This is a genomic window from Paenibacillus tundrae, from assembly GCF_030812775.1.
Taxonomy (GTDB): domain Bacteria; phylum Bacillota; class Bacilli; order Paenibacillales; family Paenibacillaceae; genus Paenibacillus; species Paenibacillus tundrae_A.
Map to the genome: position 1 here is coordinate 1 of NZ_JAUSTI010000003.1, position 115,343 is coordinate 115,343.

Below are 115,343 nucleotides of genomic sequence, written 5' to 3' on the forward strand. Positions count from 1 at the left end.
ACTTAAAAAGGATGACCCCTGTAGAATACAGAGATCACCTTCTTCAAGCCATGTAGGTCTTTTTTAGAAATGTCCTTTACATAGGGTACAGTTTATACAAGGGCCGTGCTCTTTTTGCGTTTGCACATTTATGCTTCAGTGGCAGCTTTGCGCTGTACCAGGAACAATCTCCACAGCAATGCTACTGCACCGACAGCGAGACCTGTAATCAATCCAACCCAGTAACCAAAAGCACCAAGGGACGTATACGTGGCAGTAATATAGCCAACCGGCAGCCCGATGATCCAATAGGCTACAAACGTAATGATGAGAGCGGGATTCACATCCTTATACCCTCGAAGTGCTCCCTGCGTTGGCGTAGCGATGGCATCCGAAATCTGAAAGAAGATCGCATAGATCAAAAAGTGCTGCGTCAGTGCAATAACTTGCTGATCATTCGAATAGAGACCGGCAATTTGTTCACCGAATACAAGCAATACGACGGCGGTTAACAAAGACAACACTATCGCCCCACCAATGCCAAGAAGGCTGTATTGTTTCGCATCTTTGGTTCGCCCAGCACCTGCTTCAAAGCCTACTAGGATCGTAAGAGCCATACAGATGCTTACGGGTAACATATAGAGCGTAGAAGCGAAATTCAAGGCAGCCTGATGAGCAGCAATCGTAATCGTATCGAAACGACTCATCAACAGCGTAACAGCTGCAAAAATGGAAGTCTCAAAAAATGTAGCGAATCCGATGGGGATTCCAATTTTGAGCAGTTCTTTCCACTTTCCAAATGATAGTTTAGACATTTGACGGAAAATGCCATACTGAGCGAATGGCTCTACCCGATGTACAACGAAAAGACTGATTAGGAATATGAGCCAATAAGTAGAAGCTGTTGCTACCCCTGCCCCTACACCGCCTAATTGAGGAAAACCCCAACGTCCGAAAATAAGTAGGTAGTTCAGTAGTATGTTCACAGGTAATGAGAACAACGTAATTAACATACTAATTCGCGTCTGACCGAGAGCGTCCATAAAGCTTCGAAGAACGGTATATCCGAATAGGGGAGTAATGCCGAAGGCAAGGGCGCTCAAAAAGTAAAGAGCAACCTGAGCCACTCGCGGCTCCAGTGGCATAGCATTCAAAATGGGTTGTAACAACAAGGTCCCAGCGGCAAGAACGAATAAACTGACTGCAAAGCCAAGATATAAAGCCTGTATAACATTGTAGCCGATCTGATCCTTGCGTTTAGCGCCGAGTAAATGGGAAACAACAGGTGTTATTCCGATTAGAATACCACTAAGACCTGTCTGTACAGGCATCCACAGACTTGTACCAATGGCTACACCTGCCAGGTCAGATGGAGAAAATTTGCCTGACATGTTGGTATCGAAGAATGACATGGCAGATAAAGCGATCTGTGTGGTGAAAATGGGTAGAAATATGATCAAAAATTGTTTTGCTTTCTGTGAAAAGCTTGTTGTGGTCATGTTCACGTGAGGCGCCTCGCTATTCTCATAAAGTTATCATCATCGTGTCATTACTGGACAGCTACTTATTGTAGATGATTTTATTCTGTTTGAACAGAGAAGAGCGGTGCAGCATGAAAAACCCGCGCCGTCTAATACGGTGCGGGTTGTCATTGCTCGTTACATGATACCTAATAAATTCAGATAAGTGCCTTCTTCAATATTTATTCGTAATTAACACCTGGCGTATAACGGTTGGATGCATTCCAGAGTAGATACTCATCCACATTCATATCTTTCATAGCTTTAATCTGGTCTTCGACTTGTTTCTTCCCGTATTTCACGTAATGCCCACTACCTAACCAGCTAGCCGTAAAATCTTGAATCCATGGCCGTATAATCGGTTTAAGCTCCTCGGTTGGATCAAGCTTCTTATGTGTATCTTCCATCGATCCTTTGATCGTTGTATATGGGTCTTTATCCGGATCCTTCACACCGTACCAACCTGTAGAGTAATGACTAGGGTATACCATGGGTGAGATCACATCTACATTCTCTGATATCTTTACAAAATCCTGTCCGATCCCTTCAGCAGCAGGGACAGATGCCGCATATCCGAAAATATCGACAGATACTCTAACGCCCAATGGAGCAAGCTCTTTACGAGCGTACTGCACGAACTCAGCCACAATATCAACCCGTGATTTGTCTGTTTTCGTATATTTTAACGTATCCGCGCGATTCTCAAAGCCTTCCGGGAACCGAACATAGTCAAATTGAATTTCCTTGAATCCTAGTTTTGCTGCTTCTTTGGCAATTGCAACATTGTAATCCCATACTTCTTTGCTATAAGGGTTCACAAAGCTATCTCCCTTACTGTTAGCCCAGACGCTTCCGTCTTTGTTCTTGAAAGAAAGTTCCGGATTCTTTTCAGCTAAAATGGTATCTTTGAAAACGACGACTCGTGCGATGGGATACACATCATGTTTCTGAAGTCTTTTCATCAGTGCATCAATATCCCGAATAAAAGGTTGGGATGTGCCCATTTCAAGTAACGTTTTATTTTCTGTGGGGTATGTAATATATCCTAGATCGTCTTTAATATCGATGACCATGGAGTTCAACTCTGAATTGTCGATTAGTTCCAGTAATTCTTTCATGCGTGCCCCACCAGCGCTATAGGCAGTTACATAAATACCTTTGACAATGGGTGCGTCGGGTTGAGGATCAATTTTAGCAGGGGGATTGTCTGCATCGATGACCACCTGATCTTGTTGAGATTGAATAATGGCTGTATTAAAGTTATTCGTTATCGAAGGAAATGCCTGCACTCCCTGATCTGATGTTACCGAAGAACCGCTGAAGCTTCCCCAGGCCATGGCAAGTAAGGCCCAAAACATATTCATTGTATTCCACTCCCTTAGTGTATTTCCATGTCTGCATTATACAGTAAACCCCTCCCGGCTTTTAACCTTATTAACCAAGTAATGAAACATGTGTAAAAAATGAAAACCGCTTCCTGAATGGGGATAACCCCCACAAGAAGCGGCGTGATCAATCTAAAGATTATTGAATGTAAATATCGTTCTGATGCTCACAAATACTGTACTGAATGATTTCCATTGCATCTCCCTGCTCCAAGATGCCCAGCCCATCTCGGAGGACAATCAGTGAGTCGAGTTCATTCGGTTTTAAGAAAGGGAGCATTTCCGGGCACCATTTGTTGACGATCTCAAACAGTTTTACCGTTTCCATATCCACAATAATCACCCTTTCCTACTCGAATTCCAAAATGGTAAGTCATTCGGCGCGAATCGGAAAAGCAAAGTGCCTGTGAAATTGAAGGGCAGATCCTGCTATACATCATATTTAGGAGCCGTGCACAATTATTATACCACATTTATGATAATTGTTAACCGTACAGGTGTCTTAACTTCGACGGAAGGAACCCATAACGCCAACCGTTTCCACAATATTCACAAATGCTTTTGGGTCGGTTTCTTTAATGATTCGTTTGATCTCAACCAGCTCATATCGAGTCGTTACAGTCATTAACATATCCTTTTCGATATCGGTATATGCTCCTTGGGTTTTGATCTTTGTAACTCCGCGTGGACGAACAAGTAATTTCTTCAGCATTGCCTCGGTCTCATTCGTAATGATGTACAGTGTTACTTTAATGTGGCTGATGTGGATCAGATCCAGCACTTTACCTGTGATATAGATGGATACCATGGATGCCAGGGCAATCGTCCAATTATCACTCAAGTAACCAGCGAGCATAATAATTGCTCCGTTCATACCGGCCATAACGGTACCGATAGGGAAGTCACGGTTACGTGTGAAGATCGAACCGACAATATCAAGCCCACCAGTTGAACCACCTACTCGGAATGAAATGCCTGTGCCCAATCCAACAAGAATACCGCCAAACACACAGCTAAGCAGTGGATCTGGTGACACAGCAAAAACAGGCAGCAAACCGATAAACCAGGATGTGGCTGCTACAGAGACAATACTCAATATAATGAAACGTCGTCCAAGAATAAACCAACCTGCGATGAGCAAGGGAATGTTAAGAACAAAATACATTATACTAAGATTCAGGGTTGTGAAATAACCCAGAAGCATGGAAATACCGGATACCCCGCCGCTAAGCATTTGATGCGGAATTAAGAACCAGTTGAAGCCGCAGGCAATAGCTGCAGCACCCAAAATGATCACTAGAGAGTGCCAAATTATTTTGGGCAATTTAATCACCTCATTTATATTTAAAACCAGATTGCTGGTAATCTTGAATTGTTTTGTGATATAATGATTTGTGGATATTCTTGAGTAGGAAACTTTTTCCAAATGTATCAATAAAATTTGAAATGTTTCAAACGCATGTGTGTAGTTTTAGTCTTATGTTGGGGACCCATACACGAATTATAATGAATTGTGATAATAATTTGACCAGATGGGATAACCTATAAATATTAACGCTACTTAAGAATACAGACAACAAAGTGGATTGTCCACCATGTCCACCATATAGAAGGAGTATGAATAATTTTGACAAATTTAAATTTCGCAGATTTCAATCTTGAACCACTGGTGCTACAAGCCATCACTGAGCTCGGGTTTGAGGAAGCAACACCGATTCAATCCAAATCGATTCCTATCGCACTACAAGGCAGAGATTTGATCGGTCAAGCTCAAACAGGTACAGGTAAAACAGCAGCATTCGGTATTCCATTGATTAGCAAAATCTCCAAGACTGACGACAAAATCCGCGCCCTCATCATGGCACCTACACGCGAGCTTGCGATCCAAGTTGCCGAAGAGATCGAAAAACTCACTCGCTTCAAAGGATTGCGCTCCCTGCCAATCTACGGAGGACAAGATATTGTTCGGCAAATCCGTGCACTGAAAAGAAAACCACAGATTATCATTGGTACACCTGGACGTCTTCTAGACCATATCAACCGTAAAACAATCAAACTTGATGATGTACAAACGGTTGTATTGGATGAAGCAGATGAAATGCTCGACATGGGTTTCATGGAGGATATTCAATCGATCCTGAAACAAGTTCCAGATGACCGTCAAACGATGCTGTTCTCAGCAACAATGCCTCCTAACATTCAAAAATTGGCTCAACAATTCCTTAACAACCCTGAGCATGTATCCGTAATTCCGAAACAAGTTAGTGCACCTCTGATTGACCAAGCTTACATCGAAGTGCCTGAGCGTCAAAAATTTGAGGCATTGAGCCGTTTGCTTGATATGGAATCTCCAGAACTGGCCATTGTATTCGGACGTACGAAACGTCGTGTTGACGAATTGGCTGAAGCGTTGCAAAAACGTGGTTATTCTGCTGATGGTCTCCATGGTGACCTATCTCAAAACCAACGTGATACAGTAATGCGTAAGTTCCGTGACGGCAGCATTGATGTACTCGTTGCAACTGACGTTGCTGCTCGTGGTCTCGACGTATCCGGCGTAACTCACGTTGTAAACTTTGACCTTCCGCAAGATCCTGAGAGCTATGTTCACCGTATCGGTCGTACTGGCCGTGCTGGTAAAGAGGGTGCTGCTTGGTCATTCGTTACACCACGTGAGATCGATCACTTGCACTTTATTGAGCGTGTAACGCGTCATCGTATTCCACGTAAACCATTACCAACAATGGCAGAGGCTGTAGAAGGTAAACAACGTTTGACAGCTGAGCGTTTGCTTGAGATCGTACAATCTGGTGAACTGAACGAATACAAAGGCATTGCTATTCAGATGCTTGAGCAATATGATTCAGTTCAACTCTTGTCGGCTGCTCTGAAGCTCCTGACAGGTGACAAAAAAGATGCACAAGTTGATCTGACTCCAGAAGATCCAATCCGTGCTAAACGTCGTAAACCAGATGTTCGCTCCGGTGGACGTAAACCATCAGGTTACAGTGGTAACCGCAGTGGCGGTGGCGGCGGATACAACCGTGATCGCAACAGCAGTGGCGGCGGACGTGGTGGCTACAACCGCGATCGTAACAGCGGTGGAAGTGGAAGCAGAGAAGGTGGTTACAACCGTGACCGCAAACCTCGTCCAAGCAACAATGAAGGACGTCGTCCTGCCAAAGATTCATCTTTTGAGTAACATTTAATTCAATAACATATAAGCTTGATCTAAGGAATGAGGCAGGTAACTGCCTCATTCTTTTTTTTTGTATGTTAAAGATCGTAGGAGGACGAGATCAGGTGAATCATCTCTTTTCCGGAAGTACTGGCTTTTACTATATAAAATAAGGTATATTAATATTAGACTTCAGGTTACACGCAAGGCTGCGGAGGAGGAGAAATGTTTGGAATTTAAAGGAGCTATGGGCGGGATATACAGGCTTACAGAGTGGATTACACGACTTGCCGCAACCAACTTGTTGTGGGCTATTTGCTCGTCTCCATTCTTGTTTTTCATGATTATGAAGGTCTTAGTCATGCAACAGAACTTGGCTAACGAATCATTGCAAATGAACTGGGCTATGGCGATTGTGGCACCGCTTACACTGTTCCCGGCAACCTCGGCTTTATTTACGGTTGTGCGTAAATGGAATATGGGTGATACGGATGTACCGATTTTCCGCACGTTCTTTGTAGGTTACAAAGAGAATTACAAACAAAGTTTGATCGGTGGTATATTCTATACGCTGCTTTTTGCCATTATGTATCTAGATTACACGGTTTATATGACACAGTTCAAAAATATGCAGCTCGTAGGCATTATCATGCTTGTATTGCTACTGCTATTGTTCGTTTCACTGTTTAACTTTTTCTCAATGGTTGTGCACTACCATATGTCGATTGGATTAATTATCAAAAATGCAGTTTTGTTAACGCTGATTAGACCGTTTCGTGTATTTTCAACCTTGCTGGGAAGTGGATTGTTAATTTACATCGGCTCTAGATATCCAGTATTGTTTGTCTTCTTTATTGTAAGCATTATCGCTTGGTTCGCGTTCTTTAATTTCTATGCTACCTTCATGAAGATGCAAGAGCAGATGGAGAAAATGCAGAAGCAGAAGGAAGAAGAGGAAGCGGCACAAGCTGGAGATGCTGTCGAAACAATTGAGGGTGTAAACCCTGTGGAAGACAAAAACGAAACACTGCGAAAATAAAACTTGCTTTGTCGGCATTTACTTTTTACACAGTTAGGGATATAATAACTGTACATCCTGCGATGTACGTTTCGGTTATTCGTTGTTTTGAACCAATGATGATGTCTTCGGGAGATCTATACAAAATGTTGCTGAAACGCCCTGTCTATACGACATGGGGACTTCAAATTCATTTTTGCGGCCACCCACCTGCCAAGCAGGTTCATAAGACAATGTAGCCGGACGGCATAGGCGGGTTCCTATGTTACAAGTACAGCACCCTGACACTTTCCTCTAATCCAGGAGTATCAGGGTGCTTTTTTGTGAGGAGAATCGTATTTTTGTTAAAAATGCGGCTTACCCTTTTGTTACTTCTTGAACAATGTTACACTAGAATACATAAATGGAACGGTTACACTCAAAGGAGGAAGGGTCTTGACCTTAAAGAGAACGCTCGTAGGTATCATCCGAAGCATGGAGGGAACCAGCGATCGAGCCAAGGATCCCAAATTAAAAACACGGTATTATAACCTATCTAAAGAGAGAGCGTGGGAAGAGGTTTCTTCTACACTAAAGAAAATTCCAGGTTATAAAGTGCTGCACGAAGTACCATCTGTTGGAGAGATTATCTTGGAAAAACGTACAACGTTTGGGCGGACGATGGATATCACCGTTTCTATTATCTCTGTTAGCCCTGTGCGTAGTGCGGTAGATATGTATTCTGCTTCACGTGGTTCGCTTGGGGATCTGGGATCGAATTATCGTACAATTATGAATCTATTCTCTGTGCTTGATAAAAAGCTGGCAAAATACAAAACAAATGATTAGGACGTGTCTGAGAACTGCGTCCTTCGCGGTTTTCAAACACGTACTAAATAGATGATGACAAAACAAAAAGCGAGAGAAGGTGAGCCTTCCTCGCTTTTGTTCTGGGACGTGTATGACTTCTACAGCAGAGCTTTTACTGCAGCAATGGCTTGCTCGAAGTTAGGGGATTCTGTCATTTCAGGCAGATACTCCACATATGTAATCTTATCTTCGGCATCCACTACGAAAATGGAACGCATGTCCAGTTGGAATTCCTTGATCAGAACACCGTAATTTTCACCGAATGAGCGTGTTTTGTAATCAGACAAAGTAACAACGCGGTCTACGCCGGCTGCTCCGCACCACCGTTCCTGTGCAAACGGAAGGTCTACGCTTACAGTCAGGACAACTACGTTGTCTCCGAGCTCTCCAGCTTCAACGTTGAAGCGACGAGTCTGCGCATCACATACGCCGGTGTCCAGGGAAGGAACAACGCTAATCAATTTAATTTTGCCTGCATAGTCTTTCAGAGATACTTCTTCAATCAGGTTTTTGCTGAGTGTAAAATCAGGTGCTTGATCGCCTACTTTCAGTTCAGGGCCGATCAATGTGATAGGGTTACCTTTGAATGTAGCTGCGCCTGTACGTTCTTGTGCCATAATAATGTTCCTCCTTATTAATTGGTGATCCGTGCCAAAATCCATTATAATCTTTTATGAAAGACATTGTCCAATGTGGACGCAGTTTATTACGATGGATCAGATGAAAGCCGATCTGACAGGGTGGAGTGAAAGTAGAAACGTATGATATTTATTAGGTATGAGAACTGGAAGAGTTATTTGAAGTTTTTCCCTTTGACGTCAATGTTATTAGTTGCAAATGTAGTGATGTTCATTCTTTTGTCTTTGAATGGTGGTTCAACCAATCCTGTAACCTTGGTCGAGTGGGGGGCACTGACGAACCTTCCGGTTTATTCGGAGGAGTGGTGGCGGCACTTTACGTCCATTTTCCTACACGCTGGTTTTAGTCACCTGTTATTCAACAGTTTTGCTCTCGTTGTGTTTGCGCCTCCGATGGAACGGATCCTCGGGTCAATCAGGTATGGAGTGTTGTACCTTGCTAGCGGTGTTTTGGGTAATGTGCTTGCGCTTGCTTGGTACAATTCGTTGGGGCAAACAACGATATCCGTTGGTGCTTCAGGTGCGGTGTACGGTATTTATGGTGCGTTTCTGTATGTTGCCTTGTTCCAGCGAACCATCATGGATGAATCTTCGCGCAAAACGTTATATACACTGCTTGTATTCGGTATTATATTCTCGTTTGCGATGTCGGGAATTAACTGGATGGCTCATTTAGGTGGATTATTAGGTGGATTCTTTATTTATGGACTTATCATTCGGTTGTGGCGTCCGCGGATGTTAAAAAGGTAACAATAATGGTCATGAAGATAATCTGTGATCTTGGTACGCATGTAAGGATAAGTAGGGTATAGCAGAATGGAGCGATCAGGCTAAGTGGAATTAAGACAGTTGCATTACTTTTTGAAAGTAGCACAGAAGGAGCATGTTACCCAGGCTGCGGAAGAATTGCATGTGGCACAGTCTGCGGTAAGTCGACAAATTCATCAACTAGAGGAAGAACTCGGTGTTGATCTGTTTATGCAGAAGGGGCGAAATCTGCAATTGACTGCTGTGGGGCAGCTCTTCTGTAAACGCATTGAAGGAATTTTGAAGGATTTGGACAAAGCAGTTGGAGAAGTCCATGAATTTTTGGATCCTGAACATGGCGAGATTCGGATTGGTTTTCCGCATAGTCTGGGTATTCATCTAATTCCGTCTGTTGTAGCAGCATTTCGTCAGCGTTATCCTAATGTTAAATTCCGATTCAAGCAAGGCATGTTTCCTACCCTAATTCGTGACGTGCTGTCCGCTGAAGTGGATCTAGCGTTCATTTCTCCTTTTCCGGAGAAGCACGATCAGGTTGCTGGGGATATTGTACTTACGGAGGAATTGCATGCAATCCTTCCGCCTAACCATGCGCTTGCCAATGAAGAAACGATTGCGTTAGAACAACTGAAAGATGATAAGTTCGTGTTGTTCAGCAAAGGCTACTCGCTGAGACCGATTGTATGGCATGCTTGTCTCGAAGCTGGATTCACACCCAAAATCGCCTTTGAGGGTGAAGAGACAGATACGATTCGAGGATTAGTCGCAGCGGGTATGGGGGTCAGTCTTCTTCCTGAGATGGCTCTGTTTCAAACAAATCCTTTGCAGCCAGCCCATGTAGCAATCTCCCATCCCAAAGTGACACGTACGATTGGGTTAATACATCGGGCGGATGATAAGCTTCCTCTTGTGGCACAGTCGTTCCGATCATTTCTATTAAATTATTTCGGTCTACAACAAAACAATACCCCATCCGGTTAACGGTGGGGTATTGTTTTTTGTTTATGTTAGCTATTTAATTAGTCACGGCTATTGAAAATCCCGATATAACGGATCAATTCAAGCAATGAGATTAATGCTGCAGCAACGTAAGTCAGAGCTGCGGCGTTCAGTACCTTCGCCACGCCTTTTTCTTCTTCGTTGCGGATATATCCTTCGGATACCATAATCTCACGTGCACGGTTGCTGGCGTTGAATTCTACCGGCAAGGTAATCAGTTGGAACGCAACGGTAACGGAGAAGAAGATGATACCGATCCCGACAAGATTCATAGCGTTGAAGAGGAAGCCGGCGATCAGCAAGAATGGAGCCAGACCAGATGCAAAGTTCACGATTGGGAAGATCCGGTGACGCAGTGCAAGCATTGGGTAGCTTTCTTTATGTTGAATCGCATGTCCAACCTCGTGACACGCTACAGATACGGCTGAGATCGAATTCTCGTAGTATACGGGCTCTGACAATCGAACGACCCGGTTCATTGGATCATAGTGGTCAGATAGGGCTCCACGAACGGGTTCAATTGGAACATCGTGAAGGCCGTTAGCATCAAGCATGTGACGAGCAGCGTCGTAACCAGTCATGCCATTCAAATTGGGTACTTCAGACCAACGCCTAAATGTACTTTTTACGCGGAATTGCGCCCATAAAGAGAGCAAAAAAGCGATAATGATCAAAACGAACATACCGTTATTAAAACTCATATTCATTCCTCCACTTTCTAATAATAAGTTACATCATGGTGTTTTCGAGCAGAATTTTCAGTGCTTCCATCGTACCTGCGCTCTTCGTGAGCAGCCCTGCCATCATTTTGCGTGCTTGTACAGGTTTCATCTCGCCAAGGAGAGGTTTAAGCTCGTTAACCTCACGCTCAAGCTGCTGCACGTGAAGTTCTAAGGTAGTCAGTTTATGGGCAACCTGCTCTTCAGTGCTCACCAGACTCCACTTCTGAAGAGATTGTTTAATCTCGTCGAGACTATACTTCTCTTGTTTCATTTGTACAATACGTTCTAGTCTGGTTAAGGTTTCACTACTATAGAGACGATAATTTTTCTCTGTACGCTCTTCAGGGTCAATGAGACCCAGTTTTGTGTAATAGTCAATCGTCCGTTCGCTCACACCCGCGGTCTTGGCAAGTTCGCCAATTCTAAATAGTTTCATATCCCCAATGATATTCACCTCGCTTGCAAGTTCAAATGTAGGGAATTGTAGATTCCACCTGCGGCTTAATACAGTTCGCCCAGTTTTTCTTACTAATAGATATGATACATGATCTTTAACCATACAGTCAAACGTTATGCTTTGAAGATGAGAGGTGTATCCATCTATATCTATGTACTCACATCCTATGATTATGTACTTAAGTGCAAGAAAAAGACGTATGACTTTATTCCCAGAAATATTTTTCAATTTTGTTGAAAATACTCTTGTCAACTTTCCTGTCTTCTGCTTATAATGACATTAAGAGTTTCACGATGTGTGAAGAAACTTAACATGTGAGGGAGTGGGGTTCATGAGAAAGAAATGGTTGGTTTCGGTGTTAGTAATGCTTACTTTATTGGCTTTTCCGGTCAGCGCATTCGCTGCTGCTGAGGGGCCGACTAATATCGAGCTTCAAAGTGGTTTGAACTCAGCCTTTACGTTCTTGGCTGTTGTGTTGGTGTTCTTGATGCAAGGGGGATTTGCTCTACTTGAAGCAGGCTCAACACGAATGAAAAACGCAGGACATATTGCGGGTAAAACGATCCTGACGTTGGGGATCTCAGTAATTGCGTTCTGGGCTTTAGGTTTCGGGCTTGGCTTCGGTAACGGTAATGCCTTCTTTGGAACAACAGGATTCTTCCTGAGTGGTGACCAAATGGCTGCTTCCTTCGAGTCATTAGCATTCTCCGATGTTCCACTGACCGTTAAATTTGTATTCCATCTAGCTTTTGCTGCGGTATCATTAGCCATTGCTTGCGGTGGTATGGCTGAACGCGCAAAGATGAGCGTATATATCGTTTTCGGTACTCTTTATACTATTATAATGTATCCTGTTGTTGCTCACTGGGTATGGGGCGGCGGCTGGCTCGCAGAGCTGGGTATGCAAGACTTTGCAGGTTCGACGGTCGTTCACTTAACGGGTGCGACAGCAGCGTTAGTAGCTACCATCTTGTTGAAACCGCGTATCGGTAAATATAACAAAGACGGCAAACCTAACATTATCCCAGGTCATAACCAAGTGTACTCTGTACTCGGTGTTATCCTTCTGTGGATTGGTTGGTTCGGATTTAACCCAGGTAGTACATTAACGGCTTTAGATGATGGATTCTTCGGTTATGTTGCTCTGACTACCAACGTAGCTGCTGCTGCTGGTGGTGTAGCTGCACTGTTGATCTCTTGGGCAGTTCTTGGTAAGTCGGATATCCCTAGTATGTTGAACGGTGTGCTTGCGGCACTCGTTGCAATTACAGGTGCTTGTGCTTTCGTTGAGCCTTGGGCAGCTCTGGTAATCGGTGCTTTGGCAGGTATTATCACATTCTTCACAGCGCAATACTTCGATCGTAAAGGTATTGACGATCCAATCTATGCTTTCTCTGTCCACGGTGTTGCTGGTATGTGGGGCGCGATCTCTACAGGATTATTTGCTACACCAGAGCTTGCTGAGCATGCGGGTGTAGGTCAAGCGGGTCTGTTCTATGGTGGTGGTTTCCACCAATTAGGCGTACAGCTTCTCGGTCTAGTCGGCGCGTTTGCCTTCGTACTTGTTGTATCCTTCATCATCCTGGGCGGAATGAAAGCCATTATGGGTATCCGTGTTACGGAAGAAGAAGAAACAATGGGTCTCGATATAAGCGAACATGGTACTTACGGGTATCCTGAGCAAATGAAACATGCAGAAAGCAAATCCAACGGAGGCGGTACGTTCAGCTCCTAAGTTGAAGATTGCTGAATCATGCTTCAAGGAGGCCGGACATGATGGAACCCATCCCGTTTATCAACCATTCTTGGTCCTATACGGAAATAGATGTTGCAGCATCTGTTGAAGAATTGCGCCAGGCACGAATCGTATTACAGCATGAGCTCCAGGAATTGTTGTCCGCTTCCTTGTCGAAGGTTGAATGGTACCAAACGGTAAATGAGCTGCATGACCGGATTGCCCGGAAAGCAGTGGAGTTGTGCATCCAGGGGATGGTAGAGGAAGGCTTCGGCCAACCTCCCGTCCCCTATGCCTTTATCGTTTTTGGTAGTTCAGGCAGGGAAGAGTCGACATTATGGAGTGATCAGGACAATGGCATGATCATTAGTGATATGCCGCATGAAGAAAAAGAATCCTATTATGCTGAGCTTGGTCAGCGCATTACCGATGTATTAGAAGAGCTTGGGTATGCCAAATGTGAAGGTAAGGTCATGTGTTCCGAGCGGCTATGGAGAAAGACGCTTGAAGCTTGGAAACAACAGCTGTCGGAATGGCGTTCAGATCTAGCCTGGGAGCCGGTTCGTAATCTCATTATTGCTTCAGATATGCGCTTTATTACAGGAGATCATCGACTTGCGGAAGAATGGATTAACGAATTTTATTCCGGGTTCAGACAGGTACCCGAGCTTTCCGATGCTGTTCTGCGCAATACAGTCAAACATAAAGCTACATTAAATATTCTTGGGCAGGTGGTCACTGAGCGTTTTGGTGAACATGCAGGAGGATTTGATGTGAAATATGGTTTGTACATTCCGTTAGTCAATAGCGCAAGGTTTCTAGCATTACAGCACGGGATCAAAGAAACATCAACACTCAAGCGGATAGAGCGATTAGTTTCGCTTGAGGCTGTGCCACTTACCTTACTGGATGCCGCTGGCAGAGCTTTCGTATCCGCACTTGAATTCCGTCGTAATACACCGGTTGTGCTCAAACGGGATTTACAGCAGAGCAGTGGTTTTTTAGATGAGAAACAAATGAAGCAAAAGCAAGTGCATTATGAACTGAGGAATACATTAGGGCTGATACGTCGTGTGCACCGCGCACTGCAACGACAGCTGCGTTTCGCGGAGAGGAGACGTCCATGAGAGAGCCGGCACGGGGCAATACAGGATTTTGGAATTCGCTGCGTCAGGGAGGGGTTCCTTCCGCCATCGCTTCCATAATGGGAGCCCCTACGGCGCAACACATGGCTTTTATCCGTTCTATGATGAGAGAACAACGTAGACCGGAGGTGCTCCACACTCCGTTGAACGAGTTGGACGCAGTTGTGTTCGATCTGGAAACGACGGGCTTTTCACCTCAACATGGAGATGAGATTCTTTCGTTTGGAGCAGTACGGATTAATGGAGGTGCCATCGTGGAGGGTGAGCAGTTCTACACGTTGGTACAGTCCAAGACGGCAGTTCCAGAACATATCACTGAACTCACGGGAATTACGCAGGAGATGACATCGGATGCACCCTCCCTACTGGAGGGATTACATGATTTTATGTCATTTGTCGGAGGTAGTGTGCTCGTCGCGCATGCGAGTGGGCATGATCGTGCTTTTCTGAATGCAGCGTTGTGGCGCACAACCAAGGTAAGGCTTACACACCGACTGATCGACACGATGATGTTGGCGCGATGGCTGGAGCCTGGTAGGCCAGGTTACGGGCTGGATGAGCTGCTGGAATCGAGAGGTATTACCATTCAGGGGCGTCACCATGCTCTGGAAGATGCGAAGATGACCGCACAACTGTGGTCATGTTACTTGGAAGATATGATTCAGCATAATGTGGAAACGTTGGGGGATCTGTACACTCAATTAAGTCATGCGTAATTGTAATGGCTGTAATCTATATTCGATACCTTCATCACCTTCGTCAGGTGTCTGTTTCGCGGATTCAATCTCATAAGCATGTAAGTTCATCTTGTTATGACTTGTTGAATCAATGGGATGAACAGGTGAACCAATGAGATATACGTTCAGCAAACCGGCAAAAGTCGGAAGGGCGTGGATGTCCTCCAGAGATGGTAACGGCTCTGTTCGAGGATGGGAGTGGAATACGCCAATAAGCGTAGGTTCCTGAAAGATGCAACGAATCCATTCCGCCTGCTCCAGTTGGAAATGATGCAGCGGGTCAGGTGCTACGTTACGAATGGGCTGAAACCGACTGATTCGTATGCCGCCCGCTGCAGCTTCACCCAGCACAACCCCGCAGGCTTCCTGTGGCAGCGAATGGAACATGTAATCTGATATTTCTTGCTCCACGGAGGAAGGGATGTAGAGTGTGCTCTGCTGTCCACGAAGTGCTGCCATTTGTATTCACCCCTCTCTCTTTGGCTCCTGTTTCGGCAGGAGTCCTTTTTCATTTTATTTTATAGAAGCTGTTTAAAAAGTCCAATTTTTATGGATTCAGATTGTAAAATTTTTAATGAAAAGGGTACAATATGAGAGAGGATCTGGGTTTGTTCCATATGAACGTTAAAATCATGCGGGATACTGACGATAAGAGGGTGAATAACCGTGAAAAGAAATATATACATAGGGATTGTTGCTGTATTACTCATTGGTTTTGCGTTAGCGCAAAATGCAGGGGATGGGATTGCAGCGGTGTTCAAGCAGGAGGAACCTCTTCCTACGGAGACTGGGCCTCGTGCAGGATTGCTTGCTCCTGGATTTTCTCTAACAGCCATGGATGGGAAAACCTACAATGTAGGTGGAGCTAAGGATAAAGCGATATTTGTGAACTTTTGGGCGTCTTGGTGTGAGCCTTGCAAACAGGAGGCACCAGAGCTAAATTCCTTGGCAGCAAAGTACAAAGATAAATTAGACGTGTATGGTGTTAATGTGACATCGTACGATAAACTTAAGGATGCCAAAGCCTTTGTAGATGAGTATAAGCTCACCTTCCCAATCTTGCTGGATGAAGACGGAGCGACTTATGCAAAGTATAACGGAGTGGCCTTTCCTACAAATGTACTGATTGATGCCAACGGTGTGATTCAGGAGGTTATTCTGGGCATTTTGCCTGAAGAAGAGTTGGAACGTAAAATAAAGGCAGTGATTAAAAAGTAACTGTCTTAAAGGAAATCCTAATAATGTCTTCAATAAGGCGACAAACAATGAATTCAATCCAAAAATAAAGCGCTCATTCTCCGTTGCTGGAGAAGAGCGCTTCTTTTATTTTCCGGGAAATATGCGTTTAATGATTATTTAGCCCATGTGCAGCGATTGAAACGATGCTAGGCTCGTCCTGTATGTTTTCCTGAAGTAACGCGTAGCGGAAACTGTGCACGAGTGCTTCCCAGCTCGCTTCAATAACGTTCTCAGATACACCAACCGTATTCCACGTGTTTTCCGTATTTTTGGACTCGATCAGAACACGTACTTTGGCCGCTGTAGCATCTTTCTCATCCAGGACACGTACTTTGTAGTCAGAAAGGTGCATGTTGCCGAGTGAAGGGAAGTATTGTACAAGCGCCTTACGAACAGCATTATCGAGTGCGTTGACAGGGCCGTTCCCTTCAGCAGCAGTGTACACACTGTTTCCGCCTACATTCAATTTAACAAAAGCTTCGGAAACAACGGATTTTCCGGCGGTTTTCTCCACCAGCATTTTGAAAGATTCAAAGGTGAATAGTTCTTTCATGTCTCCATTGGCCTCACGAATCAATAATTCAAGTGAAGCATCCGCACCTTCAAACTGGTAGCCTTGGTGCTCCAGATCTTTGATTTTCTCAATAATCTGGCGAGAATTCTCGCTACTAGGGTCGAACTCAAGTCCGAGTTCTTGAGCCTTAGACACAATGTTACTTTGTCCAGCGAGTTCAGAGACAAGTACACGTTGTTTATTCCCAACAAGTTCTGGCACAATATGCTCATACGTTCGGGAATCACGCAAGATGGCGGAGACGTGAATTCCACCTTTGTGTGCAAAAGCAGCATTACCAACGTATGGCTGGTTAATTGGCATGTTCACATTCGCGATCTCACTTACGTAGCGCGCTACGTTGGTCAGTTGTTTCATCGAATCTTCAGACACGCACTCGTAGCCAAGCTTCAATTGTAGGTTAGGGATAATGGAAGCCAGGTTGGCGTTACCACAACGTTCTCCATATCCATTCATCGTACCCTGTACCTGTCTTGCACCGGCTTGTACGGCGCTTAATGTGTTGGCAACAGCCAGTTCACAGTCATTATGTGTATGAATGCCAAGCTGAGCTAGGGGCAATCCGCGGTAGAGTGTGGATACAATCTCATGCACCTCATGAGGCATCGTTCCGCCGTTGGTATCACACATAACCAGCCAGTCTGCTCCAGCTTCATGCGCTTTGGTCAGCACCGCTTGGGCATATTCCGGATTATGTTTGAAGCCATCGAAGAAGTGCTCTGCATCAAAAATGACTTCCATTCCCTTTTGTTTAAGATAGGCGATCGAGTCATAGATCATGGACAGGTTTTCTTCTAAAGTAGTTTGCAGTGCAGTATGCACGTGGAAGTCCCATGACTTTCCAACAAGTGTCGCTGCATGAGCACCTGATTCAAGAATTCGTTGTAAGTTAGCGTCCCCACTGGCGACAGAGCCTTTCCGACGTGTGCTGCCAAATGCAACCACCTTGGCGTTCAAGTTCAATTCCTTGACTCTTTTGAAAAACTCAATGTCCTTGGTGTTGCTGCCCGGAATTCCGCCTTCAATATAATGAGCACCCAGGTCATCTAGCTTTTTGGCAATTTTGAGCTTGTCATCTGCCGATAAGCTGACACCCTCCCCTTGTGTGCCGTCACGTAAAGTCGTATCGAAGATGGAAATGGCCTTTGACATGAAGATCCTCCTTTGAGATAAAGCGCTTTTTTAAAAGTTAATTGGTTAGTTGGGAAAGTAATAAAAGTTTAAGTTGTGTAAAATCCTTCGATTCTGCAACGCTACACTGTGTTAAACTGGCTGCGTTGATTTGTCCTAAAGTCGTGAATTTGTATAATTAATTATTATAGCACCATTATAGCCAAATGCTACATAGAATTCGCAGTTTCATGTAACAAAAATAGGATTTTTGAGTTTTAACACAGCGTGAACGACTGAGAAAATTATGTTATGCTTGTTAGAATTGGATAAAGGAGGGAGAACTATTGAGCTTTATTTGGGAAAATACAATGATTTCATTAATAGCTACAATCATATTTGGAGTCGGCATTTTGGCGATCGTTCGGTTGATCATCAAGTCCTTTCAGAAATAAACTGGATCGAGTGATGAAGGAGCTATTAAAGGTATAATGGAATTCATTAAACGATAAGCATTTTGCATCTTAATTCAAATTTATTGCAAGTCCATTGAAGCAGTTTGAATTCCATGATGATGATCAACAGGATACAAAATGCTTGTATAAATGCGAGTTCTGGAACAACCTCTATAAATAATTTTACATAAGAAACTGGAATATTATAAACTATAGAGTGTGGGGTATAATGATACATTTCTCATTGTCTACGAGTCGGTATACGAAAGGGCGGAGGTAATTATGTCTTCAGACGGAACGCATTATACCCATGTTGAACAATATTATCCTGCCGCCGGGCGGGTCATTTTGCATGTGGATATGAACGCTTTTTACTGTTCTGTGCATGAAGCAGAGGAGCCTGAATTATATCGAGGCAAGGCGACGGCTGTGGCTGGCAGTAGCGAGGTGCGAAAAGGGGTCATAGTAACCTGCTCCTACGTAGCTAGAGGTAGAGGAATATCAACAGGCATGGTTGTCCACCAGGCCATGAAGAAATGTCCTGATTTAATTGTGATTCGACCTGATTTTCATTTATATCGAAAGTATTCCAGGGCATTCATGCAAATCGCATACAGCTATACACCGCTGCTTGAGGCAACCTCTATTGATGAGTGTTATCTTGATATCACCGGTTCGAAACAGTTCGGGACACCTATGGAAATTGCAGCCAGCATACAGGATCGAATTCGAGAGGAGCTAGGATTACCCTGTTCCATTGGAATTGCGCCTAATAAGTTGCTTGCCAAGATGGCATCAGACCTGAAAAAGCCTAACGGGATTTCCATTCTGCGAATGAGAGACGTGCCCAACATTCTATGGCATAGACCATGCAATGAACTGTTTGGCATAGGTAAGAAGACAGCGGAGAAGCTAAAGAAGATCGGTATTGAGACGATTGGACAGCTTGCCCATTCAGATGAGCGAATGCTTACAGATCTATTTGGTGTCAACGGTACCTGGTTGAAGAATTCAGCTAAAGGGATTAATCATTCGCCTGTGCAGGCTGAGCGGGAAGCGAACAAGTCCATCGGACACACAACAACACTGCCAGCGGACATATCGGATATGAATGATGTGCAGCGGGTTCTTTTAAATATTAGTGACCAGGTCGCCAGAAGGCTGCGTAAGCATGAAATGTTGAGTCAGGGCATTCAGATCACCATTCGCACGCCGGACATGAAGACCATTACCCGCTCTCGGTTAATGGAAGTGCCTACAGAGGATTCGTCCATCATATATCGGGAAGCTTGTGCGTTGTTCGCTAAACACTGGGGGAGTGGGAAACCGGTTCGAATGTTAGGCATCACCCTACAAACGTTGATCCCGCGTGAAGAATCTGCCATTCAGATGGATCTGTTTGAATATGAGCAGAAGCCGAAGAAGGAGAGCTTGATTCGGATCATGGATCAATTGCGTGACAAATTTGGGGAAAATGCAGTTGTAACCGCGGGCATGATTGGTGACGATCCATCCGTGTTACTGCGCGACCATAAAGTACGGGGAACTTCCTTGCAAAAAGATAATTTGCAAAGTCTTGATTAAATAAGGCATAATAGAGACTTGCGGTTATAAAATTGTTTGTAATTACTCTTACTTTGTATTAATATGTTTCTAGATAAAAATACTGTACGTTTGTGAATTTTTAGGAGGAGAGATTGTAATGAGTAAATATACTTGGGTTGAAAAAGATACATGTATTGCATGTGGAGCTTGCGGAGCAACTGCACCTGACATCTACGATTACGACGATGAAGGCTTGGCAGAAGTAATCTTTGACGGTGATGCAAACAAAGGGATCAAAGCTATTCCAGATGAGTTCTTCGATGATATGCAGGACGCTTGCGACGGTTGCCCTACAGATTCCATTAAAGTTGCGGATGAGCCTTTTAACAAAGAAGGTTAATTCATTATCTATATTGTAACTAATGCTAAGCACTTTCTGCTGTCTTCCACAGTGGGACGTGCTTTTTCGTTGTTTACACGTATGTGTCAGATCATGGTGGAAAATAATCCGAGGACTCAAGTCCTATGGATTTCAATCGTCAATCTGCCGATATATAAGAAGAAACGGAAAATGGCGAACTGATGGAGGATCGGATGCAAAATACTCATTTACGTACATATGTGAAGAAACACCCAGACAATAAAATGGCTTGGTATTTGCTAGGCAAGGAGTACTTGAATGAAGGCCAAGAAGCGAAAGCCAATTACTGCTTTCAACAGGCTGGGGAGGTATATGAAGCTTTTGAGCGCAGTAAAGCGCCAGCAGATATATGGGTGGATTATCAGAATAAACTCGTGGAGATGGGCGAGCAAAAAGAGAAGAAACAACGGGTTCGCAAGTTGTGGTTAACCTTGGTCATGTTGCTAGTGCTTGCGTTAGTACCGCCTGCCGATGCTCCTGGCTTCAGCCGTGATACAGCCACAGCACTCACAGATGCGCTGGCTGCAACAGATGATCAGGAAGAACAAGCTGGGGAAGCATCAGTTGCAGATTCAGAGGGGAATGATTCCAGTGTATTTACTGCCGGCACCTTCGGAGGTGGAAGTCAGGGCGAAACTGCATTAGCTGAAGCCTGGGCTGGTGCGGGATCGAACGTGCAGACGTCAGCCGTTCTCGGTATGCAAATGTCTGGTCAATGGTCGTTGTGGAAGCGTAATATGCCAGTGAAGTACATCGTACAGACCAATAACAAAGGAAGATTGACAGCCCAAAGCTATGATGCGAAACAGTGTGACTGTGAGCCTCCAGAGGTTTCAACGGAAGTAAAACAGTTGGCGGCAGCTTGGACGGCCAAGCAAGAGGTGGTCGCATCGCTGTCTAGTGCAATCGGATCTTATCGGAAAAAGAATGGAGCTTGGCCCAAAAATGTAAACCAACTTGCGCAGCCGTTTCCTAATAATGTGCTAGGTGAGACCTCGCCCGGCATGAGTCAAATGTTTCCTGTTCTACTTGCAATGCATCAACAAGGTAAAGCAACTAAGCCTCAAACGGGTACCGCTACAGTAGACAACGCAGTAGATTCAGCCGATGTGTTTGGGGATACGTTAGGTGGTGTGCCTTTCCTGAAGGAACCGCTCGAGATTGTTGTGGACAAGAAGAATCACAGGCTCGCGCTCCTCAGTGGGGACACGATTATTCGCAATTATGAGGTGGGTCTAGGTGGGGATCGAACGCCAGAAGGTACCTTTGTCATCAGTGATAAAGTGGTTAATCCAAATGGTCGCTCCAACGGAGAGTTTGGGACAAGGGGAATGCAGCTCTCGGATACCAATTATGCCATCCATGGGACCAACGAGCCAGATAGTATCGGACTAGATGAATCCCTTGGATGTGTGAGGATGAACAAAGCAGATGTGGAAGAGCTATTCGCACTTGCTCCTCAGGGTACTCCCGTGCGGATTGGGACGGATCTGCTTCCTGATACCGTGGTTGTTCCAGAAGCGAAGGATCGCTACAAGGACACGCTTGTGCCTAAGCAAAATAATCCGAACAAGACGTATCACTGGTTGAACTAGGTACACACATGGCACGTTAATGCACCTTCATTATCATCGAACTGCCCTTATACAGCCTGCTAATGATTATGTAAAATGTAAAGCATGGGTTGGTTCATTTACATATTGGCGATAATAATCAGTGCGCTAATAATAATGATTAATCCGACCACACTGGCTGCTGTCCAGATGATAGCTTTTCGATTCACTTCTTCTTTTTTCTGCTGAAGTGTTGGTGGTTTACGTTTGGGAGCCATAAGCTGTTCCTCCTTATCATCGAGCTGTTATTCATGTGACTATGGTATCATTGTAAAGAATTCCCCTTCTCTTTTCCAGTATGCAGGTAGATTTCTTATCATGCCTTTTTGAAATAAGAAATCAGGTATCGCGTGTAAGGTTCTGATCATAGCATTTTTATGGAAAGCGTATACTTGTATCCGATCTTTGGATGATCTGAATAAATGATTGTGTCTATACGTAAATTACTTTCCTTTTGAAGAAGAAACGGATAGACTTGTGTATAGAGTGTTTTTTTACATATGAAAAGACGGGAAAGCCTTTTTTAAAAGCGTACCGGACGAGAACGGAGTGAACGATTTGTTATACAGAAGTCTTGCAAAACCGCTATTGTTCAAAATGGATCCTGAGCAGGCTCATCATCTCATTATTGGTGGCCTGAGTGGTATGGGGAGCATACGCCCGGTGCCTTCTGGTTTACGTGTAATGTATGGTGTGCGTGAAACGGCTGATCTCGCAGTGGATATGTTTGGATGCCACTTCCCTACGCCTGTAGGATTAGCAGCAGGCCTGGACAAAAACGGACAAGCTGTAACGGGGTTCTCTTCGATTGGATTTGGGTTCATGGAGGTAGGTACTGTGACGCCTCTAGCTCAGCCAGGGAACGATCAGCCACGATTGTTCCGTTTGCCTCCAGATGAGGCGCTAGTGAACCGTATGGGATTCAATAACTTGGGTGCGGAAGCGATGGCAGGTGAACTATCTCGTCTGAAGGAACGTCGTATTCCAGTCGCTGTGAATATCGGTAAGAACAAGGCAACACCAAATGAAGAGGCACATCTAGATTATGCGAAGTGCATCCGAGCACTGTACCAATATGCTGATCTGTTTGTCGTGAATATAAGCTCACCAAATACACCGGATTTGCGTAATCTGCAACATGGGAACGAATTAAAAGAATTGCTTGCTGCAGTTATGAATGAGATAGAAGCCCAGCGAGCAAGTGTTGGTGGCGCAGCCAAATCCGTTCTTGTCAAAATTGCACCAGATGTTAACGATCAGGAGCTTGAATATATGGTGAGAACGATAGCCGATAGCGGTGTAGCTGGTATTATCGCAACCAATACGACGATTAGTCGGGAGGGGTTGTCTCACCAGCATGCGAAGGAAACAGGTGGACTAAGCGGTAAGCCACTCCGTGATCGCTCTACGGACATCATTCGTCAAATCTATCGCCAGACCGAAGGGTTGCTCCCGATTATCGGCTCAGGTGGTATTTTTACAAGCGAGGATGCTTATGAGAAAATTAAGGCGGGAGCAAGCCTTGTGGAAATTTATACAGCTCTGATCTATGAAGGGCCAGAAATAAACCGCCGCATCCATGCCGGATTGCGCGAATTGTTGCGCCAAGATGGGTATAATCATATTTCCGAAGCGGTGGGTGCGGAGCACAAGTAAGAAGAGAAGGAAGTTCCCCAACAGCAAAATATAGAAGCTTGGAAGAGGTTAAGTGTACGGGACTCTTCCCCCCGACAAACATCATGTATAATAGGTAATATAGGGGACGCTATAGAGACAGGAGGCATAAGCATGGACGGTAGAGACTGGGGTACATTTTTACTTCCTTATGAACAAGCGGTAGAGGAATTGAAGGTTAAGTTCAAGACAATGCGGGCGGAGCTGAAGAAAAGGGAAGAATACGCTCCAATCGAATTCGTGACGGGTCGTGTCAAAAAAATATCCAGCATTTTGGAGAAGTCCAGGCGTTTGAATGTGCCGCTGGATCAGGTAGAAACCGGGATAGAGGATATTGCAGGAATACGGATTATGTGTCAGTTCGTGGATGATATTCGCCGAGTAGCCGAATATATTCGCGCGCGTAAGGATCTAACCGTTCTCATTGAAAAAGATTACATTACGAACTTCAAAGAGAGTGGATACCGCAGTTTCCATATGATCATTGAATATCCTGTTCAGACGGCACTTGGACAAAAGATCGTGTTGGCCGAGATTCAGATCCGGACGTTAGCGATGAATTTCTGGGCGACCATCGAACATTCCCTCAGTTATAAGTTTCGGGAGAGTCTTCCCGATGATATGCGAGCTAGGCTGAAAAAGACGGCTGAAGCGGCATTTGTCCTTGATAATGAGATGTCAGCAATTCGATTGCAAATCCTTGAGGCACAGAAGGCATTTGAGGATGACTCTAATATCGTATCAAGAACACTGAACATCATACATCAATTGTATTTCTACCATCTGGTGAATGAAGCAATTGAAGCCCAGAAACGGTTCAATGATTACTGGGAGCGTCATGACATGGAAGGGCTTAAAGACCTTCTAGATGATGTGAAGACACTTTTGAACAATGCAAGGAAGGGCGAAAACCCAGATGAACAGCTATGAGCCACTGTACATCGACTACTTAATCTACTTTAATCGCGATCAGGACTATTTTGAATGCCATGAAGTGTTGGAAGAACTGTGGTTGAAATGTGATCGTGATTCATTTTATAAAGGAATGCTGCAAATTGCCGTTGGACTGTATCATTTTAGAAACGGCAATCTTCGTGGAGCGCGGATGATGTTTCAAAGTGCAGTAGACCTTCTGGAGACGTATCCTGCTGCTCAACAGGGAATTGAGCTTGGACGATTAGTCCAAGAAGTTCGTGAGCTGTTAGAGGGACTGACAGATTCAGATTCGGACAGCTTCCCTTATCGTGATCTAACGATTGTCATTCAGGATGAAGTGTTGATTCAAGCTGTTAGCCAAAGAAGCAAGCACGTGAAACCGAACATACCGCAGCGGCGAAGTCCGACGCGTGGACGGATCTATGAAGAGAAGATGAAGGCATTACAGCAGAAAGAGCAATAAAACGGAATACAGGATTACTCAGGCTAATTATCCTTTCTGACAGGGCTGTGATAGCCTGGCAGGAAAAATATAAAAAACACCCCGATCATGCCTTACAGGCTATCGGGGTGTTTCGTATTCTAGCGATGGATAAAGAAGGAGAAGGGACAGGCATAGAGCAGAGCAACCTAAATGTCTATGCTTGTCCCTCCATCAACAACATCTCTAAGTAACGGTGTCCATAACAGCGAACTTGTGCTTAACTTGCTGCAGGCGTTGCGCTATCCTTGTATTTGTCAAAGAATTGTTTGTAGTCATCCAGAGTATAGCCGTTATCACTGCCATTCTCCTGGAGTCCGCCGACCATGCGATCCTTCTCAACACCGTCTTGGTAATAAACAAGCGTTGGTGTGAACTCAATATTGTAATCTGTCCATCCAGCGTCAAACTCACGTAGGTTGAACTGTGGCAATTGAATACCTTCTTGATCCACGAGCGGCATCAATTGAGGTGTTGTAGCACGGCAGTGTGAGCAATCCGATGCGAAGAAATAAACAAAAAAGCTTTCTTTGTTATCAATCTTAGCTTTCATGTCATCAGGCAAAATAATTTGTTGGTAATTCGGATCATCGAGTAATTCGCGAGTAGCTGAAGTGAGCTTAGAAGCCGGAATACCATACGCATTCTCTACAGCATCCATCTGCTTCTTGGATTGTTGATTCACCAGTACAAGTGCGGCTAGTAAAATGACAAAAATGCCTAGGAAAATAAGGATCGTGGCACTTTTCTTTTTCTTAGATTTCATTGAACATCCCCCATTATTCATATCATGATATGGCTTTGGCAAAAATTGAGTCTGGGATAATATGCATAATACACCGAATTTTTGCTCAAGAATTAACCTACTTGTCATTATACAACATTACAGGCTGTAGTGGAATATCTACTGAACCGATAAGACAGCAAAACTCGGATATGATAACATAGAGCAAGATGTAGGCATTCTAAGAGATGCTGGTATTTTAACAGGACAGGATGAGTGCAATTATGGCTGTACAGCTACCTTTGAAATTTGCTGAGCGAATGAAAACATTGCTTGGTAATGAATTTGAACAATTTATGTCATCATATGATCAGTCCCCACATGCAGGGCTTAGAGTGAATACGTTAAAAATATCCATGGAGTCGTTCGAGCAACTTGCTCCATTCGATTTGCGTCCCATTCCTTGGTGTGGGACAGGTTTTTATGTGCCTCACGGGGTGAAGCCGGGCTTGCATCCGTATTATCATGCAGGTCTATATTACATTCAAGAACCAAGTGCAATGGCACCTGTTGAATTATTGGGTGTGCAGCCAGGAGACCGAGTGCTTGATCTTTGTGCTGCGCCAGGCGGGAAGTCTACCCAGATTGCAGCCAAACTGCAAGGTAAGGGTGTGCTGGTAACCAATGATATTCATGCTGAGCGAACGAAGGCTCTCGCCAAAAATGTGGAATTGTACGGGGTTCGAAATGCAGTTGTGTTGAACGAATCTCCAGAGCGTATCGCAGGTGCATTTGAACATTATTTCGATAAGGTCTTAATAGATGCTCCTTGTTCAGGGGAAGGCATGTTCCGCAAGGATGAGGACATGGTGAAATCATGGGAGGATCACTCCATTGATAAGTGTGTTCTGATGCAACGAGACATTCTAGAGACGGCTGCCAGACTGCTGGCTCCAGGAGGTACGATCGTTTATTCGACATGCACATTTGCGCCTGAGGAAAATGAAGCAATGATTGCGGAGTTTCTGAAGTTGAATCCTGATTTTGTTGTGAAAGGCATCCCTAAGGAAGCAGGATTTGAGCCGGGTAGACCTGATTGGGTGCGTCAAACGATGCCGGAAACGGCACAGGAGACAGCCTTGGTATTGGATCAAGTGGCTGGAACAGCGAGATTATGGCCTCATTTGTTAGAAGGGGAAGGTCATTATGTAGCAGTGTTACAGCATCGGAGTCCATCTTTCACTGGGCAAGATCTGGTGGATTCAGAGGCGGATGACATTGCGGACGGAGTAGCAGATGATAGAGTGCATATTGATACTGAGCGTGAATCAGAGCAAGAGCGTTTCATTGCAGCGTCAGCACCCCTTAGTAAAGCAGATCGTAAACGAGAGCGTCTTCTGAGAACAGAGGCGAGAGAGAACAAACCTAGACAGGACTATGAGGGGAAATCGAAGGGGAAACAGGCGAAAGGAAACGAACGTGGCGGGCGCAAATCAGAGCGACGTGGACAGGGTCGTGGAACGGAGCAGTTGGAACCGGAGGTCATCTATAAGCAGTTTGTACAAGACCATCTGGAAATAGAGCTTCCAGGAGAAACGGTGTATTACGGTGATCGTGTATATCAATCTTCGGTAGGTGCTGAGCGTCTAGAGGGACTTAAAGTCATTCGTCCTGGATGGTTCATGGGAACGGTGAAAAATGGACGATTTGTGCCATCCCATCCGTTGGCATGTGCGTTGCATAATACAGAGGCAGTGCGAGTGATCAACCTTAATTCTGCAAATGGTGAAGCGGTGAGGTATTTAAAAGGAGAGACCTTGAATATTGAGGAGTCTCGGGTTCAGCTCAAGGCGGGAGTAGTTGCCAAGGGTTATACTTTAGTGTGTGTTGATGGTTATGCCGCTGGCTGGGGAAAATGGCTGGATGGCGTGCTGAAAAATGAATATCCGGCAGGCTGGAGGTGGACATCGGTATGAGTGGAAAGGGAAAACAGACCTTGCGTTTGGACAAGATCCTGAGTCATATGGGTGTGGGTACACGAAGTGAACTCAAAAAGTTAGTGAAGCAAGGCCGCATACAAGTGGATGGCAAAGCTGTGAAAGATAGCGGATTACAGGTGAATCCAGACCTGAATGTCATCGAGGTAGATGGCGAACGGATCGTCTACCGGGAAATGATCTATCTGATGTTGCATAAACCACCGGGTGTTGTGTCGGCTACCGAAGATAATAGAGATCGAACGGTATTAGATTTACTGCGTAAAGAAGATCGTGTCTTCAACCCGTTCCCGGTTGGCCGTCTGGATAAAGACACAGAAGGTTTGCTGATCCTAACCAATGATGGGCCGCTTGCGCATGATCTACTATCCCCACGTAAACACGTTCCTAAGACGTATGAAGCTCGTGTATTAGGACGAGTGGTTGAAGAGGATATTCGGCAATTCAAGGCAGGTATACAGTTGGATGACGGATATAAAACCTTACCGGCGGATCTAACGATTCTTCATCACGAAGAGACGGATGAGGGTGTATATTCATCCATATCGTTGATCATTCACGAAGGGAAGTTTCACCAGGTGAAACGTATGTTTCAGGCTGTTGGCAAACGAGTGGTTTACCTTAAACGAGTAGCCATGGGTGACCTGCAGCTAGCAGACGATCTACCGATGGGCAGCTATCGCGAACTTACCGCAGAAGAGTTAAATATTCTGCGCAAATAGGCTCCCGCCCTTCGCGAAGCGGAGCAGGGAGCTCTGGGCAAGGAGCGAAGCCTTGCCCCCGCGCCAAAGGCGCAAGCTCCCGCCCTTCGCGAAGCGGAGCAGGGAGCCTGGGCAAGGAGCGAAGCCTTGCCCCCAGCGCCAAAGGCGCAAAAGCTCCCGCCCTTCGCGGAGCGGAGCAGGGAGCCTGGGCAAGGAGCGAAGCCTTCCCCCCAGCGCCAAAGGCGCAAAGCTCCCGCCCTTCGCGAAGCGGAGCAGGGAGCCCCGGGCAAGAGGCGAAGCCTTGCCCCCAGCGCCAAAGGCGCAAAGCTCCCGCCCTTCGCGAAGCGGAGCAGGGAGCCCCGGGCAAGAGGCGAAGCCTTGCCCCCAGCGCCAAAGGCGCAAAGCTCCCGCCCTTCGCGAAGCGGAGCAGGGAGCTCCGGGCAAGAGGCGAAGCCTTGCCCGAAATGGTCCCAGTAAGCTTGGGCAGGGTCGCCGCTATATTTAGCGGTGATCCTGGCAGACAAGCGCTCCCACACCAAACGTTACATAGCAAGACCCGACCCACCGCCGCTTCCGCAAACCCTCCCTTCCGAGGGCAGAGCCCTCTGGGGCCCTCTCGGAAGGGAGGGTTTGGGTGGGTGCGATCCCCCCTATTTAAGGAGTGAATACACAATGACATATAAATTAATTGCACTTGATGTCGATGGAACATTGCTGAATGATCATCATGAACTAACTGAGATGACACAAGAAACCTTGATTCGTGCATCCCGTCAAGGGATAGAGATTGTGCTGTGCTCAGGCAGAGGACCAGCCAACACGATTCCTTTTATGGAGCAGATGGGTTTGGCAGGCTATGTGATAACACATAACGGAGCGGTAACTGCTGAAGTAAGCACACGTGAAATTATTCATCGTTTTGCGATGGAGGGTCAGGGGCTAGAGCCGTTTATCACCTATTGTCGGGAGAATGGAGTTCATTTTGACATTAACACGGCATTTGGATTATATGTGGATCAGCCGGAAGGGCTGGAATTGCAAGTACAAGAGATGTATCGCAACTTTATGATGAAGCCACAACAGTTGCCCCAGTGGGCAGATCTAACTGAACCACTTGTCAAATTTACGGCCTTTGGACCGTTAGAGCAAATGAACACAGTACAGCAAGAGTGGGGGAACTGGAATCTTCCTTACTACATGACACGTAGTGGAGACTTTTTCATTGATCTGATGCACCCCGAAGCAACCAAAGGTACAGCATTGAAAAGATTAGCTGAATCCAAAGGCATTCAGCCCTCTGAAGTAATGGCTATTGGTAATTATTATAATGATATAACGATGCTGACCTATGCAGGCAAAGGAATTGCGATGGACAATTCTCCTGATGAAGTGAAAGCAGCTGCAGATGAAGTGACACTTTCGAACAATGAGCAGGGCGTGGCACATTCAATTCGAAAGCATGTATTAGGAGAATAGGATCAAACTGAACGTACGAACTAGAAAACGCTAAGGGTTGATCTCATAATCTACTGTCTTATTGGGCAACCTAAGAGAATAATCTTAGAAGACCAAGGAGGACGGATTCATGGAACTACATGTGGAGCTCATTCCGAATCTGCGAACATTAGGCGGCGAAGTACTGGATGTTATGGTACATGGTCAATACGTAGGTTCGCTTTTAGTCGTGTATAGAGAGAATGATCGTTTATCGGGAAGTCTTCAATTGGAACGTGGATCGCTAACGGAAGCATCTGAAGAAATCGTTATGGACAAAGTACATGAATATGTTCGTGCGCTTGTTGATGCGGTGGAAGCTGATTATTATGAAGTGTTAGTCAACTGTGGAACACTGCGTTCGGTGTTGCTGAAACCGGATACCGAGGTTGAGGTGGAATGGTACGAAGATGAGAACCGATATGATAGGGATTACGATGATACAGATGTGAGTGCGATTCAGATCATTCCCGGCTCGCAAGATGAATCTTTTACATATCAGGATCAGGAGCATCTGCTGGAGATGGAACTCGTATCAGCGGGACGCAACATATCGACGTATGTATTTAATGATGTACAAGGTCAGGAACTTGCCGAAGCGACGCTGAAACAGTATGGAGCAGATGTCCAAGGTGAAATTCACTGGTATGACGAGCCGGATGAACAACAGCAAGAGATTGCTGCAGAGTTACTTGTGCGAGAGTTGGATGAAGAGTTGATCGATACGATTACGATTCACTTCTGGCATCAGGGGAACCAATTCGATTCGGTAGAGTGGGTACACCGTGACTTTGCTGGGGAAGATGACCATGAAGATGATGTAACTTCGGATGACGAATACCAAACAGTTGGTGCTCTAAGCAATGCTTCTCACTACGATACAACAGGTCGAACTGTAGATGAGATGCAAGACAGAGAGGTAGAGGAAGATGCGGAGGATATCTCTTATGTCATGCTTGTACGCAAAGACCGAGAGTTCCGTGAGTACGCACTGTACCTTCAGGAACGTGGTGGACTGCCGGTGGGAACAGCTACAATTGACACTTCACATCCGGATCTAACCGGATATATGGATTATCAGATTCCGGGTACCAATGTGCAGCGACAGAGCTTAGTCGAGGTGCTTCTGAAGGAACTGGACAAAGAGCTTGAGTTCGATACGTTGCATCTGACGATGTTATACCGCAACCAGATTATTGATGAAGCGAGGATTGACAGGTAAAGGGCTACGGCTCTTTACCTTTTTTATTTGCTTTTTTGACGAAATATACATTTCCGGGTATAGTTCCATTATTCATTAGAGACAAAGGAGTGCGGAGAAAGATGGAGCGATCATTTACAATCATCCAAGATATCATTAACGAAGACTTTCGAGTTAAGTTGGCAGAGCCAAAAGATACGGAGGCGGTCATGGCTCTTCTAACAGAGACGGCGGAATGGCTGCGTAGTCAGGGTTCAAACCAGTGGAGTGCCCTACTAGAGGGAGAGGATTCGCATGATACGGAAGGCGCTATTCGGCGTGGTGATGTTTTTGTGTTCAAAAAAGGCGCTGAAGTCGCTGGAATGGTCATTCTGATGCGTAAGCCGAGTGCTTGGGACAGTAAACTATGGGGAACGAGAGCACATACGAAAGATGGAGCAGTTTATTTGCACCGCCTAGCCATTCGTAGAAAGTATGCTAAGACAGGTCTTGGACGTAGTATATTGGACTGGGCGACCGAAGGCATTCAGTTTGAGGATAAACACACGATGCGATTGGATTGTGGTGCGGACAATGCGACACTCAATGCGTTTTACGTTCGTCATGGTTACACGTTTGTAGGTGAAACTGAGGGATATAGCACGTATGAGAAGTCTTTAGGATTGAATTAATGTTAAGTTGATTGCGTACTGAATAAAATAAATATACGGAGCCGGGAGCGTAGATAACAGCTCACCGGCTCTTATTATGTAACGTATAATGATAAAGAGAGAAATGACTCATCATGTAACATGTTATCCCAGTGTAAGAAGAATGGAGAGGAAATGTTCAGTTATTGCTTTACTGAACATACGTTCTAATATATCATAATTGAAGATGTACTTATAAGATCGAAGCAAGAAAGGGGGAAACTAACGGTGAAATTGCTGCAGGCGCTATTCTTTCCTCCGGAGCAGCCCGGAGGTGTATCCTCTATGATACCGTATATGCAAGAGAGGTTCACAGCTCCCCGATGGGAGATGGATCTGTTCTCGCTACCCAAACGTATTCGCAACAAAGGTAGAGAAGATATTGCTTTTGAGACGTTCGATTGGACACTGTATCAGGACAGTCCGATTGTTCAGAAATATATGCAAACGTATCGTGATTACTTATGGTGGACGAAATTACGAATTCAGAAGCCGTATGATCTCATCCACGCACATCATCCAATAGCCGGTCTTGCGATGAAAAAGGTTTTCCCAGACACACCTCTCATTCAAACGATTCACTCCAGTTATGAACGAGAGTTGATTTTGAATGGTCGGATCGAGCCCGATGGATTGGAACATCAATTCCTGGTGGCGATTTACCGTGAGTTGGAGCATCAAGCAGAGCGGTTGTTAACCGTGTCTGACTCGTTCCGTCGTTATTTGGGTGCTTATGTTCAACAACCGGATACCATCGGCATTATACCGAATGGATTCGATGAAAAAAGGTTTAAACCGATTGCGCATGACAATGCCATCCCACAGTTAGTTACCGTATGTCGCCTTGTGCCGGCCAAAGGTCTGGATATTCTGTTCAAGGCATGCGCGGAACTCAAGGATCGAGGACTAGATTACGTTCTTCATATTATCGGAGATGGACCAATTCGCCCTGATCTGGAGGAGTTGGCACAGCGCCTTGGGATATATAACGAAACGATATTTTATGGTTACACGCTGCATCCTGAGGAATTTATGCCGTTCTTTGATATTTTTGTACTTCCTTCACGTGCGGAGGCCTTCGGATCTGTCTTTGCAGAGGCTGCACTGAGCTGTCTAGCGTTAGTTGGTACAGATGTTGGAGGAATTCCTGAACAGATTGAGAATGGTAGTAACGGACTGTTGGTTCCTTCGGAGGACCCGTCTGCGCTTGCAGAAGCTTTAGAGAAGGTGATGGTCGACCCAGCTTATCGTTATGAGCTTGCACGCTCAGCATGTGAGAAGGCGAAGACGCATTATTCTCTAGGTAGATCAGTCAATGAACTGAAAAAAATGTATTTGCAATTCGCTAAACCCTCTTTAACCTAATAAAATAACGATATCTTAGAAGAACACAACATAATTGCTGGTACATAAGCAGTTATGCTGTGTTTTTTATTTTCTGACTTTATGGTTAAGTTCTAAATAGTAGTCATTAATAGCGTGTATTAAAAAGATAGATGCGAATGTGTACTACAAATTAGATACTTACTGAATTGAAATGTTCAATTCGAAGGAAAGGGAGGAAGGGAGTTTGAAGATGTTTGCTAAACCTCTTATAGCCTGTACGACCATAATAATGCTTCTCATTGCTGGATGTACTGATCTGAATCATCGTGGACAATCCAAGGAATTAAGTGATATGGAAAGTAAGATTGCGTATCAGCCTGACGTATTTTTAACGGATGTGGTGAACGATCATTTCAACATTACAGCTACGATTAACTATCGTAATAAGGAAAATGTGGAGCATATCATTTACGAAATGTTCATTGAAGAACCCAAAGTGAAGATGGAACAGCTGCAAATGAGCTTTCATCTTCATCCACAAATGCTGAGTAAAATAGGTACAACCACCATTTTTGAATCAAATGTCATCTTTGATAACCTACCAACAATTGCACCACATGGCACAAGTACAAGGGCATCCCTATTTAGGGCGTTCTTGTTAGATCCATCGAAGGTAGATCAAGAGACATTGGAGATTTATACAGATATGTACGTGAAGTTAAGCTATCAAGTAGATCGAGAAGAGTATGTTCATTATTTCAAGTTAAACGCAGAGCCCTCTGATGAGCTTGTGAATGTTCTTCATAATACAGCGATGACGCTGAATTGACCTTTTAAAACTAAACGATCGAAAAAAATAAAATAAAAACCGACTCTTAAAATAAATGAATTATCTTAGAGTCGGTCTATTCAGCTCAAGTTGCCACAAAGGGACTAGTATTTTTCTTTTGTCCCTCGGAAACTGCCCCAACGATCCATAATTAATTTAAAAGCCCAGATGAGTGCCAAACATCCGAAAATGGGGTAAAGAATAGATAATAGAGAGCTGAAGCCAAATTGACTAAAGGAGTAACACAGCAACATAATAACCAGCATAATGACTCGCGGATGTACACGAATGTTTTGTCTGACCTGCAGCGTCATACCATAAATATCCGCCACAAAGGTGCTGAATATTTCCATGAAAATCAGGGATACATAAACGGACTGAACGATCCAACCAAGCTGAAAGGCAATGCTGCCCATCGGAATTTCAAATTGTGTTATTCCCGGCATCTGTGCAGACATAGCAAAATGAGCTGCGAGCAGCATAAAGCCTACTCCAATTCCACCAAGTACGCCGCCCCACTTCAGCATGTTTCGACTATGAATCTGGTTACCTAAAGGTACGAGTACAGCTTGGGCTAATACCAGATTAAATGAAGTGTATAAGAGTGGAGATAGCCATACCTGTATCAGACTTTTATCGGTTGTTAACGTGATAAATCTAGAAGCCCCAGGTTGATGGAGTGTGCTGGTAATCATAAGTAGCGAGAGTAGCAGCATCATCGGCACCACGATACTATTCATCTGCATGATGGCTCGGATACCTCGTCCCAGAAGAAGGTAAGTACCGACAAGTGTAACGAGTAAGCCGGTCTGGTAATGCAAGCCGAGATGTTCAACAAAGACGGAGCCTGCTCCAGCCAACATGACGCTGTTCACTCCAATGAGAATGAGAAGGGTAATCCAAGTAATCCATCTGCCTGCTTTGTAGCCGAATAAATGCTTATTAAGATCTTCATAGGAGCGGGAGCCTGTATCGTGTGCAATGAGCATCATTTTGGTGCCTAGCCAGACAAAAAGTATGGTGGATAGGCCGATGGTGAATGTTGCCCATTTGCCATACTGGGTAAAAAACTGCAGGATCTCCTGACCAGTTGCAAAGCCGGCACCTACCACCGTTCCAATGTATGTAAATGCGATCTGCAGCACCCGAAATGCCTGTTTCATGCGTTTCCCCTCTCAGGCCCCTGAATAGTTTGGACATGCGGGTGCCATGGTACAAGGTATGCTTGACCCTGGAAACTCATGACAATGAGCTCATTATTGGAGCATCAATTGTAAGGCTGAGTAACAATAAAGCTGATTTCGCTTGAATTGACAGTCATATCTATGATACTTTTACGTCATAGGATAGGCTTGGGAGGTCAAATCATGGAAGTGTTGAAACAACGTATTTTAGAAGAAGGAGTAGTCATCTCTGATCAGGTGCTTAAATTGGATGGACTGCTGAATCATCAGATTGACCCTGGTTTGACAATGGAAATGGGACGTGAGTTTGCCTCACGTTTTCGTGAAAGTGGCGTAACACGTGTTATTACGGTGGAGTCTTCTGGCATTCCGGTAGCTTTTGCTGTTGCACATGAGCTAGGAGTACCTCTAGTATTCGCTCGACGCAAAAAAACGCTACTGGCTGATCCTGATGCCTACTGTGAACGTGTACCATCGTTTACGAAAGGAATTGTGACCGATATTATGGTCTCTCGTGAATATATTCATGAGAATGATCGTATTTTGTTCATAGACGATATTATTGCTAATGGGGATGCAGCTCGCGGTGTTATCAAGATCATTGAACGCTCTGGGGCGGAATTAGTTGGTTTCGGTGTAGTCGTCGAAAAGTGTTTTCAAGCAGGAGCACGAACCATTCGTGAACAGGGAATTCCTGTTGAAGCCTTGGTACGTATTCGTTCCCTGAACGATGGAAGCATTCAGTTTGACGATAACGAAATGTGACATTTTAAAGGAAAAGGGCCTATTTTTTGAACAATGCCTTTGCATGACCGCAGAATTCATTTATAATGGGGTTATGTTAGGGAGAGGAGGCAACACCATGGGGAACCAACCGGCAACAGAACAATTTTTTATTGATAAGCTGGCGGAATCGAAAGTTCATTTTGAACGTGCCCTGGATTGTAAACATACGGAATTCGATGACCTTTATCCCTATATGATTGAACATCCTCAATTTTTCTGGTACAAACGCTATGTTGCCTGGTCAGAACTTCTGACGATTGTAGGCTTGTGTGAAGAGTTGTCCTTCTCTTGGAAAGAGCAATTTACACCGCATCAAGTGGAGTACCTTGAAGAACGTGTGATGTCCGCCAAAGTGCTTGATTTTTGGTTTGAGAAGAATGACAGCAAAGAGCACGCGCAGCGGTAAATTTCAGTCGGGACATACGTTTCGTATGACATGACAGTCCAATACAGTCACGTGAGACCTAAATGAGTTGTCATTTAGGTCTCTTTTTGTAAAATTAATTTGGAACATAGGAGCTATAGACATGATTAGTGATACAGAGCTGGATGCCCTGCGTTTGTCAGGTGAAAAGGTTAGAGTGGTAAGGGACGAGCTTGAGTCCAATGATGTAACAGGAATTGTTGTTGCTTGGGATGGAGAGCAGGTACTCATTCGGCGGCAGAATCGACGTGTGGTTAAGCTCGATCGTAGTTATCGCTATCAGTTGTTTAGCGAGCCGCGCCAGAGTCCACTTAGCGAGTAAGAAATGAGCTAACGGGATTTACCATCCTACCCTAGGCATAATCGATTCGCTCAGGAGAAAGGATAGTTACAGTGAAGGATGTGGAACTATCACCGAGAGGGCGTGCAATGATATGACATTGATGAATGAAAAGGTTCATGCGTATAAGGATCAGATTGGTGAGTTGAGCGATGTGCTACCGGGAGTGGTGAAGTCTTACCATGAGTTTACGGGAGAATGCTTTCAGCCAGGAGCCATTGATGCTAAAACGAAACAATTAATTGCCTTGGGCATTGGCTTATTTGCGAATAACGAAGTGTGTACCTTCTATCACGTGGAGGAAGCTCGTGCGAAGGGTGCTACCGATCAGGAGATCATGGAGACCGTTGCAGTGGCGGGTGCCGTAGGCGGCGGTCATGCACTATCTCAGGGCGCAATGCGCGTACAGAAGGCGCTGCACTAAGCAGGATGAGATCATATCAATGAAAATAAGGACTTATTCCTTGGCGCAAATGCTACGGGAATAGGTCCTTATTTATGTACATCGAAGTTATATTATATTTTTCCAATCATTTTATTATACATAAACTGGCCAGTAACTCGGCGAGCTGTAACATAACGGTCTTTGAAGTAAGGGTTAGACAATTTAGTGATGCTGACACCTTTGCTACTTGAAGCATGTGCGAATTGGCCGTCACCGATGTAAACACCTGCGTGTGAAACACCTTTACCCATTGTATTGAAGAATACGAGATCGCCTGTGCGAAGGTTCGCTTTGGATACAGGAGTTCCTGCTTTTGCTTGCTGCTGAGAAGTGCGTGGTAGATCGATGCTATATTTATCAAAAAGATATCTCATAAATCCAGAACAATCGAAGCCGGCCATGGTTGTACCGCCCCATTTGTAAGGAATACCTGCCATGTTATTAACGACGGTGTTGATTGTGCTTGCCTCTGTACTTGTTGCACCTGAAGTAAATAGTACTGCTGCTCCAAAAATGGAGATGATAAGTTTTTTCAAAATCAATGTTCTCCCTTCGTTGCCTACGGAGTTAGCTAAGGGTTCGGTAGAAGGTTCCCTATATTTCCTATGTATAAGAATAATTCACCCAAAATGGTTCCCCCGTTTTCAAACATGAAACTCGGCAAATGAATAATTAAGTTTTTGTAACCTTTTGAAACTATATTGCATATATGCGTAAATGTCAAACCTATCTTAATACCTTCTTTATCGCCCAATGTTAACGGAACTATAGATTTTTATGAAGAATAAACACGAAATGACAGCGTAACTAATTACAAAAAAGTAATATGTGATTCAAATCCAAATTAGAGTGTATACCACTCGAGGTTTGTCATGTGCAGTTTGAACTATTCTGATCGATACAATAATCGCGGAATGTTACAAGATGTTGCATTAATTGACAAAGTTATTTTTTTTGCATAAGATCGTTCTATCCCATCCACATATTGGAATATAGTGGTTATAATTTAATTCAAATAAAGGAGTTGATAGAGAGGCGTGTTATTAGAGGGTGAAAGTAAGTAGAATGAAGAATTGAATGATTTCAATAATAACGGGGAGTGTGTGATCATTTTGAATACAAAAACAAAGTTAGTTACATTAGTTCTAGCATTTTCAATGGTATTTTCTGCGGTAGGTATGGTCATTCAACCGGTTAGCACTGTATCTGCTGCGGATGCTTCAGGAACAACAGCAAGCATATCCGATATTTTGAAGAATCAAAGAGCCGATGGTGGCTGGAGAAAAGAATATAAGCAATCCACTGGTGAGTGGGCAAAATCTACGATTGACAATAAAGCTACATACTCAGAAATTAGAAGACTAGCTAAAGAATTTAAAAAGACAAACGACCCACGTTATTCTGCTGCCGCGATCAAAGGGATTAACTTTTTGCTGAATATGCAGTATTCCAATGGTGGATGGCCTCAAGTTTATCAAAGTTCTGGTTATCACAAACATATTACTTATAATGATGATGCGATGATTAATGTAATGTACATGTTGGATGAAGTTGCGACACGAAAAGGTGACTTCTCCTTTATCGACAGCAACCTTGCCAATCGTAGTAAAAATGCGGTTGCTAAAGGTGTGGATGCAATTCTGAAGACACAGGTAGTTTCAGGTGGTAAGCTCACAGCATGGGGACAACAGCATGATTCAAGCACACTTAAGCCTGCAGGTGCAAGAATCTATGAAGTACCATCATTAACAGCTGGAGAGAGTGTAACGATTGTTAAATTCCTGAAAACAAGACCTTCCAACGCCAAAATTACAGCTTCCATTAAGGGAGCAGAAGCTTGGTTTAACAAAGTGAAGATCACAGGCTACAGATATGAAAGAGCAAACGGCGATAGCAAAATTATTGCTGATTCCAAAGCAGCACCAATCTGGGCTCGTTTCTATGAAGTTGGAACGGATAAACCCATCTTTATCGGTCGTGACGGCATCGTGAAATACAAATTGAGCGATATTGACAAAGAAAGAAGAGGCGGCTATGCATGGTATGGTAACTGGCCATCCAAGCTTTAATCTATTATAGATTCTAAACTGGCACCAATCATGCCAGATCTTATGCCAGTTGAAGTCCGATCCGGTATTGATTATCTGGATCGGGTTTCTTCCTGAGCATTTCTATATTGACATGTAGATGCTTGCGTGATATATTATTTTTTGTCGCCGAGATACATATATCACGGAGATATACATATGCGGTCGTGGCGGAATTGGCAGACGCGCACGGTTCAGGTCCGTGTGGGCTAACCCCCCGTGGAGGTTCGAGTCCTCTCGACCGCATCGAATGAAAAGGTTCCCTGTTAGACACTAGTCTAACGGGGAACCTTTTTTTTGAACACATAACCGTATTTCACAGCTTGTCCATCCATTGTCGGATACTACGACCAATGACCAATTGCAGGCTTGGGCAATTTTTTTCCATTTGAATCCTACACGTATTATGATGCTGTAACTGTAATGTTATCGATATTAGGCCCTTCGGTACCTGTTGTTACAACTCTAATGGTATTCGTTCCTGAATTCATGGGCACCTGAATGGTTTTCTCGCCCCATGTCGACCAGCTTCCCGTTGCTGAAAAAGGGGTATTGCTGATTACTTTGTTTCCGTTAACGTACACATCGAGGTTACGCGTGCCACTCTCTAGTGCATAACGAAACTTTACGTTTTTGGTACCACTTGTCGCATTGTTAATATTATTCCATTGAATGGCAGAGTTCGTTAGTGCATTAAAATTAACATATCCAGAGCCCATGTAACCTGGGTAGATTGTCTCAACTACAGCATCAGTTAAAGTATTTCCTGTTTCAGCTTCATACGTTGTGCCACTTGTGTTACCACTACCTGGCCCAGTGATATTCGCTACAAATGTGGTTACACTTTGAGCAGGAAGCTGTGCAGTAAATGCGCCGTTAGACACATTGATCGGTGCTCCACTTGCTAGGTTACGGCTGCTATCCGTTATCCATGAGGATACAGTAGAGGCGTTACCATTTTGCAGGACGAATCGTTGACTGGTCGAGGAAGTTCCTTTGTTAATCGCGACGACGACAACCTTGTTATCTCCTTTGTAGGCAGACACAAACGTATTGGTATCCGGGTTTTTCGTTGCATCCACTCGCAGGTAGCCTGGACGAACAAACTTGGAGAATTGAGCCATATTATAACCACGTTTGCTAATCGTACCATCCTCTTTCATCGGTCCATACTGTCTACGGATGTACCACCATACATAAGCCTGAAAGTCTCCTTCGACCATTGCATTGTGCATGTGATGGGAAACCTCTAACGCTTCTGGCCAGCGGTCTGCAGAATTGTTATCACTGTTTGGATAATAAACTTCGGTCATCCACAGTTCTTTGCCTGCACCTTTTTGCTTGAAGAGTGGGTATGCAAAGTTATTGACTTGAGTCCCGTACAAGTGTGCTCCTAGAATGTCCATATTCGCGAGCGCTTGTGGATCATTGAGAATCGGGTCAGATATGTTTTTCAGGTATTGGAAGGATTCAGGCGCCATCACTTTGGTGTTCTGGATCGATCCTGCATTTTCTTTCATAAAGCGAAGGATCTCCTGTGGTGTCCACCAGGTCCAATCATGAGCGTAATCTGGTTCATTTTGTACGGAAATTGCGTATAAGTTCACGCCGTTATCTCTCATGTACGTAACGAAGTCATTGAGGTGCTGAGCGTAAGCAGCATATTTGTCATATTTCAATCGCTTTGCTGTAGTGTCCCCATTCCGGTTGAACGCCTCGACCATGTCACTTGGTGGATTCCAAGGGGAGGCAAACACCAGAGCTCCTTGCTCAATCGCTCTTTTGGCTGTATCTACTTCCCTAGACCAGTTACTTCGATTAGGATCGACACTGATCCTCAGGATGGAGAAGCCTAACTGGTTTTGCCCGTTGCCGAAGGCTGTGTTACGTTGTGCTGGCGTCAAGTCGCCGATCCAAACCGGGTGATTAATTCCTCCGAAGCCCTTGATGAGCTGCTTCTCCGAGGACAAATTGATGGTAGCATCACTTGCTGCCGAAGCTTGTGTGGGTGTTAACATCAGTGGCAGAACCGTTAAGCAGGCGAGTAAAACGTTAAAGGTTTTTCTAAATTTAAATTTCACTGCGATCATCCTCCTCGAAAATGGTTATCCTGAGAACTGCTAAACCGATGAAATCTTAATTTTGCATAGATTTAGTTGTAAGCCCTTACATAACCTCCTTTCGAAAAATAAAAGGAAAGAAAATCAATTTATTCTTTCTTTTGTTTATTTTAATGAAATATTATTGAACTGAATACCTGACAAATTTCAGGTCTTTTACTAATTTATCTCAAATTATTGGGAATCCATGACATTTTTTATCTCTATTCAGTAGTTACAAATTTTCCTTTAGTTACGTCAGACCATTTCTTACATAGAACTCCCTACAATATCAAACAATGAGAACACAGATCTAAGGGAGGGAATCAACATGGATAACAAAGTGAGAAGCAAGAGGTATACACGGTTAGTGGGGAGCTTCGTTCTTTTATTACTTGTTAACGTGGGTTGTATGGCAGGTGGAGAGATAACAGTGGCATCTCAGGTGCCAAGAGAAGCGGATATAGTCCATGCTTACGCACTGTCGAATCGTGATCGGATGCATGTTGCATCTCAACCTGAACAATCCGTAACCCCTCATAACCGTATGGCAATTATCATTGATGATGTAGGTAATGACATGAAGGGTACAGCAGAAATCTTGGCGATGCCAGTCAAGCTGACCGTTGCGGTCATGCCCTTTCTGCCAACAACTCAAAAAGATGCCACTGCGGCACATGAGAAGGGCATGGATGTGATTGTACACATGCCGATGGAGCCGAAGAGAGGGAAACCGGAGTGGCTGGGCCCTGGAGCTATTACGTCCAATCTAACAGATGAGGAAGTTCGTGAACGGGTGGAAAAAGCAATTGATGATGTCCCGTATGCTATCGGCATGAACAATCATATGGGTTCTAAGATTACTTCGGACAAACGAATCATGTCGATTGTGCTGGACGTATGCCGAGAGCGGGGTCTCTTTTTTGTAGATAGTCGAACCAATTTTCGCTCGGTAGTAGGGGAACTGGCCGCATCCAAAAATATGCCACCTGTCGGTAATGACATCTTCTTAGACGACCAGAACTCTAAGCCGCATATTCGCAAGCAAATGGAACTGGCCGCTAAGCGTGCCGTGGATAAAAAAAGCTGTGTAGTCATCGGTCATGTCGGTCACACGGGACTTAACACTTCTGCTGTTCTTCGTGAAACCGTCACCCAACTACAGGGACAGATTGAATTTGTAGGTATTGGTGATCTGGTGCGAGAGGTGTGGGATTGGCATATTGGGCCTACACTACCGACAGGTAATAAATAATGCCGTTTGCGATGGATTCAGCAATGCGCTTTTGCTCGGCAGGATCACTTATTTTGGCTCGGTCTGCTGCATTACTCAGAAATCCAGTTTCAACAATGACAGCAGGATGTTTCACATAATTCAACAGGTAAAAGGGTTTACCCCACATGACTTGCCGTCTAGTTCCATATAAGTCATTCATGGCATCTTGAATGGATTGTGCTAAAAGGTAACTTCTACCTTCTTTTTGGTGCAGTACCACGGGACCGTGTGTTGCAGCTCTTGAGCTCCAATTGGCATGGATACTGACAACGATATCCGTACTGACTTCTTCGCTGAGACTTTTGCGCTGTGCTAAATCTCTGCGATGCCGGGAGCGGCTGTTAAGCCAGCGGTTATCATCGCTGAGCGCATAATCACCAAGTCGGTTAATGATGACGGCATATCCTTTGCTGCGCAACAGAAGATAAACCTTTTGACTTATAGCGAGGTTAATGTCCTTCTCCAGCACACCTTGTGCTGACGTTCCTCCATCGACTCCTCCATGTCCTACATCAATTAGGATTACGGGAGCTGCGAAGGCATGATGGCTGGAGCGATAAGCTTCACCATCGGTTATTGGTAACATGGATGGACTGTTCGTTGATGGTTTAGCTTGGATGGGGGCAACAGAACCGACTGGTTGGATTGCCTGTCCCTGAACAAGTGGAAGAACCGGAAGACATAACAAGCTAACTAGCAAAGCGGTCGAAGCAACCAGCAGCTTATACATGGGACATACACTCCTTCATGATCTTGGTGTTTGGTGCATATTAGGGATTCGATGGATAGCTTTGGCATTAGACTGTGCATTCTGCCGATTTTCATACACGTAGCCCACAAAAAATGTTTAACGAGAACACTTCCTGCACACAATAGAACTATCGTAAGCTTCGTCAAGTGATGGAGCCAGGGAGGCAGAGGGTATGGCCAAAAGTGATGAATTGGTAAAATATATAACACAACGTGTGGTGCATTATATTGACACTCCGAAGGATGAGCGGAAAGGGCGTACCAAACAGAAGGAACCATGGTCCATGAAATGGTTTGGCATGATTCCTTTTGCCGTGTCGCTGTGGGTTCGCAAGAAGGAAAAATCTGTGGAATCAAATTCGAGGAAACGAAACTCTTCAGACAAGGAATAGATGGACGTGAGCGGTTACCTTACTGAAGATTGATCATTGAATAAACGATGTCTGTATGCAATATAGACGCACTTCCTGTATGGTCAGGAAAAGGCGTCTATTTTGCATGGTAACTCGTAATCTATCATTTCAAGGGTTAGCGACATAGAATTGACCGTCTTCCAATAGAGTATCCAATGGTACGAATCGTTGCGTGGAAGTATGTCCACCAAGCGCGACATAGAGGACTGATTGTGATTGAGCTTTGTTATGCCACAATTGATAACCACTAATAGGTAAAGGACCGCCGTAAAATATATTTCGATCATTCGCGGAATAAACAATTCCAAGCTCCTTATGAAGCTGAATCCAGTCTTGTACACAATTGAGCTTCACTGGTTTGGAGGTGATCCATAATAGGTTGTCCATTGGGCTAAAGGTAGGTCGCATATGAACAGAATCGACAAGCCAGGATGAGGTCGCGGAAGCTTCGGTATCTATAATGACCATTGGTTTGGAAGTCGTCTCGATCTGTCTCAAAGTCTCTGAGGGTAAAAGATCACCATTAGTGGCATCGATGTAAAGAGCTTCTTGGTTCGGTCGTTCTACCTTCCAGTAAGCGAGGAGAGGAAGCGCATAACGAAGCCCGAGCTCTCCTCCATCAGCATGTATCATCGTAAGGCTGAGGTGTTGTCGTTCTAACGCATGGCTTAGCAGCTCGCGATCATAGGGTGACTGCTCTCCTGAACCGTATTCGCTAAGCTTCAATTGTCCCTGATCTGTTGCAGAAATAATCATATACCCCATTAATTTCTCTTCAAAAGTAGCTTGCACGAGCCAGCTATGTGTACCTGGCCCAAGTGGAGTAAAGCTGAGTTCAGCCTTCTTCCAGTTGAACTGCTCATCTACTGAACCAAGCGCAAGAGCGTGCTCATGAGCAAACTGCTGTACAGCAACAGGAGCTAGCATGTCATGCTGGAGAGAAGTGTTGTCTTTGAGATCAGTTAATGACATGGAAGCAAGCGGAGGAGTGCTTCGACCTTCGGCACTTGCAGTCGACCAGAAAGTAGATAAGGCTGCACAACTGAGCACAGCTAGAGTGATCAAAGTTATTCGCTGTAGTAAGATCCGTTGCGTAACGGTTCGTTTCAAATAAACACCTTCTTCTTCGAGATACTGTGAATGAAATGTATCTACGAGTATTGGCTGCGCATGCGACGCTAATATACATTCTAGAGGACGAGTTATGCAAAGGTTGCTGTAACCTGTCGGGCAACTGCTTATGAATAAACACTACTTTTGCCAGCATTTGCAGGAAAAGTAGTGTCTTCGTCTATCTTAAGTGAAACATGCCGCTGCTAATAGCGGTAACCTTCACTTTGGGTTCATATTGCCAGATCATTTCAGTTCGGCGTGTCTCGTATTGCAGTTTCATCGCCTCACGGTCAATGACCGCCTGTTTGGCTTTTTCTTGCTCCGGATCTGTTTCCGCTTCTAACGAGATAGCCGGTTCTGCTGCCATCTCTACATCCTCACGAATACGATTGTTCGTCCCCACATCATCGGTTGTTACATTTGTTCGTAAAGGCAAAGGCTCGGGTGTTGAAGCGGCACGTTGAATGTTAGCGTCAGTTGTGCTCGTAGTTTCTACCTCAGGCATCTCCTCGCGCAACACAGCTTCATAGTACGTATCTACAACGTCAAGCTCCAGTGCAAGCCGTTCTTTGGCTTTTTCAGCCCAGCCGTAATCAAGCTGAAGCAAACGGTTCGTGAGATGGGACTCTAACGCTGCTCCGGCAGTAGATAATGAAATTTTGGCCGCCTGCGCATGCATATTCTCTGCCAATCGTGGGCTAAGATCGCGTCGGTTAAGCTTTGCCCCGAATTGTTCAATGATCTCGCCGGAGCGAAGAGAGATGCCGAGAAAATGAAGTTCCTCCCGTTTCAGATCACAGGCGAATTCCACCTTGAAGCAAACACCTAGCCAAGGCTCATAAACGGCCGGCGCTGTCGCTCGCAATTGTCGTTTGGCCGCCTGTTCGAACAGATTAACAAAAGCCCCACCCTCACGTGCCGCATCAAAAATTTGCTGAAGTCGGCGGCTGCCATAAACGACATCTTCACGTAAAATCCGTCCTGGTCCCAATTGCGGTAAAGACGGAGTTATGCCGAAGTAGCGCCCCAGAATGGTTTCTTTTGCAGGTTCAGTACCAGGGGTGGTGGTACTGGTCCCGCCACTGGCTGCACCAGATCCAATCGAAGAATTCGCCTGTGCTGCTGTGGCTTCTGCTGCCTCAATGGCTTGCTTATAAGCTTCCGGATCAAATACAAACGTAAATGACATGGTTTCTGCTGGTGCGCCAGTACGCTCTACAAATCCCCAATAGTACGGTCGATTCGTCAGCGCTTTATCAGCCTCGGGCGAGAGTTTAACCGTTACATGGGCGGGAGAGCGTTCTATGATCTGACAATCCAAGGCTTCGAGATAGGTAAGTACATAAGCTTGAATCTCGTGGGGTGACATGGTCATAGGTTAGCTTCCTCCTTTACGAAGATCGAGCTTGGTAATCAGAGGCACTTCGTCTGCGACCTCGCGCTGGATGGAGTTCAGTGATTGTCCTAGTGAATCCATCTTGAGACGTAGATCCTCTTCATTTTGCGATTCCAGCAAAATTTTGGTTAAGCTTTTCTCGATGGATTCCTTCTTCTCAAGCCGCTCCAGAATAACATCTAGTCCACCGATCACCATCTCAAACATGTTGATTTTCTCATGCAGTAGATGCAGTATATGCTCTTCAATGGTGCCCGTCGTGGATAGATTGAAGATATTAACGTCATTCTGCTGTCCCAACCGGTGTACCCGTCCGATTCGTTGCTCCACCCGCATGGGGTTCCAAGGCAGGTCGAAGTTAATCATATGGTGGCAGAATTGTAGGTTAATGCCTTCACCGCCGGCTTCGGTGGCAATCATGGCCTGAACCCGTCCACGGAACAGATCCATCATCCAATCCTTTTTCCCCCGGTTCATGCCGCCTCGATAGGGTACAGCAGTAAGTCCGTTATTACGAAAATAATTAAGGAGATACTCCTGCGTTGCCCGGTATTCGGTGAAAATGATTACCTTCTCATTCATATTGCGAATCAGTTCCATCGTTTTCTCAGCTTTGGTATTTTCCTTAATCGCTTTGATATGAGCAACGAGTTCCCAAATTTTGTCCCGAAGAGGAGAGTCGAGTGGAAGCTTCTTCGACAGGTTGACGAGTGTTACGAATACAGCATCTCTACTGCTACATACTTCTCGTTGTAATGTAACGAGTGAGAGCATGCTGCTTAGATTGCCACCAGCTTCCTGATACTGATCCTTCACAAACGAGGTCACACCGTCATATAAAGCCTGTTCTTCGGGTGATAATTGTAGATTGACGTTGGAGACATTCCGCTTGGTGAACTGAACAGGCCCTTCGCCGCGTCTGTTACGGATCATGACTTTGGACAACTCATCCTTAAGCTGTTCTTGATTTTTCGGAACGCGCTTATCCACGACGAAGTTGGCAGCAAAATCACCCTGACGGCCAAGCTGACCCGGCTTGAGCAGGTTAATCAGATTAAACAGTTCACTCATGTCATTCTGCACGGGTGTCGCTGTAAGCAAAAGACAGTATTTTTTGCGCAATTTAAGCATGAATTGATAGTTTGTTGTTTTCTTATTTTTGAGCTTATGAGCTTCATCGATAATGATCATGTCATAATCGATATTCAGTAACATGTCTTTGTGCGGATCACGCTTGGCAGTGTCCATGGAAGCAACAACAACTTCGTTTTGCCAGGAGTAGGCTTTTTTCTGAGCAACGGCAGGAATGCCGAATTTCGAATTCAACTCTCGTACCCATTGCAGTACAAGTGAGGCAGGGACAAGGATAAGCACTTTGGATACAAGACCACGAACCATATATTCTTTGAGGATAAGGCCGGCTTCAATCGTTTTACCCAGTCCCACTTCGTCGGCGAGAATGGCTCGGCCAGACATTTCAAATAACACTTTACGCGCCGTGTCCATCTGGTGAGGGAGTGGGGTCAGACCTTGCAAATGTTTCAAACATTGGATTTCGTCAAAATTCGGAATTAGATTCGTCTCTTCGGCCTGAATACCTAATTGAAAGAGTCGATAATCTCCCCAAGGCCCCCCTTTATCCAAACGGGATTCAAGCTGGGTAAGCCAGCTTCGATCAAACTCCAGTGGTACCGGCATTTCGGATATAGTCTGTTTGCTGTGGAGCGGATTTTTCCGGTTCATGCTGCTACCTCCCATGCCATTCGAGATGACGTTTATTCGTAGGTAATAGTATGGACGAATGAGAGACAGTTCATAACCAGATTCAGAATTCTATATGCACGGCTGTATTTTCCCAAAAAGTTCACAGAGTTCGTATTCATACGTCTGAGGGTGATTGAGGAAGCTTGTCCGAGTATTAATGAATGCGAGGAACGGCTATGATATAAATCACATGGAAAATCAATATATGGTGTAATATACTTGAATATAATCACTACATGTGGTATTTAGTCATAATTTAATCGTAGAGCAAAATTGAACCGTTACCTTTATTCCGGGGAGGCTGAGCGTGGCGATGAAAACGAACAAACGATCACACAAGTTAGAGGGACTAAGCGAGAAAATATTTCTAGACCGATATGCCTGGAAGAACGCAGATTCGAATCATGCAAAGGTCGGGGATGTTGTATTGGTATTAACAAAGGATGACCCTAAATTCCCAACGAAGGAAGTTGGGGAGATCATAGAACGTGAGGGTCAGCTGGTTCAAGTGAGAACCCGAAGCGGAGAGATCGTCAGGACGGATGTAGAGAAGCTAACGCTTAATATAGAAAAGACACCTGAAGAGATGTGGGATCGCCTGGCTAAAGCGATGGCCGCCGTAGAATCCACCCCTGAACAACGAACGACATGGGAGTCTCGATTCCGCTCAGTATTAGACGATTGGAAGCTCGTACCAGGAGGTCGGATTGCTGCGGGTGCTGGCGCAAGTGATGAACTCACGCTGTTTAATTGTTATGTTATCCCTTCGCCGCAGGATAGCCGCGGTGGTATTATGAAAACGTTGACTGAAATGACTGAGATTATGGCACGCGGAGGTGGCGTGGGGATTAATTTGTCTTCCTTACGACCTCGCAGAGCCGTTGTTAAAGGGGTTAATGGGTCATCAAGCGGATCCGTGTCTTGGGGTGGCTTGTTCAGCTATACTACCGGACTGATTGAACAAGGAGGAAGCCGGCGAGGCGCCTTAATGCTGATGATGAACGATTGGCACCCTGACGTGCTTGATTTTATTACGGTGAAACAAACGATGGGTCAGGTCACGAATGCGAACTTATCCGTATGTGTAAGTAATGGATTTATGGAAGCCGTTAAAGAGGACGGTGACTGGGAGCTCGTTTTTCCAGATACAACTGACCCCAATTATGATAACGAGTGGAACGGAGACCTTCAGCAATGGAGAGATGCTGGTCGCTCGGTTATTTCATATCGTACGGTTAAAGCGCGGGATATCTGGCGTACCATTATTGAATCTGCTTGGAAATCCGCAGAGCCAGGCGTTGTATTTATGGAGTATTATAATCAAATGTCGAACAGCTGGTATTTCAACCCGATTATCTGCACCAATCCATGTGGCGAACAGGGCTTGCCAGGGTGGGGTGTATGTAATCTGTCAGCAATCAATCTATCCAAATTCTATGACGCAGATGCAGATGATGTAGCTTGGGAAGAACTGGCGGAGACTACACGTGTTTCGGCGAGATTTTTGGATAATGTAATTGATGCGACGCCGTATCATTTTGAAGAGAATAGACAGAACCAGCAGCATGAACGTCGGGTGGGGCTTGGTACGATGGGACTCGCAGAGCTGATGATCAAACTTCGCATTCGATATGGCAGCCCGGAGTCGCTGGAATTTCTAGATAAGCTGTATGGATTCATTGCGAAGGAGGCCTATCTGGCATCGGCAGAGATTGCGGCTGAGAAGGGCTCGTTCCCTGCTTTTGAAGTAGAGGCATACCTGCAGAGCGGTTTTATGAAAAACATGGTTGCGACGTATCCGGAAGTAGGGGAGGCTATACGGAAACAGGGCATTCGTAATGTCACCCTAATCACGCAGGCTCCGACTGGAAGTACAGGAACGATGGTGGGTACATCAACAGGTATTGAACCATACTTTGCTTTTAAGTATTTCCGTCAGAGCCGGCTTGGTTATGATGAACAGTTTGTACCGATCGCACAGGAGTGGCTGAATGCCCATCCAGATGAGTCACTTCCAGCGTACTTTGTAACCGCGATGGATCTATCCGCTGAGAATCATATTCGCGTGCAGGCGGCCATTCAGCAGTGGGTGGATAGCTCTATATCCAAAACAGCTAACTGTCCAGCCGATTTTACGGTCGAAGATACTGCGCAGCTCTATGAGCTTGCCTATGATCTGGGATGCAAAGGGGTTACGATCTACCGAGATGGTAGTAGGGATGTGCAGGTGTTATCCACTTCGAAGAAGGAAGAGGTAAAGGAAGAAGGACAAGAAGCGGCAAATGCACAGGAAGCACACGAAATGCAAGAAAAGGTATTAAATAAACAAGAATCCACGTCAGAGGCAGAAGCAGCATTAGAGACAGTAGTTGGATCGGATGTAGCAGCCACCTCTGCAAAAGTGCTGGATAAACAGTACAGAAGCCGCCCTCAGGTGCTACGTGGAGCCACTTACAAAATTAATACGCCATTTGGAATGGCTTATATTACGATCAATGACCTAGACGGCATTCCGGCCGAGATTTTCCTAAATGTAGGTAAAGCGGGTTCAGATGTGTTTGCCATGGCAGAGGCACTCGGACGGGTCTGCTCTCTGTTCCTGCGGTACGGTGACCATGGGCATAAAGTGGAACTGCTCATTAAGCACTTGAAGGGCATTGGAGGTTCAGGAGCCATTGGCTTTGGTGTGAATCGGGTCGAATCCATTGCAGATGCAGTAGCCAAAGCTTTGGAAAGTCATGTACAGAACCAAAGTATAGAGAACGAGCCAAAGTTAAGCGTAAATCACAATCATTCGGATTCCCTCCAAACAGATGCAGGTAACGCAGAGACATGGAGAGAAGCATTGATCAAGGACACGAACCATGCTGCTACGCATGAATCAACAGGAGGAATGGGGCGCGCTTCTATTGCTGAATCAAGGGACTTATGTCCTTCATGTGGTTCAGCAACCCTAATCAATCTGGAAGGATGCAAAACGTGTAGCCATTGCGGGTACAGTAAATGTAGTTAAATCGTTGATTCGAATTCATTCGAACGAAACAGTTCCTTCAATACTAAAAATCTCATGCAAACGATTAGTGAAATTTGCCAATTTCAGCGACTAATCGTTTGTTTTTTTGTTAGTAAAGCGTATGATGAGAAATACATGTGAAACCCATGTGGTAGGGTGTTTTTTAGCCAATGTAAAATGAGATAGGACGTAATTAGGAGGTTTTTTGATGTTATCATTAATTTTTGATATGGATGGAACGTTGTTTCAGACGGATAAAATATTGGAATCTTCGCTGCATGACACATTTGAGCACCTAAGATCACAAGGGTTATGGAATCAAGGTACACCTATAGAAAAGTACCGTGAGATTATGGGGGTTCCACTGCCGGTCGTTTGGGAAACTTTATTACCCGGTCATTCTGACTCCATTAGAAATCAAGCGAATGAATGGTTCCATGCGAGATTAATCGAACATATTAGTACAGGTAAAGGGGCACTGTACCCTGGTGTGGAAGAGTTCTTTCAGTTGTGCAAAAACAGAGAAATTCCGATATACATAGCCAGTAACGGGCAGATTGAATACTTAGAATCCATCGTTAGCTATTACCACTTGCATGAATGGGTTACGGAAACCTTTAGCATACAACAGATAGTATCGCAGAATAAGACAGATCTGGTACGAACCATTATACAGAAGTATAAGATCACTCAAGGGATGGTCATTGGCGATCGGTTGTCCGATATCCGAGCAGCCAAGGAAAATGGATTGAGGTCTATTGGGTGCAATTTCGATTTTGCTCAGCCGGATGAGTTAGCACAGGCCGATCGTGTGATTAATAGCTTCATGGAATTAAGAGCCGAGATCGATATCGCATAGATTAGAATCTATCAGGATTAACATAATGGAATTGTGGAAATGCCAGTTCGAGACTGTCAAGGAGCCTAGCTAATAAAGCTCTTATCTAGTAAATAATTGTAAAATTTACCCTTTTCGGCGCTTGAGTCCTAGGCTTCGAGATGCATTTATGAGCAAAACTTTCAATCCGGCGAAGGATAGGTTTATAATGGTTAGTGGCTGCTGAGTAAGTCGGCAGCCTTTTTCCATGGATTACATGTTTCTTAACCGTAATATATGAGGAATCTCTCATTTGACAATGCAAGGTAATATTCTCCATTCGATGAAAAGCACTGTATTAAGCTATAAATATAGAGTATGATTTTACAGCTATAGAAGCTTGGAAGATAAAGTTACATCGTTTTAAACTGTTGTAACTGTTCTTGTAAATTCTACCGAATGGATCGAGCGTATACTGTGATATAAACGCATGGTGCGATCAGATGAATCTGACTATGTTATCCACGTCGTGGATTAATAATATTAATGTTATAGATGCAACGCAGAAGATATGTTACACGTCTTCTTTAATGTGGAAATGAAAGATGAAAGGTGCAATACGTATGTTAAAGACAACGAGAACCAGTACCACTGCGAGCTTCAAATTGCCCCAGACAGCGAAGATGTCAACTTGCATGAGTAAGGAGGGGCACAGCATATGTCACAATCTTTGAGTAGCAAGCGCCACATGAACGGATTGGATGGTTTACGAGCCATCGCGGTGCTTGGCGTAATTGCGTATCATCTAAATTTGGATTTTATCCCTGGAGGATTGCTCGGTGTGGGCATTTTCTTCGTACTATCGGGTTACTTAATCACAGACATTCTCCTGACACAATGGAAGGAACATGGCCGAATTTTACTCGGTGACTTTTGGGTAAGACGGGTGAGAAGACTGTTACCCGGCATGTTAACGATGACAGCAGTTGTTATGATCTGGTTGCTCTGCACCGATCCTTCCCACTTGGCCGCTCTTCGTGGTGACATTGTCGCAGGGGTGTTATACATAAGCAATTGGTGGTATATCTTTCATCATGTATCTTATTTCGAAAGCTTTGGTCCACCGTCCCCATTTGGTCATTTTTGGTCGCTAGCTGTAGAAGAGCAGTTCTACATCGTGTGGCCTTTATTGCTGGTCGCGGCAATTGTTTTATTCAAACGTAAGGGATGGCTAGTTGTCTTTATTGTGATCATGGCTGAATTATCAGCAGGTGCAATGGCAATTATGTACAACCCGGATCTGGATCCAAGCAGGGTCTATTACGGAACAGATACCCGTGCATTTGCGTTACTAGCGGGTGCTGCGCTAGCTGTAGTCTGGCCTAGCCGGAAGTTGTCTTCGTCACTTGCCAATGGTAATCGATTAGGCATGGATGCAGCAGGGATAGCTGCTCTATTACTGTTAATCTATATGATGCTGAACTCCAGTGAATATGATTCTTCGTTATATCAGGGGGGCATGGTAATCCAAGCTATTGCAACGACGATATTAGTTGCTGTACTTGCGCATCCTTCGTCGTTCCTGGCACGGATCATTGGTGCTAAACCACTACGTTGGATAGGTGAACGTTCATATGGGTTGTATCTGTGGCATTATCCGGTGATCGTGCTGACAAGCCCAACTGTAGATACGGGTGGTGCACACCCGGTACGAATCATTCTACAGGTGCTGGCAACGGTTGTTCTGGCATCACTATCACTTAAATATATTGAGAACCCCATTCGTTATAATGGATTCCGTAACACGTTATCGAGGATGTGGGGGCGAGGTCATCGGCATGGAGTTTCCCACATGTGGTGGAAACGTTCAGCTCTCGTTCTCTCCATGCTCCTGATGGTTGTAACGGTGTCACAGATGGTGATTGCCTCTGAATCGAATTCAGATTCCCATTCGGAGTCCATGTCAACCACGCTTAACAGCGATCATTCGGTCACGGAAGAGAAGGGACAAGATGTTGTACCTGCAACGGTCGCTCCATCTGACCCAGGTAATAAGCAAGATGAGAAGACCGATAAGCCGGTTGCCGGGTCAGATGATCATTCAGGTAAGAATGACTCACCTGCCAATCCGCCAGATTCCTCCTCTAAGCCTGAGGAGCAAGCAACGGATGTAGATAAAGAAACATCTACGGAACAGCAAGATAACAGTGGAGAATCCGGAGAGGGTGCGGAAGATTCTACCGATCAGGCTACCCAGTCACCTGAGGAATCTGATCACACATCGGATGAGCCTAAAGGCGATACCAATTCAGCAGCTTCAGACGAGAAAATCCGCTATACAATTATCGGTGACTCAGTCATTCTCGACGCCAAGCCTTATCTGGAACAGACGATGGCAGGTGTGCATGTCGATGGGCATGTTGGTCGTCAGATGTGGCAGGCTGCGGATGTATTAAGTGAATTGAAAAAGAACAATCAGATGGGCAGTAAGGTTATATTGGAACTAGGCACCAACGGGTCATTTAATTCCAAAAATCTAAAATCAGTTCTCGAATTCTTGAAGGACGAGGAACATGTGTATCTGGTTACGGTACGCGTGCCTAGACCTTGGGAACGTACAGTTAACAAAGCATTGAACGAGGCAGCTACAGAGTATAGCAATGTCTCACTTATTGATTGGAACGCTGCAAGCGAAGGTCAGGATGCTTATTTTGAAAAAGATGGCGTGCACCTCACGGCTGAAGGTTCAGAAGCTTTTGCTGCGCTTGTGAAAAATAGTATCAAATAAATGGCTGGAATGAGCCGATTCTGCTTCAACCTTATTAAGCACTTATTCAATTCATTAAGTATTGAACATGATTTACTAACATATCAACGAAAATGTTCTTGAAACAGCCCTTCTAGTGAGGGCTGTTTTTTTACTAATCGGATGGGGTTATAAGTTACATTTCAGCTAGTCTTAACGCGAAACATCGGATTACGCTACGCTTAGAGAAAAGAGAAAATGCACTCCAACAATAATTTTACTTAATACAAGTAAAATTTTATTGATTTTTTACTAAAAATAATGATAAATTAGTGATGTTCAATTGTAAACGTTCTCATAAAGTAACTAGGGAGGTTAGTTCATGAAAGATTCTAGATCCAGATCCAAGAAAACAAAAAGAAAGACGATACCCATCGCCGCATTGTCAGCAGCCCTGATGTTAACCTCATCGCCGAGCCTCATATATGCGGAAACAACAACTGCTGTGCAGGAGGAAACTGTGCAGGGAGAATCTATACAAGAAGAGTCTGTAAAGGAAGAGGCGATACAGGGTGGACAGGAAGCAGTGGTCGATGATCCATCTGTAACTGCACCAATAGAACAAGAGTCTGCTATACCTGTCACTCAGCAGAACACCCAGCTGAGCAATCAGTTAATCTTCACCACCCCGGGGGGATCACCTGAAGCACAGAAATCCAGATTCTACACAGCAACGTATGTGTCCGATAGCCTGAATCAGAAGGAAATGAGTTATCGGGTATACCTTCCAGAAGGATATTACGATAGCACAAGAACGTATCCTGTTGTCTATTTGCTTCATGGAGAGAACAATACCAGTGAGCAGTTTGAGACCGGTGGCATTGCAGACAAGCTGGATCAGTGGATGAAGGATGGAACACTTCAGAAAATGATTGTCATTATGCCAGACTCAAGCAAAGGGAGCTATTTCGTCAATCAGACGGAAGGTGATGATCAAGGAAACTGGGAAAATATGATTGTAAATGATCTAGTTCCCGTAGTTGATGGTAAATTCAGAACCATTGATCAACCGCAGTACAGAGCAATTACGGGTATTTCCATGGGTGGTTTTGGTGCTTTTGTCGTCGGGCTTGATCATCCGGAGTTATTTGGTTCCATTGGAAGCCATCGAGCTCCGCTGGGCATGACCATTGCTGGAAAGAATCCGATGGAGATGATAAAGAGCAAATCAGAGAATGAGTTAAAAGCGTATTCCATGTATCTGGATGGTGGAGCGGATGACCCTAATACATATGCAGATAACTCCACGAATGCTATTCACGCTCATCTGCGATCCAAATCTATCTCACATGGCTACCAGATGCGTCCGGGTGATCACACCACCAATCCACTCGTGGATCTGAACCGTTCTTTGGGTGCTTTTAATGCTAAGTTTGCCAAAGGCATTCTAACAGGTAGCTTTACGGCTACGCCTCAAGCATTGGGTACCGATACGGATGAGATTCGTATAGCCTATACAACTCAATTGGATCGGGCTGCGGCGCAGCTGTTCCAGAATAATGATACAGATCAGGATTTTGAGTTGTCTGTATCGCTGAAGGTGACTAATCCAGCGGGTGAGGTCTTGTACAGTGATACGAAGAACGCGGGGGACATTATTACCGGTTCGGCTGAATCCAATTTTAGTGACAGTTTCAATATTCCAGTGGATCAGCTGGGTAGCAGTAAAAGTACAACTGTTTCGCTCGAAGCCTCTTTACTTGGCTCAACGATATCGCTGGGTTCCAAACCCCTAATCCGCGTTACGCCAACAGGTACGTTGCCTGAAGATATTCAGATTGATCTGCTGGGTGATTGGAAATTTAAGAAAGATTCATATCCAGGGCCATCACTACATGGAGAAGCCGACAATGTGGATACGACGGATTGGGCAACTGTGCAGCCAGGTCTGGACTGGTGGACAGACGGGTTCGGCGGTTATGAGGGGCTGAATAATTATAACGGAGCTGCTTGGTATCAGAAAACATTTTTTGTTCCTGAAGATTTCCCGGATCAGGATCTGACCTTAATGGCCGGCAAGATAGATGATGCTGATATCACCTATATTAATGGGACTAAAGTTGGCGAGACAGGTTTCGAGAACAGCGTGTATAAGTCTTCTTTCTGGGCAGCTTCACGTGAATATAAAATCCCGAGTAATCTGTTGAAACGGGGTCAGGTCAATACGATAGCCGTGTACATGCTTAACGATAACGGCGGCGGTGGCTGGTATTCTGGGCCTATTGGCATTTACACGAAGGCAGCGATGCAAAAAATGAAAGACCTACCTTCTGCGGTGCCTAGTGAGAACGAAGTAACGACAGTGAAGGAGTTTGCGGCTAAGCAGTACCAGGCCATAGATCAGAAAAATCTGACTGCTTACGCAGATACATTGTCGGCTAAATATTTTGAGAAAGGCATTGATAAACTGAAGCTGCTGGAACAACGTCAACAGTGGAACAAAGATTATGCAACAATCCAAACCAAGATCAACAATCCGTATGTGTTCACACTGGATAACCGTTACTTGTATACGGCTGAAGTTGTCGTAACAGGAACCAAAGCAGATGGAACCGAGAAGATACTTCAACAGGGAACGGTATCCCAATATTATCAGCAGGAGAACGGTAAACTTCGAGAAACAGGTGATCAGAAACTGTTCTTCGTGACCGAGTTTTATTCCGAAAGTGCGAAGCAGACGGTTAAATATAGAGTCTATCTGCCGGAGAGTTATTTGACGAATCCAGACAAGCGATATACAAGTGTGTATTTACTTCACCAGTTCAACAGTGATAGTGAGTCCTACGAGATCGACAAAATCGATCAGATTTTGAACAAGGAGATCGCTGCAGGACGATCCAAGGATATGATTGTTGTTATGCCTGACTCTTCCGGAATGAGCTGGTGGGTAAATGGTGCAGAGCCTGATGGTGTGAAATGGCAGGATATGGTGGTTAAGGATCTAGTATCGCATGTAGATCAGAAATTCAGAACGATTGATGATGCGCGTTACAGAGGAACCTCCGGTGTGTCGATGGGTGGATTCGGCTCCTTCGCGATTGGATTCCAATACCCGGATCTATTCTCTTCAGCAGCTAGTCATATGGGTGCAATTAACTTCACTCAAGCAGGTCAGAATCCAGTTGACATTATTAAATCTTACCCTCTTGAAGCGTTGAAACGATATTCCATTTACTTGGATTCAGGTAATGAGGATGGGTACAAGTTTGACGTGCCAGTAACGACACTTCACAAGTATTTGAAGGATAATCATGTAGAACATTATGCCGAGATTCGTGACGGGCTACATGACAGTGCCTTCTATACCAAGTCGATAGACTTGTCGTTCGCTCAGCACAGCAGACATTTTGCTGATGCACATGTTACAGACGGAGTTTTGGCGGGAAGCCTTAATATCCAGAACGGAAATAGCAACAAAACAGTGGCATATCAGGTAACTGCAAAAGAACAATTAAACGCTTATGTAGATAACATTCCGACTTCACCTTATGTGAAAAATCAGATGCCAGATCTACACATTCCTGTCATTCTTGAACTCGTTAATCAGGCTACAGGAGAGCGAGTTGCTGTACAACAGGATGCACTTAAGGCTCGTACGGGCGGTGTATCGAAGGAGGGTGTACTATCCATTCCTGCTCTTCAAGATGGCAATTACAGCTTAAGACTGAAAGCTTCAGTACTAGATCGCACGTTTACACTTGCTACTGCGAATTACACGGTAGGTGGTTCAACCGGAGGATCTTCCGGTAATACGGGGGGGAGCTCCACAGAAGGTTCTTCATCTGGCACACCAGCAGTCACACCGGCTCCACCGGTTGCTACACCAGGAGCAAATACGAATACGGACGGTGTTAACGGTGCAACCACGGTAAGCCGTGAAGATGTTGCTGTTGCGCTGCAGAAGCGAACGGATCTGCCGATCAAACTCGCAGAGGGTATCTCACTTGTGCTGCCATTTGATGCTTTGAAACAAATTGTGTCAGAGCTGGGTTCTGAATTCAAGTTATTGAATCTGAAATCAATACCTGTTGCAGCCAATGAACAAAATTCGAAGATTGCGTTGGCTGGACAACGTTTGGGCGGTCAGCTCAAGTCAGGCGGATCGTTCATCAGCTTGGAGCTGTCCGCTACGCTTGAAGATGGCACAGTTCGCCAGTTGAATCCTACGTTTGGGCGGCCGGTCCGAATTGAACTTGCAGCAGATGCTGGAACCGATCACCGGCTCGGCGGTGTGTATCACTGGAACGAGAAGGGTGAAGCTGCATTTAAGCGCAGTACATGGAATAGCGAGACAGACACATTTGAAGCCCAGATCAACGAATTGGGAACCTATAGTCTGATGACTTTTACGAAGCCATTCAATGACGTTCAGTCCGGTTCATGGTATAACCGTGCTGTCGAAGTAATGGTTGCTCAGCACATCGTTAAAGGAGTCGACGATGCGAATTTTGCACCTCAAAGTCCTGTGACGAGAGCAGAATTTGCCGCGTTGCTTACCCGAATGCTAGGGCTTGAAGAAACAGCCAATGCGCCGTTTGCTGATGTGGTTAAGGACAAATGGTACGCTTCCTCCGTTGCGGCTGCATATCAAGCAGGTATTATCAACGGTGTGTCTGATATGGCTTTTGAACCAAACAAACAGATTACCCGAGAGCAGATGGCTGTTATGACTTATAATGCATTGCAAACCCTGTACCCAGGCGAGGGTGGAACTACTCATGATGCGTTGGCTGAATTCACAGATGGAGGAGATATTCATCCTTGGGCTCAGCAGCAACTGTCTACACTTGTACAGCTTGGATTAATCCAGGGTAATGGTAAGTCCATGAAGCCTCAGGGTATCGCAACTCGAGGTGAAGCTGTGCAGGTGTTATTGAACCTAATGGAACATAAGGGTCAGTAATACCCTACGGAATAGCTAATTGATAGATACGTAATAATCGAAAACGGACAAACAAGTTATAAACCTTCTGCTCGCGGCCAACGCGGGCGGGAGGTCTTTTTTTCATAATACGGTTTTACTCTGTGCTAGGATTATTCAGGGTTCTAGGATGTTATTGTTGGGCATTCAACCAGACATCTGATACACTATTTATCAGGTGAATTAATTGTGATGATCCCGCTGAATTAGCAACAGGCTAATGTATTCAGAATTGCAGAGTTGTTCATGTTGGGGTCATAGCTGGAAGAAAGGAACGTTATGTATTATGGCAACGATTAAGGATATCGCAGGTCAGGCGGGTGTATCTATTGCCACCGTCTCTAGAGTGCTGAATTATGACCCAACCCTTTCCGTATCAGACGAGACGCGTAAGCGCATACTCGAAATTGCTCAACAATTAAATTATCGAACGCCAAGGGAACGTAACGGTAGTGGGTCTGCTCATGGGGCACCCAAAGAAACTCGGCGTATTGGACTGATGAACTGGTATACAGATCAGGAGGAGATGTTGGATCCGTATTACCTGGCTATTCGACTTGGCATTGAAAGAGAATGCTTCAAGCATCAGTTCGAACTTGTGAAGATGTATAAGCACAGCACTGGTGAGGGCATTGACTGGAATGGGGAAGCACCTGATGGGATCATTGCCGTTGGAAGGTTTGAGCAGAAGGATATCGATTGCTTCCCGGCTAATCTAGATGCAGTTGTGTTTGTCGATTCATCACCGGATGAAGAGCATTATGATTCGGTCGTTTTTGATATGCGTCATGCGGTTCGAGGAGCGCTGGAGTATTTAACTAGCCTTGGTCATAGCAGAATTGGTTATATTGGAGGACATAATGAGTCCTATGCTAGAACGACGCGTGATGAGAGGGAGCTTGCTTTTGGTGAATGGCTTCAAGAACACAACTTGCATGAGTCTGCCTTCGTATATATGGGAAGTAATTGGTACCCAGAGGATGGGTATCAGCTAATGAAAAGTGCCCTGGAATCGCAGGCATGCCCAACGGCTTTTTTAGTTCAAAATGATTCGATGGCTGTAGGGGCTCTTCGCGCCCTTCATGAAGCAGGCGTTAAGGTGCCTGAAGAGATGTCTATTATTGGCTTCAATGACATCGCGATGTCGGCATTTATGCAGCCTCCGTTAACGACCGTAAAGGTACATATGGAGTACATAGGCGAGACCGCCGTAGAACTAATTGCTGAGCGGCTTCTCTCGAAGCGTGATATAGCCAAAAAAGTAGTTCTTCCTACGAAACTCATCATCAGAGGAAGCTGTGCTGAACTTAAAACTCCGTAGCAGGAAAACAAACAACAACAATGGTTAAGCCTTATTAGATGGTTGATCTTTCGATAGAATGAATACCACACCATAATAAGCCATGAACTCCGAGCTGGAGGGTCATGGCTTATTATGGTGCAACGTTATGTTGATTGTGACTTTATGGAGCGGGGCGTGTTCAGCTTAAGAACATGAGCAAGCAGACCATCGTGCTCCCTTAATTAAGGAAGGATTCATAGCGCTGCTGGAAAGATACCTCCATCTCGATCTGCCGTGCAAGCTGCTGTTTCACTTTATCTCCGCGTAGCTTCTGCAATTCTTGCAGGGGCTCTATCGAAGCGAACTGATCCTGTGCCATATGGGTTAATAGTTCTGCAAGTGTATCCGCATCCTCCAGTGCTGCATTTAGTCCGAATGCTCCTGTTGGAGTCATCGTATGAGCAGCGTCACCAATGAGAACGATATTATCCTGCGTCCATGTCTCCGAATAGCTGCTTTCTACAGATAACAATACAAAGTCACTCCATGTTTGGATGTACGCTTTAACTGAATCAGCCAAACAAGGGAACGCCGTGACTAGTTTCTGAACAAATGGTGTAAAGGGTAGCTCGCGTAACTTGGAATAAGATCCTTGCGGGATATTCCAGCCGATCTGAACATAGCCGCCGAATTGAGAGAAGAGAGCCAGCTGTTGTCCATCCATGCTTGCCATGCGTACCGCAGGTTCCCAGCCTACAGGTGCCGGGATGCGAGCCCATAACAGGTCATATCCATGCTTACGAATATCGGGGATCATTCCCGAATGTTTCCGTACAGCTGAGTATCGACCATCAGCACCGACGATAATGGAAGCTTCAATGGAAGATGGAACGCCATTTTGACGGATATTGACACCAACAGGCTTGCCGGTCTTATCTCGCAATATTCCGGTCATAATTGTATTGAAAAGGATATGCTCTTGGTTGTGCTCCTGCTGCTGTGACTGGGAGACGATGACCTCTAACAAATGATCCTGTGGTACATGGATGCCAACGTGCGAGACTTCATCACTTGGGATAATGGTTTTAATGATTTTACCGTCTTCCCAATATTGAATCTCCTCCAACGGAAGTGCACCGCGCTCAGCAATAATGGAGTACAAACCATGTTTGTTTAATATAGCTTCTCCATCCGTATTCAGCAGCTCTCCGCGGAACGACTTGTGAAGATGAGGCTGTCGTTCAATTAAAGCTGTAGATATGCCTTGTCGATTCAACAGATTCGATAAAAGCGCTCCGCCAGGCCCAGCCCCAACAATGCAGACATCGACAGTCAGCGTTTGATTTGTTTGATTTGTTTTATTCATATGTTAGAATTCCTTCGCTGTATTATAGGTGGCAATTCATATACTTTATAACAATAAATTTATAAAAATCATTAAGTAACTAAAAGTAACTTTGAGCATAAGTCATTATAAACAAACTCCTTAAGATATTGCAATAGGATGTTTGAGTACCTGTCTCTAAACTTGCCTAAACGTCTGACATTCATCCCAGTTGAGCCGGTTGAATGCCAACGTATATTTCACAAACAAAATAGTACAAATATGTTACAATATAAGGTAGGTTATGATCATAGGTAGGAGGGACAGTTATGAGTCCGGATACGGAGCGAAACTCTCAATTGGCAAATATCGATCAATTGTTGGAGGCCTTCTTCAGATATAAAAATAAAGTGTTGGATCAGCAACAGAAGAATGAAACAAACTGCAAACTGAATCCAACCAAAAATCATATATTGGCCATGATATTACGTGAAGAACGTTGCATGGCTGTTGATGTGGCCAGACAGCTCAGCCTATCTTCGGGTGCAACGACAATTGTCCTGAATCAGTTGGAGAGCGAGGGGCTTATCCAACGGGTGCGCAGTGAAGAGGATCGGCGGATTGTCTGGTTATCTCTTACAAGTGAAGGAGAGCAGCTAGCCCGTACATTGATCGCGAATCGTGGCCGTATGACTTGGGAATTGTTGCAGGCACTTACAGAAGAGGAACAACAGCAGATGATCGGCATGCTCAAAAAAATTGAGCTGAAGCTGCTGGAGAACATGAAAGCACTTGAGCAAGCGAATCGATAAGGTAACACGTCTAAAGCTAAGGCGTCAGCCTTCAAGAATTTCAGACCTTCGTTTAGGTCTAATTCTTGAAGACTGGCGTTTTTTTATTATAGATATCAATTTCAATTTAGTTACATTCACTCCAGGTTCATAAGTGGTCTTTGAATTTAGGAATATGCATTTCATATCTCATTAAAGGTATTATAAAATGTTTTTGCTTATAGTGCGTGTTCAAAAAGATCGGTTTTCAGTACCAAGAAGATGGGATAAAGATAGAAATGGAGTAGCGAAGCGTAGATTAAGCTACGTGAGCAACTACATTGTTTCCGAAGGAAACAAACTTCGTAAGCATCCCACTTATTTCGGCTGAATCCCATATTCGAAGCTGAGATGCCGCTCGCGCATCCTTCGTAATCAAAAGCGGACTTTTTGAACCTCTTATAGGTGGAACCGGCGAATATGCTCTGTTAGACCTTCAAGCTGCAAGATTTGCTTTTGCTTCTCACCCAGAAGATCAAAATGAGGAAAAGGCTCACGTCGATGAATATAACGAGGATTAAGTCCATGTGCACGGCACCATTCTTCGAGTCTTTCCAAATCTGCACATCCCACTTTGGTCACACTCTTTACGCCAGGGAAACGGGGGTCAATCCAAAAATGAGTGAGATAGGCAATTTCGCCACGGGAGACACGCTCTTTCCAGGCTGTCAGCTCATTCCGCTTAATTCCAAATGCCATAATTACCAAAATCCTTTCCAAACGGGTATTGTCCTGAACGTATTGTAACATCTTATAGTGGTAGTTCAAAAAGTCCGTTTTTGATTACGAAGGAACAGATTCAATCACAATTGTTCAAACGAAGCTATTATAAAATGTCGTGGCTGGGTAAATGAATATGACAACATTTTTATAAGTAGTAATTGTTATATGCTAAAATATGGCATCAATGTTCATCATGCGGAAAGGGAATGACATCATGGAACTATTTATCGCAGTGCTCGTTTTACTGGTTTTGATCGGTTTATCCAATATCCTGAACCGATTTGTACCTTTTATTCCCGTTCCGCTCATTCAGATTGCGCTTGGTTTTGCTGTAGCATTGCTACCAGCTGGCGTACATTTGCCACTGAATCCGGAATTGTTCTTTGTGCTGTTTATTGCTCCATTGTTATACAACGATGGCAAACGAACACCTCGCAATGAATTGTGGAATCTTAGAGCGCCCATTCTCCTTCTTGCTCTAGGGCTTGTATTTGTCACCGTACTGGTGGGTGGATATGCGATTCACTGGCTTATTCCTACCATTCCACTTCCTGCTGCCTTTGCACTGGCTGCAATTTTGTCCCCGACAGACGCTGTAGCTGTTGGAGCGATGGCAGGACGTGTACATCTTCCCAAAAGCATACATAGGTTACTTGAAGGAGAGGCATTAATGAACGATGCCTCTGGATTGGTTGCTTTCAAATTTGCAATTGCTGCAACGGTTACAGGTGTTTTTTCACTTGCGGAGGCCTCGGTTAGCTTCTTGATTATTGCAATCGGCGGGCTACTTGCCGGTGCATTAATATCGTTTCTGCTGATCCGGCTTGGCGTCTGGATTCGTCGTCTTGGAATGGAGGATGTAACCATTCACATGCTTCTGCAGATTTTGACGCCATTCGTTATTTATCTCGTGAGTGAAGAGATTGGTGTCTCGGGCATTTTGGCAGTCGTGGCTGGTGGCATCATTCATGCGATTGAGCGTGATCGAACGGAATCCGTGCAACTGAAGATGCAGGTTGTATCGATGAGCACGTGGTCTGTAATTCTGTATATTCTGAATGGTCTGGTGTTTGTCATTCTAGGCGTGCAGATTCCAGATGTGTTAAATACGATTTTTACTAATGCTTCGTTTAATAATGGACAGGTTCTCGGCTACGTAGGTCTGATTACGTTGTTGTTGTTAGTATTACGTTTTGCGTGGATTTATGTATTCTGGCGTGGCAATAAATGGCTTCGTCCCAAAACTGCGATTGGAAAGCCGAAATTCAAAGCAATGACGTTGATTTCTCTCTCAGGTGTGAGAGGAGCGGTGACGCTGGCAGGTGCATTCTCCATTCCGTATGTACTTGAAGATGGGTCGCCTTTCCCAGAGCGGGATCTGATTATATTTTTGGCGGCAGGTGTCATTCTGTTAACGTTAATTGCAGCGAGTGCCTTGCTCCCGGTGTTAGCCAAAAATGATGAGAAAAAAACGGATGGCGAGCCATTTACGACCGAGCGTAAAGCTCAAGATATTATGCTAAATGCAGCCATTCGTGCAGTGAAGTCAGAGATGAACGAGGAGAACAAGGCAGCAGCGCTTGCTGTAGTTTCGGATCTGTCGAAGTATATCAGACAGGCAGCTGGTCAGCTCACTGCGGGTAAACGCAAAGATATCCTTAAACAGGAAGCGGCCATTAACCTAATCGGTACACGGGCTGAGCGTAAGGAAGTGCAGAAGATGATGGATGAAAATGTAATTGCATCTGACGCAGCATTCCGGTGTAATAGCTGGCTGGATCGCAAAGAAATGATGCTGGCTAATCGAACCAACACACAAATGATGTTCTCCATCAGTGAGATTGGACGTGTGATCGGGCATCTGTTCACCGAGCGCCAAGAAACACCGACACCACAGTTTATGATCGAAAATGCAGAACTGTTTCAACAGGTTAAACTTCGTACCTCTGAAGCAGCAATTAAGGCGATCCGTGCCCAGATGAACGATGCTAATCGTACGGTGGCGATAACGGTCATTGCCAAGTATGAGCGTGTCATCTCCAAATTGCGTAGCTGGAATCAAGGGCAGAAGGAAGATCCATTCGATCAGAACAAGATGGAGCTGCAGATGGTAGCGATTCAAGAGCAGCGGAATACGGTACAGCAACTGTATGAGAATGGTGAAATTAACCGGGACGTAGCTGCTAAATTACGGCGTTTTATCAATGATGTGGAGGCTACCGTGCTCAAAAATAGTTAATCTGACAAATCCGATATTTTAAATGTGGTTATGCGTTTGATATAATACAGGAAGCACGTGAACACACCTTCAGATAAAGGAGATAGATGAGATATGGCAGAACAACACACTCGTTTAGGCAAAACAGATCTAGTCGTTAACCCCATCGGGTTAGGTGCAAACGCAGTAGGTGGACACAATATCTATCCAGATATGTTGAATGATGAAACGGGTAAAGAAGTCGTTCGCACGGCATTGAAGCAAGGGATTAACTTTGTGGATACAGCCTTCATCTATGGTCCAGAGCATTCTGAGCGCTTAATTGGCGAAGTTCTCAAAGAAACAGGTCAGCGTCAAAATACAATCATAGCAACCAAGGCTGCACATAAATTGGTCGATGGAAAGGTTGAGATTGATAACTCTCCAGCCTTTCTAACCGAAGCTGTTGACCAAGCACTAAGACGTTTACAGACGGATTACATCGATTTATTCTATATTCATTTCCCAGACGAACAGACACCGAAGGACGAGGCAGTAGGTGCGTTAAAGCGATTAAAGGATGCAGGCAAAATTCGGGCAATAGGTGTATCCAACTTCTCCGTTGATCAGCTTCGGGAAGCGAACCGGGATGGGCACGTGGACGTCCTGCAATCCGAATACAATCTATTCAAACGAGAAGCAGAACAAGAATTGCTGCCCTACACAACAGAACATCAGATTTCATTTGTTCCTTACTTCCCACTGGCGGCAGGGCTACTAGGCGGGAAGTATAATCGTGAAACAACATTCCAAGACGGACGTGCGACAAATCCACTTTTCACTGGCGAGAACTTTATTCGGAATTTGGATAAGGTAGACCAGCTTCGCAGTATCGCAGAATCCAAAAACGCTGAGGTTGCTCATCTTGTCTTGGCATGGTATCTATCCCAGCCTTCCATTGATGCTCTGATACCGGGAGCGAAGAAACCGGAACAGGTAATTAACAATTTGAAGACGTTGCAGGTAGAATTGTCTGCTGAGGAAATTGCAGTGATAGATCAGATTTTTCGCTAGGGCGAGTTTTCAGACACGTTCTAAATAGTTCCGGGGAATCGGGTAATGCTAATAGGGAGAGTGTAGGTTCAACAACATAGAAAGGACATGAACATGACCCTGATCCCGAAAAAAGCCCGAATGCTCGGAATATTCATTGTGATTCTCTTATTGAGCTGCAATACGGTATATGCGAAGCCGGCGCAGAAGAACCGGCAGTATTACGAGGAACGTGGAGAGATTGTATGGGAAGTGCCTACACAGGATAAGCTTATCGCCCTAACGTTTGATGATGGCCCGGATCCTGTGCAGACACCCGAAATTTTGGCTCTGCTCCGGCAGTATGAAGCCAAAGGTACGTTTTTTGTGTTAGGTAAATGGGCTGAGAAATTTCCGCAACTTGTCATGCAAGAGCAGCAGGAAGGACATGAGGTAGCTAATCATACGTATGCACATTCGTATGCCGTGCGATCTACGGGTGCTGACACCTATATCCGAGACATGGATGCCGCCGAGAAGTCTATCCTTGGTGCGGGGGTTGCTCGTCCAATGTTGTTTAGACCTCCTGGTGGCTACTATAACGATATGGTGATTCAAGCTGCCAAGCAAAAAGGGTATACCATCGTGTTATGGTCTTGGCATCAGGACACTCGCGATTGGGCTTCCCCAGGAGTTGCTACCATTGCCAACAAAGTGTTGAAAAACGTTCGTAACGGGGACATTGTTCTATTCCATGACAAAGTGGAAGGCAAGTCTCAGACGGTGAAGGCATTAGCACGTATTTTGCCTCAACTTAAACAAGAAGGCTATCGCTTCGTGACCGTTTCCGAGTTGCTCGCTGTTAAAGCTAAGGAGGCAGCGAAGAACGGCGTATCATCTTCGAAAGTTCACCCGTAATTGGAATTTCAAACCCGCCGTCTCTGGATTCAGAGCGAGCGGGTTTTTGCATTTGGCAGGCACAGCTTTTGTTTTGATCTCAAAACGTCTACAATAGATGAAGCTTTGGTACAGGTGGCATTATGAATGAGGACTGAATTATATAAGGAGGAGAACGGATGAACGGACAACAACGGGTTAACATTAGAGCAGGCTTAGAAGTGGATATCGTGCTGAAGCAGGATCAAGCTACTGGCAAGCTGACACGGGGGATCGTAAAGGATTTACTGACCAAGTCACCCACACATCCTCATGGAATTAAGGTTCGTCTCACCAATGGACAGGTAGGACGAGTTAAGCAGATTATCAGTGGAGCAACGCAGTGATTGAATGCGTGAGACAATAGATGAAGAGTACAGCAGATGTAATGGCACATCTGGCAGGAGGGAATGAACGACAGCGGGATGCCTATCGAGTGCTCCAAGACAGTAAAGTAATGATGAACTTGGCAGCATTCCAGCCTTATCCTGCAGGAACTGTACCTATTGATATCGACATTCCAGGTAGTGATCTAGATATCCTTTGTGAAGCACATGATCTGGATGCTTTTGCAATTCATATTCACCGAAACTTGGGTAACATGCCGCATTTCTATTGTAATCGTGGTACCCGAAATGTAGATGGAACATCTTACGTGACATGTAACTTTCAGGTTGACCATTGGCCTATAGAAATTTTTGCTCAAGCTGTCCCCATTCAACAGCAGAACGCATATCTTCATATGAAGGTAGAGTGGGAACTGTTACAACTATGGGGATCTGAGGGACAATGTGAAATCCGAAGATTAAAACGTTCTGGACTCAAGACGGAGCCTGCTTTTGCTCAAGTGCTTGGGTTACAGGGTGATCCCTATATGGAGATGCTGCGTCTGGCAACGTGGAGTCATATCGAACTTAGAGATTGGGCGCGTAAGCAGCCGTCATTCTTTCAGTTTTCTTCAATGATTAATGAATCATCATAATAAGAAAATAGCTAAAATAGTCGTGACTGTTAAGCCCAGTAATACAGGCTTCAGGTTTCGACGCGCAAGTTCAAACGGACTGACCCCGCAGATGGCGGCGGCTGGAATCAAGGCCCATGGAATCAACGTTCCACCGCCTACCCAAATTGCGGCAACCTGCCCTAGAGCGGTAAGTGTAGCTGCAGATGAAGCTGTATCGGCAAACATCGTCGCAATGGAACCAACGAGAGAAATCCCCGAAAATCCCGAACCATCCATCCCTGTGACCGCACCGGTCAGTGTGAGCGTGATCGCCCCGATCGAATCATTCAAAGGTACAAGTCCCGCTAAGGCAACGCCGAGATCATTCACAATACCGTGAGATCCATCAGGTAAGGGATTGTTGAACAACTCAGTGATGGCTGAATCTCCGAGATAAAAGAACGCTGCGATGGGGATCACGGGTCCAAATACTTTAAATCCAAACTGAAATCCCTCGATAAGGTAACTGGTCGTTTCTTCAGGGCCAGTGTGGCGGTGGGCTACAAGGGTTACTGCGATCAGAATCAGCACAGCGGTACCGCCAATCAGAGCTGTAGCATCTCCACCTTGAAGATTTAACACAAACATAAGGATAACATCGACTGCAAATAACAATGGAATTAGAAGGGCGAATACCCTTTTCCAAATGAAAGGCAGAGGTTGTTGTTCAATGGAAGGGGGCGTTGTTTCGGGTGCAGAAGTAGATGCGGTAGGATTCACGTGCAATTCCCCTGTGACCGGGTTGCGAAGGGTATTGGTGTGATTCGCCTGCATCTCTTTGCGAAGTATCCAGAATGCCGTAAAGGTGGATACGACACCCATAACAATGACGAGCGGAATACTCGCCGTAATGACAGAGCTTACTGGAAGTCCGGCAGCATCAGCTGTGAGTTTGGGCGCACCTTGGATGATGAAATCTCCTGATAAGGCAATCCCGTGTCCAAACAGATTCATGGCGATGGCCGCTCCGATGGGCGGAAGCCCTACACGAACTGCAACAGGCAGCAAAACGGCTCCTACTAGAGCAACTGCAGGCGATGGCCAGAAAAAGAAGGAGACCACCATCATAATGAGGCCGATGCCCCAGAAAGCGACCTGCGGTGAACGGATAAATCGTGTCAGTGGCGCTACCATCACTTCATTAATACCTGTTCGAATGAGCACCCGGCTCATAGCTACAATGATCGAGATGATGAATATAGTACTGATCAGCTCTTTCACCGCATAGATAAAACTGTTAAATATGCCTGACACAGAACCGGTTAATGATTCGGTAGCCAGCAGTCCAATGGTCATAATACCAGCGACACAGATAATGGTTGTATCTCTTCGCCGAATCATCACAGCGATGATAAGTACGATAAACGCTAGATATACATAATGCAACGGAACAAGTTGAATATTCACATATAAGTCTCCCTCCATCTTAAGAGCCCAAGGCGTGCTATATCGTATGCATGTCAGCATCAGGCGTTCATAGAGAAATGCATGGTGTAGGAGGATTTTTTTTACAGATAGAGAACTTAATTAACTATACAATGTGTATCATTCATACTATTGCAGGTCACCAGAGTAGTAGTTAGAGGTCACCAAAGTGCATAGACAACGCAAAGCGAGCATGATTACAATGAACATGCCATCATAAGGAAGAAAAATGGGAAAAAAGTCGATCTATTCTGTACATGAATAAGAAAGAACATGTATTGTTGATAACGTTTACAATTAAGGATTATGCCAAGAGGATTTTAATGCTGAACAAAAAAAAGGCGGTCATCTATGAACTTCATCCGTTCATTACGTTTCAAATTTATTGTCGGTCTTACACTCATCATGCTGCCTCTGTTTCTCTTGATGTACTATAACAATGTGTACGCTATGAATGTTGTACGTGACCAAGTATCACTTACGAGTATGAATCATCTCGTCAAGAGCGTTGAACAAAATGAACGAGTCCTTCAAGAAACGAATCGTTATCTATATAGCTTGGGTGAACGAGACCCCGATATCATTTCCTTGTTTTTTCTAAAATACGGCAGCGGGGATTACATTATTGCTAAACAACGGATTATGAATAAATTCATGACAGATATTGGCTTCTACAATCTGATCGATTCCTTCTTTTTATACGACGCCATCAATGATGATCTACTGCTCGCCACCTCCGGTGATTACGACATCAAAATGTCACTCGTGCAGCAGAGTATGCCCGTGCAGATGCAGCAATTCGAAGGGGATATTCAGCAGCCTGAATGGGGGATCGTCCGCGGCGAATCGAGAAATGCACTTGTGAAGACGGTTCGCATTAACCAGCAATTCTACGCGGGTGCTCTTGTGGATATGAACGCACTGAATTATCCAGAGCAATTCACGGAATCGGGAGATCGTGGTGGAGCAGTTATTGTAGGGATAGATGGTGTTGCTCTGTCCAATTCATCCTTGAGTGCAGATCAGATTAAGCTGGCGGCTGCCCATCTACCCGGATTGAAGAACCCCTATCAGGTTATCTCGGAAGAAGTACCGAAAGGTAAAGCACGTCAATATTTGATGCTCGGCTTGCCTTCGGCGATGTCAAAGATGAACTACGTTGTGCTCTTGCCCGAAGAAGACATGATGCGAAACTTACCGTTCTTCCAGCGGATTATTCGTTTGCTGCCTATTGGTGCAGCTGTCATTCTTATCACTGCTCTTGTCTTTGTCCGTCAATTATTGTTTCGACCGATGAATATGCTCATCCGTGGTATGAGAAGGGTGAGTCGTGGAGAGCTTGATGTCAGATTGGAGCCACCGCCTTCTTCGGAGCTGGAGTTTGTTACTCGAAGCTTCAATCAGATGACAAGTCAGATTCAGCATCTCAAGATTGATGTCTATGAGGAGCAGCTAAGAACTAGGGAAGCAGAGTTCAAGCAACTCCAGATGCAGATTAACCCTCACTTTTATCTGAACTCCCTGAATATCATTCATAGCCTGGCTTCTCTACAGAAGCATGAATTGGTGCAACAGATGGCGGGTCATCTTGCCGACTATTTCCGTTTCAGTCTGCGAGCAGGCAAACGTGTCATAAGACTTGATGAAGAAATGGAACATATCCGCCATTATTTGGAGATTCAGAAACTTCGTTTTCCAAACAAGCTTAGCTTTTCACTGGAGGTAGACGCGGGTCTGGGGCATTATGTACTGCCGCCGTTAACGTTACAACCCTTCGTAGAAAATGCAATTATACATGGATTTCAGCGGCGTACAGAGCCTTTTGTCATTCGCATCAAAGGGCATGGCACTGCCATGGTATCCGATGCTTCGATGAACCATGGTGAGACAGAGCAGGTTCCGATGTTATTTCTTACAATCGAGGACAATGGCGTGGGCTTCAATCAGGAATTGCTAGATCGTTTGCAGCAAGGACAATATGCAGAAGACCCAGGAGGGCAGCATATTGGGATCTGGAATGTAGCACACCGATTGATGATGAAATATGGAGAGGTAGCTGGGCTTGCTTTCCATAATCAAGTAGATGGCGGAGCCACAGTCGTAATTCACATACCCGCACAGACGGAAGAGGAAGAAGGGGGAGCCTAATGCGGAATCTATTAATTGTGGATGATGAAGTATATGCCCTACAGGCCATGGTTGAAGGGGTAGATTGGCACTCTGCGGGCATTGATCAGGTATTTAGTGCAGGAGACGCCGAAGAAGCAAGGACACTGTTAAAACGACATTCTATCGATATCATGATCTGTGATATTGAAATGCCTGGTGAGACAGGGCTCGATCTACAAAGCTGGGTTCTTAAGCATGATCCAGGCATGTTAACTATTTTCCTTACAGGCCATGCTTTGTTTGCATATGCGCAGTCGGCAATTAAGCTGAACAGCTTTGATTATGTGCTTAAGCCAGCTCCTGCGGATCAATTGCTTAAGATCGTAAGTCAGGCCGTAGATAAAATCAAAGCAGGTGAGCAGCGCACACATACAAACAAACTCTACGAGACCGTCTATAAACGGTGGCAGACACATAAGCCATTGTTGACAGAGCGGTTCTGGAAAGATGCGATATCTCAACGAATGACGTTAACTAAACAGCGCTTGCAGGAATTAGCCGAAGTGTATGGAGCCGAGATTGATCCGAACGCACGTATCGTACCCATCGTTATCTCGGTGGAGGAGTGGGTTCGTGAATTTGACCTTCGGGATGAAGAGGTCTTGGAATACGCGCTGCGAAATGCAGCAAAGGAGATGTTGCTTGGGGACAGACCTGGTGAAGTGTTTCAAGATCATGGCGGTCTAAATATCGTGCTTGCGTATGAACAGGATGGCATTGTGGCTTCGGCAAGTGAGATGGAAAAGGAATGCCAGATCTATATTCGAGAATGCGGTACGTACTTCTATTGCCGATTATCCTGTTATGTGGGTGTTCCTGTCGCGGTTACTGAGTTGCAGGGGATGCTCAATGAACTGATGGATATGGAGCGTCGCAATATTAAGGAGCTTGAAGGTGTATTTGTATATGACGAGCAAGGTCGAGATACTGAAGATCGTTTTTTACCGATTCCATGGTTCTCCGAATTGTCCATCTTGTTTGAGACAGGGAAAGTAGGAGATCTGCGTGAACGTGTCGATGAGATTTTCGAGTTGTTGGCCAGTCAGGAGAGATTGTCACCCGAGATTCTGCGACTGTACTATCATGCCATGCTGCACGTGGTCTATCCTCTGCTTCATCAGAAAAATGTATCTGTACGCAGCCTGTATCCAGGGGAACGCGAGCCGGAAGAGAGTGTTGTAACACGTTCTTTGCCACAATTGAAGCAGTGGACCTTGGATTTAATTAGCCGTGTGGTGCCTGTGCTGTATCCTGACGATCACAGTCCAATGACCATTGTTGATCAATTGTGCATTTACATTGAGAATCATATCGGTGAAGAGTTAATGCGAGAAGAGCTAGCTTCCTTTGCTGGATTTAACCCCGCGTATCTGTCTCGTCTGTTTCGAAAGGAGAAGGGCATGTCTCTATCGGAGTTTATTTTACAGCGCAGAGTAGCCAAAGCGAAAACGTTATTATCCCAGTCTACCGTGAAGGTAACGGACATTGCAGGCAAGGTCGGATACTATAACTATTCTCATTTTACGAAAATGTTCAAAAAGTGCACTGGCATTACACCCCAAGAATTTCGCAAACAATCGCGTACCGTACAGCTATGACGCAGCATGCTGCGTCTTTTGTATTTTATAGAGGATCAATTGTAAGAGGATGTTCCAAAAGTCCGCTTTTGATTACGAAGGATGCCTATTGGCCGAGAAAGTCATAATTTGATCATTGAACAGGTCACCACAGTAGATATTGGATCAGAACTCACAGCCGTATACTTGAACCACAGGAGACACAATCGGTGCTAAGTCCTGAGGAAGAATTCAAGAGGAGTGAGGGAGAAGAGGCTATGAAGACACAACCCGAGACGGGTAATCGCGCACGGATATCAGATGTAGGAGCGGGGTCAGTTCGCAAACGTAAAAAATCGGTCTTGTACAATCTGGGGAAGTTTAAGGTGCTGTATCTCATGTTTCTGCCAGGGATTCTGTTTCTCCTGGTAAACAACTATATGCCAATGTTCGGCGTACTTATTGCATTCAAAAATGTGAACTATGCCGACGGCATTCTAGGGAGTCCTTGGAGCGGATGGGACAACTTCAAGTACTTGTTTTCCACGAGTGATGCGTGGGAGATTACGCGGAACACACTTGCGTACAATACCGTGTTTATCGCACTAAATCTATTTGTTGGCGTAGGCCTCGCGATCTTGCTGAATGAAGTTAAGAACAAGGCGATGTCGAAATTATACCAATCACTTATGCTACTGCCTTATTTCTTATCCATGATTGTAGTCAGTTACCTGGTACTTGCGTTCCTAGGTAAGGACTCGGGGTTCATGAACTCTACGATATTACAAATCTTTGGTGGACAGCCAATTGACTGGTACTCTGAGCCGAAGTATTGGCCTTATATATTACCACTGGTGAATACGTGGAAGAATATAGGATATTACGCTGTCATTTATCTGGCAGCCGTCGTAGGCATTGATGAGGAGTATTATGAAGCGGCTGTCTTGGATGGAGCGACAAAATGGCATCAGATTCGTTTCATTACGGTTCCGTTTCTCATTCCGTTGATCGTTATTATGACACTGTTGCAGATTGGCCGTATCTTCTATGCAGATTTCAGTTTGTTCTATCAGGTTCCATTAGAATCGGGTGCACTGTTCCCTGTAACGAACGTACTTGATACGTATGTATACCGTACATTCTTGATCGGCGGCGATATAGGAATGTCCTCTGCTGCAGGTCTCTATCAGGCTATCGTCGGCTTCGTGCTTGTCTTGGTATCCAATACCATCGTAAGGCGAATAGACAAAGATAATGCATTATTTTGAGAGGGGGCAAGTCAACTGTGAAAACACGTGATCCATTGGCCGTTTCGCGGCGTTCCGCTTCAATTATTCACGGCATGTTTCTCTTTTACGCCATAGCCTGTATCGTGCCGATCCTGCTTGTCTTCGCCATCTCTTTCTCGGACGAAACAACAGTAATCGCAAACGGCTATAAGTTAATTCCTGAGAAGTTCAGTCTGACAGCTTATGAGTTTTTATTCAAGGATATGGATCAGATCATTCACTCCTACGGCATTTCCATCATTGTAACGGTGGTGGGAACGATTACGAGTGTGGCTCTGACTGCATTATATGCTTATCCGCTATCACGTAGAGATTTACCATACCGAGGATGGTTCGCATTTTTCATCTTCTTCACGATGTTGTTCAATGGTGGCTTGGTACCTTGGTATCTCGTGTATGTGAATGTGCTTGATTTAAAAAATTCGATCCTGGCACTTATTTTGCCGCTGCTGCTATCACCGTTCTTCGTACTCGTTATGCGTACGTTCTTCGCGAATTCGATTCCAGTCTCCATACTGGAATCAGCACGAATCGATGGAGCGGGTGAGCTGAGAACGTTTACACGCATTGTACTTCCGCTCTCACTTCCAGTTATGGCAACGGTTGCACTCTTTAGTACACTTAATTATTGGAATGACTGGTATTTAAGTATGATTTTTATATCGGATAACCGGACGATCAGCCTTCAGTACCTGATGTACCGAACGCTGCTCGATATTCAATATTTGACTTCTAACTCGAATGTGTCCTCACAGATTTCATCACAGGGTGGATTGCTGAATCTACCGAACAAAACATTGCAGATGGCAATGGCTGTAGTCGGAATTGGGCCTATTGTGTTAGCCTATCCGTTCTTCCAACGGTATTTCATCAAAGGGCTTACCGTAGGTGCAGTGAAGGGCTAACTCCGGCCGGTTAGCGGAGGAAGAGTAGAACACGAAGATAGCTGAAGGGGCATATACAAAATCGTGAATTGGGGTAATTGGCGGCAGGTTGTAAGGTTTAACACACGACGGGAGGGGTTCATTTGGTTAAAACACTAAAAGTATGGCCGCGACTTGCGGCGGCAGTCATGGCACTGAGTCTCATGCTTGCAGGCTGTTCAACGGATAAGAGCGGAACAACAACGCCTGGTGCAGAAGGTGGAGATGCAGCAGAAGGTGGAGGGAAGCCTTATGAAGTAACGCTGTATTATCCAGGAACACCACAGAAGGATGTTGCCTTGGTAGAAGCTGAGATCAATAAAAAGATGGAACCAAAAATCGGAGCAACGCTGAAGATTAATGCGATCGATTGGGGACAATGGGACAATAAGCTGAATCTGATGATCTCCTCTGGTGAGAAGTCAGACATTATCTTCACAGCAGCGTGGCAGAACTACACGGTCAATGTTGCCAAAGGAGCATTCCTGCCGCTGAATGATCTGCTCGAAGAGCATGGTCAGGACATTAAGAAAAATCTAGACCCAGCCTTTCTTGAGGGTTCACAAGTAGATGGGGTAAACTATGGTGTACCAACGAATAAGGAACTTGCGGCGACGCGTGGTGTGCTCGTGCGTCAGGATCTAGCTGACAAATATAAGTTGGATTTAGCAGCGGTTAAAACATGGGCAGATCTAGAGCCTTTGCTCAAAACAATTAAGGAAAATGAACCAGGCATCACACCGTTCTACATGTCCAATACCAACGGTAACGGATTGTTAGAAAATCTGGATTGGGATTACCTCGGAGATGCATCTGTACCAGGTGTTATCTCGAAGACAGCAGGCTCCACAACGGTATTAAACGAAGTGGAGACGGCAGAATTCAAGGAAGCTGCTGAACTTGCTCGTAAGTGGTACCAAGCCGGATATATCAATAGTGATGCAGCGACATCCAATGTGTTCCCGAAAGACCAAGCCAAAGCAGGCAAAGCATTCATGTGGACTGACGGCATGAAGCCAGGTAAAGATAAGGAAGAGGAAGGCTATGTTGGCTTCCCGCTCACACAGATCGAAATGACTCAACCAACAATTACAACGGGTGATGCTTCCGGTGCGATGCTTGCAATCTCTCGCTCTTCTGAGCAACCGGAGAAAGCGATGCAAGTGATCAACCTGTTGCACTCTGATAAAGAAATCAACAACTTGCTTAATTTCGGTATTGAAGGTCAGCATTATGTCAAAAAAGACGGAGCAGAAAACATCATCACACTGCCTGACGGCGTAGATGCGAACAGCCGCACTTACAACCCAGGTGCACAATGGCAGCTCGGTAATCAATTCCTGAACTTCCTCTGGGATAATGAAGACCCTCAGAAGTGGGAGAAATTCAAAGAATTTAATGCCAAGGGTGTGAAGTCTCCTGCCTTAGGATTTACGTTCAACAGCCAAACGGTCAAAAATGAAATTGCTGCGGTGAACAATGTGAACAAACAGTTTAAACCAGGTATGACATCTGGAGCAGTAGATCCAAACGAGATGATCCCTAAATACTTGGAAAAACTGAAAGCCGCAGGAATTGATAAGATCATTGCAGCGAAACAGGAACAACTGGATGCATTCCTTTCCAAAAAATAATAATTTAGTAGGTAGATGAACCAAGCCATAAGCAGATTTTGATGATCTGCAAAATGGATACAGCGTTTACGCACGGAGACATCTTCGGTACAAAACCGAGGATGTCTTCTTGTCGTTTAATACATGCATTTGGATTGTTAATCATAATTAGGGAAATTATGATATAATCAGGTGGTTGATTAGGGGGTGTTTGTGTGTCGAGGGCGAAACTCACGTTCTCAATCATTTTTTTGCTATTTTCGATCATTTTTACCTTCAACCATCATCTAGGCTTCTCGGTAGGCGATACGATATTGAGTAAAGTGGGATTGTTACCTTATACAACGACATATGTTAGAGGTGTTCATATCACGCTTTTTATAGGTCTGGGTATGCTGGTCTGTAGTTATTTCATTACACGAAAAGTGTTGGGATCATCGTTCCCACGACTTGCCAGCAAGCTATGGTTAATGGTCTTGGTCATTGTTCTCAGCTATTCCTTCATCACGGATAAAGTCATGTACGTCGTCAAATGGAATGCAACGGGAACCAATACCGTTTCTTATGTACAAAACCAAAGTTCGTGCATGTACGATGTAGTTGAAGATGGCGATACCTTAGCGAGCTGTTATCTAATCATCAAAAACTACAGTGGACAACTCGTAGTTGCTATGGTCAAACCTGATCTTGCACGTAGTTACAGGAATCAAGACGATCCACTCTATGAATCTTTAAACTCGGTTGAGCTAAAGCCTGTACGCATAGAGATTGAACCCCGTGGTACTTTTGCGGGTCAGCTTGCATTTTCCGGTCTAGCAAGTTCACCACTCCCTTTTCAAGGCAAACTTCATGATATTGTACTTGATATTGGGATTGAAGGGCAGAATATTGTATTTGATTATGAGATGCCCTAGCAGCATAGAGTACATACATAATTTCAATTACAATGGATTAAGAAGGGTCGGCGAAAGCCGGCTTTTTTGGATTATATAGCTAGAATTAGTGCAGAAATATTGAATTTGTGACCTGTACCTTAGGCTTGGAAACGCTTACGATGGAGGGTGAGTTACTCTGCTTGTATATTAAGAAGGGTGTAATATAGCGATGATGTAAAAATGGATCAGGTGAGAATACGAAAATAATTATTTATGTTTATAGCATGTATAGCTAAAATAGATGTCACTGACAATTTGAGACAAGGTGAGATGAAAACATGTCATATCGGACAAACCTATTTTCCAAGATGGTTATTTTGATTTTAATTATGTTAATTCCTGTCGTATTGCTCTATTGGTATTCCAATCACAAAACAACAGCTGTGCTTCGGGATGAGCTCAATCGCTCAAACAGCAATCAGCTTGAGTTCTTTCAAAATCAGGTGAATACACATATTGAATTGTTATCATCTTGGCCGAATCTGCTCATTCATGATCCCGATATTGCTAGCTTTCGACGGATCTTTGTAGATAGCTCGTATTTTGATCTGGATACCATCAATCTGGTAAAACGAATCCAGAATAAGTTAAGCATTCAGGAGAGCTCCTCTAACTGGGAGACCAAATTGTATTTATACTCACCTTCCCTGGGCAGGGTTGTATCTGAACGGGACGCCCGCTTATATGACAAGCTGTCCTTACAGAATTCAATCTCTTCGGGCTGGGACGTACGCCGAATTGCTGGCGTAGCAGGAGAGGATGATCGCTTCATGTTCAGCTGGATTACGGTATCTCCCTATGGGATTAGTGACCCGGCAGTGAATGCGGAAACGATTATTAAACTGGAGTTTGATAGCAGCAACATCCGTGACATGTTAGACAAGTTTAAAGATGACGGAAGGCATGACCCCTTCTATTATCGCGAAGATGCAGGGGTGATCTATAATCGTACCTCGGATCGAACGCTAATCGGCCAACTTATCAATCAGTTATCGATTCATCAGCTGAAGGATGTGGACAATCGAACTGTTGTTATTGATGGGGAGCCTTATATGGTCAACACGGTGAAATCAAGCACAACGGGTTGGTATCTGGTAGATTATATGCCGCTGTCTGCGATTTTGAAGCCGATCCATCAATCGAATCTATTGTTTTATTCCTCAATGCTCTGCTTATTTCTAATGAGTTTTCTAGCAGCGTATATGTTATATGTTCAGGTACAGGTACCGGTCAAGCAGCTCATTCGTGGGTTCCAGCGTTTGAAGCAGGAGGATTATTCTGTTCGTATTCAGCCTAAAGGACGTAATGAATTTAGCTTCCTGTCCGAACGGTTCAATTCAATGGTAGATCAGATTCAGCAGTTATTTGAACATGTGTATTTGGAACGAATTCATGTGCGTGAAGCTAGACTGAAGCAGCTACAGTCACAGATTAATCCACATTTCTTCTATAATTGCTTCTCGTTTATTACGAGTATGGCTAAACTCAAACGGGTGGATGCCGTCGTGGCGATGTCACATAATTTGTCTAGATATTATCGTTATACAACGAGACAGGAACGGGATGTCGTACCACTTACAGAAGAAATCGAATTCGTGAATTGTTACTTAGAAATTCAGAAGATGCGTATGGATCGCATTCACTACACCATTGATTTATCCGAAGACATATTGCTGCAGGAAGTCCCACCACTGATTGTTCAGCCATTAGTAGAGAACGCGGTGATTCATGGGATTGAGGCAGATGCTGAAGCGGGAGAGATCAAGGTCACGGGTGAATGCCGCGATGGGATGATGATCCTTCAGGTCGAGGATGATGGTCAGGGGATGAATGCAGAAGGGCGAGAAGCCCTGCTGTTAAAACTCAGAGGAACGATGGATCAGGAAATGGGCTGTGGCCTGTGGAATGTGAACCAGCGTTTGCAGTTGAGATATGGTGAGAAGGCAGGTATTCATATTGAGGAATCTCAGCTTGGCGGATTGCGAGTGACGTTAAGATGGCCTGTGGGTGAAGAGCAAATTGCAGAATTACAGGCGCCGATGGATGAAGAACAGATGTGATGTATGACTATGAGGATGTGCAATGAGAGCAAAGAAATGCAGCGTTGAAGATGAGGAGTGTGCAAATTGATTGATATTTTATTGGTGGATGATGAGACGTATGTAACAGAAAGTCTGGAACTGACGATCCCTTGGGGTGAGCTTGGAGTAACGACAGTATTTCGAGCTGCTTCTGCAAAGGAAGCATTAGAGATTATGGAAGAAAATGCAGTAGATATCGTAGTGACAGATATTCGTATGCCAGGCATGTCGGGACTGGATCTTGTTGCAGAAGTCAGTACCCGTTGGTCGCATATCCGTTGTATTTTGTTAACAGGTCATAGTGATTTTGAATATGCGAAAAAGGCGATTCAGTTGCAGGCTGCCGATTATATACTCAAACCAGTTAACGATGATGAATTCATGGCATCCGTATCCGCAGCGATCACGTCACTTCGCGATGAATGGGATGAATTCGATAAATATCACCGCTTATTGTATAGCAGGAAGTCCGATTACAAAATTTTGCGCGAAAACTTGATGCATGATCTACTGTTAGGCCGTGAGATTACAGCTCGGGCACTCGGTGAACAGTTACAGCAGTACGAAATTCAAATGGAACCAGAACAACCAGCTGTTATGATGTTAATTCGCCTTGCCGGTCGATTCTCAAGTATGGATCAACAATCGTTAGACTTGATGGATTTTGCAGTGGGAAATATCGCGGAAGAGGTGTTTGGTTCACAGTATAATGTTTGGTTTGGTCATGGCCCTCATGAGTGCCTAGTCATGTTGATACAGCATCAGAACTTAAACGGAGCCGAAGCGATGACTCTGGACGAGATTAAGAAACCAACCGCTACCTTCCGGGAGCATGTCATTCGATATTTGCAGGGAGATATCTCCATGGTCGTAACGCAGCCGTTCCCTTTTGAAGAATTAACGACCGCTTATCGTCGGGGATTAGGCTCACTTGTGCTTACGGGGCCCGAAGACAATATGATTCAGTATCTGGATTCCAACACGACCAAGCGCTCCGACAACGATACGCAAGCATTGGATGAGTTATACAAACCGCCAGTTCTGCCTCAATTGCTGGAAACCAAACAGTGGGAGGCAGCTGCACGGAAACTTGATGCAGTATTTGATGAGGCAGAGCGTGTGCGATTGTCACGAGAACATGTCTATGAGTTGTATTTATCCGTAACGAATGCATTTATGTATATTGCACATAAACAGGGACATCTTGTACACGAGATTGATCATGCCGGCTTTGACTTGCTCTTGGCACATCAGTTGATTCAATCACCTGAGAAGCTGCGCCGCTGGGCAACAGAAATGTTAACCAAGCTCCAAGAAGAGTTGTCCGATCAAGAAGGAACACAGAGCCGAAGACATGTTATTAAACAAGTCCAAGAGCTAGTAACCCGTGAAACAGGGCAAGAGTTATCTGTGAAGATGATTGCGGACAAAGTGTACTTGCATCCAGTATACCTATCCAAAATCTATAAGGCAGAAACAGGAGAGGGTCTAGGGGACTATATGATTCGCATGCGGATGGAGCGTGCATTGTATCTGCTCAAAAATACGAATAAAAAGATATACGAGATTACGAGTGAGCTTGGGTACCAAAATCCGCAATATTTCAGCAAAATGTTTAAAAAACATTACGGGATGACCCCAAATGAGTATCGAGATCAGTCGTAATTACAACATGATTCCAGAATATAGGTTGGCAAAGGTGCAGAAATCTTGATTTCGTATCATAGGAACAAAGGCCTGGCCAGCCTATAATGAAAGGGTAACCAAAACGATTGAAGGGGGAACAACATGAGAGCGCAATCAACGAAAAAGAAATTTTTGTCGCTTCTCGCTACAACGCTGAGTCTGACTGTCGTTCTTGCAGGATGTTCAGGAGGCAGTGCGGAGGAGAGTGCAGCACCAAGTACATCTGGTGTTCAGAATGAATACAAAGAAAAGTATGACCCAGAGGTAACCATTACAACTGCATGGGGGATTGACCCTGAACTGAAATTCAAAAATGGCGAATCTATGGAAAATAACGTAGCGACCAAGTGGGCTAAGGACAAATTCGGTATTAACATTAAGTCACTTTGGTCTGTAACGGATACAAACAGTGCGTTTGCAACTAAACTGCGTCTTGCGATGTCTTCAGGTCAAGAAATGCCTGACATCGTAACCATTGGCCAACCAGATAACCTGGTTGCTCAAGATTTGATCGACTCCGGCATGTATCAGGAAGTAGGACCGTTGTTCGACAAATATGCTTCGGACACATGGAAAGAAGCTATGGCTCAAGATCCAAACGTATGGAATCAATATAGTCGTGACGGCAAGAGAATGGGAATTCCGGTACTCGACTATGCATACAACAATGATTACCTGCTCTGGATTCGTCAAGACTGGTTGGACAAGCTGAACCTTGAAGCACCAAAAACGATTGACGAGCTGGAAGTGGTTATGGAAGCGTTCAAAAACAAAAACCCAGACGGTTTGGCTCCGGATAAAGTAACTCCACTCAGTATCGGATTTAAAACGTCCATGAACACATGGATGGGAGATCCATCTTGGGTCTTCGGTGCATACGGTACCCTTCCTTCCCAATGGAATGTGGGAGCAGATGGCAAGCTGGAGTATGGTTCAATTAACCCAGGCATGAAACAAGGTCTTGTTAAATTGAATGAATGGTTGACTAAAGGTTACATTCCTCAAGAAGCAGCACTATGGGATGAGAACAAAACTGCAGAACCAGCAGTTGCAGGTACAGCAGGTATTATCCCTGGTCCTTATTGGATGAGCGGCTGGCCATTGGCTGATACAGTGAAGAACGTATCTAGCGCTGTGTGGAAGCCAATTGAAATCCCGGTAGGCCCTGAAGGAAAAGCAATGCGTCATGGTACGCAATTCGTTAACGGTGTTACGCTGATTAAGAAAGATATGCAGCATCCAGAAGCATTCTTCACTTACCAAAACTACCTGTTTGACAATTATGCTAATCCAGAACCAGGCAGTGAGTATGATAATGGTCTCTTTGAGGGCTATGACTATGAATTAGATGCAAACGGAAAACAAAAAAGGTATGAAGATATTTCAGGCGGGTATGTCAACGTAGTACGTTACTTGCTCGTGCGTGATGGCGCACGTATTCCAGATGCACAGATGAAAGCCTTGATGAATCTGGCCGATGGAAAAGAGCCAGAAACCAAGCTTGAAAAAGATGTTGCCGCGAACTATGGTATAGAAACGCCAGCAGCAGCTAAAGTGTTGCTTGCACAGGAAGACATCTCATTCAAAAACATGTTTACAGGTCCGACGACAGCGACAATGAAATCCAAATTGGATTACCTCAACAAAATTGAGAATCAAACTTTCAATGAAATTATCTATGGCAAAAATCCGGTAGATTCGTTCGATACGTTTGTTCAAACGTGGAAAGCCGGGGGTGGAGATCAGATCACTCAAGAGGTTAACGAGTGGTATGAAGGTGTAAGAAAATAGGGTTTTAACCGGCGCGCAGGCTACTTGTAGTCTGCGCGTTTTTTTGTATTTTTAAGAGGACATGAAGACGTCATTCATGGAAGTTGGTTCCAAGACAAATGAAGCATTGTATGGTTCTAAAGTAGTTGCTTTTGTGCCATTTATATTGCTTTTATGCGCTGTTTGAGTGCCTCAAAAGCTTGATATAATCGCATTATAAGCCACTCAGGGAGTACTTGAGTAGGAAGAACTACAGGGGGAGCAATCATGAGAACTTTGAAACGTACTTGGCCATTCCACGTAATGCTGCTGCCAGCCATCATCTTTCTGATCATCTTCAGTTATGTGCCTATGGGCGGGATCGTTATGGCATTTCAGAACTATAAGCCATGGCTTGGAATTAGCGGCTCCGATTGGGTCGGATTGGACAACTTTAGATACTTGTTTGAACGTGAGGACAGCTTGCAAGTTATCTGGAATACATTAATCATTGCTGTGCTTAAACTGATCTTTAACTTATGTGTACCGTTTGTCTTTGCAATCCTGTTGAACGAGGTTCGTAAGATGGCTATTCAGCGAACCATTCAAACGTTGGTATATCTGCCCCACTTCTTGTCTTGGGTTATCCTGGGCGGAATTTTGTTAGACTTGTTGTCAACTGGAGGATTGGTGAACCGAGTGCTGGGGAACTTTGGCCTAGGGCCATACTTCTTCCTAGGCGATAACAGCTTGTTCCGACCAACGATCATTCTAACGGATGTGTGGAAGGAATTCGGTTATAACATGATTGTCTTTCTGGCTGCACTTGCCGGTATTAACCCGGCGTTATATGAAGCAGCTGAGATTGACGGAGCGAATCGTTGGAAGCAAACCCTTCATATCACTGTTCCGTCTCTCGTACCGATGCTGATGGTTGTTGGAACACTGGCACTGGGAAATGTATTGAATGCCGGTTTCGACCAAATTTTCAACTTGTACAACCCGCTCGTGTATCAAACAGGGGACATCATCGATACATTCGTATATCGCTCGGCACTGGAAAATGGAGAGATGGGCTTCGCTACTGCGATTGGATTGTTTAAATCCGTTATCAGTATGGTGCTGATCCTCGTATCGTACAGCTTAGCCAAGAAGTATGCCGGATACCGCATATTCTAATCGAATGAACAAAGAAAGAAGGGAATACGATGTATCATAAAACGAGATCATATCGCGTGTTTAACGTTATCAATATCTGCTTTCTACTATTAGTTGCCATCATGTGTATCGTCCCAATGATTCACGTACTGGCCGTCTCCTTCAGTAATAAAGCTGCTGCAGATGCCAACCTGGTCAGTCTCTGGCCAGTAGGTTTCTCGCTTGAAGCTTACAAAAAGACCATGAATAATCCTATTTTCTTGAACTCTCTCTGGATTTCACTGCTCCGTACCGTGATTGGTACAGCGATTACCTTGCTGATTACGTTCTTGGCAGCCTATCCGTTGTCCAAAGAAAACAGTGAGTTCAAAGGTAGAACGATCTACTCCTGGATTTTTGTATTCAGTATGATTTTTAATGGTGGACTGGTTCCATTCTATATGGTTATCCAAAAGATCGGATTGATGGATTCCTTCTGGGTGTTGGTTCTCCCAGGTGCAGTAAACACATTCCTTGTCATCTTGATGCTGAACTTCTTCCGTGGTATTCCAAAAGAGCTGGAGGAAGCAGCACTGATGGACGGAGCGAACCATTTTAGAACATTGTTCAGTATCTTCCTGCCGATCTCCATGCCGTCGATTGCAACCATTGCGTTGTTCAGCATGGTATTTCACTGGAATTCCTGGTTTGACGGATTGTTGTATATGAACAATGCCAAGGATTACCCGCTGGCTACATTCATGCAGACCGTTATTATTAAGCGTGATATGAGTACGATGGCGATGAATCCGAAAGAACTGGAAACGATCTCTCAGACAACGGTAAGAGCTGCACAGATTTTCATTGGTAGTGCGCCGATTCTGATTGTGTATCCTTTCTTGCAACGCTTCTTTGTTAAAGGTATGACACTGGGCTCAGTTAAAGGCTGAGCTCAGAACGTAATTACTTCGTTCAATGGAGGTTGATCGTGTGAATAACCGGTATAGTGGACCATTCATTCTTGGAATGGATGTGTCATTTATGGATGAGATCGAACAACATGGAGGCAGTTTTAGTGATGTAGATGGCAAAGAGCAAGATCTGTTGTCTATTTTGAAACATAATGATACCAACGCCATTCGACTGCGGATCTGGAATGATCCGGTTGGTGGCTTCTGTAACCTAGAGCGTACAGTCGCCGTAGCCAAACGTATTAAGGCACATGGGCTTCAATTTTTGCTTGATTTCCATTATTCAGACCGTTGGGCTGATCCAGCTAACCAGTGGAAGCCGAAGGCATGGGAGGAGCTGTCTTATGAAGAGCTTCAACGTGCGGTGTGCAACTATACGGCAGAGGTTTTACGAACGCTGAAGGAGCACGATGCCTTGCCGGATATGGTGCAGGTAGGTAACGAGATCACGCCTGGTATGCTGTGGGATGAGGGTCGAGTAGGTGGAGAGGAACATGATACCGATGAACAATGGGAACGCTTTGCAGGCCTTGTGAAGTATGGTATCGCTGCCGTGAAATCGATCGATTCAGATATTAATATTATGATCCACATTGATCGTGGTGGCGATAATGCTGAGAGCGTCAAGTTCTATGATCGCTTTGAAGCGCTTGGTGTAGAGTTTGATACCATCGGTCTCTCTTATTATCCTTGGTGGCATGGTACACTCGACGCATTGAAGGAGAATATGCATGATCTGGCGAAACGTTATGGTAAAGAAATTGTTGTTGTAGAGACCGCTTACCCATGGACGTTAGAAGAGCTTGAAGGTCATGAGTGGATTATGAGACAGGAAGATATGCTGTTGCCCGAGTACCCGGCGACCGTCGAAGGTCAACGTCGTTATCTGAGAGATATGTTACAGATTATTCGTGAAGTACCCGGTGGCTTAGGTGTCGGATTCTATTATTGGGAGCCGGCATGGATTCCTAGCAAACCCGAATGGTCAGTTGGACATGCGAATAACTGGGCGAACTTAGCGATGTTTGACTACAAAGGACGTAAGTTGGAATCGTTTGCAGCATTAACGGATGGTCAAGATACATTAATAACTAAATAGTGTATAGCTACAGTTTGAACAGCGTTATCACAACAATAGATTACATCATTAAAGGAGTTTTTCCCTATGACATACAAATTTCCACCTGTAAGCTCGAAAGCACCACACATGCTTCACGGAGCAGACTACAATCCGGAGCAGTGGCTTCGTTACCCTGAGATCCTTGAAGAGGATATTCGCTTGATGAAGCTTGCCAAATGTAATGTGATGTCCATCGGCATTTTCTCTTGGGTATCCCTTGAACCGGAAGAGGGCGTATACACGTTCGAATGGCTTGACCAAGTATTGGATCGTTTTGCGGCAAACGGCATCTATGCTTTTCTAGCAACACCAAGCGGAGCGAGACCAGCTTGGATGTCTGCTAAGTATCCAGAGGTGCTGCGTGTGTCTGAGAACCGTGTTCGTAATCTTCATGGTTTCCGTCACAATCATTGTTATACTTCACCGGTTTATCGGGAAAAGGTGACTGCAATCAACTCTAAGCTTGCTGAGCGTTATTCGGATCATCCGGCAGTGATTGGTTGGCATATTTCCAATGAATTCGGTGGAGATTGCCATTGTGATTACTGTCAAGCAGCATTCCGCGAATGGGTTCAGAACAAATATACAACGCTCGATGAGCTTAATCATGCATGGTGGACTACATTCTGGAGTCATACGATCACAGATTGGAGTCAAGTTGAGTCTCCTGCTCCACATGGTGAGACACAGGTGCATGCCATGAATCTGGACTGGCGCCGCTTTGTAACGGATCAGACAGCTAACTTTATCGTTCACGAAACTAAACCTCTAAAAGCTAAAAATCCGGATTTGCCGGTCACAACCAATCTGATGGAGTTTTACGGTGGGTTGAACTACTGGAAATTTGCTGATATTCTAGATTTCCTCTCATGGGATAGTTATCCGACATGGCATGACGCAGAAGATGATGGGAAACAAGCTTCTAGAATCGCTATGATGCATGACATCGTTCGTTCCATTAAGGGTGGGCAACCTTTCTTATTGATGGAAAGCACACCTAGCTCAACGAACTGGCAAGAAGTAAGCAAGCTGAAACGTCCAGGCATGCATCTGTTATCCTCATTACAGGCTGTAGCACACGGATCAGACAGCGTGCAGTATTTCCAGTGGAGAAAGAGCCGCGGTTCTAGTGAGAAGCTGCATGGTGCAGTGGTAGATCATGTTGGAACAGAACATACACGCGTATTCCAAGATGTGACTGATGTTGGTACAGCGCTTGAAGGCATGGAGGCGATTGTTGGAACAGCGGTTCCAGCAGAAGTAGCCATTATCTTCGATTGGGAAAATCGATGGGCTGTTAATGACTCTCAGGGACCACGAAATATCGGTGTGAAGTACGAGCAGACGGTAGAAGCGCATTACGAAGCGTTCTGGAAAAAGGGAGTGGCCGTAGACGTTATTGATATGGATGCAGACCTCTCCAAATACAAATTGCTTGTTGCACCGATGCTTTACTTGATGAGAGAAGGCGTTGGAGAGCGCATCGAGAAGTATGTTGAGAATGGCGGAACCTTTGTGGCAACGTACTGGTCTGGCATTGTAAACGAGAATGATCTATGCTTCTTGGGTGGATTCCCAGGTCCGCTGCGCAAAACCCTGGGAATCTGGTCAGAGGAGATTGATGGATTGCATGATCGTGAACTTAACGGAATCATTCCAGAGAAGGGTAATGAGCTTAAGCTGAATACAGAGTATGATGCAATTGAGCTGTGTGACCTCATTCATCTGGAGGGGGCGGAATCCCTGGCTACGTATCGTTCTGACTTTTATGCAGGACGTCCTGCACTGACGGTCAATCGTCTTGGATCAGGTAAGGCATATTATATGGCGGCACGTCTGAAAGCACCATTTTATGATGACTTCTACGGTAGATTGATTCATGATCTGAACATTGAACGTGGATTGCAAACAGAGCTTCCAGCAGGAACCACTGCTCATACTCGAACCGATGGAACAGCAGATTATGTGTTTGTGCAAAACTATACATCGGAGACGAAACAAGTGCAGCTGGATGGTCAGTCCTATACCGACCTGCTTCGTGGAGAAGCGGTTCCAGCTCAAATCACACTGCAACCGTATGATACCCGTGTATTGCGCAGAGCTGTAGAGCGTAAATAAAAATAAACATCTTATCAAGGCCACCTTGAACGTCGTTTAGGCGTGTAGGGTGGTCTTTTGCATGGGTTAGGTTAGTCTGTGATCTCAAGGCTATATTCATGATGCCAATGAACCCTTTTAGACTTTTTCTGGGTAAGATAAAGGAAAAGAGTGCATGTGCAGCGAAGAGAAAAAGGTAACATGCAACTCAAGACTTACAGTCTGGGAGGAATTGGAATGAATCAAAGGAATCTAGATGGCAACAGCATTATTATTCGGCTGGAAATGACAACGAAGGATATCAAGTTTGGCGAAGTGGCATCGGCCATCTCGGAAGCTGGCGGAGACATCATTGCCATTGACGTGATTTCAACGAACCAGGATGTTAGTGTCCGTGACTTAACTGTGGCGGTAACTGATTCGCAGGATAACAGCAAAATTATAGACGCGGTGCGCGAGCTAAAAGGCGTATCCATCGTTAACGTATCAGATCGAACGTTCCTCTTACATTTGGGAGGTAAGATTGAGGTAACACCGAAAACACCGATTCATAACCGGGAGGATCTGTCCCGTGTGTATACACCTGATGTGGCTCGCGTGTGCTCAGCCATTGCGGATGAGCCGGGCAAAGCCTTTTCACTAACAATTAAGCGTAACACTGTAGCCGTTGTATCGGATGGAAGTGCTGTTCTTGGTCTTGGCAATATTGGCCCGCGTGCCGCAATGCCTGTAATGGAAGGGAAAGCGATGTTATTCAAACAATTCGCTGGTGTGGATGCTTTTCCAATATGCCTAGATACGCAGGATACCGAGGAAATCATTCGAACTGTGAAAGCGATATCACCGGCATTTGGTGGTATTAATCTGGAGGACATTTCCTCACCACGGTGCTTCGAAATTGAACGCCGCTTGAACGAGGAGTTGGATATCCCTGTTTTTCATGATGACCAGCATGGCACAGCAGTTGTGTTATACGCCGGATTGATCAATGCATTGAAATTGGTCGGAAAGTCGATTACGGATGTGAAGATCGTCGTATGTGGTATTGGTGCGGCAGGCGTGGCTTGTAGCAATATTTTGTTGTCCGCAGGGGCGAGTCGACTAATTGGTGTAGATCGTGAAGGTGCTCTTGTACGCACCCAGACATATGAGAGTGAGGTCTGGACCGATTACGCGGCTCGTACGAATCCGGAGCTTGAGACAGGCTCCCTACGAGACGTTATCCGTGATGCAGATGTATTTATTGGTCTCTCACGAGGCAATCTGCTATCTAGGGAAGATGTACAATCGATGGCGGCAGATCCTATTGTATTTGCCATGGCGAATCCTGTTCCAGAAATTATGCCTGCCGAGGTGGAGGATATTGTAGCCGTGATGGCGACAGGACGTTCGGATTACCCGAATCAGATCAATAATGTGCTTTGCTTCCCGGGTATGTTCAGAGCTGTGCTGGATTGCCGTGCGACAGAGATCAATGAAGAGATGAAGTTAGCTGCGGCGAAGGCCATTGCTGCTGCGATCTCTGATGAAGAGCGTTCTCGCTATTATATTATCCCCAGTGTGTTTAACGACAAAGTTGTCAAGGCGATGCGTAATCGTATTGTCGAGGCCGCGGTAAAAACAGGTGTGGCTCGTCGTGTACCACGGGAACAAACGCGTGAAAGCGAGGAATTGTAGGATGGGTGAGCATGCTTCTGAGCGATCTACAGCCAATCTGCAGGATTCAGGTATGAACCATCAGACCGATGGCATGCGGGTTGGCGAGGGAATTCTTCAAGCCGCGCGTACCTTTGTTCAGGCAGATTTAGCAGAACATGCGGATGGCCATGACTGGTCTCATATTGAGCGGGTCACTGCTCTGGGGGTAGAGATTGCTCATCGGATGGGAGCAGATCCATTTATCGTGGAGCTCGCAGCGTTACTGCATGATGTGCCTGATGAGAAGCTGAATACAAGCTTGGAGGCGGGCATGGCGAAGCTTCACGCATGGCTGGATACACAGCCGCTTGAGGCAAGTACACGAGATACGGTCGTGAGCATTATCAGTACGATCTCTTATGCAGGTGGACAACGTCCTGAAGTCTTCAGCTTAGAGGCCCAGGTTGTACAAGATGCAGATCGTCTCGATGCGCTAGGAGCAATCGGGATTGCTCGTGCTTTTTCATTTGGCGGTTCCAGAGGACGGCAGATGTATGATCCTACCCTTCCCCCACGGGAACAGATGACACGGGAGGAATATCGCAATGGGCGCAGCACAACGATTAACCATTTTTACGAGAAACTGTTTAAGCTGAAGGATCTTATGAATACATCATATGGTAAAGAGCTGGCGGAGGAACGACATGCTTATATGGTGCAATTCGTAGAACAGTTCAAACGTGAGTGGGAAGGAACTGATAAAGACAACATATGAGCGTATCCTGCGTTATTTAGGGAATAACAACGAATAGCGTAATAGCATGAATAGACCGTTTCTCTTTAGCAGAGTTCGGTCTATTTTTGTTCTAACCCATCCAAAGTGGAGTCAAAATCGCTTCTATCCTTTCAACTAGCGTGTATGAATGTACTTTCGAATAGCACAGACTACATATTCCGTGGTACAATGAATCGTTCTTGTGAGAATATGACATGAATATAAAGGTCAATACAATGAAATACGGGGTAATAATGATTAATAATGCAGTTTACAGAAAAGATAGGTTAGGTAAGGAGGGGTTGCCGTGTCGTTCGGAGCACGAGTGCTTAAGACAGGGATTGCGGTAACGCTTGCTCTGTACCTCAGTATGTTTCTTAACCCGCAGTCGCCTGTGCCGGCTGCGATCGCGGCGATTTTTGCCATGCAGCCATCCATTTATCGATCATGGAAATACTTCTTGGATCAGTTGCAGACAACAACACTGGGTGCCATTGTTGCGCTACTTGGTGGTATGGTACTGTCCAATGAACCCATAGCGGTTGGGTTGATTATTGTGCTCGTCATCATGATCTGTCTTAAGCTGAACATGGGTGAAACCGTTGGTCTGACATTGGTTACCGTTGTTTCTATTATGGAAGCTTCGGGAGATTGGCATTTTGCACTGAATCGGTTTCTCTTAACACTTATTGGTATCGTGTCAGCCTTCCTCATCAACATTACAGTCTTCCCTCCCAAACCGAAGGTGCAGTTTGTGAAACAGATTCAGAATGTATTTAACAGTATGTCGCTCTTGCTACGAACGTCCATCTCAGATGAGATTAAGGAAGCTGTATTCCGAGACGAGAAGAGCAATTTGGGAGGCTCCATTAAATCCCTGTCAGATAAGTACAATTTGTTTGAAGAAGAACAGAAGAAGATGAAACGCTCGAAGTTCAGTCAGACCCGCCAAATGGTTGTGTATAAGCAGATGTTACTGAGTCTGCAAAAGGGTTATGAAGTATTGGATTCTGTTGAACGTCACTATTTCCAAGCACAGCGAAGCCCTGAGTTAGATCGTTTCTTCGATACTCACTTGGAGAGATTGATTAAATTTCACGAGCATGCCCTTCTCAAATTTGAAGATAAGCTGAAGCCTAATGGTGAAGAGGCGGAGCAATTTATTTTGGACAATGATCATTTTATGGAGCAAGCGATAACGGAGTTTGATGTTGACCAGAACGGCATGCTTCGACTGTCTATTGTTGCTGCGGCGATCTATGATTATGGCTATCAGTTGGAGCGCCTCAACCGCCTTGCTGATCATGTACACAGTGGAAGCGATGATAAGGACTCACAGGATCATATCCTGAATTGGATTAAGTGGCCTTAACAGTGAATTGCAGTTGGTGGCATACTCATATACAATAGAACCACAACTTAGCCCGGGCAGCCTTGTCCGGGTTATTTTGTTGCAGGTATACCAAATCATTAATATGATAAATGCGTTCAAAGTTTAACCCCTTATTCAATACTGAGATGCCACTAGGCACCTTTGTAATCAAAAGTGGACTTTCGGAACTACCTCTATAATGAACTGAAGGAGATATTATGACTTCAATAATAACAGAACTTAACCCTGAATTAATGCAGTGGTTCGATGGACAGCATGTACAACATAAAAAACATGAAGCGATGCAGCTTCTAACCGTTTCAGAAGATGCATGGCCACATCAAGCCATGATTAGTGTGGGAGAACTGGTTGCGATAAGTCCAACCGTGCTGAGAATTGCATTGTGGTCTGGCACGCAGACAAGCCAAAATATGGAGCGGACAGGCAAGGCTACGTTGATCGCCATTATAGATCATCAGTTGTTAACCATTCGACTTACGTTACGTGCGCTTCCTCCCTTACTTGAGTCTGTTCATCCAAGAGATCGCTATGAAGGTGAGATCAGGAGTATTCGTGTAGATCATGCACCTTACGCGGATATCACTTCCGGGATTACCTTTCAATTGAAGGATGAGCCTGGCACATTAAAGCGGTGGGAAGAGACCATTGCAGAGTTACGACTATGAGATTGCTTAAAGATCTCTTATCCTTACGTAAACAATCATAATTACCATGTGAAATTATCTATATCGATCCATATGGTGGGTAATAATAAGCTAAGGAAAGATGATGTTGCATAGGATATATGGGGTGTTGGAGAAGAGTTAACAGCAGGGTAGTATGTCAATAAACGAAATAAACCAAGAGCTTACCACAATACATTGAAGAAGTAGGCGTTAGAAAGTAACATTAGAAAACAACAAAAAACACCTCCACTTGCATCGGGACGTTGTCACTGGTACAATAAAAAATGGTTTTCAAAAAAATTAGAACTAATTGACATAAATTTAAAATGTTTACTTTCTAATAATTATACCATGGCCTAGTCGGGCATGTCAAATGGGCTTTTGAGGACACATTCCGGGGAAAGAGGGGCATAGGAATATATGAGTACAGATCAGCAATGGAGCGAAGAACAGCATCGGGTCGACAGTGTAACCAATCAGATTGAACGTAAAATTACAACTCTTGAACAAGAGGTTGGTTCCTTTAGAGATGAAGTTGTAGAGATGAGAAAGGACTTCTGGGACGAGGTTACCATGAACTTTAGTGAAGCCGATGATGTAGGAGAAACCTCTACAAGTATGCGGCAGCAGTCACAGGTTCTATCGGATCGGGAACGTAGTCATTTGAATACGGCAGCGGCACTCGACAAAATGAAAAGACTACATCACTCGCCTTATTTTGGACGCATCGATTTCAAAGAGGACGGATATCCGCAGGCAGAGCGCATTTATCTTGGCATTGCTTCCTTATTGGATGAGAAGGAGGAATCCTTCTTGGTGTACGATTGGCGTGCCCCAATATCCAATCTGTATTATGACGGTGCGCCAGGGCCCATCACATATGAGACACCCAGCGGTGAGATTAGCGGCGACATTGAAATGAAGCGGCAATTTGTCATCCGTGAAGGTCGTATCCGGTTCATGTTTGACACAGGTGTAACCATCGGTGATCAATTGTTGCAGGCCGTTCTGAGCCGGACGTCAGATGCGCAGATGAAAAGTATTGTGGCGACGATCCAGAGAGAGCAGAACCGCATTATCCGTAATGATCGAACACGTATGCTGATTGTACAGGGGGCTGCAGGAAGCGGCAAAACGTCGGCTGCCCTTCAGCGTGTAGCCTATCTTCTATATAAATACCGCGAACATTTGTCAGCGGATCAGATGGTTCTTTTCTCGCCAAACCCAATGTTCAATAGTTATGTATCAACGGTATTACCTGAGTTAGGGGAAGAAAATATGTTGCAAACGACGTTCCAAGAGTATTTGGAACGCCGTCTTGGACGGGAGTACCAGCTTGAGGATCCGTTTATTCAGCTTGAATATGTGCTCTCGGCTACAGAAGACGCAGCTTACCCTGCACGTATGTCTGGGATTCGATTCAAATCGTCTGAATCTTTCCTGAAGGTGATCACGAAATATAAAGACAACTTAATGCTCGCTGGTATGAAGTTCAAGCCGGTTCGTTTCCAAGGACGTGCTGTTGTTACGGCTGAAGCGATGGAGGAGAAATTCTACAGTTATGAACCATCGGTGAAGCTGGTGAATCGGCTCGAAATGTTAAGAGACTGGATGTTGAAAGAGCTCTCCGCATTCGGGAAAAGTGAACTAGAGGCACCTTGGGTAGATCAGCAGCTTGATCTGATGGAGCCAGAAGAACTACAACGAGCGTTCCAGCGTCTGAAGCGTAAACAAAAAGGGAAGGTGGATACATTTGATGATTTTGTGCAGGAACGCGAGATTCTTGCCAGAATGGTTGTAAGTAGTCGCCTTAAGCCTTTACGAAAATGGATCAAATCGTTGCGCTTTGTTGATGTTCGCAAGCTTTATTCACAATTGTTCAAGGATCAAGGACAGATGGTTCGACTGCTGGATAACGAACCATTGCCTGCATACTGGGAAGAAATCAGCGATATGACTCTTCGGAGAATGAAAGAACAAGAGCTTGCTTATGAAGATATCACACCGTATCTGTACTTACGTGAACTATTGCTTGGGTTCCATATTAACTCTAACATCCGGCATGTAATTATTGATGAAGCTCAGGATTACTCTGCGTTCCAGCTGGCTTTTATGAAAAGACTGTTTCCACGAGCCAAGATTACAGCGCTTGGTGATTTCAATCAGGCGATTTATGCCCATTCCTCTGTGCTGAGTGGGACAGGACCATTGACGAATCTATACGGCCCTGAAAATACCGAACTTATTGAGTTAACCCGTAGTTATCGCTCAACCCAAGAGATTGTGGAGTTCACAAAGGGAATGGTTCCGGGTGGAGAAGAGATAATTCCGTTTAATCGCAGTGGGGAGAAACCTCAAGTTATTGTTACAACGTCTGAGCAGAAGCATCTTGATCTGATCACTGCTGACCTTAACGCCTTAATTGAGGAAGGATATGAGTCCGTAGCAGTGATCTGTAAGACCGCAGAAGAAAGTAGAGAAGTGCATGAATCACTCAGTAAGGTATTAACTACCGCGCCGAAGCTGATCAAGAAAACGACGCTAGCGTTCGAACGAGGTGTTCATGTCATACCTGCCTACTTAGCAAAAGGTGTAGAGTTTGATGCCGTACTTATCTACGATGGTTCTGAGGAGCATTATGCCCAAGAGCATGAGCGCAAGTTGTTCTACACGGCGTGTACACGGGCTATGCATTTGCTTCATATCTATTGTTTAGGTCAACCGAGTCCATTTATTACTTCGCAATCTGAGACATTATATGATACGGGGAAGGTGTCCGCTGTTCAGGCGGATTAGGCAAAGTGATATAGACTTAATGGTAATTAGACAGCGAGGCTGTCTCGAAAGTCGGAAAAACATACGGAGTAAAAGATATCACAGCCTTAAGCTAAAATGGGACAAAGCAGAAGTTTTCTCTGCCTTGTCCCATTTGCCTTTTTGATGCATATATTCACATGATAGGGGTGGGTGCGAGTTGGTCAGCCCCTAACCATAAGTCTATAGTTTAAACTAAAAATTAATGCGGCTTCTACAAAAAAAGAGGCTATCCCAAGCCATTTTAATGACGTATGGGATAGCCTACATGAATATTAGTATTCATTTACCTCGAAAGTAATGATTTTGTCGTAAATAATGTAATCTTGTCTTTGTTTAAACGGACCAATGTTATTGTTATGTTTGTTAATGGCAAATGTAATTGGTGCACCTATTGCTCTGTTTTCGTACCATCTAATAAATTCTTGTACTTCTGCCATTGAGAGATCGTATTCTTTAACTGTTCCGTTAATCAGGGTCAGAACAAAAATGGCACGATCACCTACAGGGTTTGGTTGGTTTGGTTCTTCTGGGTCAGGTGTCTCCGGGTTTGGTGTTTCTGGATCCGTTGGAATCTCTGGGTCTGTAGGCTGCTCGTTATCAATTGGGAAGTCTGACTCATGGAGATCATTAGTTCCTGTTATGAGCATAAGGGTGTTTAGGGAGTTCACTAACAGATCTCCATTTTCGGCAATGGAGATAAAACCACTTAAACCAAAATTATTACTAAATGAGCTATGTACCTGACCGTCAGGAGTAACAGCACTAATGCCAAGAGTACTATGTTGGACAAAGATCATCCCAGTTTTATCAATTACAGCATTACTAGTATTATTTCCAACTGTCTCTGATGTCCATTTAATTGATCCATCGAGATTAACCGCTGTTAGTTTATTGGAAGTAATATAAAGTGTCTCTCTTGCTTCATCTAACAATAGACCCGAGTTGGTATTTACATTATCTAATTGTAAAGTCCAGTTCAGATCCAGATTAGGGCTTATTGAATAGATTGTAGCATTGTTACCAGTAGTCATAACGTATATATTACCATTTTTATCGAGAACTGGAGCGCCACGTTTCATTGATATTTGGTTTGCGGCAGATCCGTTCAGCTTTTTATTCCATTTGAGAGTGCCATCAGGATTAATTGCAGTTAATGATAGTCCGCCGTTCATATGCGCAATGTATACTGTTCCGTCAGGTGCAATAGCTGGATGACTATTATAGTTACCTATTACACCCTTATAGGACCATAACAATGTTTTGTTTGTGAGATCGAATGCATGTAAAGTTCCATTTCCAGTTCCTAAATAAGCGACATTGTTTCCGCTGATCGCATACTCTCTTATTGATCCACTGCCTGGATAGGCTATTTTTGAATGAAGTGTTCCATCGGGATTAATGGCGTATAAGTTCGTTCCACCGATAGTAATAATTAGTCCATCTTTACCTATAATGGGTTGATTTGTAGCCTCTTTGAATGTCCATAACGGTGAGCCATTAGCCGAAACGGCACGAAGTCCAGAAGAAGTTATAGTATAGATAGTTCCATCTTTTCCGATAACAGCAGGATATCCAGCCGTCGAACCAGGAATGCTCCACTTCTCTGTAAAATTACCATCAACAGCGTCGAATCTTGATTTTCCTGTCCAGTTAAATTTGGTAGGTTGTACTGCTTCGAGATCATATCCTCCAACAGAGTATCCGGATCCTTGCTCGAAATCAGGCGTGGCGGCGTGAGATACCCCTCCCAGTAAGGATAATGCGATTGTAAACCCGGTTAACAAACTAATGCTCTTCTTAAATCTCAATCTAAATCCATCCTTTCAAAAAAATATGAGTATGTAATTTCGTCTAACAATGTGCTTAAGTTTTATCGGTTCTAATTCATCTAATGTTTATAGATATATTAAAATTGTCTTTTCATACTAAGGAGATCCACTTCCGAAGCATCATAAATGAGAATTGAAGCAATCAGTAGAGTCTACCCGATGATATGTTAACGGTTCGGTATTATTAAATGCGGATATTGAAATATTAAATTGTTGATGGAGACAACTAAAGGAGAGTATCTGTCTCGAAAGTTCAATATACCGTCTTTAGGTTAGCTCCTGACACCTGAAGCAAATTTGTACTTTAACCTGAACACCTGTACTTTCTGCAATTAAACCATCCTATAGTTTTCTACATATTTTCTGACATTATGGACGAGCAAATTTTGCGGTTTGGATACTTTGGATAAATTTTGCATCTGAATTTGGATTTAAACACAATTGGTGTAAATGTTCTTTACACTTAGAGTTCGGGCTCATATAATCGAAACAATATACTTTTTTGGAGCGTTTAATTCAGGAGGAGGCAACAACATGAACCAATCATCTTTTGACCGACCGCCAATGGCGGATTGTGTACCTGATCTAGTGGCAACAGCACGTGGAGACTTGCCAGCAACCTTGGTGATTCGTGGCGGGACACTGGTCAATGTAATATCCGGTGAAATTTTAGAAGGTATGTCTGTGGCTGTGCAGGGCGCACGGATTGCATATGTCGGCAAAGATGTAAGTCATACGATCGGAGAACACACTCGAATCATCGAGGCAAAAGGCAAGTATATAGCTCCGGGACTACTGGATGGTCACTGCCATATTGAAAGTACGCAGATGAAGGTAACAGAGTTTGCACGAGCCGTGCTTCCGTCTGGTACAACGGGTGGATTCTTTGACCCTCATGAAATCTCCAATGTTCTTGGACTTGAAGGTCTCAGAATGATGCTTGATGAAGCACGGACGACACCAATGGCTGCGTATATGCAGGTTGCGTCATGTGTTCCTTCCACACATCCTGGTTTGGAGACCACAGGGGCTCATATTGGCCCAGAGGAAGTCGCTGAAGCTCTCTCTTGGGGGCCGGATATGATTGGTCTCGGAGAGGTCATGAATTTTCCAGGTGTGGTGTACGGAGATGAAACGATGATTGGAGAGATTCAAGCCACGCTTCGAGCAGGCAAAGTAGCTGATGGACACTTTACCTGGGCAGCAGATGATTGGCGTTTGCCAGCCTATGCGGCCAGTGGCGTTACTGGAGATCATGAATGTGTAACGAAGGAAGATGTGGTTGAACGTCTGCGTCTAGGCATGTATGCCAAAATGCGTCAAGGATCAGCTTGGCATGATGTAGCTGAGACGATCAAAGCTTGCACGGAGCTTGGTTTGGATACACGCCGGATGATGCTGGTTACGGATGATCGCAGTTCAGAGTCGTTGCTGAAGGAAGGACATATGGATTTTGTCGTGCGTCTCGCGATTTCACAGGGCGTGAAGCCGGTAACAGCATTTCAGATGGCAACCATTAATACGGCTGAGCGATTTGGTGTGGCCCGAGATATTGGCGCAATCATCCCAGGTAATATTGCTGATATTATTTTGCTGGATGGGCGACTCGCGGATGTGCGTGTTGGTATGACGATTGCGGCTGGGCAGGTCGTGGCTGAGAATGGTCAGATGACTGCCGTGTGGGACGATTTCATCTATCCTGAAGAGGCATTGAATACGGTGAAATTGGAACCGACAATCACGTCAGAGCAGATGGAACTTGCTGCGCCGATTGAAGAAGGCACGATCGGGGCTAAGATTATTCATGTAACGGAGAATCATGTGGATACGAAGGAAACACATCTTCCTGTTGCTGTACAGAATGGTCGGGTTGTAATATCTACGACAGGCGATGTATGTAAAATTGCAGTGCTGGAGCGTCACAAACAAACTGGGAACCGAGCCGTAGCTTTAGTTGGAGGTATTGGCTTCACTGCACCAGCGGCCATCGCAATGACGGTAGCTCATGACAGCCATAATCTATTGATCATCGGTAATGATGATGCTTTGATGGCTGAAGCAGGGAACCGGGTCATTCGCATGCAAGGTGGCGTTGCAGTAGTAACAGGTGCAGGAGTGACGGAGTTCCCGTTACGGATTGCCGGATTGATGTCAACGGAGTCTTTTGAAGAGGTGGCTGTTCAATCCGCCGCCGTTAGCGAAGCGTTGCAATCGGTTGGCTGTACACTGAATAATGCATTTATGACCTTATCATTGCTGGCATTGGTTGTCATTCCAGAACTGCGGTTATCTGATAAAGGGTTGGTACGGATCTCGGCAGAAGGGATCGAGCTGGTTTCTTTATTTGATGAGACGGCAGAGAACGTGAAGGCTGCCCCGGCTGGTTCGTAAGTATTTTAAACATCATTATAACGTTATATTGAAATTGAAATGACTTGACGATAAATGAGCAAGCCATCTAGAGCGGATCTAGATGGCTTTTTTGTGCTTTTACGGAGCAAGACATATTCAATTTTGTACTTCAAGGCGAGGATGAAACGGAGCGATTGCGGAAAATTGTCTAAAAAGAAGAGTGAACTGTCGGAAGCAGTGAAATGATTCGTCGGACGTAGCCTAGCTGAAGTTTGTCGCAGAACTCAACAGAGGGATATAGTAAGCGATTCATTTTGAACAAACTAGGAAGAAAACGCTTCCTAGGTCTTCTGTCGGTAGGTTTCTTATGTTCATAATGACTGAAGTCGTGTGTGATAATACGTTTAAATAAGAGAAAATATTGTTAATTGAGACTTTAGAACTATAAATACAGAAGTGTGAATACCCGAAATAATGTTATATGATTCTTTCGTCGTAAGTCTTAGAGATGACATTGCATATAGAAGCAATTCACTAGAGAAAGCCTTTGGTAAATACGCCAAAATGCTTAAATTACGACAGTTTTTTTGCCGGTGCTAAAGGTCAGAACATTTGAGGGAGTGTACGAATATGCAACAGAAGTCCAAATATCATTTTATCAAACTTGTCAGTTGTCTAATCCTCGTCGCAGGTGTTACGTTTTCATCGAAAACCATTGCGGATGGTTCGGTTGAAAGTTATGAGAGCATTCATGGTGCGATTGAACAGCCGATCCGGGCTACATGGGTTTGGGACACTACTCAGATTCAAAGCCGTCCACAAGAAGTACTGAAATTTGCCAAAGAAAAAAAGGTAAATACAATCTACCTGCAATTGAATCGGGATGTGAAAATCCCTTATTATACAAGCTTTATTCGTGAGGCTAGAGCGAACCATATTGCAGTGGATGTGATGGATGGCAGATCCGCTTGGGGATTGACCGAAAGTAGAGGGCAAATCGCTGATTTTCTAAACTGGATTGAAGCGTATCAAAATCAGGTACAACCCAATGAGAAATTTGCTGGCATTCATTTGGACATTGAACCCCATGTGCATCCACAGTGGAAAACGAATCAAGCGAGTGTTATTACGCAATGGATGGGAAATGTAGAGTACATTATGGATCGTGCTAAACAGATGAAGATGACAGTTGGGGCAGATCTGCCGTTCTGGCTGGATAATTACAAAGTTCCTGGTTCGACTCAGGCGGTTAGCAATTGGATGATTCAGAAATATGATTCAATCACAATCATGGCCTACCGGGATACAGCAACTGCAATTTATAATGTGGCGAAGGATGAACTCATCGATGCAGCACAACAAGGCAAGAAGATATCCATCGCTATAGAGACGAAGCAAAGTAAAGAGGGCGACTTTATTACCTTCTATGAAGAGGGTTCGGAGTACATGGAGTCTCAGCTTAAGCTGGTGGAGAATATGGCAAAAGTACATTCATCCTTTAACGGATTCTCAATTCACGAGTACACATCTTGGAAAACGTTAAAGTACTAGTGAGTAAAAGGTTTAACTTTAATGTAGAAAAACAGAAAACACCCTTCCCAAAGATGTCGCGACGATTTCCTGTTGCTGACATCTTTTTTTTGACTTAGGGAAGGCTGTGAAATGCTTGAATCAATAGCTTTTGAATGAATGTTAGCGAGCATGCTGGGATCCATGTGTATGAGCTGACATGTTACCATGTACCCGCAGGCTAAGTAATGACGATCAGATTAGCATGGGCTCTACGTCAACTTTCTCATAGAACATTTTTCGATACTGTGATGGTGTAGTGCTTTTATGTTTCTTAAACGTGGTAATAAAGTAGCTTAGGTGCTCAAAGCCAACATCCATCGCAATGTCTACGATTTTATGATCGGTATTCTCCAGCAGGTAGCAGGCCTGTTGCACTCTGTAATAATTAATATAATCGACAGGACTTTTTTGCACCATCTGTTTGAAGAATCGGCAAAAGTGGCCTTCACTCATGTTTGCCTCGTCTGCTAATTCCTTCAGCCTAAGTGCTTCTGGATAATGTTGATGGATGTACGATAGCACCGACTTCAAGCGTTCCACTTTATCATGGCTACCTGTAGGAAGAGTACCATGGGTAGTAGCTGGACGCATGTGCTCGAACATCTGTGCAAATATAAGATACAAATATGCTTTGGTGGACATTTCACACGTCTCTGAATTCGTTGCGTGTTCAGCAAATATACGTTGTAAATACAGTAGGATTTCTTGTCCCCAAGCATCACTTGGCTTGATGTGGTTGGGAGGCACGAGTGTCTTGTGAACAAGCGGATGAATAAACTTTTCCTGAATCGTATCAAAAGTGCGACTGCCTAGCAGTTCAGGGCTGAACACAATGGAAGAAAAGACGCAAGGAGTAGTACCCTTCAAATAACCAACGTGAATTTCTCCGCGGTTAACAAAGATGGCTTCCCCAGCCTGTACCTCAACCGTGTTCATATCAATCTGGAAGACGGCACTTCCCTGTGTAACCATAGTGAACTCCATCTCGTCATGCCAGTGGCAATCAAGAATGATATCGCCGTCCAACTGTTGAATATCCGGATATACACTGACAGGATACATGGCATCACCGTGTACCCGATCTTCTCGTAAACGTTCACGTTCCATGATGTGGCTCCTTCAATGATCATTATTAATGAAGTAATGAAAAGTATAATGAAATTGATGCTAATGTAATCGTTTCCATTGATTGGTGTTATTTAGTAAGAAAACGTTCGGATATATCAAAATCGTGATATATTTGGTCAAAATAGGAGAAGAAATTCATGATTAATATCAATATTATTATAGTATAACCGAAGGGGGTAATCAAAGATGAAATTTACGGACGGCTATTGGCAAACCCGCGAAGGATATCATGTACAAAATCCTGCGGATATTCGAGATATCGTACAAAAGGGTGATTCCTTTACAGTATATGCAGCAACGAAACGCATTGAACGCAAGGGAGATACGTTGAACGGCACATTGCTCAAAGCAACGTACAGCTCACCGATGCCAGATGTGATCCGGGTACAACTGAACCATCACAAAGGCAAAGTAAATCCTGGTCCTGAATTTGCTCTGAACACATTAAATACGGATGTAAAGATCACTCGTGATGAGAACGGTGCAGAGTTGCAAAGTGGCAACTTACGTGTAACCGTTAACAAAGCAAGTGGTTGGGACATCGGTTTCCACTATAATGAAAAACGTTTGACAGGCAGTGGCTGGAGAGGTCCAGCATACATTGAGTCTGCAACTGAAGGTGCATTCTTCCGCGAGCAGCTTGAGCTTGGAGTTGGGGAATATGTATACGGCTTGGGTGAGCGCTTTACGCCGTTTGTGAAGAATGGTCAAGTCGTGGATATCTGGAATGAAGATGGTGGTACAAGCAGTGAGCAAGCCTACAAAAACATTCCATTCTACCTCTCAAACAAAGGATACGGTGTTTTCGTAAACCACCCGGAGAAGGTATCTTATGAGATTGCTTCTGAGAATGTATCCAAAGTACAGTTTAGCGTAGAGGGCGAGTCCCTTGAATATTTCATTATCGGTGGTAGCAATCCGAAGGAAGTTCTGGATAACTATACGAAGCTGACTGGCAAACCGGCATTGCCACCGGCATGGACGTTTGGTTTGTGGCTGACGACTTCATTCACAACAGACTATGATGAAGCAACGGTTAATCATTTTGTAGATGGCATGGCTGAACGTGATCTGCCACTTTCCGTATTCCACTTTGACTGCTTCTGGATGAAAGAGTACCAATGGTGTGATTTTGAGTGGGATGAGGATATGTTCCCAGACCCAGTAGGTATGCTTAGTCGTTTGAAAGACAAAGGCCTCAAAATCTGTGCATGGATCAACCCTTACATTGCTGAGAAATCCATTCTGTTTGATGAAGGTATGGAGAAGGGTTACCTGGTTAAAACAGCAGACGGAAGCGTATGGCAATGGGATAAATGGCAAGCGGGTATGGGGCTCGTAGATTTCACGAATCCTGAAGCAACCGATTGGTATAAAGGTAAACTGAAAACATTGATCGAGCAAGGCGTAGATTGCTTCAAAACGGACTTCGGCGAAAGAATTCCAACGGATGTAGTCTACTACGATGGTTCCGATCCGGTGAAAATGCACAACTATTATACGTTCCTATACAATAAAGCTGTGTTTGAAGTATTGGAAGAGAACCTGGGCAAAAACGAAGCAGCATTGTTTGCACGCTCTGCAACCGTTGGTGGCCAGCAGTTCCCTGTACACTGGGGCGGCGATTGTTCTTCCAACTACTCATCGATGGCAGAATCGCTGCGCGGTGGATTATCCCTTGGTCTGTCAGGCTTCGGCTTCTGGAGCCACGATATTAGTGGATTCGAGAAAACAGCAGAACCAGACGTATACAAACGCTGGGTACAATTCGGTCTACTCTCATCCCACAGCCGTCTCCATGGTAATGAGTCTTATCGTGTACCTTGGTTGTTTGATGAAGAAGCTGTTGATGTGGTGCGTGACTTCACGAAGCTTAAACTTAGCTTGATGCCATATCTGTTCAATTCTGCAGTGGAATCCACTGTTCGAGGATTGCCAATGATGCGTGCAATGGTTCTGGAGTTCCCTGAAGATCCTACATGTGCAACCATTGATACACAATACATGTTTGGTGATTCTATTCTGGTCGCACCGATCTTCAATAAAGAAGGCGATGTAACATATTACCTACCAGAAGGCACATGGACGAACTATCTGACAGGAACTAAAGTAGAGGGTGGACGTTGGGTTAGCGAGAACCATGACTTCAAAACGCTGCCTATGATGATCAAGCCGAACAGTCTTATCGCTGTAGGTGCAGTTGATGGCAAACCAGATTATGACTTCGCTCAAGATGTTTCCTTGCACTTGTTTGAATTAGCTGATGGTCATCAAGCCCAAGCGGTTATCGTGAATCAAGGCGCTGAGCAGGAGCTCGCTGTTCAAGTATCACGTAATGGTTCGGTTCTGGAAGTTACCGCAGAAGGTGTGGGCAAACCTTGGAGTCTTGTACTTCGTGGTGTTGGCAGTGTATCCAGTGTTGAAGGTGGCTCCTACGTTTCTGGTGAGCGTGGTGTAGTTGTTACGCCAGCATCTGGTGCAAAACAAATCTCCATTCAATTGTAATGTGCTAATTGTCTAAATGAAGTTAGAATAGAGTAGAAGGGCGGTGCCGAAAGGTACCGTTTTTCTCTTGTTATTGTTATCCGTTTTCTTTGACTGTTTAACCTACAAATTGGTTTAGGTACAATAAGACTTATACCTTGTAAGACATATCATTATTACAGTTAGGGGAGTAAGTTATATGGATTCCATTCACTCCAAATTACATCAACCTATTACGTCAGAGATGCTGTACACCTTAGTAGAACATACATTTGGTGCAAATACTCATGTAAAGCAATACGGTCTGCTACAAGGCGGTTTGTTTAACACCACTTATCGCATAGGGCTGGATCACCCTAAGTACCCGGATGTCATTTTAAGATTAGCTCCTGAGCGAGTACAAGGAGAGGGTAGTGAACATACACTAGCAGATCCTTTGTTTTCATTTGAACGCACCATGATGGCATCTGAACCAATCATTTATGAGTTATATCGCCAGAAGGGAATTCCCTCTGCATCGGTTATTGCCTGTGACTCTAGTGGGATTATGATACCAAGAACGTATATGTTTATGGAGTTCATCCCCAGCCGGCAGTTAAATGATCCTTCGTTGTTAGCAAAAGACAAAAAAGAACTTTATCGCCAATTAGGCACATATACCGCTACAATGCATACCATTGAGGCAGATACATTTGGATGGCCGCAGGCGGATGGCACGATCAAGGGGTCTACACGTTGGTCAGAGGTATTATTAGCCTATGCTACAGAGACGGCAGCGAAGGCAGAACATGCTCATTACATGTCCGGAGTGGGAGAAGAAATCTTAGCGATTCTAAAAGCTAATCAACCTGTCTTAGATCAGGTGACGAAGCCGGTATTAGTTCATAATGACTTATGGGAAGCCAACGTGTTGATTCATGGGCAACAGGGACAATCTAGCATTGCGGCGATTATTGACGGAGATCGCTCCATGTTTGCTGATCGTGAGTTCGAGGCGATCCTATCGACCGAATCAATCGACTTTCATGAGGGTTATGGACGCTCGCTTGATATGTCTGAAGAAGGACAGTTACGACGGTTTATTTACCGCCTAGTGTCAGCTTATTTTAATGCCTATGTTCATGAGCATCAGGTCAATCAGCATGAAGATGCAGAGAAGTACCAACACAGGACGTTGAGTCTGCTCAAGGAATGGAGAGAACGGAATTAGTCGTATCGTGTTAAGGTGCATGAAGTGTTGCTCGATGTAATTCAACGAACTTTTTACATATCCCGAATAAACATCTGCACAATGACCTACAATAACATTGATATTCCTGATCCCTTAAAAGGTGGTTGAGGTATGAGTGATAAAAAGTGGGATCTTGTCGCACTTGCTTCTATTCCGGTAATTATGACCTTGGGAAACTCCATGTTAATTCCGATTCTTCCTCAGATAGAGCGTGAATTAAAAGTGTCGTCCTTCAAAGTCAGTATGTTGATTACCGTGTACGCCATTGTCGCGATCCTCCTGATCCCGATTGCCGGATATTTATCTGATCGGTTTGGGCGTAAGGTTGTTATTATTCCCAGCTTGATCATCGCGGCTGCTGGAGGTGCAGTGGCGGGTGGTGCCGCATGGTTAATGAACGGAGATGCCGCTTACTGGGTGATACTCGGAGGCAGGCTACTGCAAGGTATAGGTGCCGCAGGCGCATTCCCCATCGTCATTCCGCTTGTGGGTGATATGTTTAGCGACGAAAATGAAGTCAGCAAGAGCTTAGGCATCATTGAAACATCCAATACCTTCGGTAAGGTATTAAGTCCTATCCTTGGTGCAGCTCTGGCTGTCTGGTTATGGTATTTACCGTTTATGGCGATCCCTGTATTATGTCTCATTTCACTGTTGCTGGTTATCTTCTTGGTGAAAACACCTAAGAAAAAAGAAAAACCTCCTACGTTCTCGGAATTCATCGCTTCTATACGGACAGTGCTTAAGCAAAAAGGTCGTTGGCTCTATGCGCTGTTTGCCATTGGTGGCATCTGCATGTTTGTTATTTTTGGTGTGCTTTTTTATTTGTCTGAGACCTTGGAAACGGAGTTCAAGCTAAAGGGTGTGCTAAAAGGACTTGTGTTAGCTATTCCATTAGCAGCGCTATGCCTAGCTTCGTTCTTGGCAGGAAAGTGGATTGGCAAGAGCAAAACCCGTATGAAATGGATTGGATTCTCGGGTTTAGTGATCTTGACTGCCTCGCTGGTTGTTATGGGGCTATGGGACAATATATATGCTGTCGTAGGTTTGTTTACCTTAGGCAGTGCAGGAATCGGTGCAACATTGCCATGTCTTGATGCATTAATAACCGAAGGTGTGGATAAGAAACAACGAGGCACGATCACTGCTTTATTCAGTAGTATGCGCTTTATCGGGGTGTCCTTAGGGCCGCCTGTCATATCCTTGTTAATTGGACGTGCTCATATCTTAATCTTCGGCGTACTTGCTGCGACAGGGGCAATTGGTGGTTTGCTTACACTTTTTGCAGTGAAACCTGAGAAAAGTAATACCGGAACAGAAGACGATAAGCAAGAAGATGAGGAAGAAGAGGAAGAAGAGAACGTGAAAGATACGGGACGGGTGCTGCCGAAATTAGGAAAAAGAAGAAGCCCATTCTAGAGAGAATGTTGCTTACACACAGACACAAAGCAAAAATGTGTTGCGCATGAGATACGACTGATGTACTCATGTGACAACGCATTTTTTGCTGTTTTCTAGGGTGTAAAATCAATGTTGATTGCTATCAGTAGAAGAGGGTTTAGCTTGATTAGAGGATTGCTCCTTGTCTGGACTAATATGGGTATGCTCTAGCAGAGGATGAGGGGTTATGGTGAAGCCGCCACTTCTCTTGCCTTGAACTAAATAGATGAGTAGGAACACAATCATGAACATGACCGAATAGCGATACATATCCGTGTAACTTGTGAGGGATGCAATACCACCAAGCAATAGGGCACCAGTTGCGATACCTAAATCAAGACTATTCAAAAACATGCCATTTGCCATTCCGCGCTGAGAAGGCGCTACTATCTGAATCATCCAGGTTTGTAGAGAAGACTGCATGGAGCCATAGCCAATACCGTAAATAAATGCTGCTACAAATAACAACAGCATAGAGGTTGCATAAGAAAGAATAATTAACCCAATCGCGATGAATATCGCTCCAGGAATCAGCAGCGCTTTTGGTCCTTTTTGATCATAAAGACGCCCAGCAAAGGGTCTGACCAGCAGAACTGCAATTGCATTAAATAGGAAGAACAGTGCGGGATTGGAGAGGTTAGCTTCCTTACCGTATAACACGATAAAACCAACAAGTCCCCCGTATGTGATAGATAATAGGCCATTCAGTACACTCGGCAAAATCAATTTACGATTGAAAGGGATCTTTTCACCTTTTACGGCTGACGTAGGAACTGCTCCTGTGTGTGTCACTTGGTCGCGCTGAGATGCCTTTTTACGTGTTAACGAATAACTTAGCGGGTAAATGACAGCAATTACACCTGCTGTACATAACATTAACGTAACGAATCCTTGGCCTTGCAGCAATGTAACCCCGATAATGGGACCCATGGACATGGCCAGACTTGTGGATAAGCCGAAATAGCCCATTCCTTCACCCATCCGTTTAACCGGAACAATATCAGATGCCATTGTTGGGAAAGCAGTACTGCTCATACCAAATCCGACACCAAATAGCATACGTAGCAATAGCAAAACTACAATGCCCGCAGCAAAGTAATAGCCCAGTGTAGCTAATAGAGCGATGGACAGACCCACATAGATCATCGTGTTCCGTAAACCTTTCTCTAAAGCCTTGGCAGAGTACAGTCTTGCAGCAATGGCACTAAGTGCAAAGAGACAGGTGAACAAACTGACCTCGAATGCATTGGCATGAAAACGATCCTGCACATAAGCGGGCAGCGGAGAGACGATCATATGCAACTGCAGAAACAGCAAAAAATTACATAGCATTAATAAAATAAAATCGGTTGTCCATAATTTCACTTGTGTAGATTGTGTATTCATATAGCAGAATTCCCCCTGATGTTCTTTTCTCTAAAGGTTGTGATTAATGAGGGAAAGAGTATGCTTAAATGCTTCCATCTGGTCTTCAGGTATACCTTCAGCAAGTTCTTTATTCATTTCTCTTTCGATCGGAACGAGGATGTCCAGCATAGTTCGACCCTCAGTTGTCAGGTACAGTAGGTAAGCTCTGCGATCCTGTTCACTCGTCTGACGTTCTACCCATCCCTTCTTCTCCAGAAGATCAATGATACGGGCAGTCGTGGGTTGATCTTTAAACACACGCAAGGCAACTTCCTTTTGATTCACACCTTCGCCTTTACCAATATTGAACAGAACAGAGAACTGCTCTGTTGTGATGTCGTGTGGTTTGAATTTGGTCGCGAGCAGTGCAACTGCTTTGCGATGCGTCAAACCTAACATGAAACCTACGGATTGCTCCAATGAATAATCCATATATAATGAAAACCTCACTTTCAACCAGGATAAACACGTACTGTACGTAAATAGTTGTTATAACAACTATATGCCAAACAAGTAATTTTGTAAAGAGATGGACTGCAGTTGTTCCGTTATTCACAATGACTTGAGCGGCAGAAAAGTCATGATGATGATGTGGAAGAGGGTTGGATTTTTCGATGTTTACCATATCGGAGCCAGTGAACAATAACGTACAGTATAGGCATCGATTCAATGAGCAAGGTATACATCGGCACAGCGTAAGAGCGTGTAGCTAGCTCGTATGCAGTTACATCTTTGGCGTATTGCATCACAATGGCAGCAGCTGTTCCACCAATCAAGTACACAACCGACTTTTGTTGTCTAACACCACTAATTTTGGATAGACACACAGAGGCGACATATAACAAAAAAGAACTTCGTGTAAACATGGTGGTTGACCAGATCGCAATCAGTACGGGATCTAGATTATCAAGAAAGTCGCCGTACCGAGCAAACCTAATCATCTCAAGTAAAGGATAACGGAGGCTCGCTGCTACATAAGGACCAAAGTTCATGAGTGTATAGATCCAGAAAAAAACAACAAACAGAATAACGGTGATTCCAGCGAATATCATACTCCTCAGTAAGGGGCGTCTAAACGCAACAGTCGGAGCGAGAAACAGAAACAACATCCACTCGGAAAACCAGGGCAGGGTAGAAAAAGAACCGATGACAATCTCGCCTAGATCATGATGTGTTGTTAAAGAAAGGAGTACATCAGGATTGCCACCACTGCCTACGGTTGGGATCAGCAGAGTGGATGTGAGAACTTGCACCAAAAAGATACCTTCTGCCATAAAAATAATAGTCACTAGTCCTGAGCGTGCTGATAAGCTGACACATAACAAAGTAAGTGTTGCGGTAACCCAAATGGGAGTCTCAGGTAAGTACATCGATTGCAGAAAAATAATGAAATTCTCTACATCAATCGTCACTAAATACAAACACAACAACGCGATCATGCCAACGAAGAAGAGATGTACCCATTTGCCAACAATGTCTTCTCCAAAGCTCAGCCAAGGTCGATCCGGGTTAAGGGCTCCGAGTCTATATGTAAAGAATAAGAAGATGAGGCTGATCAGAAAGCCACCAATCGTGGATAACCAGCCCTGATAACCGCTCATCTTGAATAATCGTTGCAGAAGGAAAGCAATGGGTTCAGAGTATAGATATACAAACATGAAGCGATAAGCTTGCCCAGCCGTTAGATGATTCATAGATCATTGGTACCTCCTGTTCTTAATGAATCATAGGATCAATCCAGCCAAAGATCAGTTGAATGATATCATTGGGATTGGGCCAGGCAGACCAACTTACCGCGAGCGTATTCCACACGATAAACAGCCCGAGTAAGATGAAGTAACTGCGCCTAATCGTCTTTTTACTCGTTTTCACGGATGCGTAGTCAGATAGATAGAGCCCAGCGAACAACAAAACAGCGATCATGAAGATCCTCCTTCAGCGCATGTCATTACGGTTCGTTTAGATCAATAGCTGGACTCTGATCCAACAAACTGAATGTTAATCTGTGTATTAACGCGAAATTGCAAATTATTTTTTATATACGTTGTCCATTGAGGACGAAGCTTAGACCAGATCTTGGGATACTTCCACTCCAAGCGGTATCCTAGATTCAAAATATCTGCCTCTTTCTGCTGTGCGGTAACAATGGCTTGCTTGAGGTGTTCGTCGATTTTTTTACTCGCCTCCACTTGAATTTCCTGCACACTTCCGACGTCTTTGGCTTTCAATATGGGAATGACGGAATTAAGCTCACCCTTACCCGTTAGATTAATGTCGAAGAAGGGCTCACCATCGACTAGTCTGACACGAATGTCTGAGTCCATATCGAAGAGAGTCATGCTGGCCTTTACTCTGTCTGTCTGGATGGAGATTGCCATTGAATCTAGTTTGCGACCAGCCCAAGCCACAGCGCGAGTCTCATCATCTGAAAGAGTCCCCACCATACGCATTTGCTTGAAAATAGCTCCGCCAATCTGACTGACCCACTTTTTATTCGCCCCTTCTTCGCTTACCATAGGTAATTGTTTGGCTTGCAGCAGTGATGCAGCGAAGCCTTGATTCATTTTGTCAGAAGCATAAACGTTTAGCGTCTGGGTCTTTAACAAATTTTCCTCGGTGGAGAATTCGCGCAGTACATCACTTGGGGTTTCCTCAAAGACCGGAGTTAAATCGGATACATCCTTTGCTTTACCCTCAGCAACCATTACGTAGCTGCTCAGGTGAAATAGTGGCTCTCTTGCAATCCATTCCATCGTATCGTCGATCCCTGCTCGGGCATATGCTTGTCCGAAGACAACAACACGTGTATGTCCCCAGGAGATTCTTCTCGTGAGATCTGTCTGGATTCGTTCTAACGCATCGGCAATGGTAGGGGCTACCGCAGAAACTACGGCATACGGCTCCTTGCCGGGTCCTCCTCGATCTGGGGATAGCCGGTTTGGAAGAGGCATTGTTAATGAAACCTCAACTTCTCCAGGCGTATCGGTCTTGTCAACATACATGGCAGTAATAAATGTGCGCTCGTTAATTTCGACTTTAGACCAGCAGCCACCACAGAAGAGGCAACATGTCACGAATAGAGCTAATTTAGGCAAAGTATAGCGAAGGCTCATGGCGTATCTTGCCTCGTTTCATTATCCGCTGCATATGCCTTGGTTCGTTTTTTCATAAGAAACCAGGGTACCCGAATGAACGTATCCTTGATATCACGGAGGACAAGCGGCGCAAAAGGCTGCATATATGGAACTCCGAAAGAGCGCAGACTTACCATGTACCAGTATATTAGATAGATCGAAATGACTACGCCAAATAGACCAAGCGTTCCACCGACGAGTAACACAGGAAATCGAAGAAGCCGGAATGCCAGTCCTAATTCAAAATGTGGAATGATAAAGGCGGCAATGCCTGTAATGGAAACGACAATTACAAGCGGGGCAGAGACAATACCTGCCTGCACAGCCGCCTGACCGATAACAATACCGCCAATAATGGACACGGTTTGCCCTAACGGTTTCGGAATACGTATCCCTGCTTCACGCAGGCCCTCAAAGGTGATTTCCATAATGAACGCTTCAACCAATGCAGGAAAAGGAATGTTCTCCCTGGCGGAGGCAATCGTAATTAGCAGATTCGTTGGGATGATTTCTGGATGAAAGGTGGTGACGGCCACATAAACCGAAGGTAACAAAAATGCAAAAAAAGCAAATAGCAGACGAATAATCCGAATGAAAGATGCGGAATGAAACCGTTGATAGTAGTCTTCAGAAGATTGCATTAACGAGAAGAAGGTGACAGGAATAACTATTGAGAATGGTGTGCCATCCTGCATGATGCCAATACGTCCCTCAACGAGTGCGGCTGCGACGGAATCTGGCCGCTCGGTATATTGGTACTGGGGAAATGGTGACAGCGGATGATCCTCCAGAAACTCCGATAAATAGCTGACGCCTAAGCTGCTATCCATATCAATTTCATTCAAGCTGTTCAACACGTTCTCAAGAATATCGGGTTTGCATAACCCTTCAATGTACACGACATATACAATGGTTTTGGTATATTTGCCGATTGTGAATTGGATCATCTTGAAGTCAGGGTGTTTAATTTTGTGCCGAAGCAGAGACATATTCGCTTGAATATCTTCAATGAATGCCTCTTGAGGGCCAACCACAACGACCTCGTTTGTGGATTCAGGTATAGAGCGTTTCTGATAATTCTGAATTGAGAATACAATCCAATTGGACAATCCTTCAAAATGAAGAACGGCATTACCGGAGACGATGTCACTCACTAGTTGTTCAGATGATTCTGTGAGTTGTGAGTCCAGTGTGAAAAAAGAGCCACTAACAATCCGCGCTGTAAGCATAGGGTCTATTTCGTCGTATGATGCTTCTTCTAGCAACGGTTTAACGATGGCTTCTCTCATTGTGGCGGTATCTACAATGGATTGGATGTAGATGAGCTCACAATGAATGGTACCAATCTGAAAGGGCTGATAGACAACATCCGTAGCGCCCAAGAGACGGGTCTTCACCTGTTCAAGCGTGCTGCCTGTTTCCATTCCATGTTTCCTCCTTGATTCGCCAGTCTATATAATGACTTGTTATCCTCCTATAGTTTGTGACGCCTGACCTTAAATATTCTTGCATTTGTGGAAAAGTCAAAAAGATTGCAAACTTTGGTGCAAATGATGAATGTGGAATGTTGGAGGTAACCTATATAATAAGATGACATTCATTAAGAGGAAGAGATAAGGAGAGAAACGAG

General features: G+C 44.6%; 93 protein-coding genes, 1 tRNA gene, 1 other RNA gene and 1 riboswitch. Of the genes, 66 read left to right on the top strand and 29 right to left on the bottom strand.

All coding sequences use genetic code 11. The annotated features are described in order from the left end of the window. Positions 1-128: 128 nt before the first annotated feature. The 4 genes from J2T19_RS05825 to J2T19_RS05840 all read right to left on the bottom strand — a co-directional run bounded on the left by J2T19_RS05825 (position 129) and on the right by J2T19_RS05840 (position 4,208). The gene (locus J2T19_RS05825) at positions 129-1,478 is read right to left on the bottom strand and encodes an MATE family efflux transporter (RefSeq protein WP_307214065.1); all 1,350 of its coding nucleotides are present in this window, start codon (positions 1,476-1,478) and stop codon (positions 129-131) included. 203 nt (positions 1,479-1,681) lie between these two features. After that, positions 1,682-2,863 carry a putative glycoside hydrolase gene (locus tag J2T19_RS05830; RefSeq protein ID WP_307214067.1) on the bottom strand — a complete coding sequence of 394 codons (1,182 nt, stop codon included), beginning with the start codon at positions 2,861-2,863 and terminating at the stop codon, positions 1,682-1,684. A gap of 160 nt (positions 2,864-3,023) precedes the next feature. Further along, on the bottom strand, positions 3,024-3,212 hold the full coding sequence (locus J2T19_RS05835) for a hypothetical protein (RefSeq protein ID WP_186380855.1): 189 nt from the start codon (positions 3,210-3,212) through the stop codon (positions 3,024-3,026). A gap of 174 nt (positions 3,213-3,386) precedes the next feature. Next, a complete protein-coding gene (locus J2T19_RS05840) occupies positions 3,387-4,208 on the bottom strand; it encodes a YitT family protein (RefSeq protein ID WP_307214069.1) in 822 nt (273 codons plus the stop codon). 303 nt (positions 4,209-4,511) lie between these two features. On the opposite strand from J2T19_RS05840, the gene cshA reads away from it, so the two are divergent. The 4 genes from cshA (at position 4,512) to J2T19_RS05860 (ending at position 7,908) form a co-directional block, all read left to right on the top strand. After that, the gene (gene cshA, locus J2T19_RS05845; protein WP_145046039.1) at positions 4,512-6,086 is read left to right on the top strand and encodes a degradosome RNA helicase CshA; all 1,575 of its coding nucleotides are present in this window, start codon (positions 4,512-4,514) and stop codon (positions 6,084-6,086) included. 205 nt (positions 6,087-6,291) lie between these two features. Beyond that, positions 6,292-7,101, top strand: a complete 810-nt coding sequence (locus tag J2T19_RS05850; RefSeq protein ID WP_307214072.1) for a YesL family protein — start codon at positions 6,292-6,294, stop codon at positions 7,099-7,101. 51 nt (positions 7,102-7,152) lie between these two features. Continuing rightward, a non-coding RNA gene (gene ssrS, locus J2T19_RS05855) (6S RNA) lies at positions 7,153-7,343 on the top strand. Positions 7,344-7,515: 172 nt separating this feature from the next. Beyond that, positions 7,516-7,908 carry a DUF1499 domain-containing protein gene (locus J2T19_RS05860; protein ID WP_056700276.1) on the top strand — a complete coding sequence of 131 codons (393 nt, stop codon included), beginning with the start codon at positions 7,516-7,518 and terminating at the stop codon, positions 7,906-7,908. A gap of 119 nt (positions 7,909-8,027) precedes the next feature. Here J2T19_RS05860 and tpx read toward each other — a convergent pair whose 3' ends face one another. After that, positions 8,028-8,546: a thiol peroxidase gene (gene tpx / locus J2T19_RS05865; RefSeq protein ID WP_056700278.1), complete on the bottom strand. Its 519-nt coding sequence runs from the start codon at positions 8,544-8,546 to the stop codon at positions 8,028-8,030. Between the two features lie 144 nt (positions 8,547-8,690). Between tpx and J2T19_RS05870 the strand changes: the two genes are divergently transcribed. Beyond that, entirely contained in the window at positions 8,691-9,317 is a 627-nt protein-coding gene (locus J2T19_RS05870) for a rhomboid family intramembrane serine protease (protein WP_145046045.1), read from the top strand. A gap of 84 nt (positions 9,318-9,401) precedes the next feature. Then, entirely contained in the window at positions 9,402-10,313 is a 912-nt protein-coding gene (gene gltC / locus J2T19_RS05875) for a glutamate biosynthesis transcriptional regulator GltC (RefSeq protein ID WP_056700281.1), read from the top strand. Positions 10,314-10,351: 38 nt separating this feature from the next. Here the strand turns inward: gltC and J2T19_RS05880 are convergent, their stop codons facing one another. Both J2T19_RS05880 and J2T19_RS05885 read right to left on the bottom strand, forming a co-directional pair. After that, positions 10,352-11,032 (bottom strand): zinc metallopeptidase, encoded by a 681-nt coding sequence (locus J2T19_RS05880; protein ID WP_307214075.1) that lies wholly within the window; start codon positions 11,030-11,032, stop codon positions 10,352-10,354. Positions 11,033-11,060: 28 nt separating this feature from the next. After that, positions 11,061-11,489, bottom strand: a complete 429-nt coding sequence (locus tag J2T19_RS05885) for a MerR family transcriptional regulator (RefSeq protein WP_128101265.1) — start codon at positions 11,487-11,489, stop codon at positions 11,061-11,063. 352 nt (positions 11,490-11,841) lie between these two features. Between J2T19_RS05885 and J2T19_RS05890 the strand changes: the two genes are divergently transcribed. Genes J2T19_RS05890 through J2T19_RS05900 form a run of 3 tightly spaced genes read left to right on the top strand, consistent with a single transcriptional unit; the run spans position 11,842 to position 15,106 of the window. Beyond that, on the top strand, positions 11,842-13,245 hold the full coding sequence (locus J2T19_RS05890; RefSeq protein WP_307214077.1) for an ammonium transporter: 1,404 nt from the start codon (positions 11,842-11,844) through the stop codon (positions 13,243-13,245). Between the two features lie 41 nt (positions 13,246-13,286). Then, a complete protein-coding gene (locus J2T19_RS05895; protein ID WP_307214567.1) occupies positions 13,287-14,372 on the top strand; it encodes a DUF294 nucleotidyltransferase-like domain-containing protein in 1,086 nt (361 codons plus the stop codon). Then, positions 14,369-15,106 (top strand): exonuclease domain-containing protein, encoded by a 738-nt coding sequence (locus tag J2T19_RS05900; RefSeq protein ID WP_307214079.1) that lies wholly within the window; start codon positions 14,369-14,371, stop codon positions 15,104-15,106. The genes J2T19_RS05895 and J2T19_RS05900 overlap by 4 nt, the downstream gene beginning before the upstream one ends. On the opposite strand, the gene J2T19_RS05905 is transcribed toward J2T19_RS05900, so the two are convergent. After that, positions 15,092-15,586, bottom strand: a complete 495-nt coding sequence (locus J2T19_RS05905; RefSeq protein ID WP_307214081.1) for a M67 family metallopeptidase — start codon at positions 15,584-15,586, stop codon at positions 15,092-15,094. The genes J2T19_RS05900 and J2T19_RS05905 overlap by 15 nt on opposite strands. Before the next feature lie 207 nt (positions 15,587-15,793). Between J2T19_RS05905 and J2T19_RS05910 the strand changes: the two genes are divergently transcribed. After that, positions 15,794-16,345, top strand: coding sequence for a TlpA family protein disulfide reductase (locus J2T19_RS05910; RefSeq protein ID WP_307214083.1), 552 nt, complete (start codon positions 15,794-15,796; stop codon positions 16,343-16,345). A 127-nt stretch (positions 16,346-16,472) separates the two neighbouring features. Here the strand turns inward: J2T19_RS05910 and cimA are convergent, their stop codons facing one another. After that, positions 16,473-18,092, bottom strand: a complete 1,620-nt coding sequence (gene cimA / locus J2T19_RS05915; RefSeq protein WP_307214085.1) for a citramalate synthase — start codon at positions 18,090-18,092, stop codon at positions 16,473-16,475. A 695-nt stretch (positions 18,093-18,787) separates the two neighbouring features. Between cimA and J2T19_RS05920 the strand changes: the two genes are divergently transcribed. The 3 genes from J2T19_RS05920 to J2T19_RS05930 all read left to right on the top strand — a co-directional run bounded on the left by J2T19_RS05920 (position 18,788) and on the right by J2T19_RS05930 (position 22,066). Next, positions 18,788-20,089, top strand: a complete 1,302-nt coding sequence (locus tag J2T19_RS05920) for a DNA polymerase IV (RefSeq protein WP_145046057.1) — start codon at positions 18,788-18,790, stop codon at positions 20,087-20,089. Between the two features lie 118 nt (positions 20,090-20,207). Continuing rightward, entirely contained in the window at positions 20,208-20,450 is a 243-nt protein-coding gene (locus J2T19_RS05925; RefSeq protein ID WP_056700300.1) for a ferredoxin, read from the top strand. Between the two features lie 221 nt (positions 20,451-20,671). Then, a complete protein-coding gene (locus tag J2T19_RS05930; protein WP_307214089.1) occupies positions 20,672-22,066 on the top strand; it encodes a L,D-transpeptidase in 1,395 nt (464 codons plus the stop codon). Positions 22,067-22,164: 98 nt separating this feature from the next. On the opposite strand, the gene J2T19_RS05935 is transcribed toward J2T19_RS05930, so the two are convergent. Then, positions 22,165-22,302 (bottom strand): hypothetical protein, encoded by a 138-nt coding sequence (locus J2T19_RS05935; RefSeq protein ID WP_164848664.1) that lies wholly within the window; start codon positions 22,300-22,302, stop codon positions 22,165-22,167. Between the two features lie 340 nt (positions 22,303-22,642). Here J2T19_RS05935 and J2T19_RS05940 point away from each other — a divergent pair, with 340 nt between their 5' ends. The 4 genes from J2T19_RS05940 to J2T19_RS05955 all read left to right on the top strand — a co-directional run bounded on the left by J2T19_RS05940 (position 22,643) and on the right by J2T19_RS05955 (position 25,369). Further along, positions 22,643-23,740, top strand: coding sequence for a quinone-dependent dihydroorotate dehydrogenase (locus J2T19_RS05940; RefSeq protein ID WP_307214092.1), 1,098 nt, complete (start codon positions 22,643-22,645; stop codon positions 23,738-23,740). Between the two features lie 132 nt (positions 23,741-23,872). Then, positions 23,873-24,688, top strand: a complete 816-nt coding sequence (gene yjbM, locus J2T19_RS05945) for a GTP diphosphokinase (protein ID WP_307214093.1) — start codon at positions 23,873-23,875, stop codon at positions 24,686-24,688. Beyond that, positions 24,675-25,157 carry a DUF309 domain-containing protein gene (locus J2T19_RS05950; RefSeq protein WP_307214095.1) on the top strand — a complete coding sequence of 161 codons (483 nt, stop codon included), beginning with the start codon at positions 24,675-24,677 and terminating at the stop codon, positions 25,155-25,157. The genes yjbM and J2T19_RS05950 overlap by 14 nt, the downstream gene beginning before the upstream one ends. A 47-nt stretch (positions 25,158-25,204) precedes the next feature. Further along, positions 25,205-25,369, top strand: coding sequence for a hypothetical protein (locus J2T19_RS05955; protein WP_307214097.1), 165 nt, complete (start codon positions 25,205-25,207; stop codon positions 25,367-25,369). Between the two features lie 26 nt (positions 25,370-25,395). Here the strand turns inward: J2T19_RS05955 and J2T19_RS05960 are convergent, their stop codons facing one another. After that, positions 25,396-25,941, bottom strand: a complete 546-nt coding sequence (locus J2T19_RS05960; protein WP_145409392.1) for a thioredoxin family protein — start codon at positions 25,939-25,941, stop codon at positions 25,396-25,398. Positions 25,942-26,183: 242 nt separating this feature from the next. On the opposite strand from J2T19_RS05960, the gene J2T19_RS05965 reads away from it, so the two are divergent. From J2T19_RS05965 to J2T19_RS05995, 7 genes are all read left to right on the top strand, one after another. Next, positions 26,184-27,875: an RsmF rRNA methyltransferase first C-terminal domain-containing protein gene (locus J2T19_RS05965; protein WP_307214102.1), complete on the top strand. Its 1,692-nt coding sequence runs from the start codon at positions 26,184-26,186 to the stop codon at positions 27,873-27,875. Further along, positions 27,872-28,618 (top strand): pseudouridine synthase, encoded by a 747-nt coding sequence (locus J2T19_RS05970; RefSeq protein ID WP_307214104.1) that lies wholly within the window; start codon positions 27,872-27,874, stop codon positions 28,616-28,618. Before J2T19_RS05965 ends, J2T19_RS05970 begins: the two co-directional genes overlap by 4 nt. A gap of 651 nt (positions 28,619-29,269) precedes the next feature. Continuing rightward, a complete protein-coding gene (locus tag J2T19_RS05975; protein ID WP_307214105.1) occupies positions 29,270-30,073 on the top strand; it encodes a Cof-type HAD-IIB family hydrolase in 804 nt (267 codons plus the stop codon). A 109-nt stretch (positions 30,074-30,182) separates the two neighbouring features. Then, positions 30,183-31,313 carry a hypothetical protein gene (locus J2T19_RS05980; RefSeq protein WP_307214107.1) on the top strand — a complete coding sequence of 377 codons (1,131 nt, stop codon included), beginning with the start codon at positions 30,183-30,185 and terminating at the stop codon, positions 31,311-31,313. Positions 31,314-31,414: 101 nt separating this feature from the next. Beyond that, positions 31,415-31,963 carry a GNAT family N-acetyltransferase gene (locus J2T19_RS05985; RefSeq protein ID WP_307214109.1) on the top strand — a complete coding sequence of 183 codons (549 nt, stop codon included), beginning with the start codon at positions 31,415-31,417 and terminating at the stop codon, positions 31,961-31,963. A gap of 246 nt (positions 31,964-32,209) precedes the next feature. Then, positions 32,210-33,346: a glycosyltransferase family 4 protein gene (locus J2T19_RS05990; protein WP_307214111.1), complete on the top strand. Its 1,137-nt coding sequence runs from the start codon at positions 32,210-32,212 to the stop codon at positions 33,344-33,346. A 205-nt stretch (positions 33,347-33,551) separates the two neighbouring features. Continuing rightward, positions 33,552-34,136, top strand: coding sequence for a hypothetical protein (locus J2T19_RS05995; protein WP_307214113.1), 585 nt, complete (start codon positions 33,552-33,554; stop codon positions 34,134-34,136). Between the two features lie 104 nt (positions 34,137-34,240). Here J2T19_RS05995 and J2T19_RS06000 read toward each other — a convergent pair whose 3' ends face one another. Next, positions 34,241-35,299: a YkvI family membrane protein gene (locus tag J2T19_RS06000; RefSeq protein WP_307214115.1), complete on the bottom strand. Its 1,059-nt coding sequence runs from the start codon at positions 35,297-35,299 to the stop codon at positions 34,241-34,243. A 204-nt stretch (positions 35,300-35,503) separates the two neighbouring features. Between J2T19_RS06000 and J2T19_RS06005 the strand changes: the two genes are divergently transcribed. The 4 genes from J2T19_RS06005 to J2T19_RS06020 all read left to right on the top strand — a co-directional run bounded on the left by J2T19_RS06005 (position 35,504) and on the right by J2T19_RS06020 (position 37,294). Continuing rightward, positions 35,504-36,085 carry a xanthine phosphoribosyltransferase gene (locus tag J2T19_RS06005; RefSeq protein WP_145046082.1) on the top strand — a complete coding sequence of 194 codons (582 nt, stop codon included), beginning with the start codon at positions 35,504-35,506 and terminating at the stop codon, positions 36,083-36,085. A 97-nt stretch (positions 36,086-36,182) separates the two neighbouring features. Then, positions 36,183-36,512, top strand: a complete 330-nt coding sequence (locus J2T19_RS06010; RefSeq protein ID WP_024629266.1) for a hypothetical protein — start codon at positions 36,183-36,185, stop codon at positions 36,510-36,512. 121 nt (positions 36,513-36,633) lie between these two features. Further along, positions 36,634-36,852: a hypothetical protein gene (locus tag J2T19_RS06015; RefSeq protein WP_056700334.1), complete on the top strand. Its 219-nt coding sequence runs from the start codon at positions 36,634-36,636 to the stop codon at positions 36,850-36,852. A 112-nt stretch (positions 36,853-36,964) separates the two neighbouring features. Continuing rightward, positions 36,965-37,294, top strand: a complete 330-nt coding sequence (locus J2T19_RS06020) for a carboxymuconolactone decarboxylase family protein (RefSeq protein WP_056700336.1) — start codon at positions 36,965-36,967, stop codon at positions 37,292-37,294. Between the two features lie 92 nt (positions 37,295-37,386). Here J2T19_RS06020 and J2T19_RS06025 read toward each other — a convergent pair whose 3' ends face one another. After that, positions 37,387-37,851: a C40 family peptidase gene (locus J2T19_RS06025; RefSeq protein WP_145046084.1), complete on the bottom strand. Its 465-nt coding sequence runs from the start codon at positions 37,849-37,851 to the stop codon at positions 37,387-37,389. Positions 37,852-37,856: 5 nt separating this feature from the next. After that, a riboswitch (cyclic di-AMP (ydaO/yuaA leader) is annotated at positions 37,857-37,988 on the bottom strand. A 439-nt stretch (positions 37,989-38,427) separates the two neighbouring features. On the opposite strand from J2T19_RS06025, the gene pelA reads away from it, so the two are divergent. Beyond that, entirely contained in the window at positions 38,428-39,384 is a 957-nt protein-coding gene (gene pelA, locus J2T19_RS06030) for a pectate lyase (RefSeq protein WP_370874819.1), read from the top strand. A gap of 179 nt (positions 39,385-39,563) precedes the next feature. Beyond that, a tRNA-Leu gene (locus tag J2T19_RS06035) sits at positions 39,564-39,648 on the top strand. A 158-nt stretch (positions 39,649-39,806) separates the two neighbouring features. Here the strand turns inward: J2T19_RS06035 and xynC are convergent. After that, positions 39,807-41,492, bottom strand: a complete 1,686-nt coding sequence (xynC, locus tag J2T19_RS06040) for a glucuronoarabinoxylan endo-1,4-beta-xylanase XynC (protein ID WP_307214125.1) — start codon at positions 41,490-41,492, stop codon at positions 39,807-39,809. A gap of 340 nt (positions 41,493-41,832) precedes the next feature. Between xynC and J2T19_RS06045 the strand changes: the two genes are divergently transcribed. Beyond that, the gene (locus tag J2T19_RS06045; protein ID WP_307214127.1) at positions 41,833-42,756 is read left to right on the top strand and encodes a divergent polysaccharide deacetylase family protein; all 924 of its coding nucleotides are present in this window, start codon (positions 41,833-41,835) and stop codon (positions 42,754-42,756) included. Here the strand turns inward: J2T19_RS06045 and J2T19_RS06050 are convergent. Beyond that, positions 42,731-43,507: an N-acetylmuramoyl-L-alanine amidase family protein gene (locus J2T19_RS06050; RefSeq protein WP_307214128.1), complete on the bottom strand. Its 777-nt coding sequence runs from the start codon at positions 43,505-43,507 to the stop codon at positions 42,731-42,733. The genes J2T19_RS06045 and J2T19_RS06050 overlap by 26 nt on opposite strands. Before the next feature lie 193 nt (positions 43,508-43,700). Between J2T19_RS06050 and J2T19_RS06055 the strand changes: the two genes are divergently transcribed. Beyond that, positions 43,701-43,919, top strand: coding sequence for a YqzE family protein (locus tag J2T19_RS06055; RefSeq protein WP_307214129.1), 219 nt, complete (start codon positions 43,701-43,703; stop codon positions 43,917-43,919). Between the two features lie 129 nt (positions 43,920-44,048). On the opposite strand, the gene J2T19_RS06060 is transcribed toward J2T19_RS06055, so the two are convergent. The 3 genes from J2T19_RS06060 to J2T19_RS06070 form a co-directional block, all read right to left on the bottom strand. Continuing rightward, positions 44,049-45,050 carry a hypothetical protein gene (locus tag J2T19_RS06060; RefSeq protein WP_307214131.1) on the bottom strand — a complete coding sequence of 334 codons (1,002 nt, stop codon included), beginning with the start codon at positions 45,048-45,050 and terminating at the stop codon, positions 44,049-44,051. Between the two features lie 181 nt (positions 45,051-45,231). After that, positions 45,232-46,428 (bottom strand): YqhG family protein, encoded by a 1,197-nt coding sequence (locus J2T19_RS06065; protein WP_307214132.1) that lies wholly within the window; start codon positions 46,426-46,428, stop codon positions 45,232-45,234. A gap of 3 nt (positions 46,429-46,431) precedes the next feature. Continuing rightward, positions 46,432-48,192, bottom strand: a complete 1,761-nt coding sequence (locus tag J2T19_RS06070; RefSeq protein WP_307214134.1) for a DEAD/DEAH box helicase — start codon at positions 48,190-48,192, stop codon at positions 46,432-46,434. A gap of 334 nt (positions 48,193-48,526) precedes the next feature. On the opposite strand from J2T19_RS06070, the gene J2T19_RS06075 reads away from it, so the two are divergent. The 5 genes from J2T19_RS06075 to J2T19_RS06095 all read left to right on the top strand — a co-directional run bounded on the left by J2T19_RS06075 (position 48,527) and on the right by J2T19_RS06095 (position 61,091). Further along, complete coding sequence (locus J2T19_RS06075; RefSeq protein ID WP_307214135.1) at positions 48,527-51,226, top strand: adenosylcobalamin-dependent ribonucleoside-diphosphate reductase; 2,700 nt, start codon at positions 48,527-48,529, stop codon at positions 51,224-51,226. 205 nt (positions 51,227-51,431) lie between these two features. Next, on the top strand, positions 51,432-52,085 hold the full coding sequence (locus tag J2T19_RS06080; RefSeq protein ID WP_307214136.1) for an HAD family hydrolase: 654 nt from the start codon (positions 51,432-51,434) through the stop codon (positions 52,083-52,085). A 676-nt stretch (positions 52,086-52,761) separates the two neighbouring features. Continuing rightward, positions 52,762-54,831 (top strand): acyltransferase family protein, encoded by a 2,070-nt coding sequence (locus J2T19_RS06085; protein WP_307214137.1) that lies wholly within the window; start codon positions 52,762-52,764, stop codon positions 54,829-54,831. Between the two features lie 340 nt (positions 54,832-55,171). After that, a complete protein-coding gene (locus tag J2T19_RS06090; RefSeq protein ID WP_307214138.1) occupies positions 55,172-59,752 on the top strand; it encodes an alpha/beta hydrolase-fold protein in 4,581 nt (1,526 codons plus the stop codon). 304 nt (positions 59,753-60,056) lie between these two features. Continuing rightward, positions 60,057-61,091, top strand: a complete 1,035-nt coding sequence (locus tag J2T19_RS06095) for a LacI family DNA-binding transcriptional regulator (RefSeq protein ID WP_307214139.1) — start codon at positions 60,057-60,059, stop codon at positions 61,089-61,091. 199 nt (positions 61,092-61,290) lie between these two features. On the opposite strand, the gene J2T19_RS06100 is transcribed toward J2T19_RS06095, so the two are convergent. Then, positions 61,291-62,418, bottom strand: coding sequence for an FAD-dependent monooxygenase (locus J2T19_RS06100; RefSeq protein WP_307214140.1), 1,128 nt, complete (start codon positions 62,416-62,418; stop codon positions 61,291-61,293). A 287-nt stretch (positions 62,419-62,705) separates the two neighbouring features. Between J2T19_RS06100 and J2T19_RS06105 the strand changes: the two genes are divergently transcribed. Further along, entirely contained in the window at positions 62,706-63,188 is a 483-nt protein-coding gene (locus J2T19_RS06105; protein WP_145046109.1) for a MarR family winged helix-turn-helix transcriptional regulator, read from the top strand. Positions 63,189-63,605: 417 nt separating this feature from the next. Here the strand turns inward: J2T19_RS06105 and J2T19_RS06110 are convergent, their stop codons facing one another. Continuing rightward, positions 63,606-63,905, bottom strand: coding sequence for a hypothetical protein (locus J2T19_RS06110; RefSeq protein WP_145046111.1), 300 nt, complete (start codon positions 63,903-63,905; stop codon positions 63,606-63,608). Positions 63,906-64,143: 238 nt separating this feature from the next. Between J2T19_RS06110 and J2T19_RS06115 the strand changes: the two genes are divergently transcribed. The 5 genes from J2T19_RS06115 to J2T19_RS06135 all read left to right on the top strand — a co-directional run bounded on the left by J2T19_RS06115 (position 64,144) and on the right by J2T19_RS06135 (position 69,076). Continuing rightward, positions 64,144-66,168 (top strand): Na+/H+ antiporter, encoded by a 2,025-nt coding sequence (locus J2T19_RS06115; protein ID WP_307214141.1) that lies wholly within the window; start codon positions 64,144-64,146, stop codon positions 66,166-66,168. A gap of 93 nt (positions 66,169-66,261) precedes the next feature. Next, entirely contained in the window at positions 66,262-67,200 is a 939-nt protein-coding gene (locus J2T19_RS06120; protein WP_307214142.1) for an aldo/keto reductase, read from the top strand. A gap of 93 nt (positions 67,201-67,293) precedes the next feature. Next, on the top strand, positions 67,294-68,076 hold the full coding sequence (locus tag J2T19_RS06125; RefSeq protein WP_307214143.1) for a polysaccharide deacetylase family protein: 783 nt from the start codon (positions 67,294-67,296) through the stop codon (positions 68,074-68,076). Positions 68,077-68,234: 158 nt separating this feature from the next. Then, positions 68,235-68,441: a YwbE family protein gene (locus J2T19_RS06130; RefSeq protein ID WP_307214144.1), complete on the top strand. Its 207-nt coding sequence runs from the start codon at positions 68,235-68,237 to the stop codon at positions 68,439-68,441. Between the two features lie 20 nt (positions 68,442-68,461). Beyond that, complete coding sequence (locus J2T19_RS06135; protein WP_307214145.1) at positions 68,462-69,076, top strand: DUF4269 domain-containing protein; 615 nt, start codon at positions 68,462-68,464, stop codon at positions 69,074-69,076. On the opposite strand, the gene J2T19_RS06140 is transcribed toward J2T19_RS06135, so the two are convergent. Continuing rightward, entirely contained in the window at positions 69,071-70,504 is a 1,434-nt protein-coding gene (locus tag J2T19_RS06140; protein ID WP_307214146.1) for a hypothetical protein, read from the bottom strand. The genes J2T19_RS06135 and J2T19_RS06140 overlap by 6 nt on opposite strands. Before the next feature lie 369 nt (positions 70,505-70,873). On the opposite strand from J2T19_RS06140, the gene J2T19_RS06145 reads away from it, so the two are divergent. The 18 genes from J2T19_RS06145 to helD all read left to right on the top strand — a co-directional run bounded on the left by J2T19_RS06145 (position 70,874) and on the right by helD (position 97,115). Further along, positions 70,874-72,670 (top strand): sensor histidine kinase, encoded by a 1,797-nt coding sequence (locus tag J2T19_RS06145; protein WP_307214147.1) that lies wholly within the window; start codon positions 70,874-70,876, stop codon positions 72,668-72,670. Beyond that, positions 72,670-74,289 carry a response regulator transcription factor gene (locus J2T19_RS06150; RefSeq protein WP_307214148.1) on the top strand — a complete coding sequence of 540 codons (1,620 nt, stop codon included), beginning with the start codon at positions 72,670-72,672 and terminating at the stop codon, positions 74,287-74,289. Before J2T19_RS06145 ends, J2T19_RS06150 begins: the two co-directional genes overlap by 1 nt. A gap of 236 nt (positions 74,290-74,525) precedes the next feature. Further along, positions 74,526-75,515 (top strand): ABC transporter permease, encoded by a 990-nt coding sequence (locus tag J2T19_RS06155; protein WP_307214149.1) that lies wholly within the window; start codon positions 74,526-74,528, stop codon positions 75,513-75,515. A 17-nt stretch (positions 75,516-75,532) separates the two neighbouring features. Then, positions 75,533-76,441 (top strand): carbohydrate ABC transporter permease, encoded by a 909-nt coding sequence (locus tag J2T19_RS06160; RefSeq protein ID WP_056700379.1) that lies wholly within the window; start codon positions 75,533-75,535, stop codon positions 76,439-76,441. 122 nt (positions 76,442-76,563) lie between these two features. Further along, entirely contained in the window at positions 76,564-78,093 is a 1,530-nt protein-coding gene (locus J2T19_RS06165) for an ABC transporter substrate-binding protein (RefSeq protein WP_307214150.1), read from the top strand. 194 nt (positions 78,094-78,287) lie between these two features. Next, complete coding sequence (locus tag J2T19_RS06170; protein ID WP_307214151.1) at positions 78,288-78,986, top strand: hypothetical protein; 699 nt, start codon at positions 78,288-78,290, stop codon at positions 78,984-78,986. Positions 78,987-79,285: 299 nt separating this feature from the next. Further along, complete coding sequence (locus J2T19_RS06175) at positions 79,286-81,067, top strand: sensor histidine kinase (RefSeq protein WP_307214152.1); 1,782 nt, start codon at positions 79,286-79,288, stop codon at positions 81,065-81,067. A gap of 66 nt (positions 81,068-81,133) precedes the next feature. Next, positions 81,134-82,753, top strand: coding sequence for a response regulator (locus tag J2T19_RS06180; protein ID WP_307214153.1), 1,620 nt, complete (start codon positions 81,134-81,136; stop codon positions 82,751-82,753). Between the two features lie 123 nt (positions 82,754-82,876). Beyond that, on the top strand, positions 82,877-84,565 hold the full coding sequence (locus tag J2T19_RS06185) for a type 2 periplasmic-binding domain-containing protein (RefSeq protein ID WP_307214154.1): 1,689 nt from the start codon (positions 82,877-82,879) through the stop codon (positions 84,563-84,565). A gap of 246 nt (positions 84,566-84,811) precedes the next feature. Beyond that, positions 84,812-85,702, top strand: coding sequence for an ABC transporter permease (locus J2T19_RS06190; protein WP_307214155.1), 891 nt, complete (start codon positions 84,812-84,814; stop codon positions 85,700-85,702). A 29-nt stretch (positions 85,703-85,731) separates the two neighbouring features. Further along, entirely contained in the window at positions 85,732-86,610 is an 879-nt protein-coding gene (locus J2T19_RS06195) for a carbohydrate ABC transporter permease (protein ID WP_128101311.1), read from the top strand. Positions 86,611-86,650: 40 nt separating this feature from the next. Further along, the gene (locus tag J2T19_RS06200; protein WP_307214156.1) at positions 86,651-87,730 is read left to right on the top strand and encodes a glycoside hydrolase family 53 protein; all 1,080 of its coding nucleotides are present in this window, start codon (positions 86,651-86,653) and stop codon (positions 87,728-87,730) included. 66 nt (positions 87,731-87,796) lie between these two features. Beyond that, positions 87,797-89,869 carry a beta-galactosidase gene (locus J2T19_RS06205; protein WP_307214157.1) on the top strand — a complete coding sequence of 691 codons (2,073 nt, stop codon included), beginning with the start codon at positions 87,797-87,799 and terminating at the stop codon, positions 89,867-89,869. Between the two features lie 216 nt (positions 89,870-90,085). Beyond that, positions 90,086-91,525: an NAD-dependent malic enzyme gene (locus J2T19_RS06210; RefSeq protein ID WP_307214158.1), complete on the top strand. Its 1,440-nt coding sequence runs from the start codon at positions 90,086-90,088 to the stop codon at positions 91,523-91,525. 73 nt (positions 91,526-91,598) lie between these two features. After that, positions 91,599-92,261, top strand: coding sequence for an HD domain-containing protein (locus J2T19_RS06215; protein WP_307214569.1), 663 nt, complete (start codon positions 91,599-91,601; stop codon positions 92,259-92,261). Between the two features lie 307 nt (positions 92,262-92,568). Then, positions 92,569-93,633, top strand: coding sequence for an FUSC family protein (locus J2T19_RS06220; RefSeq protein ID WP_145046141.1), 1,065 nt, complete (start codon positions 92,569-92,571; stop codon positions 93,631-93,633). A 218-nt stretch (positions 93,634-93,851) separates the two neighbouring features. Next, entirely contained in the window at positions 93,852-94,319 is a 468-nt protein-coding gene (locus J2T19_RS06225) for a pyridoxamine 5'-phosphate oxidase family protein (RefSeq protein ID WP_307214159.1), read from the top strand. Between the two features lie 420 nt (positions 94,320-94,739). Next, positions 94,740-97,115 carry an RNA polymerase recycling motor HelD gene (helD, locus tag J2T19_RS06230; protein WP_307214160.1) on the top strand — a complete coding sequence of 792 codons (2,376 nt, stop codon included), beginning with the start codon at positions 94,740-94,742 and terminating at the stop codon, positions 97,113-97,115. Positions 97,116-97,408: 293 nt separating this feature from the next. Here helD and J2T19_RS06235 read toward each other — a convergent pair whose 3' ends face one another. Then, positions 97,409-98,944, bottom strand: coding sequence for an outer membrane protein assembly factor BamB family protein (locus J2T19_RS06235; RefSeq protein WP_307214161.1), 1,536 nt, complete (start codon positions 98,942-98,944; stop codon positions 97,409-97,411). Between the two features lie 555 nt (positions 98,945-99,499). Here J2T19_RS06235 and ade point away from each other — a divergent pair. Next, on the top strand, positions 99,500-101,356 hold the full coding sequence (gene ade, locus J2T19_RS06240; RefSeq protein ID WP_307214162.1) for an adenine deaminase: 1,857 nt from the start codon (positions 99,500-99,502) through the stop codon (positions 101,354-101,356). 591 nt (positions 101,357-101,947) lie between these two features. Then, entirely contained in the window at positions 101,948-102,868 is a 921-nt protein-coding gene (locus tag J2T19_RS06245; protein ID WP_307214163.1) for a hypothetical protein, read from the top strand. Between the two features lie 213 nt (positions 102,869-103,081). Here J2T19_RS06245 and J2T19_RS06250 read toward each other — a convergent pair whose 3' ends face one another. Then, complete coding sequence (locus tag J2T19_RS06250; RefSeq protein ID WP_307214164.1) at positions 103,082-103,996, bottom strand: AraC family transcriptional regulator; 915 nt, start codon at positions 103,994-103,996, stop codon at positions 103,082-103,084. A 207-nt stretch (positions 103,997-104,203) separates the two neighbouring features. Between J2T19_RS06250 and yicI the strand changes: the two genes are divergently transcribed. The 3 genes from yicI to bcbE all read left to right on the top strand — a co-directional run bounded on the left by yicI (position 104,204) and on the right by bcbE (position 109,151). Further along, on the top strand, positions 104,204-106,522 hold the full coding sequence (gene yicI, locus J2T19_RS06255; protein WP_307214165.1) for an alpha-xylosidase: 2,319 nt from the start codon (positions 104,204-104,206) through the stop codon (positions 106,520-106,522). A gap of 178 nt (positions 106,523-106,700) precedes the next feature. Beyond that, on the top strand, positions 106,701-107,711 hold the full coding sequence (locus J2T19_RS06260; protein WP_307214166.1) for an aminoglycoside phosphotransferase family protein: 1,011 nt from the start codon (positions 106,701-106,703) through the stop codon (positions 107,709-107,711). 132 nt (positions 107,712-107,843) lie between these two features. Beyond that, positions 107,844-109,151 (top strand): bacillibactin exporter BcbE, encoded by a 1,308-nt coding sequence (bcbE, locus tag J2T19_RS06265; RefSeq protein WP_307214167.1) that lies wholly within the window; start codon positions 107,844-107,846, stop codon positions 109,149-109,151. A gap of 108 nt (positions 109,152-109,259) precedes the next feature. Here the strand turns inward: bcbE and J2T19_RS06270 are convergent, their stop codons facing one another. From J2T19_RS06270 to J2T19_RS06295, 6 genes are all read right to left on the bottom strand, one after another. After that, on the bottom strand, positions 109,260-110,558 hold the full coding sequence (locus J2T19_RS06270) for an MFS transporter (protein ID WP_307214168.1): 1,299 nt from the start codon (positions 110,556-110,558) through the stop codon (positions 109,260-109,262). A gap of 30 nt (positions 110,559-110,588) precedes the next feature. Further along, positions 110,589-111,011 carry a MarR family winged helix-turn-helix transcriptional regulator gene (locus tag J2T19_RS06275; RefSeq protein ID WP_239289631.1) on the bottom strand — a complete coding sequence of 141 codons (423 nt, stop codon included), beginning with the start codon at positions 111,009-111,011 and terminating at the stop codon, positions 110,589-110,591. A gap of 146 nt (positions 111,012-111,157) precedes the next feature. Further along, positions 111,158-112,273, bottom strand: coding sequence for a GerAB/ArcD/ProY family transporter (locus J2T19_RS06280; RefSeq protein WP_307214169.1), 1,116 nt, complete (start codon positions 112,271-112,273; stop codon positions 111,158-111,160). A 22-nt stretch (positions 112,274-112,295) separates the two neighbouring features. Next, complete coding sequence (locus J2T19_RS06285; protein WP_307214170.1) at positions 112,296-112,502, bottom strand: hypothetical protein; 207 nt, start codon at positions 112,500-112,502, stop codon at positions 112,296-112,298. 41 nt (positions 112,503-112,543) lie between these two features. Next, positions 112,544-113,692 carry a Ger(x)C family spore germination protein gene (locus J2T19_RS06290; RefSeq protein ID WP_307214171.1) on the bottom strand — a complete coding sequence of 383 codons (1,149 nt, stop codon included), beginning with the start codon at positions 113,690-113,692 and terminating at the stop codon, positions 112,544-112,546. Continuing rightward, entirely contained in the window at positions 113,689-115,137 is a 1,449-nt protein-coding gene (locus J2T19_RS06295; RefSeq protein WP_307214172.1) for a spore germination protein, read from the bottom strand. Before J2T19_RS06295 ends, J2T19_RS06290 begins: the two co-directional genes overlap by 4 nt. Positions 115,138-115,343: the final 206 nt, after the last annotated feature.

Coding starts and splice junctions, on each gene's coding strand:
- J2T19_RS06245 (WP_307214163.1), top strand. CDS start 101,948: ATGCAACAGAAGTCCAAATATCATTTTATCAAACTTGTCAGTTGTCTA.
- J2T19_RS06250 (WP_307214164.1), bottom strand. CDS start 103,996: ATGGAACGTGAACGTTTACGAGAAGATCGGGTACACGGTGATGCCATG.
- cimA (WP_307214085.1), bottom strand. CDS start 18,092: ATGTCAAAGGCCATTTCCATCTTCGATACGACTTTACGTGACGGCACA.
- J2T19_RS06000 (WP_307214115.1), bottom strand. CDS start 35,299: ATGAAACAGGCATTTCGGGTGCTGCAGATCGCATTTACATACATTGGA.
- J2T19_RS06085 (WP_307214137.1), top strand. CDS start 52,762: ATGTCACAATCTTTGAGTAGCAAGCGCCACATGAACGGATTGGATGGT.
- J2T19_RS06115 (WP_307214141.1), top strand. CDS start 64,144: ATGGAACTATTTATCGCAGTGCTCGTTTTACTGGTTTTGATCGGTTTA.
- J2T19_RS05900 (WP_307214079.1), top strand. CDS start 14,369: ATGAGAGAGCCGGCACGGGGCAATACAGGATTTTGGAATTCGCTGCGT.
- J2T19_RS06125 (WP_307214143.1), top strand. CDS start 67,294: ATGACCCTGATCCCGAAAAAAGCCCGAATGCTCGGAATATTCATTGTG.
- J2T19_RS05965 (WP_307214102.1), top strand. CDS start 26,184: ATGGCTGTACAGCTACCTTTGAAATTTGCTGAGCGAATGAAAACATTG.
- J2T19_RS06295 (WP_307214172.1), bottom strand. CDS start 115,137: ATGGAAACAGGCAGCACGCTTGAACAGGTGAAGACCCGTCTCTTGGGC.
- J2T19_RS05885 (WP_128101265.1), bottom strand. CDS start 11,489: ATGAAACTATTTAGAATTGGCGAACTTGCCAAGACCGCGGGTGTGAGC.
- J2T19_RS05985 (WP_307214109.1), top strand. CDS start 31,415: ATGGAGCGATCATTTACAATCATCCAAGATATCATTAACGAAGACTTT.
- J2T19_RS06260 (WP_307214166.1), top strand. CDS start 106,701: ATGGATTCCATTCACTCCAAATTACATCAACCTATTACGTCAGAGATG.
- J2T19_RS05935 (WP_164848664.1), bottom strand. CDS start 22,302: ATGGCTCCCAAACGTAAACCACCAACACTTCAGCAGAAAAAAGAAGAA.
- J2T19_RS06100 (WP_307214140.1), bottom strand. CDS start 62,418: ATGAATAAAACAAATCAAACAAATCAAACGCTGACTGTCGATGTCTGC.
- J2T19_RS06280 (WP_307214169.1), bottom strand. CDS start 112,273: ATGAATCATCTAACGGCTGGGCAAGCTTATCGCTTCATGTTTGTATAT.
- J2T19_RS06155 (WP_307214149.1), top strand. CDS start 74,526: ATGAAGACACAACCCGAGACGGGTAATCGCGCACGGATATCAGATGTA.
- J2T19_RS06130 (WP_307214144.1), top strand. CDS start 68,235: ATGAACGGACAACAACGGGTTAACATTAGAGCAGGCTTAGAAGTGGAT.
- J2T19_RS05960 (WP_145409392.1), bottom strand. CDS start 25,941: ATGAAATCTAAGAAAAAGAAAAGTGCCACGATCCTTATTTTCCTAGGC.
- J2T19_RS06225 (WP_307214159.1), top strand. CDS start 93,852: ATGACTTCAATAATAACAGAACTTAACCCTGAATTAATGCAGTGGTTC.
- J2T19_RS06195 (WP_128101311.1), top strand. CDS start 85,732: ATGTATCATAAAACGAGATCATATCGCGTGTTTAACGTTATCAATATC.
- helD (WP_307214160.1), top strand. CDS start 94,740: ATGAGTACAGATCAGCAATGGAGCGAAGAACAGCATCGGGTCGACAGT.
- J2T19_RS05925 (WP_056700300.1), top strand. CDS start 20,208: ATGAGTAAATATACTTGGGTTGAAAAAGATACATGTATTGCATGTGGA.
- J2T19_RS05835 (WP_186380855.1), bottom strand. CDS start 3,212: ATGGAAACGGTAAAACTGTTTGAGATCGTCAACAAATGGTGCCCGGAA.
- J2T19_RS06150 (WP_307214148.1), top strand. CDS start 72,670: ATGCGGAATCTATTAATTGTGGATGATGAAGTATATGCCCTACAGGCC.
- J2T19_RS05870 (WP_145046045.1), top strand. CDS start 8,691: ATGATATTTATTAGGTATGAGAACTGGAAGAGTTATTTGAAGTTTTTC.
- bcbE (WP_307214167.1), top strand. CDS start 107,844: ATGAGTGATAAAAAGTGGGATCTTGTCGCACTTGCTTCTATTCCGGTA.
- yicI (WP_307214165.1), top strand. CDS start 104,204: ATGAAATTTACGGACGGCTATTGGCAAACCCGCGAAGGATATCATGTA.
- J2T19_RS06120 (WP_307214142.1), top strand. CDS start 66,262: ATGGCAGAACAACACACTCGTTTAGGCAAAACAGATCTAGTCGTTAAC.
- J2T19_RS06290 (WP_307214171.1), bottom strand. CDS start 113,692: ATGAGCCTTCGCTATACTTTGCCTAAATTAGCTCTATTCGTGACATGT.
- J2T19_RS05895 (WP_307214567.1), top strand. CDS start 13,287: ATGGAACCCATCCCGTTTATCAACCATTCTTGGTCCTATACGGAAATA.
- J2T19_RS06145 (WP_307214147.1), top strand. CDS start 70,874: ATGAACTTCATCCGTTCATTACGTTTCAAATTTATTGTCGGTCTTACA.
- J2T19_RS06020 (WP_056700336.1), top strand. CDS start 36,965: ATGACATTGATGAATGAAAAGGTTCATGCGTATAAGGATCAGATTGGT.
- J2T19_RS06090 (WP_307214138.1), top strand. CDS start 55,172: ATGAAAGATTCTAGATCCAGATCCAAGAAAACAAAAAGAAAGACGATA.
- J2T19_RS06210 (WP_307214158.1), top strand. CDS start 90,086: ATGAATCAAAGGAATCTAGATGGCAACAGCATTATTATTCGGCTGGAA.
- J2T19_RS06270 (WP_307214168.1), bottom strand. CDS start 110,558: ATGAATACACAATCTACACAAGTGAAATTATGGACAACCGATTTTATT.
- J2T19_RS06190 (WP_307214155.1), top strand. CDS start 84,812: ATGAGAACTTTGAAACGTACTTGGCCATTCCACGTAATGCTGCTGCCA.
- J2T19_RS06175 (WP_307214152.1), top strand. CDS start 79,286: ATGTCATATCGGACAAACCTATTTTCCAAGATGGTTATTTTGATTTTA.
- J2T19_RS06135 (WP_307214145.1), top strand. CDS start 68,462: ATGAAGAGTACAGCAGATGTAATGGCACATCTGGCAGGAGGGAATGAA.
- J2T19_RS05970 (WP_307214104.1), top strand. CDS start 27,872: ATGAGTGGAAAGGGAAAACAGACCTTGCGTTTGGACAAGATCCTGAGT.
- J2T19_RS06015 (WP_056700334.1), top strand. CDS start 36,634: ATGATTAGTGATACAGAGCTGGATGCCCTGCGTTTGTCAGGTGAAAAG.
- J2T19_RS05905 (WP_307214081.1), bottom strand. CDS start 15,586: ATGGCAGCACTTCGTGGACAGCAGAGCACACTCTACATCCCTTCCTCC.
- J2T19_RS06055 (WP_307214129.1), top strand. CDS start 43,701: ATGGCCAAAAGTGATGAATTGGTAAAATATATAACACAACGTGTGGTG.
- J2T19_RS06005 (WP_145046082.1), top strand. CDS start 35,504: ATGGAAGTGTTGAAACAACGTATTTTAGAAGAAGGAGTAGTCATCTCT.
- J2T19_RS05880 (WP_307214075.1), bottom strand. CDS start 11,032: ATGAGTTTTAATAACGGTATGTTCGTTTTGATCATTATCGCTTTTTTG.
- tpx (WP_056700278.1), bottom strand. CDS start 8,546: ATGGCACAAGAACGTACAGGCGCAGCTACATTCAAAGGTAACCCTATC.
- J2T19_RS06010 (WP_024629266.1), top strand. CDS start 36,183: ATGGGGAACCAACCGGCAACAGAACAATTTTTTATTGATAAGCTGGCG.
- J2T19_RS06215 (WP_307214569.1), top strand. CDS start 91,599: ATGCGGGTTGGCGAGGGAATTCTTCAAGCCGCGCGTACCTTTGTTCAG.
- J2T19_RS06070 (WP_307214134.1), bottom strand. CDS start 48,192: ATGAACCGGAAAAATCCGCTCCACAGCAAACAGACTATATCCGAAATG.
- J2T19_RS05890 (WP_307214077.1), top strand. CDS start 11,842: ATGAGAAAGAAATGGTTGGTTTCGGTGTTAGTAATGCTTACTTTATTG.
- ade (WP_307214162.1), top strand. CDS start 99,500: ATGAACCAATCATCTTTTGACCGACCGCCAATGGCGGATTGTGTACCT.
- J2T19_RS05920 (WP_145046057.1), top strand. CDS start 18,788: ATGTCTTCAGACGGAACGCATTATACCCATGTTGAACAATATTATCCT.
- J2T19_RS06050 (WP_307214128.1), bottom strand. CDS start 43,507: ATGTATAAGCTGCTGGTTGCTTCGACCGCTTTGCTAGTTAGCTTGTTA.
- J2T19_RS05975 (WP_307214105.1), top strand. CDS start 29,270: ATGACATATAAATTAATTGCACTTGATGTCGATGGAACATTGCTGAAT.
- xynC (WP_307214125.1), bottom strand. CDS start 41,492: ATGATCGCAGTGAAATTTAAATTTAGAAAAACCTTTAACGTTTTACTC.
- J2T19_RS06110 (WP_145046111.1), bottom strand. CDS start 63,905: ATGGCATTTGGAATTAAGCGGAATGAGCTGACAGCCTGGAAAGAGCGT.
- J2T19_RS06075 (WP_307214135.1), top strand. CDS start 48,527: ATGAAAACGAACAAACGATCACACAAGTTAGAGGGACTAAGCGAGAAA.
- J2T19_RS05825 (WP_307214065.1), bottom strand. CDS start 1,478: ATGACCACAACAAGCTTTTCACAGAAAGCAAAACAATTTTTGATCATA.
- J2T19_RS06105 (WP_145046109.1), top strand. CDS start 62,706: ATGAGTCCGGATACGGAGCGAAACTCTCAATTGGCAAATATCGATCAA.
- J2T19_RS05980 (WP_307214107.1), top strand. CDS start 30,183: ATGGAACTACATGTGGAGCTCATTCCGAATCTGCGAACATTAGGCGGC.
- J2T19_RS05830 (WP_307214067.1), bottom strand. CDS start 2,863: ATGAATATGTTTTGGGCCTTACTTGCCATGGCCTGGGGAAGCTTCAGC.
- J2T19_RS06095 (WP_307214139.1), top strand. CDS start 60,057: ATGGCAACGATTAAGGATATCGCAGGTCAGGCGGGTGTATCTATTGCC.
- J2T19_RS06275 (WP_239289631.1), bottom strand. CDS start 111,011: ATGGATTATTCATTGGAGCAATCCGTAGGTTTCATGTTAGGTTTGACG.
- J2T19_RS05950 (WP_307214095.1), top strand. CDS start 24,675: ATGAACAGCTATGAGCCACTGTACATCGACTACTTAATCTACTTTAAT.
- J2T19_RS06185 (WP_307214154.1), top strand. CDS start 82,877: ATGAGAGCGCAATCAACGAAAAAGAAATTTTTGTCGCTTCTCGCTACA.
- J2T19_RS06065 (WP_307214132.1), bottom strand. CDS start 46,428: ATGACCATGTCACCCCACGAGATTCAAGCTTATGTACTTACCTATCTC.
- J2T19_RS06045 (WP_307214127.1), top strand. CDS start 41,833: ATGGATAACAAAGTGAGAAGCAAGAGGTATACACGGTTAGTGGGGAGC.
- J2T19_RS06205 (WP_307214157.1), top strand. CDS start 87,797: ATGACATACAAATTTCCACCTGTAAGCTCGAAAGCACCACACATGCTT.
- yjbM (WP_307214093.1), top strand. CDS start 23,873: ATGGACGGTAGAGACTGGGGTACATTTTTACTTCCTTATGAACAAGCG.
- J2T19_RS06285 (WP_307214170.1), bottom strand. CDS start 112,502: ATGATCGCTGTTTTGTTGTTCGCTGGGCTCTATCTATCTGACTACGCA.